The 114,947-nt window shown below is 70.9% G+C and carries 100 protein-coding genes, 1 tRNA gene, 1 other RNA gene, 4 pseudogenes and 1 riboswitch (2 of these 107 only partly in view); of the genes and pseudogenes, 78 read left to right on the top strand and 28 right to left on the bottom strand.

Features of this window, described 5'->3' with window-relative positions; genetic code table 11:
• Both hpf and ACWIHY_RS13350 read left to right on the top strand, forming a co-directional pair.
• On the top strand, positions 1-184 hold the 3' portion of the coding sequence (gene hpf / locus ACWIHY_RS13355) for a ribosome hibernation-promoting factor, HPF/YfiA family (protein ID WP_454375777.1). The gene continues 506 nt to the left of window position 1, outside the view; 184 of the gene's 690 nt are visible here — the last part of the coding sequence; the start codon falls outside the window, past its left edge; its stop codon occupies positions 182-184.
• Positions 185-408: 224 nt separating this feature from the next.
• Entirely contained in the window at positions 409-1,164 is a 756-nt protein-coding gene (locus ACWIHY_RS13350; RefSeq protein WP_454375755.1) for a response regulator, read from the top strand.
• Positions 1,165-1,185: 21 nt separating this feature from the next.
• Here ACWIHY_RS13350 and ACWIHY_RS13345 read toward each other — a convergent pair whose 3' ends face one another.
• Both ACWIHY_RS13345 and ACWIHY_RS13340 read right to left on the bottom strand, forming a co-directional pair.
• The gene (locus tag ACWIHY_RS13345) at positions 1,186-2,358 is read right to left on the bottom strand and encodes a winged helix-turn-helix domain-containing protein (protein WP_454375754.1); all 1,173 of its coding nucleotides are present in this window, start codon (positions 2,356-2,358) and stop codon (positions 1,186-1,188) included.
• Positions 2,359-2,474: 116 nt separating this feature from the next.
• On the bottom strand, positions 2,475-3,047 hold the full coding sequence (locus ACWIHY_RS13340; protein ID WP_454375753.1) for a GNAT family N-acetyltransferase: 573 nt from the start codon (positions 3,045-3,047) through the stop codon (positions 2,475-2,477).
• A 241-nt stretch (positions 3,048-3,288) separates the two neighbouring features.
• Here ACWIHY_RS13340 and secA point away from each other — a divergent pair, with 241 nt between their 5' ends.
• Positions 3,289-6,120: a preprotein translocase subunit SecA gene (gene secA / locus ACWIHY_RS13335; RefSeq protein ID WP_454375752.1), complete on the top strand. Its 2,832-nt coding sequence runs from the start codon at positions 3,289-3,291 to the stop codon at positions 6,118-6,120.
• Positions 6,121-6,285: 165 nt separating this feature from the next.
• Here the strand turns inward: secA and ACWIHY_RS13330 are convergent, their stop codons facing one another.
• Positions 6,286-6,801, bottom strand: a complete 516-nt coding sequence (locus ACWIHY_RS13330) for an Rv3235 family protein (protein ID WP_454375751.1) — start codon at positions 6,799-6,801, stop codon at positions 6,286-6,288.
• A 278-nt stretch (positions 6,802-7,079) separates the two neighbouring features.
• Here ACWIHY_RS13330 and ACWIHY_RS13325 point away from each other — a divergent pair, with 278 nt between their 5' ends.
• Together ACWIHY_RS13325 and ACWIHY_RS13320 are read left to right on the top strand one after the other, a co-directional pair.
• Positions 7,080-7,586 (top strand): DUF6912 family protein, encoded by a 507-nt coding sequence (locus tag ACWIHY_RS13325; protein WP_454375750.1) that lies wholly within the window; start codon positions 7,080-7,082, stop codon positions 7,584-7,586.
• Positions 7,587-7,629: 43 nt separating this feature from the next.
• Entirely contained in the window at positions 7,630-8,295 is a 666-nt protein-coding gene (locus ACWIHY_RS13320) for an HAD family hydrolase (RefSeq protein WP_454375749.1), read from the top strand.
• A 538-nt stretch (positions 8,296-8,833) separates the two neighbouring features.
• Here ACWIHY_RS13320 and ACWIHY_RS13315 read toward each other — a convergent pair.
• Positions 8,834-9,400 (bottom strand): DJ-1/PfpI family protein, encoded by a 567-nt coding sequence (locus ACWIHY_RS13315; protein ID WP_454375748.1) that lies wholly within the window; start codon positions 9,398-9,400, stop codon positions 8,834-8,836.
• 440 nt (positions 9,401-9,840) lie between these two features.
• Between ACWIHY_RS13315 and ACWIHY_RS13310 the strand changes: the two genes are divergently transcribed.
• Positions 9,841-14,796 (top strand): NAD-glutamate dehydrogenase, encoded by a 4,956-nt coding sequence (locus tag ACWIHY_RS13310; protein WP_454375747.1) that lies wholly within the window; start codon positions 9,841-9,843, stop codon positions 14,794-14,796.
• A 54-nt stretch (positions 14,797-14,850) separates the two neighbouring features.
• On the opposite strand, the gene ACWIHY_RS13305 is transcribed toward ACWIHY_RS13310, so the two are convergent.
• Together ACWIHY_RS13305 and ACWIHY_RS13300 are read right to left on the bottom strand one after the other, a co-directional pair.
• Positions 14,851-16,095, bottom strand: coding sequence for a glycosyltransferase 87 family protein (locus ACWIHY_RS13305; protein ID WP_454375746.1), 1,245 nt, complete (start codon positions 16,093-16,095; stop codon positions 14,851-14,853).
• A 26-nt stretch (positions 16,096-16,121) separates the two neighbouring features.
• A pseudogene (locus ACWIHY_RS13300) lies at positions 16,122-16,298 on the bottom strand (ABC transporter ATP-binding protein); the annotation flags it as partial.
• Between ACWIHY_RS13300 and ACWIHY_RS13295 the strand changes: the two are divergent.
• Positions 16,296-16,475, top strand: a pseudogene (locus ACWIHY_RS13295) (TetR-like C-terminal domain-containing protein); the annotation flags it as partial. The pseudogenes ACWIHY_RS13300 and ACWIHY_RS13295 sit on opposite strands and share 3 nt — an antisense overlap.
• A 76-nt stretch (positions 16,476-16,551) precedes the next feature.
• On the opposite strand, the gene ACWIHY_RS13290 reads toward ACWIHY_RS13295, so the two are convergent.
• The 4 genes from ACWIHY_RS13290 to ACWIHY_RS13275 form a co-directional block, all read right to left on the bottom strand.
• Positions 16,552-17,463: a carbohydrate ABC transporter permease gene (locus ACWIHY_RS13290; RefSeq protein ID WP_454375745.1), complete on the bottom strand. Its 912-nt coding sequence runs from the start codon at positions 17,461-17,463 to the stop codon at positions 16,552-16,554.
• On the bottom strand, positions 17,460-18,743 hold the full coding sequence (locus ACWIHY_RS13285) for a carbohydrate ABC transporter permease (RefSeq protein WP_454375776.1): 1,284 nt from the start codon (positions 18,741-18,743) through the stop codon (positions 17,460-17,462). The genes ACWIHY_RS13290 and ACWIHY_RS13285 overlap by 4 nt, the downstream gene beginning before the upstream one ends.
• Positions 18,744-18,827: 84 nt before the next feature.
• Complete coding sequence (locus ACWIHY_RS13280; protein ID WP_454375744.1) at positions 18,828-20,201, bottom strand: ABC transporter substrate-binding protein; 1,374 nt, start codon at positions 20,199-20,201, stop codon at positions 18,828-18,830.
• 169 nt (positions 20,202-20,370) lie between these two features.
• Positions 20,371-23,688: an FtsK/SpoIIIE domain-containing protein gene (locus ACWIHY_RS13275; RefSeq protein ID WP_454375743.1), complete on the bottom strand. Its 3,318-nt coding sequence runs from the start codon at positions 23,686-23,688 to the stop codon at positions 20,371-20,373.
• Positions 23,689-24,084: 396 nt separating this feature from the next.
• On the opposite strand from ACWIHY_RS13275, the gene ACWIHY_RS13270 reads away from it, so the two are divergent.
• From ACWIHY_RS13270 to ACWIHY_RS13255, 4 genes are all read left to right on the top strand, one after another.
• Positions 24,085-25,743, top strand: a complete 1,659-nt coding sequence (locus ACWIHY_RS13270; RefSeq protein WP_454375775.1) for a serine/threonine-protein kinase — start codon at positions 24,085-24,087, stop codon at positions 25,741-25,743.
• Between the two features lie 136 nt (positions 25,744-25,879).
• The gene (locus ACWIHY_RS13265) at positions 25,880-27,133 is read left to right on the top strand and encodes a serine/threonine-protein kinase (protein ID WP_454375742.1); all 1,254 of its coding nucleotides are present in this window, start codon (positions 25,880-25,882) and stop codon (positions 27,131-27,133) included.
• A gap of 70 nt (positions 27,134-27,203) precedes the next feature.
• Positions 27,204-28,310: a peptide chain release factor 2 gene (gene prfB / locus ACWIHY_RS13260; RefSeq protein ID WP_454375741.1), complete on the top strand. Its 1,107-nt coding sequence runs from the start codon at positions 27,204-27,206 to the stop codon at positions 28,308-28,310.
• 264 nt (positions 28,311-28,574) lie between these two features.
• Positions 28,575-29,447 (top strand): hypothetical protein, encoded by an 873-nt coding sequence (locus ACWIHY_RS13255; protein ID WP_454375740.1) that lies wholly within the window; start codon positions 28,575-28,577, stop codon positions 29,445-29,447.
• A 141-nt stretch (positions 29,448-29,588) separates the two neighbouring features.
• Here the strand turns inward: ACWIHY_RS13255 and ACWIHY_RS13250 are convergent, their stop codons facing one another.
• Entirely contained in the window at positions 29,589-29,783 is a 195-nt protein-coding gene (locus ACWIHY_RS13250; RefSeq protein ID WP_454375739.1) for a hypothetical protein, read from the bottom strand.
• A gap of 260 nt (positions 29,784-30,043) precedes the next feature.
• Between ACWIHY_RS13250 and ftsE the strand changes: the two genes are divergently transcribed.
• From ftsE to ssrA, 5 genes are all read left to right on the top strand, one after another.
• A complete protein-coding gene (gene ftsE / locus ACWIHY_RS13245) occupies positions 30,044-30,733 on the top strand; it encodes a cell division ATP-binding protein FtsE (RefSeq protein WP_028815006.1) in 690 nt (229 codons plus the stop codon).
• A 9-nt stretch (positions 30,734-30,742) separates the two neighbouring features.
• Positions 30,743-31,660 carry a permease-like cell division protein FtsX gene (ftsX, locus tag ACWIHY_RS13240; protein WP_454375738.1) on the top strand — a complete coding sequence of 306 codons (918 nt, stop codon included), beginning with the start codon at positions 30,743-30,745 and terminating at the stop codon, positions 31,658-31,660.
• 68 nt (positions 31,661-31,728) lie between these two features.
• A complete protein-coding gene (locus ACWIHY_RS13235; RefSeq protein ID WP_454375737.1) occupies positions 31,729-32,895 on the top strand; it encodes a S41 family peptidase in 1,167 nt (388 codons plus the stop codon).
• A gap of 18 nt (positions 32,896-32,913) precedes the next feature.
• A complete protein-coding gene (gene smpB / locus ACWIHY_RS13230; protein WP_454375736.1) occupies positions 32,914-33,399 on the top strand; it encodes an SsrA-binding protein SmpB in 486 nt (161 codons plus the stop codon).
• A gap of 106 nt (positions 33,400-33,505) precedes the next feature.
• Positions 33,506-33,876: a transfer-messenger RNA gene (ssrA, locus tag ACWIHY_RS13225) on the top strand.
• Between the two features lie 29 nt (positions 33,877-33,905).
• Here the strand turns inward: ssrA and ACWIHY_RS13220 are convergent.
• Positions 33,906-35,237: an MFS transporter gene (locus ACWIHY_RS13220; RefSeq protein WP_454375735.1), complete on the bottom strand. Its 1,332-nt coding sequence runs from the start codon at positions 35,235-35,237 to the stop codon at positions 33,906-33,908.
• Between the two features lie 83 nt (positions 35,238-35,320).
• Between ACWIHY_RS13220 and ACWIHY_RS13215 the strand changes: the two genes are divergently transcribed.
• From ACWIHY_RS13215 to ACWIHY_RS13150, 14 genes and pseudogenes are all read left to right on the top strand, one after another.
• Positions 35,321-36,286: a LysR family transcriptional regulator gene (locus ACWIHY_RS13215; protein WP_454375734.1), complete on the top strand. Its 966-nt coding sequence runs from the start codon at positions 35,321-35,323 to the stop codon at positions 36,284-36,286.
• A 145-nt stretch (positions 36,287-36,431) separates the two neighbouring features.
• Positions 36,432-37,250 carry a hypothetical protein gene (locus tag ACWIHY_RS13210; RefSeq protein ID WP_454375733.1) on the top strand — a complete coding sequence of 273 codons (819 nt, stop codon included), beginning with the start codon at positions 36,432-36,434 and terminating at the stop codon, positions 37,248-37,250.
• A 105-nt stretch (positions 37,251-37,355) separates the two neighbouring features.
• On the top strand, positions 37,356-39,479 hold the full coding sequence (locus ACWIHY_RS13205) for a bifunctional polysaccharide deacetylase/glycosyltransferase family 2 protein (RefSeq protein WP_454375774.1): 2,124 nt from the start codon (positions 37,356-37,358) through the stop codon (positions 39,477-39,479).
• A complete protein-coding gene (locus ACWIHY_RS13200; protein WP_454375732.1) occupies positions 39,476-40,804 on the top strand; it encodes an acyltransferase family protein in 1,329 nt (442 codons plus the stop codon). The genes ACWIHY_RS13205 and ACWIHY_RS13200 overlap by 4 nt, the downstream gene beginning before the upstream one ends.
• A gap of 106 nt (positions 40,805-40,910) precedes the next feature.
• On the top strand, positions 40,911-42,242 hold the full coding sequence (locus tag ACWIHY_RS13195; protein ID WP_454375731.1) for an MFS transporter: 1,332 nt from the start codon (positions 40,911-40,913) through the stop codon (positions 42,240-42,242).
• A 113-nt stretch (positions 42,243-42,355) separates the two neighbouring features.
• Positions 42,356-43,525, top strand: coding sequence for a uroporphyrinogen-III synthase (locus ACWIHY_RS13190; protein ID WP_454375773.1), 1,170 nt, complete (start codon positions 42,356-42,358; stop codon positions 43,523-43,525).
• Between the two features lie 290 nt (positions 43,526-43,815).
• A pseudogene (locus ACWIHY_RS13185) lies at positions 43,816-43,929 on the top strand (GNAT family N-acetyltransferase); the annotation flags it as partial.
• An 80-nt stretch (positions 43,930-44,009) separates the two neighbouring features.
• Positions 44,010-44,633 (top strand): CGNR zinc finger domain-containing protein, encoded by a 624-nt coding sequence (locus ACWIHY_RS13180; RefSeq protein ID WP_454375730.1) that lies wholly within the window; start codon positions 44,010-44,012, stop codon positions 44,631-44,633.
• A gap of 48 nt (positions 44,634-44,681) precedes the next feature.
• Complete coding sequence (locus ACWIHY_RS13175; RefSeq protein WP_214969366.1) at positions 44,682-45,311, top strand: sigma-70 family RNA polymerase sigma factor; 630 nt, start codon at positions 44,682-44,684, stop codon at positions 45,309-45,311.
• A complete protein-coding gene (locus tag ACWIHY_RS13170; RefSeq protein ID WP_454375729.1) occupies positions 45,308-46,066 on the top strand; it encodes an anti-sigma factor family protein in 759 nt (252 codons plus the stop codon). Before ACWIHY_RS13175 ends, ACWIHY_RS13170 begins: the two co-directional genes overlap by 4 nt.
• A gap of 129 nt (positions 46,067-46,195) precedes the next feature.
• A complete protein-coding gene (locus ACWIHY_RS13165; protein ID WP_454375728.1) occupies positions 46,196-48,604 on the top strand; it encodes a HelD family protein in 2,409 nt (802 codons plus the stop codon).
• A 406-nt stretch (positions 48,605-49,010) separates the two neighbouring features.
• Positions 49,011-50,456, top strand: coding sequence for a malic enzyme-like NAD(P)-binding protein (locus ACWIHY_RS13160; protein ID WP_454375727.1), 1,446 nt, complete (start codon positions 49,011-49,013; stop codon positions 50,454-50,456).
• A gap of 327 nt (positions 50,457-50,783) precedes the next feature.
• The gene (locus ACWIHY_RS13155; protein WP_028815325.1) at positions 50,784-51,065 is read left to right on the top strand and encodes an HU family DNA-binding protein; all 282 of its coding nucleotides are present in this window, start codon (positions 50,784-50,786) and stop codon (positions 51,063-51,065) included.
• A 258-nt stretch (positions 51,066-51,323) separates the two neighbouring features.
• Positions 51,324-51,497 (top strand): hypothetical protein, encoded by a 174-nt coding sequence (locus ACWIHY_RS13150; RefSeq protein WP_454375726.1) that lies wholly within the window; start codon positions 51,324-51,326, stop codon positions 51,495-51,497.
• Between the two features lie 93 nt (positions 51,498-51,590).
• On the opposite strand, the gene murA is transcribed toward ACWIHY_RS13150, so the two are convergent.
• Positions 51,591-52,931, bottom strand: coding sequence for a UDP-N-acetylglucosamine 1-carboxyvinyltransferase (murA, locus tag ACWIHY_RS13145; protein ID WP_138895473.1), 1,341 nt, complete (start codon positions 52,929-52,931; stop codon positions 51,591-51,593).
• A 253-nt stretch (positions 52,932-53,184) separates the two neighbouring features.
• Here murA and ACWIHY_RS13140 point away from each other — a divergent pair, with 253 nt between their 5' ends.
• The 9 genes from ACWIHY_RS13140 (at position 53,185) to ACWIHY_RS13100 (ending at position 63,962) form a co-directional block, all read left to right on the top strand.
• Complete coding sequence (locus ACWIHY_RS13140) at positions 53,185-53,745, top strand: YqgE/AlgH family protein (protein WP_454375725.1); 561 nt, start codon at positions 53,185-53,187, stop codon at positions 53,743-53,745.
• A gap of 30 nt (positions 53,746-53,775) precedes the next feature.
• On the top strand, positions 53,776-54,087 hold the full coding sequence (locus ACWIHY_RS13135) for a DUF3039 domain-containing protein (protein ID WP_028815328.1): 312 nt from the start codon (positions 53,776-53,778) through the stop codon (positions 54,085-54,087).
• Positions 54,088-54,303: 216 nt separating this feature from the next.
• Entirely contained in the window at positions 54,304-55,608 is a 1,305-nt protein-coding gene (locus ACWIHY_RS13130) for an extracellular solute-binding protein (RefSeq protein WP_454375724.1), read from the top strand.
• Entirely contained in the window at positions 55,605-56,507 is a 903-nt protein-coding gene (locus ACWIHY_RS13125) for a carbohydrate ABC transporter permease (RefSeq protein ID WP_454375723.1), read from the top strand. The genes ACWIHY_RS13130 and ACWIHY_RS13125 overlap by 4 nt, the downstream gene beginning before the upstream one ends.
• Positions 56,504-57,337: a carbohydrate ABC transporter permease gene (locus ACWIHY_RS13120; RefSeq protein WP_454375722.1), complete on the top strand. Its 834-nt coding sequence runs from the start codon at positions 56,504-56,506 to the stop codon at positions 57,335-57,337. Before ACWIHY_RS13125 ends, ACWIHY_RS13120 begins: the two co-directional genes overlap by 4 nt.
• A 4-nt stretch (positions 57,338-57,341) precedes the next feature.
• Positions 57,342-59,030 (top strand): beta-N-acetylhexosaminidase, encoded by a 1,689-nt coding sequence (locus tag ACWIHY_RS13115; RefSeq protein ID WP_454375721.1) that lies wholly within the window; start codon positions 57,342-57,344, stop codon positions 59,028-59,030.
• A 290-nt stretch (positions 59,031-59,320) separates the two neighbouring features.
• Positions 59,321-60,220 (top strand): FAD binding domain-containing protein, encoded by a 900-nt coding sequence (locus tag ACWIHY_RS13110; RefSeq protein WP_454375720.1) that lies wholly within the window; start codon positions 59,321-59,323, stop codon positions 60,218-60,220.
• A complete protein-coding gene (locus tag ACWIHY_RS13105; protein WP_454375719.1) occupies positions 60,217-61,638 on the top strand; it encodes a 2Fe-2S iron-sulfur cluster-binding protein in 1,422 nt (473 codons plus the stop codon). Before ACWIHY_RS13110 ends, ACWIHY_RS13105 begins: the two co-directional genes overlap by 4 nt.
• Positions 61,635-63,962, top strand: a complete 2,328-nt coding sequence (locus tag ACWIHY_RS13100) for a xanthine dehydrogenase family protein molybdopterin-binding subunit (protein ID WP_454375718.1) — start codon at positions 61,635-61,637, stop codon at positions 63,960-63,962. Before ACWIHY_RS13105 ends, ACWIHY_RS13100 begins: the two co-directional genes overlap by 4 nt.
• Before the next feature lie 51 nt (positions 63,963-64,013).
• Here ACWIHY_RS13100 and ACWIHY_RS13095 read toward each other — a convergent pair whose 3' ends face one another.
• Genes ACWIHY_RS13095 through ACWIHY_RS13085 form a run of 3 tightly spaced genes read right to left on the bottom strand, consistent with a single transcriptional unit; the run spans position 64,014 to position 69,298 of the window.
• Complete coding sequence (locus ACWIHY_RS13095; protein ID WP_454375717.1) at positions 64,014-66,104, bottom strand: protein kinase domain-containing protein; 2,091 nt, start codon at positions 66,102-66,104, stop codon at positions 64,014-64,016.
• A gap of 16 nt (positions 66,105-66,120) precedes the next feature.
• Positions 66,121-68,337 (bottom strand): protein kinase domain-containing protein, encoded by a 2,217-nt coding sequence (locus tag ACWIHY_RS13090; protein WP_454375716.1) that lies wholly within the window; start codon positions 68,335-68,337, stop codon positions 66,121-66,123.
• 7 nt (positions 68,338-68,344) lie between these two features.
• Entirely contained in the window at positions 68,345-69,298 is a 954-nt protein-coding gene (locus ACWIHY_RS13085; RefSeq protein WP_454375715.1) for a serine/threonine protein kinase, read from the bottom strand.
• 244 nt (positions 69,299-69,542) lie between these two features.
• Between ACWIHY_RS13085 and ACWIHY_RS13080 the strand changes: the two genes are divergently transcribed.
• On the top strand, positions 69,543-70,760 hold the full coding sequence (locus ACWIHY_RS13080; RefSeq protein WP_454375772.1) for a lactonase family protein: 1,218 nt from the start codon (positions 69,543-69,545) through the stop codon (positions 70,758-70,760).
• Between the two features lie 297 nt (positions 70,761-71,057).
• On the opposite strand, the gene ACWIHY_RS13075 is transcribed toward ACWIHY_RS13080, so the two are convergent.
• Complete coding sequence (locus tag ACWIHY_RS13075; protein WP_454375714.1) at positions 71,058-71,882, bottom strand: class I SAM-dependent methyltransferase; 825 nt, start codon at positions 71,880-71,882, stop codon at positions 71,058-71,060.
• A 56-nt stretch (positions 71,883-71,938) separates the two neighbouring features.
• Here ACWIHY_RS13075 and ACWIHY_RS13070 point away from each other — a divergent pair, with 56 nt between their 5' ends.
• The 12 genes from ACWIHY_RS13070 to ACWIHY_RS13015 all read left to right on the top strand — a co-directional run bounded on the left by ACWIHY_RS13070 (position 71,939) and on the right by ACWIHY_RS13015 (position 82,094).
• The gene (locus ACWIHY_RS13070; protein WP_454375713.1) at positions 71,939-72,655 is read left to right on the top strand and encodes a GntR family transcriptional regulator; all 717 of its coding nucleotides are present in this window, start codon (positions 71,939-71,941) and stop codon (positions 72,653-72,655) included.
• Between the two features lie 464 nt (positions 72,656-73,119).
• The gene (locus ACWIHY_RS13065; protein ID WP_454375712.1) at positions 73,120-73,383 is read left to right on the top strand and encodes a DUF6284 family protein; all 264 of its coding nucleotides are present in this window, start codon (positions 73,120-73,122) and stop codon (positions 73,381-73,383) included.
• Complete coding sequence (locus tag ACWIHY_RS13060; RefSeq protein ID WP_454375711.1) at positions 73,380-74,270, top strand: DUF2637 domain-containing protein; 891 nt, start codon at positions 73,380-73,382, stop codon at positions 74,268-74,270. Before ACWIHY_RS13065 ends, ACWIHY_RS13060 begins: the two co-directional genes overlap by 4 nt.
• Positions 74,270-74,641: an RRQRL motif-containing zinc-binding protein gene (locus tag ACWIHY_RS13055; RefSeq protein WP_454375710.1), complete on the top strand. Its 372-nt coding sequence runs from the start codon at positions 74,270-74,272 to the stop codon at positions 74,639-74,641. Before ACWIHY_RS13060 ends, ACWIHY_RS13055 begins: the two co-directional genes overlap by 1 nt.
• Positions 74,611-74,976, top strand: coding sequence for a DUF6251 family protein (locus ACWIHY_RS13050; protein ID WP_454375709.1), 366 nt, complete (start codon positions 74,611-74,613; stop codon positions 74,974-74,976). The genes ACWIHY_RS13055 and ACWIHY_RS13050 overlap by 31 nt, the downstream gene beginning before the upstream one ends.
• 262 nt (positions 74,977-75,238) lie before the next feature.
• Positions 75,239-77,023, top strand: a complete 1,785-nt coding sequence (locus tag ACWIHY_RS13045) for a MarR family transcriptional regulator (RefSeq protein ID WP_454375708.1) — start codon at positions 75,239-75,241, stop codon at positions 77,021-77,023.
• Positions 77,024-77,117: 94 nt separating this feature from the next.
• Complete coding sequence (locus tag ACWIHY_RS13040) at positions 77,118-78,050, top strand: bifunctional DNA primase/polymerase (RefSeq protein ID WP_454375707.1); 933 nt, start codon at positions 77,118-77,120, stop codon at positions 78,048-78,050.
• A gap of 83 nt (positions 78,051-78,133) precedes the next feature.
• Positions 78,134-78,448, top strand: coding sequence for a hypothetical protein (locus ACWIHY_RS13035; protein WP_454375706.1), 315 nt, complete (start codon positions 78,134-78,136; stop codon positions 78,446-78,448).
• The gene (locus tag ACWIHY_RS13030; RefSeq protein WP_454375705.1) at positions 78,445-79,578 is read left to right on the top strand and encodes a DUF3631 domain-containing protein; all 1,134 of its coding nucleotides are present in this window, start codon (positions 78,445-78,447) and stop codon (positions 79,576-79,578) included. Before ACWIHY_RS13035 ends, ACWIHY_RS13030 begins: the two co-directional genes overlap by 4 nt.
• 190 nt (positions 79,579-79,768) lie before the next feature.
• Entirely contained in the window at positions 79,769-80,005 is a 237-nt protein-coding gene (locus ACWIHY_RS13025; RefSeq protein WP_454375704.1) for an excisionase family DNA-binding protein, read from the top strand.
• Between the two features lie 81 nt (positions 80,006-80,086).
• On the top strand, positions 80,087-81,364 hold the full coding sequence (locus ACWIHY_RS13020; RefSeq protein WP_454375703.1) for a tyrosine-type recombinase/integrase: 1,278 nt from the start codon (positions 80,087-80,089) through the stop codon (positions 81,362-81,364).
• 544 nt (positions 81,365-81,908) lie between these two features.
• Positions 81,909-82,094 carry a hypothetical protein gene (locus ACWIHY_RS13015; RefSeq protein ID WP_454375702.1) on the top strand — a complete coding sequence of 62 codons (186 nt, stop codon included), beginning with the start codon at positions 81,909-81,911 and terminating at the stop codon, positions 82,092-82,094.
• A gap of 250 nt (positions 82,095-82,344) precedes the next feature.
• Here the strand turns inward: ACWIHY_RS13015 and ACWIHY_RS13010 are convergent.
• Positions 82,345-82,416 (bottom strand) — tRNA-Cys (locus tag ACWIHY_RS13010).
• A gap of 177 nt (positions 82,417-82,593) precedes the next feature.
• On the opposite strand from ACWIHY_RS13010, the gene ACWIHY_RS13005 reads away from it, so the two are divergent.
• From ACWIHY_RS13005 to ACWIHY_RS12990, 4 genes are all read left to right on the top strand, one after another.
• Positions 82,594-84,063, top strand: coding sequence for an MFS transporter (locus tag ACWIHY_RS13005; RefSeq protein WP_454375701.1), 1,470 nt, complete (start codon positions 82,594-82,596; stop codon positions 84,061-84,063).
• Positions 84,064-84,230: 167 nt separating this feature from the next.
• Positions 84,231-86,012 carry a DEAD/DEAH box helicase gene (locus tag ACWIHY_RS13000; RefSeq protein WP_454375700.1) on the top strand — a complete coding sequence of 594 codons (1,782 nt, stop codon included), beginning with the start codon at positions 84,231-84,233 and terminating at the stop codon, positions 86,010-86,012.
• 325 nt (positions 86,013-86,337) lie between these two features.
• Positions 86,338-86,979 (top strand): IclR family transcriptional regulator, encoded by a 642-nt coding sequence (locus ACWIHY_RS12995; RefSeq protein ID WP_214969334.1) that lies wholly within the window; start codon positions 86,338-86,340, stop codon positions 86,977-86,979.
• A gap of 89 nt (positions 86,980-87,068) precedes the next feature.
• Positions 87,069-87,857: a YlbL family protein gene (locus tag ACWIHY_RS12990; protein ID WP_454375699.1), complete on the top strand. Its 789-nt coding sequence runs from the start codon at positions 87,069-87,071 to the stop codon at positions 87,855-87,857.
• On the opposite strand, the gene ACWIHY_RS12985 is transcribed toward ACWIHY_RS12990, so the two are convergent.
• The 4 genes from ACWIHY_RS12985 to ACWIHY_RS12970 form a co-directional block, all read right to left on the bottom strand.
• Positions 87,796-89,094 carry an MFS transporter gene (locus tag ACWIHY_RS12985; RefSeq protein ID WP_454375698.1) on the bottom strand — a complete coding sequence of 433 codons (1,299 nt, stop codon included), beginning with the start codon at positions 89,092-89,094 and terminating at the stop codon, positions 87,796-87,798. The two genes, ACWIHY_RS12990 and ACWIHY_RS12985, sit on opposite strands and share 62 nt — an antisense overlap.
• Positions 89,091-89,288 (bottom strand): hypothetical protein, encoded by a 198-nt coding sequence (locus ACWIHY_RS12980; RefSeq protein WP_454375697.1) that lies wholly within the window; start codon positions 89,286-89,288, stop codon positions 89,091-89,093. Before ACWIHY_RS12980 ends, ACWIHY_RS12985 begins: the two co-directional genes overlap by 4 nt.
• A gap of 80 nt (positions 89,289-89,368) precedes the next feature.
• A complete protein-coding gene (locus ACWIHY_RS12975) occupies positions 89,369-89,971 on the bottom strand; it encodes an ArsR/SmtB family transcription factor (protein ID WP_454375696.1) in 603 nt (200 codons plus the stop codon).
• A gap of 111 nt (positions 89,972-90,082) precedes the next feature.
• A complete protein-coding gene (locus ACWIHY_RS12970) occupies positions 90,083-90,568 on the bottom strand; it encodes an Lrp/AsnC family transcriptional regulator (RefSeq protein WP_454375695.1) in 486 nt (161 codons plus the stop codon).
• A gap of 144 nt (positions 90,569-90,712) precedes the next feature.
• Between ACWIHY_RS12970 and hppD the strand changes: the two genes are divergently transcribed.
• The 5 genes from hppD (at position 90,713) to nthA (ending at position 94,100) form a co-directional block, all read left to right on the top strand.
• Positions 90,713-91,861 (top strand): 4-hydroxyphenylpyruvate dioxygenase, encoded by a 1,149-nt coding sequence (hppD, locus tag ACWIHY_RS12965; protein WP_454375694.1) that lies wholly within the window; start codon positions 90,713-90,715, stop codon positions 91,859-91,861.
• A 141-nt stretch (positions 91,862-92,002) separates the two neighbouring features.
• Entirely contained in the window at positions 92,003-92,935 is a 933-nt protein-coding gene (locus ACWIHY_RS12960; protein WP_454375693.1) for a phage baseplate protein, read from the top strand.
• A gap of 10 nt (positions 92,936-92,945) precedes the next feature.
• Positions 92,946-93,227, top strand: coding sequence for a hypothetical protein (locus tag ACWIHY_RS12955; protein ID WP_454375692.1), 282 nt, complete (start codon positions 92,946-92,948; stop codon positions 93,225-93,227).
• Positions 93,220-93,516, top strand: a complete 297-nt coding sequence (locus ACWIHY_RS12950) for an SH3-like domain-containing protein (RefSeq protein WP_454375691.1) — start codon at positions 93,220-93,222, stop codon at positions 93,514-93,516. Before ACWIHY_RS12955 ends, ACWIHY_RS12950 begins: the two co-directional genes overlap by 8 nt.
• A complete protein-coding gene (gene nthA / locus ACWIHY_RS12945; RefSeq protein WP_454375690.1) occupies positions 93,513-94,100 on the top strand; it encodes a nitrile hydratase subunit alpha in 588 nt (195 codons plus the stop codon). The genes ACWIHY_RS12950 and nthA overlap by 4 nt, the downstream gene beginning before the upstream one ends.
• 49 nt (positions 94,101-94,149) lie before the next feature.
• Here nthA and ACWIHY_RS12940 read toward each other — a convergent pair whose 3' ends face one another.
• Positions 94,150-95,553 carry a tetratricopeptide repeat protein gene (locus tag ACWIHY_RS12940; protein WP_454375689.1) on the bottom strand — a complete coding sequence of 468 codons (1,404 nt, stop codon included), beginning with the start codon at positions 95,551-95,553 and terminating at the stop codon, positions 94,150-94,152.
• Between the two features lie 97 nt (positions 95,554-95,650).
• Between ACWIHY_RS12940 and ACWIHY_RS12935 the strand changes: the two genes are divergently transcribed.
• A complete protein-coding gene (locus tag ACWIHY_RS12935; RefSeq protein ID WP_454375688.1) occupies positions 95,651-97,018 on the top strand; it encodes an FAD-binding oxidoreductase in 1,368 nt (455 codons plus the stop codon).
• A 96-nt stretch (positions 97,019-97,114) separates the two neighbouring features.
• Positions 97,115-97,498 (top strand): VOC family protein, encoded by a 384-nt coding sequence (locus ACWIHY_RS12930; protein WP_454375687.1) that lies wholly within the window; start codon positions 97,115-97,117, stop codon positions 97,496-97,498.
• 6 nt (positions 97,499-97,504) lie between these two features.
• On the opposite strand, the gene ACWIHY_RS12925 is transcribed toward ACWIHY_RS12930, so the two are convergent.
• Complete coding sequence (locus ACWIHY_RS12925) at positions 97,505-97,981, bottom strand: SsgA family sporulation/cell division regulator (RefSeq protein ID WP_454375686.1); 477 nt, start codon at positions 97,979-97,981, stop codon at positions 97,505-97,507.
• 231 nt (positions 97,982-98,212) lie between these two features.
• Here ACWIHY_RS12925 and ACWIHY_RS12920 point away from each other — a divergent pair, with 231 nt between their 5' ends.
• Positions 98,213-100,024 (top strand): RDD family protein, encoded by a 1,812-nt coding sequence (locus tag ACWIHY_RS12920; protein ID WP_454375685.1) that lies wholly within the window; start codon positions 98,213-98,215, stop codon positions 100,022-100,024.
• Positions 100,025-100,094: 70 nt separating this feature from the next.
• Positions 100,095-100,850, top strand: coding sequence for an RDD family protein (locus ACWIHY_RS12915; RefSeq protein ID WP_454375684.1), 756 nt, complete (start codon positions 100,095-100,097; stop codon positions 100,848-100,850).
• On the opposite strand, the gene ACWIHY_RS12910 is transcribed toward ACWIHY_RS12915, so the two are convergent.
• A complete protein-coding gene (locus ACWIHY_RS12910; RefSeq protein WP_454375683.1) occupies positions 100,839-101,216 on the bottom strand; it encodes a hypothetical protein in 378 nt (125 codons plus the stop codon). The genes ACWIHY_RS12915 and ACWIHY_RS12910 overlap by 12 nt on opposite strands.
• A gap of 428 nt (positions 101,217-101,644) precedes the next feature.
• On the opposite strand from ACWIHY_RS12910, the gene ACWIHY_RS12905 reads away from it, so the two are divergent.
• Positions 101,645-104,002 carry an immune inhibitor A domain-containing protein gene (locus ACWIHY_RS12905; protein WP_454375771.1) on the top strand — a complete coding sequence of 786 codons (2,358 nt, stop codon included), beginning with the start codon at positions 101,645-101,647 and terminating at the stop codon, positions 104,000-104,002.
• Between the two features lie 122 nt (positions 104,003-104,124).
• Positions 104,125-104,442: a hypothetical protein gene (locus ACWIHY_RS12900; RefSeq protein WP_454375682.1), complete on the top strand. Its 318-nt coding sequence runs from the start codon at positions 104,125-104,127 to the stop codon at positions 104,440-104,442.
• 28 nt (positions 104,443-104,470) lie between these two features.
• On the opposite strand, the gene ACWIHY_RS12895 is transcribed toward ACWIHY_RS12900, so the two are convergent.
• Positions 104,471-105,055, bottom strand: coding sequence for an isochorismatase family protein (locus tag ACWIHY_RS12895; protein ID WP_454375681.1), 585 nt, complete (start codon positions 105,053-105,055; stop codon positions 104,471-104,473).
• Between the two features lie 174 nt (positions 105,056-105,229).
• Positions 105,230-106,558, bottom strand: coding sequence for a nicotinate phosphoribosyltransferase (locus ACWIHY_RS12890; protein WP_454375680.1), 1,329 nt, complete (start codon positions 106,556-106,558; stop codon positions 105,230-105,232).
• A gap of 81 nt (positions 106,559-106,639) precedes the next feature.
• On the opposite strand from ACWIHY_RS12890, the gene clpS reads away from it, so the two are divergent.
• From clpS to ACWIHY_RS12835, 11 genes and pseudogenes are all read left to right on the top strand, one after another.
• Complete coding sequence (gene clpS / locus ACWIHY_RS12885) at positions 106,640-106,954, top strand: ATP-dependent Clp protease adapter ClpS (RefSeq protein ID WP_454375679.1); 315 nt, start codon at positions 106,640-106,642, stop codon at positions 106,952-106,954.
• The gene (locus tag ACWIHY_RS12880) at positions 106,954-107,556 is read left to right on the top strand and encodes a DUF2017 domain-containing protein (RefSeq protein ID WP_454375678.1); all 603 of its coding nucleotides are present in this window, start codon (positions 106,954-106,956) and stop codon (positions 107,554-107,556) included. Before clpS ends, ACWIHY_RS12880 begins: the two co-directional genes overlap by 1 nt.
• A 347-nt stretch (positions 107,557-107,903) precedes the next feature.
• Positions 107,904-109,358: an amino acid permease gene (locus tag ACWIHY_RS12875; RefSeq protein ID WP_454375677.1), complete on the top strand. Its 1,455-nt coding sequence runs from the start codon at positions 107,904-107,906 to the stop codon at positions 109,356-109,358.
• 88 nt (positions 109,359-109,446) lie between these two features.
• Positions 109,447-109,863: a Mov34/MPN/PAD-1 family protein gene (locus ACWIHY_RS12870; protein WP_454375676.1), complete on the top strand. Its 417-nt coding sequence runs from the start codon at positions 109,447-109,449 to the stop codon at positions 109,861-109,863.
• A gap of 64 nt (positions 109,864-109,927) precedes the next feature.
• A pseudogene (locus tag ACWIHY_RS12865) lies at positions 109,928-110,086 on the top strand (diguanylate cyclase); the annotation flags it as partial.
• 28 nt (positions 110,087-110,114) lie between these two features.
• Positions 110,115-110,242: riboswitch (cobalamin riboswitch) on the top strand.
• Between the two features lie 41 nt (positions 110,243-110,283).
• A complete protein-coding gene (locus ACWIHY_RS12860) occupies positions 110,284-111,282 on the top strand; it encodes an ABC transporter substrate-binding protein (protein ID WP_454375675.1) in 999 nt (332 codons plus the stop codon).
• A 9-nt stretch (positions 111,283-111,291) separates the two neighbouring features.
• Positions 111,292-112,341, top strand: coding sequence for a FecCD family ABC transporter permease (locus ACWIHY_RS12855; protein ID WP_454375674.1), 1,050 nt, complete (start codon positions 111,292-111,294; stop codon positions 112,339-112,341).
• Positions 112,338-113,138, top strand: coding sequence for an ABC transporter ATP-binding protein (locus ACWIHY_RS12850; RefSeq protein ID WP_454375673.1), 801 nt, complete (start codon positions 112,338-112,340; stop codon positions 113,136-113,138). Before ACWIHY_RS12855 ends, ACWIHY_RS12850 begins: the two co-directional genes overlap by 4 nt.
• 56 nt (positions 113,139-113,194) lie before the next feature.
• A complete protein-coding gene (locus ACWIHY_RS12845; RefSeq protein WP_454375672.1) occupies positions 113,195-113,305 on the top strand; it encodes a putative leader peptide in 111 nt (36 codons plus the stop codon).
• Positions 113,306-113,402: 97 nt separating this feature from the next.
• A complete protein-coding gene (locus tag ACWIHY_RS12840) occupies positions 113,403-113,681 on the top strand; it encodes a MoaD/ThiS family protein (protein WP_454375671.1) in 279 nt (92 codons plus the stop codon).
• Positions 113,681-114,631 (top strand): PLP-dependent cysteine synthase family protein, encoded by a 951-nt coding sequence (locus tag ACWIHY_RS12835; RefSeq protein WP_454375670.1) that lies wholly within the window; start codon positions 113,681-113,683, stop codon positions 114,629-114,631. Before ACWIHY_RS12840 ends, ACWIHY_RS12835 begins: the two co-directional genes overlap by 1 nt.
• Positions 114,632-114,852: 221 nt before the next feature.
• Here the strand turns inward: ACWIHY_RS12835 and ACWIHY_RS12830 are convergent, their stop codons facing one another.
• On the bottom strand, positions 114,853-114,947 hold the 3' portion of the coding sequence (locus ACWIHY_RS12830; protein ID WP_454375669.1) for a type II toxin-antitoxin system PemK/MazF family toxin. The gene runs 367 nt beyond the window's last position; 95 of the gene's 462 nt are visible here — the last part of the coding sequence; the start codon falls outside the window, past its right edge; it ends in the stop codon at positions 114,853-114,855.

The raw sequence follows: 114,947 nt of genomic DNA, 5'->3' as shown, positions 1-114,947 counted from the left end.
CGACCAGGCGCTCTACGAGATGGAACTGGTCGGGCACGACTTCTACCTCTTCGTCGACTCCGAGACGAAGGAGCCCAGTGTCGTCTACCGGCGGCACGCCTACGACTACGGTGTCATCCACCTGACGACCGACCCCCTGGCCGAAACCGAGGCGGGCGGCGCCGGCGGTGCACTAGGCGGGTGATTCGCCGGGCACGCTGAACCAATCCGGGCAGCGCGCCGTACCCATCTGTGGTGGTGGCCCCTGGAGCGCCTGTGCGCCCCCCCAGGGGCACCATCGTGCGACCGCAGGATCACCGCTCCGTCGTCCGGGCATGAAATCATGGCGTCGCAAGCCAATCGGTGCTCTGCACACTGTGGTTGGGGCAGCTCATGAATTTCGGGCCACGGCCTTCAGGGGGAGGAACGATGGCGGACAGCTTCGGTCCGGTGCACGACGAGTCCGACAGGGAGGACGCCGACGGCGCCGGCAGTTCCGGCACGGACGGCGGGGGATCACGCAAGGAGCCCATCAGGGTGCTGGTCGTGGACGATCACGCCCTGTTCCGCCGGGGGCTGGAGATCGTCCTCGCGCAGGAGGAGGACATCCAGGTCGTCGGTGAGGCCGCGGACGGGGCGGAGGCCGTGGACAAGGCCGCCGATCTGCTGCCCGACATCGTCCTGATGGACGTACGGATGCCCAAGCGTGGCGGCATCGAGGCGTGCACCTCGATCAAGGAGGTGGCGCCCAGCGCGAAGATCATCATGCTGACGATCAGCGACGAGGAGGCGGACCTCTACGACGCGATCAAGGCGGGTGCGACCGGTTATCTCCTCAAGGAGATCTCCACGGACGAGGTGGCCACAGCGATCCGCGCCGTGGCCGACGGCCAGTCCCAGATCAGCCCGTCGATGGCGTCGAAGCTCCTCACCGAGTTCAAGTCGATGATCCAGCGTACCGACGAGCGCCGGCTCGTCCCGGCGCCGCGGCTCACCGAGCGCGAGCTCGAGGTCCTCAAGCTGGTCGCGACCGGCATGAACAACCGGGACATCGCCAAGGAGTTGTTCATCTCCGAGAACACCGTGAAGAACCACGTCCGCAACATCCTGGAGAAGCTGCAACTGCACTCCAGGATGGAGGCGGTGGTGTACGCGATGCGGGAGAAGATCCTGGAAATCAGGTAGCCGGCGCGTCCGGCCCGGAGATCAGGTGAGGCGGGCCAGTTCGGCGGTCAGCGGCTCGCGCAGCTCCGGTGCGTCCACGCGCTCCAGCCGTACGTCCGTGCAGCCGACCCACTCCGCCGCCTCGACCAGCGCCTCGGCCATCGGCCGCACCGCCTTCCGGCTCTCCAGCGACACCTGCCGGGCCACCAGCGTCTTCCCCTCGCGTGCCGGGTCGACCCGGCCCAGGAGCCGCCCGCCCGCGAGCAGCGGCATAGCGAAGTACCCGTGTATGCGCTTCGGCTTGGGTACGTACGCCTCCAGGCGGTGCGTGAAGCCGAAGACGCGCTCGGTGCGCGGGCGGTCCCAGATGAGGGAGTCGAAGGGCGAAAGCAGCGTCGTGCGGTGGCGGCCGCGCGGGGTGCTCGCCAGTGCCTCGGGGGCCGCCCAGGCGGGCTTGGCCCAGCCCTCCACCTCGACGGGGACCAGCCCGGACTCGGCGATCACGGCGTCGACCTGCTCGCCCTTGAGCCGGTGGTAGTCCGCGATGTCGGCGCGCGTCCCCACGCCGAGCGACTGTCCGGCCAGCCGGACGAGGCGGCGAAGGCACTCGGTGTCATCCAGGTCGTCGTGGTAGACGGCGTCCGGGACGGCGCGCTCGGCCAGGTCGTAGACCCGCTTCCAGCCGCGCCGCTCGGTGCACACCACCTCGCCGTACATCAGCGCCCGCTCGACGGCGACCTTCGACGCGGACCAGTCCCACCACTCGCCGCCGTTTTTCGCGCCGCCCAACTCGGTGGCGGTCAGCGGGCCTTCGGCGTGCAGCTGCTTGATCACCGCTTCGTACGCGCCGTCCGGCAGGTCGTGGTGCCACTGCGGGCGGTCGCGGTAGGCCCGGCGGCGGAAGGCGAAATGTGGCCATTCCTCCATGGGCAGGATGCAGGCGGCGTGTGACCAGTACTCGAAGGCGTGAGCGCCGGTCCAGTACGCGCTGTCGACGGCCGCGCGGCCCACGGCGCCGAGGCGGGCGTACGGGATCAGCTCGTGCGAGCGGGCCAGCACCGAGATGGTGTCGAGCTGCACCGCGCCCAGGTGGCGCAGCACGCCGCGCACCCCGCCCCGCCGGTCCGGCGCGCCCAGGAACCCCAGTGCGCGCAGGGCGATTCTGCGGGCTTCTTCGGCGGAGAGGGAGACGGCGGGCGGCAGCAGAGTGGTCATGGCCGCAGCCTAAGCGCCGCCACTGACAACGGGCCCTGGCCTGCTGGGACTCGGGCCAGGGGGAGTCGGGGCAGAGGTCATGGGCCGGAGCCAGGGCAGGAGGAAGGACCGCGGACTCAGACCTTCGCGGGCAGGTACGGGCTCTCCGAAGGCAGCCCGAGGTCGGACGGGAGCAGCGCGCCGGTCCAGCCGTCGCGGCGTACGCCCTTGTTCGTGATGCCCGAGCGCTGGATGCCCTCGATGACGAAGCCGGCTCTCTCGGCCACCGCTCGCGACGCGTCGTTGCCGACCTCGGCGCGCCACTCCAGGCGTTCCACGCCCGCCCTGGTGAAGGCCCAGTGGGCCACGGCCCGCACCGCTTCCGTGACGTAGCCGCGGCCGCGGTGCGGCTTCGCCCCCCAGTAGCCGATCTCCGCCGCGCCTTCGCCACGCGTGATCGAGGAGACCGCCGCCACCAGCTCCCCGCCGTCCCTGGTGAGCACGGCGAAGGCGTACACGACGTCGAGGCGCCAGCCGTCGGGCACGATCTGGTGGACGAAGCCCTTCGCGTGCTCGCGCTCGTACGGCGAGGGGATCGGCGTCCAGCGCTGGATGTCGGGGTCCTGACACGCCTGGAAGACGGCTTCCGTGTCGGCGGGCTCGAAAGGGCGCAGCAGCAGACGCTCGGTGGTGAGAATGGTGGGCTCCATCGGCTGATTCTCGGTTCGGCGGGCGGGGGCGCGCCAGACCTTTTCGGGATGGCCCGGCACCTTCCGGGCTCCCTGTCCGTTCTCTTTGCGGGTAACAGTGGGCCTTCCTGCGGGCGGACCTCCCGGCGTGGCGGGGTCCTCGCTTACGATGGCCGATGCGGTGGGGACCACCTGCCGTGCCCGCGCCAGAGTCACTACATGACCCAGTGCACAGGCCCGACCGGCAAGGAGACCAGCCTCAGTGTCCGTCTTCAACAAGCTCATGCGTGCAGGCGAAGGCAAGATCCTGCGCAAACTGCACCGCATCGCGGACCAGGTCAACTCCATCGAAGAGGACTTCGTCAACCTCTCCGACGCCGAGTTGCGGGCGCTCACCGATGAGTACAAGCAGCGGTACGCCGACGGCGAGAGCCTGGACGACCTGCTCCCCGAGGCTTTCGCGACCGTCCGCGAGGCAGCCAAGCGTGTTCTCGGTCAGCGCCATTACGACGTCCAGATGATGGGCGGCGCCGCCCTGCATCTCGGATTTGTCGCCGAGATGAAGACCGGTGAGGGCAAGACCCTCGTCGGCACGCTGCCCGCGTATCTGAACGCGCTGTCCGGCAAGGGCGTCCACCTGATCACGGTGAACGACTACCTGGCCGAGCGCGACTCCGAGATGATGGGCCGGGTGCACAAATTCCTCGGCCTGGAGGTCGGCTGCATTCTTGCCAATATGTCGCCGGCGCAGCGCCGTGAAATGTACAACTGCGACATCACGTACGGCACGAACAACGAATTCGGCTTCGACTACCTGCGCGACAACATGGCCTGGTCCCAGGACGAGCTCGTCCAGCGCGGCCACAACTTCGCGATTGTCGACGAGGTCGACTCGATCCTGGTCGACGAGGCCCGTACGCCGCTGATCATCTCGGGCCCGGCCGACCAGGCCACCAAGTGGTACGGCGACTTCGCCAAGCTGGTCGTCCGCCTGAAGAAGGGCGAGCCGGGCAACCCGCTCAAGGGCATCGAGGAGACCGGCGACTACGAGGTCGACGAGAAGAAGCGCACCGTCGCGATCCACGAGCCCGGTGTCGCCAAGGTCGAGGACTGGCTGGGTATCGACAACCTCTACGAGTCGGTCAACACGCCGCTCGTCGGGTACCTGAACAACGCCATCAAGGCCAAGGAACTCTTCAAGAAGGACAAGGACTACGTCGTCATCGACGGCGAAGTCATGATCGTCGACGAGCACACCGGCCGTATCCTCGCCGGCCGCCGCTACAACGAGGGCATGCACCAGGCGATCGAGGCGAAGGAAGGGGTGGACATCAAGGACGAGAACCAGACGCTCGCCACGATCACCCTGCAGAACTTCTTCCGCCTCTACGGCAAGCTCTCCGGCATGACCGGTACGGCCATGACCGAGGCCGCCGAGTTCCACCAGATCTACAAGCTGGGCGTCGTGCCGATCCCGACGAACCGGCCGATGGTCCGCGCCGACCAGTCCGACCTGATCTACCGCACCGAGGTCGCGAAGTTCGCCGCCGTCGTCGACGACATCGCGGAGAAGCACGAGAAGGGCCAGCCGATCCTGGTCGGCACGACGTCCGTGGAGAAGTCGGAGTACCTCTCGCAGCAGCTCTCCAAGCGCGGCGTGCAGCACGAGGTCCTCAACGCCAAGCAGCACGACCGTGAGGCGTCGATCGTCGCCCAGGCAGGCCGCAAGGGCGCCGTCACCGTCGCCACGAACATGGCCGGTCGCGGTACGGACATCAAGCTGGGCGGCAACCCGGACGACCTCGCCGAGGCGGAGCTGCGCCAGCGCGGCCTCGACCCGGAGGAGCACATCGAGGAGTGGGCCGCGGCGCTGCCCGCCGCTCTCGAGAAGGCCGAGCAGGCCGTCAAGGCCGAGTTCGAAGAGGTCAAGGAGCTCGGCGGCCTCTACGTGCTGGGTACGGAGCGGCACGAGTCGCGGCGTATCGACAACCAGCTGCGCGGCCGCTCCGGCCGTCAGGGCGACCCGGGCGAGTCCCGCTTCTACCTGTCGCTGGGCGACGATCTGATGCGCCTGTTCAAGGCCGCGATGGTCGAGCGCGTCATGTCGATGGCCAACGTGCCCGACGACGTACCGATCGAGAACAAGATGGTGACGCGGGCGATCGCGTCCGCCCAGTCGCAGGTCGAGCAGCAGAACTTCGAGACGCGCAAGAACGTCCTGAAGTACGACGAGGTGCTCAACCGGCAGCGCGAGGTCATCTACGGCGAGCGCCGCCGGGTCCTCGAGGGTGAGGACCTGCAGGAGCAGATCCGTCACTTCATGGACGACACCATCGACGCCTACATCCAGGCGGAGACCGTCGAGGGCTTCGCCGAGGAGTGGGACCTCGACCGGCTGTGGGGCGCGTTCAAGCAGCTCTACCCGGTGAAGGTCACCGTGGAAGAGCTGGAGGACGCGGCGGGCGACCGCGCGGGCATCACCGCCGAGTTCATCGGCGAGTCCATCAAGGACGACATCTACGAGCAGTACGCCGAGCGCGAGGCGCAGCTCGGCTCCGACATCATGCGCGAGCTGGAGCGGCGCGTGGTGCTGTCCGTCCTGGACCGCAAGTGGCGTGAGCACCTCTACGAGATGGACTATCTCCAGGAGGGCATCGGCCTGCGTGCGATGGCCCAGAAGGACCCGCTGGTCGAGTACCAGCGCGAGGGCTTCGACATGTTCAACGCCATGATGGACGGCATCAAGGAAGAGTCCGTCGGCTACCTGTTCAACCTGGAGGTCCAGGTCGAGCAGCAGGTCGAGGAGGTTCCGGTGCAGGCCGTTCCGGACCAGGCGGGCGAGCGGCCGTCGCTCCGCAAGGAGGACGCGGTGCCCGCGGGCGCGGGCCGTCCGGAGATCCGGGCCAAGGGGCTCGACGCCCCGCAGCGTCCCGACCGGCTGCACTTCTCCGCTCCCACGGTGGACGGTGAGGGCGGCGTCATCGAGGGCGACTTCGAGAACGGTGACGGGCCCGCACGGTCCGAGTCGGACGGCATGACGCGTGCCGAGCGGCGCAAGGCGCAGAAGGGCGGCAGCCGCCGCCGCAAGAAGTAGCGGTACTCGCCGTAGGACGGCCGGGGCCGGACACCGATGAGGTGTCCGGCCCCGGCGGCGTTCCGGGCGGGTTCTGACCGCCTTCCTGGCGCGCCCCTGGAGTTGCGCTGGCGCGGTTTGTGGGCGCGATCCGGCGGTTCGGGGCCCTGGCCGGTCCGGCCGTGGCTACGCCGGGGCGCAGGCTGCCGCAGCCGGGGTGCCGCCCAGTTCGACGGCGGCGCACCGCCAGCGCAGGTCGCGGCCCTGCTCCAGGCGGAACGCCATCGCCCGTACCTGCTCGCCCGCCGCGATGCTCGCGAAAGCCTCGACCACACCCGGGCGCGGGTGGAAGCCACCGCAAGTGCGTACGACGGGGAGCGTGCCGCGGGTGCGCAGAGGGGTCCTGGGCGCGAGCTGGACGAGCTGCTCGTACGCCTCGCCGATGGTGTGGCCGAGCATCCAGTGCACGGGGCGCCGGCCGCTGAGTACCGCCAGCAGGCGCTCGGCGAACTGTTCGTGCGGGGTGGGTCGGTGATGGTGGCGACGCAGCGGCGTGGTGGCAGTGGTGGTCCTGGTGGTGGTGGCGGTCCGCGTGGCGGTCGTCTGCGTTGCTGTGGGGCTGGTGGCGGCCACCCTGGACGCGGGTGCGCCGGGCCTGCGCGGGTCGCGGCGTCCCTGCGGCCGGGTCCTGTCCTTGTTCATCTGCGTGCCCCCGCTCTGCCGGCCCGGTTGAATTACCGGGCAGTAACTTCTGTTGGTGATCTTCTACGGGGAGTGGGGGGACGGCGGCAAGGTGAGGTGGCCCGGGGTGGAGCCGGTCGAGAGAATCACCTATCCGGGTGACGGGAGCCGGTCCTGGGGCGGTCACCGGCCGACGGGCGGCACGTCGGGTGGACGTCGCGGCCGCCGGGGACCACCGGCCCGAAGGGGGACTCCGTACGTATCCTTGAGGCCGTCCCGACTACGAAAGCGGCCTGCCAATGCGTGTCTACGTCCCCCTGACCCTTTCCGGTCTCGCTGAGGCGCACAAGGCGGGACAGCTGGGGCCCGGCCCGCTGACGGCGTACGCCGTAACCCCCGGCCTGCGCGAGTGGTACGTCTCGGACGACATCGAGGAACTCGAGTACGCCGCGCTCAACCGTGCCGCCGCGGCGTCGCTGCGGCTGCTGGCGGGTGACCCGGCCGCCGTGCGGCGCCGGGTCGTCGTGGCGGTCGACGTACCGGACGGGGACGCGGTCGCCGACCCGGACCGTGGACTGGACGCGGCGGGGATCGGCGAGGTACGGATCGCTGCCGCGGTGCCGCTGAAGAAGGCGGCGGCGGTGCATGTCGACGCGGACGACGCGGAGGCGGACGTGACGGCGGCGGCCGGGGCGCTGGGGGCGGCGGACCACGGGGACGACGACGCGCAGTTCACGGTGGACGGGGCGGAGGATCACGAGCTGCTGTGGTTCGGGGTTCAGGAGATCCCGAATCTGATCGGCTGACCGCTTCGTATGCGTTGTCGTACCCGGTGGGTACCTTCTTGGAATGGGGAAGCACACGACGACGCATCTGGTCTGGGACTGGAACGGCACGCTGCTCGACGACATCAGTGCGGTCATCGGCGCGACGAACGCCGCGTTCGCGGAGATCGGCATCGAGCCGATCACGCTGGCGCGGTACCGGGAGCTGTACTGCGTGCCCATCCCCCGCTTCTACGAGCGGCTGATGGGGCGGCTGCCGACGGACGCGGAGTGGCTGGTCATGGACGAGGCCTTCCACCGGCACTACACCGAGCTGCGGGTGGTGTGCGCGCTGGCCCAGGGCGTCGAGGAGCTGCTCGTGGAGTGGCAGTCCGCGGGGCGCAGTCAGTCGCTGCTGAGCATGTACGGGCACGAGCAGCTGGTGCCGGTGGTGCGGCAGTACGGGATCGAGCGGCACTTCGTACGGGTCGACGGGCGGACCGGGCCTTCCGGGGGCAGCAAGGCCGCGCACATGGCGCGCCATGTCGCGGCGCTCGGCGGCGTCACGCCGGGGCAGGTCGTCGTGATCGGCGACGCGGTCGACGACGCGGTGGCGGCGGCGCATGTGGGGGCGCGGGCGGTGCTCTACACGGGGGGCTCGCACAGTCGGGCCAGCCTGGAGCCGGCGGGTGTGCCGGTGGTGGACACGCTGGCGGAGGCGGTGGAGCTGGCGGAGCGGTGGATGGGGTGACGCGGGCGCTGCCCCGGACCCCGGTCCTCAAGCGCCGGACGGGCTGAAGTGGCCGGGGCGGCACCCGGGACTTCGCCCCCGACCCTGGCCGGGGTCGGCACCCCAGGGCTCCGCCCCGGAACCCGCTCCTCAAACGCCGGAGGGGCTGAAATTGCCCGCTGCTGTGCGCGGAGGGCTGGAGTTGCCCACCGCTGCCTCTGCAGGGCCGGAGTTGCCCGCGGCGCTCCGAACGCAGGGCCGGAGTGCCCCCAGGGGCGCCGCGCGCAGGGGCGGAGTCCCCCGGGAGCTGCGAGCGGAGGGGCCGGGCCGTGCCCTCCGCCGAGGTGGTGATCAGGTGGCGGAGTCGTGCCGGCGGCGGTGAAATGGCGCCGGGAAGCGTCCCGGCGCAGCCCAGCCCCAGCCCTGCCGCAGCCGTAGACCGAATCGCAGCCGCAGCCGCAGCCGCAGCTCCGGCCGCAGCCCAGCCCAGCCCAGCCCAGCCCCAGCCGCCGGGCCGGGTGTCACCGTTGCCGACCCGGCGGACGCACAGCCGGGCCCGCTACGTCGCCGGGCTCTTCGTGCGCAGGATCTTGAGGAACTCGCGCATCCAGGCCGAGTGGTCCGGCCAGGCGCGGGACGAGACCAGGGAGCCGTCCACCACCGCCTCCGCGTCCTGGAACGTCGCTCCAGCTGCCTGCATGTCCAGTTCCAGGGCCGGGTACGCCGTGACCCTGCGGCCGGCCAGGCCGTCCACGGCGGCCGTCAGGAGCGGGCCGTGGCAGATCTGGGCCACCGGCTTGTCCGAGTCGAAGAACGACTTGAGGATCTTGCGCAGCTCCAAATCGTTGCGCAGGTACTCCGGGGCCCGCCCGCCGGGGATCACCAGGGCGGCGTACTGGCTCGGCTCGACTTCGGAGAACGCCAGGTCGGCGGGCCAGGTGTAGCCGGGCTTCTCGGTGTACGTGTCGAAGCCGGGTTCGAAGTCGTGGACCACGAACTGGAGCTTCTTGCGGGCCGGGGCGGCGATATGGACTTCGTACCCCTCCTCCCGCAGGCGTTGGTAGGGGTAGAGGACTTCCAGCGATTCCGCTGCGTCGCCGGTCACGATGAGGATCTTGGGTGCCATGACTGAGTGCTCCCCTCGGGCGGCCTGTGCCGTGCCGTCCGGTTCAACGTGCACCGGTCGGCGGCGTTTGCCAAGGCGCCCCGCCGGATCAGTGGGAGGCCTTCCCGGCTGTCGTCGCTGTCCAGAGTGTCAAACTTCGGGGCTGGTTTTGTACACCGATCGGACATGACGAGCCCCCCGTGCGGGGGGATAGCCTGGTGCCGTGATCAGCGCGATAGCCCTCGGGGGCAGTGAAGCCCCCGGCATGCGCCCGGAGCACCACCGTGCCCGGGCGATCGCTGGTCCCCGAAACCCCGACCGGCCGTCAAAATTGGCCAATAACGTCAGGGGTATCTCTCATCGCGGCATAACGTCGAACCGACCGGATACCCCGCGTCGTGGCGTTGTGTCATCTTTCTTCACCTACGTCACGCAACGGCGCGCGACAGGAGCCAGAGGACATGCAGACCAAGCTGGACGAAGCCAAGGCCGAGCTGCTCGTACGGGCGGCCCGGGTAGCTGAGAACAGCCCGGCCGGGGGACAACCTTCGACTGGGTCCACGAGCGAAGGCACTCCCGACAGGGACACGCTCCTCGCGTACCTCCAGCGCTACTACCTGCACACGGCCCCCGAAGACCTCGCCGACCGCGACCCGGTCGATGTATTCGGCGCGGCGCTCTCGCACTACCGGCTGGCGGAGAACCGCCCGCAGGGCACCGCCAACGTCCGGGTGCACACCCCGACCGTCGAGGAGAACGGCTGGACCTGCAGCCACTCCGTCGTCGAGGTGGTCACCGACGACATGCCGTTCCTGGTCGACTCGGTCACCAATGAGCTGTCCCGGCAGAACCGCGGCATCCACGTCGTGATTCACCCGCAGGTCACTGTCCGCCGCGATGTCACCGGCAAGCTGATCGAGGTCCTCCCCGCCGAGGGCGCGCGCCGGGACGAGAAGCTTCCGCACGACGCCTGCGTCGAATCCTGGATCCACGTCGAGATCGACCGCGAGACCGACCGCTCCGACCTCAAGCAGATCACCGCCGACCTGCTGCGCGTCCTGAACGACGTCCGGGAGGCCGTCGAGGACTGGGAGAAGATGCGCGACTCGGCGCTGCGCATCGCCGAAGAGCTGCCGAGCGAGCCCACCGCCGACGACCTGCGCGACCAGGAGGTCGACGAGGCCCGCGAGCTGCTGCGCTGGCTGGCCGCCGACCACTTCACCTTCCTCGGCTACCGCGAGTACGAGCTGACGCAGGACGACGCGCTGTCCGCCGTCCCCGGCACCGGCCTCGGCATCCTGCGCTCCGACCCGCACCACAGCGGCGACGAGGACCACCCGGTGAGCCCGTCGTTCAGCAGGCTGCCCGCGGACGTCCGGGCCAAGGCCCGTGAGCACAAGCTGCTCGTACTGACGAAGGCCAACAGCCGCTCGACCGTGCACCGGCCCAGCTACCTCGACTACGTCGGCGTGAAGAAGTTCGACGCGGACGGCAACGTCATCGGCGAGCGCCGTTTCCTCGGACTGTTCTCCTCGGCCGCGTACACCGAGTCCGTGCGCCGCGTCCCCGTCGTCCGCCGCAAGGTCGCCGAGGTCCTCGAAACCGCCGGCTTCTCGCCCAACAGCCACGACGGCCGCGACCTGCTCCAGATCCTGGAGACGTACCCGCGCGACGAGCTCTTCCAGACGCCCGTCGACCAGCTGACGTCCATCGTGACGAGCGTGCTCTACCTCCAGGAGCGGCGCCGGCTGCGCCTCTACCTGCGACAGGACGAGTACGGGCGCTACTACTCCGCGCTCATCTACCTGCCCCGCGACCGCTACACCACCAGCGTGCGGCTGCGGCTCATCGACATCCTCAAGGAGGAGCTCGGCGGCACCAGCGTCGACTTCACCGCCTGGAACACCGAGTCGATCCTCTCCCGCCTGCACTTCGTCGTCCGCGTCCCGGCCGGCACCGAGCTGCCGACCCTGACGGACGCCGACACCGAGCGCATCGAGGCCCGGCTCGTCGACGCCGCCCGCTCCTGGGCCGACGGCTTCTCCGACGCGATGAACGCCGAGCTGGGCGAGGAGCGCGCCGCCGAGCTGCTGCGCCGGTACGGTCACGCCTTCCCCGAGGGCTACAAGGCCGACCACTCACCGCGCGCCGCCGTCGCCGACCTCATTCACCTCGAACAGCTGACGCACGGCCGCAACAGCTTCTCGCTGTCGCTGTACGAGCCGGTGGGCGCCGGACCGAACGAGCGCCGCTTCAAGATCTACCGGATCGGCGAGCAGGTCTCCCTGTCCGCGGTCCTGCCCGTGCTCCAGCGGCTCGGCGTCGAGGTCGTCGACGAGCGCCCGTACGAGCTGCGCTGCGCAGACCGTACGCACGCGTGGATCTACGACTTCGGCCTGCGCATGCCCAAGTCGAACGGCAACGACGGCTACCTGGCCGACGACGCGCGGCAGCGTTTCCAGGAAGCGTTCTCCGCCGTGTGGACCGGGCAGGCCGAGAACGACGGCTTCAACGCCCTCGTCCTGAGCGCCGGACTGGACTGGCGCCAGGCGATGGTGCTGCGCGCGTACGCGAAGTACCTGCGTCAGGCCGGTTCGACCTTCAGCCAGGACTACATGGAGGACACCCTCCGCAACAACGTCCACACCACCCGGCTGCTCATCTCGCTCTTCGAGGCGCGGATGTCGCCGGAGCGTCAGATCGCGGGCACCGAGCTGATCGACGGGCTCCTCGAAGAGCTCGACGGCGCGCTCGACCAGGTGGCGTCGCTCGACGAGGACCGCATCCTGCGGTCCTTCCTGACCGTCATCAAGGCGACGCTGCGCACCAGCTTCTTCCAGAAGACCGAGACCGGTGAGCCGCACGGCTACGTCTCGATGAAGTTCGACCCGCAGGCCATCCCGGACCTTCCCGCGCCCCGCCCGGCGTACGAGATCTGGGTGTACTCGCCGCGCGTCGAGGGCGTCCACCTGCGCTTCGGCAAGGTCGCCCGCGGTGGTCTGCGCTGGTCCGACCGGCGTGAGGACTTCCGTACCGAGGTGCTCGGCCTGGTCAAGGCGCAGATGGTGAAGAACACCGTCATCGTGCCGGTCGGTGCCAAGGGCGGCTTCGTCGCGAAGAACCTCCCCGACCCGTCCGTCGACCGTGACGCGTGGATGGCCGAGGGCATCGCCTCGTACAAGACCTTCATCTCGGCGCTGCTCGACATCACGGACAACATGGTGGCGGGCGAGGTCGTGCCGCCGAGGGATGTCGTCCGCCACGACGAGGACGACACGTACCTCGTCGTCGCCGCCGACAAAGGCACCGCGACCTTCTCCGACATCGCCAACGAGATCGCCGTCGCCTACAACTTCTGGCTCGGCGACGCCTTCGCGTCGGGCGGCTCGGTCGGTTACGACCACAAGGGCATGGGCATCACGGCACGCGGCGCCTGGGAGTCCGTCAAGCGGCACTTCCGCGAGCTGGGCCACGACACCCAGAACGAGGACTTCACGGTCGTCGGCGTCGGCGACATGTCCGGCGACGTCTTCGGCAACGGCATGCTGCTCTCCGAGCACATCCGCCTCGTCGCGGCGTTCGACCACCGGCACATCTTCATCGACCCGAACCCGGACGCGGCGACCTCGTACGCCGAGCGCCGCCGTCTCTTCGAGCTGCCGCGCTCCTCGTGGGCCGACTACAACACGGATCTGCTGTCGGCCGGCGGCGGCGTCCACCCGCGCAGCGCCAAGGCGATCCCGATCAACGCGCACATCCGCGAGGCGCTCGGCATCGAGCGGGGCATCACCAAGATGACCCCGGCCGACCTGATGAAGACGATCCTCCAGGCGCCCGTCGACCTGCTGTGGAACGGCGGCATCGGTACCTACGTCAAGTCCTCGGCGGAGTCGAACGCCGACGTCGGCGACAAGGCGAACGACGCGATCCGCGTCAACGGCGAGGACCTGCGGGTCAAGGTCGTCGGCGAGGGCGGCAACCTGGGCGCGACCCAGCTCGGCCGCATCGAGTTCGCCCGCCGCGGCGCCGGCGGCGAGGGCGGCCGGATCAACACCGATGCCATCGACAACAGCGCGGGCGTGGACACCTCCGACCACGAGGTGAACATCAAGATCCTGCTGAACGGTCTCGTCGCGGACGGCGACATGACCGTCAAGCAGCGCAACCAGCTGCTCGCCACGATGACCGACGAGGTCGGCTCGCTCGTCCTGCGCAACAACTACGCGCAGAACACGGCGCTGGCCAACGCCGTCACCCAGGCGCCCTCCCTGCTCCACGCCCACCAGCGCTTCATGCGCCGGCTGGAGCGCGACGGGCACCTGAACCGTCCGCTGGAGTTCCTGCCCACCGACCGGCAGATCCGCGAACTGCTCGGCGCGGGCCGCGGCCTGAGCCAGCCGGAACTCGCCGTCCTCATGGCGTACACCAAGATCACGGTGGCGGACGAGCTGATCCACACCGGCCTGCCGGACGACCCGTACCTGCGGACCCTGCTGCACGCGTACTTCCCGCAGGCGCTGCGGGAGAAGTTCGGCGAGCAGATCGACGCGCACGCCCTGCGTCGCGAGATCATCACGACGGTGCTGGTCAACGACACCGTGAACACCGGCGGCTCGACCTTCCTGCACCGCCTGCGGGAGGAGACCGGGGCGTCGATCGAGGAGGTCGTACGCGCGCAGTTCGCGGCCCGCGCGATCTTCGGGCTCAGCGAGGTGTGGGACGCCGTCGAGGCGCTCGACAACAAGGTCGCGGCCGACGTCCAGGCCCGGATCCGGCTGCACTCGCGCCGCCTCGTCGAGCGCGGTACGCGCTGGCTGCTGGGCAACCGGCCGCAGCCGCTGGAGCTCGCCGAGACGATCGAGTTCTTCAGCGCCGGTGTCGCGCGGGTCTGGGACGAGCTGCCGAAGCTGCTGCGCGGCGCGGACCTGGAGTGGTACCAGGGCATCCTCGACGAGCTGACCGGCGCGGGCGTTCCCCAGGAGCTGGCGCTGCGGGTGGCCGGGTTCTCGTCCGCCTTCCCGACGCTCGACATCGTCGCGATCGCGGAGCGCACCGGCAAGACGCCGCTGCAGGTCGCCGAGGTGTACTACGACCTCGCCGACCGCCTCTCGATCACCCAGCTGATGGACCGGATCATCGAGCTGCCGCGGGCGGACCGCTGGCAGTCCATGGCCCGCGCCTCCATCCGTGAGGACCTGTACGCGGCGCACGCCGGCCTGACGCAGGACGTGCTGTCCGTGGGCAACGGGGCCTCCGCGCCGGAGGAGCGCTTCAAGGCCTGGGAGGAGAAGAACGCGGCGATCCTGACCCGCGCGCGGACGACGCTGGAGGAGATCCAGGGGTCGGACGCCTTCGACCTGGCGAACCTGTCGGTGGCCATGCGCACGATGCGGACCATGCTGCGTACGCGCGTCTGATCTGTACGTGAGGGGCGCCCCGCACCGGAACGACTCGGTGCGGGGCGCCCCTTTTCACGTACTCCTGGAGGAGGTCCACAGCCTGCGGCAGGACACCAGGGCGGCGGCGACGAGCAGGAGGTTGCGCACGACCATGACCGCGCATCCCAGCGGCGTGCCCCAGACCACTTCCTCGTACAGCACCGGATAGGCGAGGGCGCTCACGGCGGCCGCGGGCAGCAGCAGCGCCGCCACCGGGCGCTGGGTGGTGGCGCGCGAGGTGAGGCAGACGGCGGCCAGACCGAGCAGCCACACCAGGTACTGCGGGCTGATCACCCGGCTGGTGACGGTGAACAGGAGCACGGCGGCCAGCGCGGCGTCGAAGGGGGTGGCCGGTGTCCAGCGGCGGGCCCTGATCCGCCACACCAGCAACCAGCAGAAGGCGGCGGCGGTGAGGAGGAGGGAGGCGTGGGCGAGGGCCGGGACGTACGGCCCGGTCAGCTCCATGGCGCCGTACCGGTATTCGACCGTGCCCGGCCAGCCCACGAGCCGCCCCAGGGACAGGGCGGTTCCGGCCATCGACTCGATCTGTACGCCTCTGCCGCCCTGCTGGCGCAGGAAGCCGAGCGTGTGCGTGAAACCGAACGCGAGGACGGCGAGCAGCGCGGCCGTGCCGGCGGCGGCGGACAGCCAGGCGTCCCTGGTGGTACGTCCGCGGGGGGCGCCCAGGAGCGTGAGGACCGGCCAGATCTTCACCATCGCGCCGAGTCCGGCGAGCGCGCCGCCGATGCGCGGGTGGCGGTGGAGCGCGAGCAGGGACAGGGCTGCGAGTGCGGTGACCTGGACGTCGTACCGGACGAGAGGCAGATGCAGGAGCAGCGGCAGCCCGCCCACCCAGATCCACGCACCGGCCGCGCTGCGGCCGGGCCGCCGCCCCGCGCGGGCGAGCGCGCGGGCGACGAGCGCGTCGGCGGCGAGCGTGAGGACGAGGAACGCCTGGAAGTACGTGAGCCAGGGGAGCGCGCCCGGCCCTAGGATCACCAGGGCCGCGCCGGGCGGGTACTGCCACATGGCGTCGTCGAGGGGGAAGTCGCCCCGCGCCAGCTGCTCGTACCAGCCGTAGTAGATGTGGTGGACCTCGCCGCTGATCGTTCCCACGTCGAAGGCGGCGAGAGGCTGGGCGAGCAGGGCGAGCATGACCAGGCGGGTGGTGAGCCAGACGGCGCCGAGTGCGCGGGCGAACCGGCGCGCGACGGCCGCGGACGTGGGGGAGCCGGGGTCGGAGTTCGCGTCGGAGGCCGCGATCTGGTCGGTCGTCATCAAGGCGCACTTTAGCTACCTTTATGCTATTTCTTCGTCTTTGTGCGCGCTTCGTAGGCGTCGACGACCTCCTTCGCGGGCCCGTCCATCCGCAGCGTCCCCGCCTCCAGCCAGATCGCCCGGTCGCATGTCTCGGTGACGGTCCTGTTGTTGTGGCTGACGAGGAAGACGGTGCCCGCCTGCGCGCGGAGTTCGGCGATGCGCGCCTCGTACGGGAAGCGGTCGCGCGCGGCGAGCTGCCCGAGGGGGCGGACGTGGACCGCGCACTGGACCTGATCGTGGGGCCGCTGTACTGGCGGCTGGTGGTCGTGCGTACCGCTCTGCCGGCCGGGTATCTCGACGACCTCGCGGGCTCGGCGGTCGCCGCGCTCACAGCCTGACCGGACGGTCCCGGACGCCGGACGGCGGCCCGGTCGCGGAGACCGGGCCGCCGTCGTGGGCGGTCGCGCCCGCCCGCTACTTCACCGCGCCGGCCATCACGCCGGACACGAACTGCCGCTGGAACGCGAAGAACACGATCAGCGGGATGACCATCGAGATGAAGGCGCCGGGCGCCAGGATGTCGATGTTGTTGCCGAACTGCCGCACCTGGCGCTGGAGCGCCACCGTGATCGGCGGGTTGGCCGAGTCGGCGAAGATCAGCGCGACCAGCATGTCGTTCCAGACCCACAGGAACTGGAAGATGCCCAGCGACGCGATGGCCGGGCCGCCCAGCGGCATCACGACCCGGGTGAACAGCCGGATCTCGCCCGCCCCGTCGAGCCGCGCCGCCTCCAGGAGTTCCTTGGGGATCTCCGCGAAGAAGTTGCGCAGCAGGAAGATGGCGAAGGGCAGGCCGAAGGCGACGTGGAAGAGGACCACGCCCGCCGTGGTCTCGAAGATGCCGATCTTGCCGAAGAGCTCGGACACCGGGACGAGGGCCACCTGCACCGGCACCACCAGCAGGCCGACGACCACCAGGAACCACCAGTCGCGGCCCGGGAAATCCATCCACGCGAAGGCGTACCCGGCCAGCGAGCCGATCACCACGACCAGGACGGTCGACGGGACGGTGATCATGATCGTGCTGAGCAGGGAGTCGACGATGGTGCTGTTGTCGAGGAGGTTGGCGTAGTTGTCGAGGGTCAGCTCGGAGGGGGCGGTGAAGACCTTCCACCAGCCCGTCTCCGCGATGTCGGTGGGGCTGCGCAGCGACGAGAACAGCAGGCCGATCGTCGGCATCAGCCAGAACAGCGCCACCAGGACCAGGAAGACGCTCACCGCGCCGCCGCTCGTACGCGCCGCGATCCGCGCGGGGAGGGACTGCTTGGCGCGGGTGGGTCCCTGGCCGGCGGAGGTGGTCGGGGGCGTGGGAACCGTGGTGGTCATCGGCGGCTCTCCTTTCGCATCCGTCGGATGTTGAAGAGCATCACCGGGACGACCAGCAGCAGGAGCAGTACGGCGATGGCACTGCCGATGCCGGGGTCCGCGTCCGTACCGAACGACGAGCGGTACAGCTGGAGCGCCAGTACGTTCGCGTCGTCCTGGGACGACCCCGGCGCGATGATGAACACCAGGTCGAAGATCTTGAGTACGTTGATCATCAGCGTGACCAGCACCACCGCGAGGACCGGCGCCAGCAGCGGGACCGTGACCCGGCGGAAGACCTGCCACTCGTTGGCGCCGTCGACGCGGGCCGCCTCCAGAAGTTCGCGCGGCAGGCCCGCGAGCCCGGCCGCGATCAGTACCATCGCGAAGCCTGCCCACATCCACACGTAACTGCCGATGATGGCTGGGGTGACCAGGCTCGGGCCGAGCCAGTCGACGCCGTTGTAGGGCTCCCGGAAGTTCGAGGCCGGGAAGCGCAGCTCCGCGCCGTCGGCCTCGGCGGAGAGAGTGAACGTACCGTCGGCGCCGGCCGTGGCCGAGTCCACGACCTTGCCGTCCTTGACCGCCTCGACCTTGATCCCCTTGAGGCCCAGCTCCTTGGGGTCGATCGTGTTCGGTTTGCCGCCGCCGCCCTTCGTGAAGTCCAGCCAGGCGGTGCCGGTGACCTTGTCCGGCGCCGACGTGGCCGGCGCGGCGATCTCGGCGTCGCCCGGCATCTTGGCGGGCGGTACGCCGACGAGGGGGAGCAGGACCTGCTCGCCCGCCCTGACCGGCTGCTCGGTGACGAAGGAGCCGCCGCCGCCCGGCTTCAGCGGATGGACGGGCAGTGGGCGGGCCTTCGGGAAGCCGGCCGATTCGGAGAACATGTCGTGGACGCTCACCGCGACGGCGTTGGCGACCCCGCGCTCCGGATTCTGTTCGTACACCAGGCGGAAAATGATGCCCGCAGCGAGCATCGAGATCGCCATCGGCATGAAGACCAGCAGCTTGAACGCCGTACCCCACCGAATGCGTTCGGTGAGAACGGCGAATATCAGACCCAGCGCGGTCGAGACGGCCGGGGCGACCACCACCCAGATCGCGTTGTTCTTGACGGCGGTCAGGATGGTGTCGTCGGTGAAGACCTCGACGAAGTTGTCGAGCCCGGCGAAGCTGTCGCCGCTCTTGTCGAAGAAGCTCCGGTAGACCGAGTACCCGATCGGGTAGACCACGAGCGCGCCGAGCAGCACCAGGGCGGGCAGCAGGAAGCCGGCCGCCATTAACCTGCGGGTGCCCGTCACGCTCTTGCGTTTGCCGTTGTCGGCGGGGGGCGGCGTGACCTTCGCGGCGCCCCCCGCGGTCGCTGACGTCATCGCGTCAACCCGTCAGCTCTTGTACGCCTTGGCCGCGTCGGACTCCAGTCGCTGCTGGGTCCCCGCGATGTCCTTGGGGTTCTTCAGGAAGTCCTGGAGCGCCTTCCACTCGCCCTTGCCCGGCGTGCCGCCGAACGACTGCGGGGCCTGGTCCGACATGTCGAAGCGGAAGTCGTCGCCCGCCGCGATCAACGCCTTCGCGATGTCGCGCTGCACGTCATTGGGGTACGCCGCCACGTCCAGGGACTTGTTCGGCGATACGAAACCGCCCTCCCCGGCCCAGATCTTCGCGGCGTCGGTCGACGCCAGGAAGGTCAGCAGCGCCTTCGCGCCCTTGGAGTCCTTGAGCGCCACGGCCGCGTCGCCGCCGGTCACGACGGGCGACTCGGCGCCCACCGCCGGGAACGGGAACACCTTGGCGTCGGTGCCGATCTTCGCCTTCGTCTGTGCGATGTTCACCGAGACGAAGTCGCCCTCGAAGACCATCGCGGCCTTCGGGTCCTCGGCGAACGTCTGCGTGACGGACGCCGGGAACTCGGTCTGCAGCGCGCCGTCCTGGCCGCCCGCGATGAGCTCCTTCTTGCCGAACAGTTCCGCGAGGGTCGTCAGCGCGTTCTTGACGGACGGGTCCGTCCACTTGATCTCGTGCTTGGCCAGTTGGTCGTACTTCTCCGGGCCCGCCTGGGAGAGGTAGATGTTCTCGAACCAGTCGGTGAGGGTCCAGCCGTCCGCGCCGCCCACCGAGACCGGTGTGACGCCGGAGGCGGAGATCGTCTCGGCGGTGGTCAGGAAGTCCTTCCAGGTCTTCGGCTCCTCGGCACCGGCGTCCTCGAAGGCCTGGGCGTTGTACCAGACCAGGGACTTGTTGGCGGCCTTGAAGTACACGCCGTACTGCTTGCCGTCGACGGCGCCGATCTCCTTCCAGCCCTGCGAGTAGTTCTTGTCCAGCTGCGCCTGCGTCGCCGCGTCGACCGGCTTCGCCCACTTGCGCTGGACGGCCTGCTGGAGCGCGCCGACCTGCGGCAGCATCGCCACGTCGGGCGGTGAACCGCCCGCGATCTTCGTACCGAGGAAGTTCACGATCGGGTCCTGGGCCGGGACGAAGGTGACCTTCGCGCCCGTGCGCTTCTCGAACTCGTCGAGGACCTTGGTGAAGTTCTCCTGCTCGGGGCCCGTCCAGACCGCGGCGACCTGGACCTCCTCGCCGTTCAGCTTGGGTAGCTCGACGGAGGACGAGGGCTCTGTGGTGGCCCCGCTCCCCTCGTTGCCCTTGTCCTTGTCCTTGTCGCCGCCGCAGGCGGTGAGGGCGAGCGTGCTCGCGGCGATCATCGCCAGCGCAGCCCTTCGAGCCCTGAGACCCCTGTGTGTGCGAGGAGTTGTGCGCATCACTGCCCCGTCTCTCCTGTGCGCGTACGGACCGGCGCAGCGCTCGGAGAACCGCTGGCGCCGATGCCGGTCTAGCTGTCCCGTGGGTCAGGTCTACGCCCGGCGGTCGGCCCGGGCAATAGTGCCTTCCGTGTCAACCAGGTGATCGTGATGGCCTCGTGACGTTGAGTCAGGCATCCCTTGGGATGTCGAGCGGCGGCAGCGGGGTCGCGTTGACCGTGCGGGCGGCGCGGTCCAGGGCGCTGGCCAGCAGCGCCAGGTCCGTGGGGCCGTTGCCCAGTTCGCGCACCGGGCGGCGGGTCGGCGGATCACCCATCCGCTCCCATTCCAGGGGGACGACGGTGGGGCGCAGCGTCGCCGTGCGGGGGATGCGGCCGGTTACGCGGCCGGCCTGGAAGGCAGTCGTGGTGGCTGTGGGGGTGGTTCCGTCTCCGTTGCGCTGGTGCAGCAGCCTGCCGCGTCCCGGTGCGGGCTCGTCCGGGGCGGGTGCGGACGACGGTGGGTCCAGGACCACGCGCAGCCGTGCCCGGCGCGCGAGCTCCGTGTCCGCCGTACGGTCGGGCCTCGCGGACGTCGCCACCAGGTGTACGCCGAGCCGCTCGCCGTCCCTGGCCACGGCTTCCAGCGCCCGTACGACGGAGCCGGCCGCCGGCCTGCCCGTACTGCCCAGGGCCGGGGCGACCAGTGCGTCGAGGTCGTCGACCAGGACGACGAGGCGGGGGAGCGGCGAGGGCGCGGTGTCGGCGCGGGCCTGGCGCTCCCGGGACGTCGTGGTCCGCAGGCGCAGGGTGCCGCTGGGGGGCGGGTCCAGGTCGCCGTTCTGCTCGGCGGCGCTGGGCAGGCGCTGGCCGATCATCCGGCCCGACACTTCGCGGTGCGTGTGCCATTCGGCGAAGCCGAGACTGCCGAGCAGCTCATGACGCCGCTTCAGCTCCGCGCCCAGCGCCTGGGCGAACTCCCGCATCCGGACGGGATCGGAGGCGACCAGGTGGGTGGAGACATGCGGCAGTTCCGTGCAGGCGCGCAGGCCTTCGCCGCGTTCACCGCCCGCGCCGTCGACCAGCACGAGGCCCAGGCGGTCGGGGCGGGCCGCCGCGGCGAGTGAGGCCGCGGCGGAACGCAGCAGTTCGGTGCGGCCGCTGCCTGCCGGGCCCTCGATCAGGAGGTGCGGGCCCTCGGCCGTCAGGTCCACGCAGAGCGGGCCGCGCGGGCCCGCCCCGAGCACCGCCCATGCGCGGGTGGCGCCGGGTGCCTGGCCGTCGTCGGCGGCTGCCGCCCAGCGGGCCATGAGGGAGGCGGGGGTGGCTCTGGCCAGGCCCAGCTCGTCGAGGAGGCGGGAGGAGGCGGGGAGGGCGGCGGCGCGGCCCGCGCGGGAGGCGGTGCGGTCGGCGCCGTCCGTGCGGCCCGTGCGGTCCGCGCCGGCTGGTTGCCCGTCCGTACGCAGGGGGGCCATGGCTCGAGCGAAACGCTCCGCCCAGGCCGCGGACACCGCGTCCACGGCGGCGAGGGTGCCGTGGCCCGCGGGCTTGCCGCCCGCCGTGCGCAGCAGCCGCAGGGCGGTGGCCACATCGCCGCTGAGCAGGCCCGCCGCTCCGCATGCGCGGAACGCCGGCGACGCGGCGCAGGCGGCCTCGTACGTGGCGGCGACCGGGGAGAGCGGCGAGGCGGCGGGCGTCTCGGCGAGGCACAGGAGATGGATGCCGGATGCCGCGCCGGCCGCGGCCAGGCGGGCGGTGGACTCGCGGAGTGCGGCGGAGCCAGGGTCGCCGTCGACGATCAGGACCGTGTACGGGCCGTCCGTCCCGGGAGGTTCCTCCTCTGTCCGGCGCATCAGCTCGGCGATCCGGGCCGTGGCCTGGTCACGGTCGTACGCGAGGAGCAGCCGGCAGTCCTGCCCGTGGGCGGGGCGCAGGTGCGGCAGCCAGCCGAGCCAGGCCCACTCGGCGGTGCGCTCCCGCAGCGGCCGGGCTCGGTCCGTACTGAGCAGGACGATTTCCAGGTCGACCGGGGAGTGCAGTGCGGCGAGCTGCGCGACGGCTGACCGGGCGAGGCCGGCCAGGCGGTCGCGGGGGCCCGCCAGACCCAGCGAGCCGACTTCGCGCAAGCCTACGGTCACGGGCACCGCGGGCAACGGGCGGCCGCCGTCGGGCGCGGGGCGGTCGGCGGTGCCGAGGCGCAGGGCCAGTGCCTCGGGGTGGGCGGGGTCGCGCTCCCACAGGCGGGGGCCGGGGCGGAGTGCGGTGAGCAGGAGGGAGGCGGGGTCGGGCCAGGCGTCGGGCAGGGGGGCGGCGGGGGGCGCGGCGTTCGCGTCGGCCGGAGGCATGCCGAGGCGGGTGGCCTCGGCGGGCGCGTACTCGTCCACGGGGTCGGGGCGGCCGCCGGTGAGCCGGCGGGCCCAGGCTCCTATGCTCCCGCGGCGGCCTGGTGCGGCGGCAGGGGGTGCCGGGGGCGGTGTCGTGGCCGCTTCTGGCTGCGGGGCCTCCGGCGTCGGTGCCGCGTCGGGCCGTCTGCTCGGGTGCCGAAGGCCCGGGTGATCCTGCGGATGCTCCGGCTCGTTGTGTTCGACACGCTGCGAGGAGCGCCCCGGCACGGCCCCTCCCGGCGTAGTGGAGTGCGACGCCAGGACTCCCTCGGGCGGGGGTGGGGTGGTGTGCGCTGCGGCGACAGCCCCGGGCTGCGACGGAGGTGTGTGTGTTCCCCCTTGGTGGGGCGGCAGGGGGTGCGAGCCTCCTGCGGCTGTGGGCGTGCGGCCGGAGACTCTGCGGCCCGCCCGTGGGGCCGCGTACGGCGTGGGTGCGGTGCCCGGGAGGCGCAGGTGGCCCTCGCCGTCCGGGGTGGTCCGCAGCGGAGGGGAGTCGATGCCCGATTTCAGGCGCAGGGCCGACTCGCCCACCCGGAGCAGGGCGCCGGGCGGGAAGGGGACAGGGCGGTCGGTGAGGTCCTCGCCGTCGAGCGACGTGCCGTTCGTGGAGCCGAGGTCCGCCACGGAGACGCGGCCGTCCTGGGTCAGCGTCACCGCGCAGTGCAGCCGTGACACGTCCGGGTCGTTGAGGGGGACGTCCGCCGCTGTCGAGCGGCCGATGCGGATCTGGCCGCCGTGGAGGAGGTGTACTCCGCCCGCGTCCGGTCCCGCCACCACGTGCAGCTGGGCCGGGGCGTCCGGTGTCCCGGCCGGCTCGGGGTCGGGCGCGGGGGCGTGGAGGGACAGCACCGCCCCGTCGACCAGGGGCGGCTCGCCCAGCGCCGTGCGCTGGGCGTCGAGGCGCTCCCTCCCGGCGTAGACCACGACCGCTCCGGTGGTCTCCGGGGCCGAGCCGGGGCCGGAGACCACCGCGGCCAGGCCGGAGGCGACCGCGGCCAGCGCGGTCCCGGCCGGCGCGGTGACGAGCACGTCGCACACGCGCCCGGCGGCCGGTGCACCCTGGGGGCCCTCGGTGTCGCGCGTACTGTGCGCGCGCGGCGCGAGGACGGTCAGCCGGATCTGCATCGCGTCAGCGGTCCCTTCTGCGCGAAGTGCCCGGCAGGGGTGCCGCCCTGTGATTCCCCCCACCCGGCACGGACGCGTCGTCCGGTACAGGTCGGCACGTGGCGCGGGGCTCCCGACCCCACAGTCCGTGCTGCAGGCATCCTCGCACCTGCCACTGACAACACGCCCGGCGCCCACCTCCAAGTGATCTTGAATGGTCGGCTGTGGGCGTAAAAGTGCAGGCTTCGACATATGCGGCACGGCACCTTCGGCAACCATCCGTCCGGGGAGCGCGTCTACCCTCGGTACGCGCCCCGGTCGGAGGCGGGCGGGCGGCACTACAGTGGATCGGAACTACGGGCCGAGCGCCCGGACGACGTAAGACCACGAGGACACGAGCAGCAGGGAGCGCATGACGTGCGGCCGGTCGGCAGTAAATACCTGCTCGAGGAGCCGCTCGGGCGCGGCGCCACGGGCACCGTCTGGCGAGCCCGCCAGCGTGAGACCGCGGGCGCCGAGGCGGCCGTGGCCGGCCAGCCCGGCGAAACGGTCGCGATCAAGGTCCTCAAGGAGGAGCTCGCCAACGACGCCGATGTGGTGATGCGCTTCCTGCGCGAGCGGTCGGTGCTGCTGCGCCTCACGCATCCCAACATCGTGCGGACCCGTGATCTCGTCGTCGAGGGCGACCTGCTCGCTCTGGTGATGGACCTGGTGGACGGGCCCGACCTGCACCGTTACCTGCGGGAGAACGGTCCGTTCTCCCCGGTCGCCGCGTCCCTGCTCACCGCGCAGATCGCCGACGCCCTCGCCGCCAGCCACGCCGACGGCGTCGTGCACCGCGACCTCAAGCCCGCCAACGTGCTGCTCGACGAGCGCGACGGCCAGATGCACCCGATGCTCACCGACTTCGGCATCGCGCGTCTCGCGGACTCCCCGGGCCTCACCAGGACCCACGAGTTCGTCGGTACGCCCGCCTATGTCGCGCCGGAATCGGCCGAGGGGCGTCCGCAGACGTCCGCCGTGGACATCTACGGCGCGGGCATCCTGCTGTACGAGCTGGTCACCGGCCGTCCCCCGTTCGCGGGCGGTACGGCGCTGGAGGTGCTCCACCGGCACCTCGGCGAGGAGCCCCGCCGGCCCACCACCGTTCCCGAGCCGCTGTGGACGGTCATAGAGCGCTGCCTGCGCAAGGAACCGGACGAGCGGCCCAGTGCCGAGAACCTCGCCCGCGCCCTGCGCACCGTCGCGGCCGGCGTCGGCGTGCACTCGTCGTCCGCGCAGGTCGAGGCGGCCATGGGGGTCGGCGCGCTGCTCGCGCCCGACCCGGCGCCCGCGCCCGTCCCGGACGCTCCCGGCGCCGCCGACCCGACGCAGGTCCTGCCGAGCAACGCCGGATCGTACGACCCTTCCGCCGCGACCAGCGTTCTGCCGTCGACCGGCGCGCCCCAGTACGGCGGACAGTACGGCGGCCACGGCGCCGCCGACCCGACAGCCGTCATGCCGCCCGTACCGCCGCGCCCCGACGGCGCGCCCGGCGCTCCGGGGCCCGAGGATCCGCACCCCTGGCAGAACCAGCTCCGGGCCGCCCGTGACCGCAACGAGCAGACGCAGGTCCAGTACCTCGACCCGAGCCAGGACCCGCTGCGCCGCCGCCCGCAGCGTCAGCCGCAGCAACAGCAGCCGCCGCAGCCCCCGCAGCGTCAGCCCCAGCAGCGTCCGCAGCCGCAACAGCAGCGGTACGCCCCGCCGCCGCAGCACCAGCAGCCCCAGGCGCCGCCCCCGCAGCAGCGGTACGCGCCGCCGCAGCAGCCCGCCCCGCCGGCTCCGCGCCCGCCGCGTGAGCCCCGCGAGCCGCGCCGCCGCAGCGCCAATCCGATGCGCATCCCGGGCCTCGGCTGCCTCAAGGGCTGTCTGTTCACGCTCGTCCTGCTGTTCGTGGGGTCCTGGCTGATCTGGGAGTTCTCCGGGCTCCAGGAGTGGATCGGTACGACGAAGGGCTTCTTCGCCCAGATCGGTGACGTGATCGACAGCGTCTCGAAATTCGTCAAGGATCTCGGCGGCTCCACCGGCGCGTAGCGGCTCAGTTCGTTGATTTGTCGACTTCTGGGGGTGGATTTCGCCCCCAGAAGTCGACGTTGACGCCATACCGGGCACCGGACGCCCTGCCACCCGCGTAGCCTCAGGGCGACCGTCAGCCGCTGAGGGAGCAGTCTTGGCACGGAAAATCGGCAGCCGGTACACGGCCCACCAGATCCTTGGACGGGGCAGCGCCGGCACGGTGTGGCTCGGCGACGGGCCCGAGGGGCCTGTCGCCATCAAGCTCCTGCGTGAGGACCTCGCGTCCGACCAGGAACTCGTCGGACGCTTCGTCCAGGAGCGCACCGCGCTGCTCGGACTCGACCACCCCCGGGTCGTCGGCGTCCGTGACCTTGTCGTGGACGGCACCGACCTCGCGCTCGTGATGGATCTCGTCCGGGGTACGGACCTGCGTACGCGCCTCGAGCGCGAACGGCGCATGGCGCCCGAGGCGGCCGTCGCGATCGCCGCCGACGTCGCCGACGGGCTCGCAGCCGCGCACGCGGCCGGCGTCGTCCACCGCGACGTGAAGCCCGAGAACATCCTGCTGGACATGGAGGGCCCGCTCGGGCCCGGCGGCGCGCACCCCGCGCTGCTGACGGACTTCGGCGTCGCCAAGCTCATCGACACCCCCCGGCGCACCCGCGCGACGAAGATCATCGGTACGCCCGACTACCTCGCCCCCGAGATCGTCGAAGGCCTGCCGCCCCGAGCCGCCGTCGACATCTACGCCCTGGCCACGGTGCTGTACGAGCTGCTCGCGGGCTTCACCCCCTTCGGCGGCGGCCACCCCGGCGCCGTACTGCGCCGCCATGTCACCGAAACCGTGGTCCCCCTCCCCGGCATCCCGGAGGAGCTGTGGCAGCTCCTCGTCCAGTGCCTGGCGAAGGCCCCCGCGTCCCGGCTGCGCGCCTCCGAGCTCTCCGCCCGGCTGCGGGACCAGCTCCCGCTCCTGGCCGGGATGCCGCCGCTGGACGTGGACGAGCCCGGCTCCGAGGACGAGGACGCCGAGCATCCGGCCTATCCGGCGTACGACGAGCCGCAGCCCGTCAGGGCCGACGAGCCGCGCCGCCGCGGCGCCGTCCCCCTGGTACCGGGCTCGGCCCCGGACTCCAGTCGCGACACCCACACGAGCATGCGCGTCCCCGCCCCCGACGAACTGGCCGGCGGCGCCCGTGGCACGGCGCGCGCCCCCCGGGCCGCGGGCCAGCGCCGCCCCGGCTCGGCCCGCCACAAGTCGGACACCGTGCGCAGGCGGCGGCTCGTGCTGGGCGGAGCCGCCGTCCTGGTCGCCGCCGTGATAGGCGTGGGCGGCTGGCTGGCGGCGACGGGGGAGGACCCGGGCGCGGCCCCGCAGGACACCGAGCAGTCGTCTCCGTCGCAGCCGTAGCCCGGGGGAGTGACAAGGCGCTCCTCCGGGGGAGGGGAACGTACGGCCGCCCAGCCGTTACGCTGGACCCGTGGCAGTCGTCGATGTATCCGAAGAGCTCAAGTCCCTCTCCTCGACCATGGGGTCGATCGAGGCCGTCCTGGACCTCGACAGGATGAGGGCCGATATCGCCGTGCTCGAGGAGCAGGCCGCGGCGCCGTCCCTGTGGGACGACCCCGAGGCCGCGCAGAAGATCACGAGCAAGCTCTCCCACCTCCAGGCCGAGCTGCGCAAGACCGAGGCGCTCCGGAACCGCATCGACGATCTCTCGGTGCTCTTCGAGCTCGCCGAGATGGAGGACGACGCCGACACCCTCGTGGAGGCGGAGACCGAGCTCGTCTCCGTCCGCAAGGCGCTGGACGAGATGGAGGTACGTACGCTCCTCTCCGGCAAGTACGACGAGCGCGAGGCCCTCGTCAACATCCGCGCCGAGGCCGGAGGCGTCGACGCCTCCGACTTCGCCGAGCGGCTGATGCGTATGTACCTGCGCTGGGCCGAGCGCCACAATTACGCCACGGAGGTCTACGAGACGTCGTACGCGGAAGAGGCCGGCATCAAGTCCGCCACCTTCGTGGTCAAGGCTCCGTACGCCTACGGAACGCTCTCCGTGGAGCAGGGCACGCACCGCCTGGTCCGCATCTCCCCCTTCGACAACCAGGGCCGCCGCCAGACGTCCTTCGCGGGTGTCGAGGTGCTGCCGGTCGTCGAGAAGACCGACCACATCGAGATCGACGAGTCCGAGCTGCGGGTCGATGTCTACCGCGCGTCCGGTCCCGGTGGTCAGGGTGTCAACACCACTGACTCCGCCGTCCGTCTGACGCACATTCCGACCGGCATCGTCGTCTCCTGCCAGAACGAGCGTTCGCAGATCCAGAACAAGGCGAGCGCCATGAACGTCCTCCAGGCGAAGCTCCTCGAGCGCCGCCGCCAGGAGGAGCAGGCGCTGATGGACTCGCTCAAGGGCGACGGCGGCAACTCCTGGGGCAACCAGATGCGTTCGTACGTCCTGCACCCCTACCAGATGGTCAAGGACCTGCGTACGGAGTTCGAGGTCGGCAACCCGCAGGCGGTTCTCGACGGTGAGATCGACGGCTTCCTGGAAGCCGGAATTCGCTGGCGCAAGCAGCAGGAGAAGTAAACTCGCTTTGTCGACACAGTAACTGCCGCCCTTGAGGCGGCAGTTGCCGTTTGTGTCACAGTCGCATTCCCGTACGACGGGCAAGTAGCCGTATATGGGACATCGCGCACGCAACGCGCTTGACGCTCCCTTTAAAAGTGGCAAAGCTGACGCGCGGCATGCGTATCTCTGGGGCGTGTGTGACCGGGGGGATTGAAACCCCCAGTGTCTGTCGCCCCTTGCGCTGCTCCACTGACGAATTCAGCTACTGGGGGTAGCAACCAGATGACCAAGAAGACGCGGATCCGCGTTGCGCGTATAGCAGCCGGTGCGGTGATCGCCGCCGGTGCTTCGCTGACCGCCGCGGGCGCCGCTTCGGCCGTCGGTATCGGCGTCGACGTGGCCGGCCTCAGCGCCGGCGCCAGCGTCGACCAGGAGGGCGTCGACATCTCCCTCGCCGCCGACCCGGCGGACCCGGCGGACCCGGCGGACCCGGCCGATCCTGCGGACCCGGCCGACCCGGCCGACCCGGCCGACCCCGCGGACCCGACCGACCCGCTCGACCCGCTGGACCCGACGGATCCCACGGACCCGACGGACCCGACCGACCCGACGGACCCGACGGACCCGACGGACCCGACGGACCCGACGGATCCCACGGATCCCACGGACCCGACGGATCCCACGGACCCGACGGACCCGACGGACCCGACGGACCCGACGGATCCCACGGACCCGACGGACCCGACGGATCCCACGGACCCGACGGACCCCACTGACCCGACCGACCCCGGCGGCAACGGCGGGAACGGCACCGGCGGCAACGGCGGTAACGGGAACGGCGGCAACGGCAACGGCGGCAACGGCAACGGCGGCAACGGCAACGGCGGCACCGACGGTGGCTCCGCGACCGGTGGCTCCGACGACGGTGACGCCGGTACCTGCACCCTCGACCTCGATGGTGCCGAGTGCGAGGACAACACCGACACCGACAGCGCCGGCTCCAAGCCGGTCGAGCAGGGCAAGGCCAAGGAGGAGCTCGCCGAGACGGGCGCCGCCGAGACCTCGTTCCTGCTGATCGGTGCCGCGACGATGATCGCCGGTGGCATCGGCTTCCGCATGCTGCCGCGTCTGGTCAACGGCCGCACGGTCGCCTGAACCGCTTAGGCGCACAAGAGGGGCCCGGCGCGCGCTGAGCGCTCCGGGCCCCTCTCTGCGGTCTCCGTCGGCCCTCAGAGGGGCCGTGGAAGCGTTACGGGCGGCAATAGCCGGCGTACTGGCCGGTAGGCCAGCGTGGGGCTATGCGGTCTGCTGCACCAGCAGGGCCACCGCCACCACCAGCAGGGCCAGCAGCGCCAGCAGCGCGACGGGGCTCAGGCCGCCCAGCGGGCCGCCCTCCTGCTGCATCCTCGCCCGGTTGGCACGGCACACCGGGCATCGGCCCTGATTCACAGGCGCCGCGCAGTTCGCGCACACCAGTCGGTCATAGGTCATGCGCTTTCCTCCTCCCGCGCGGCGGAGCCGCCTTCACACGCGTACTCCCGCCCAACGCTCAGGGGAACGTGACTGTTCCCCCTACCACTGTGCCAGCTCCCACGGCTTCCGGCGCGCCCCGCCGGGTTACAGCCGTTCTGTTCCGGTCGGAATGCAGCGCCGATCCGTGATAAATCGCCCATCGTGGGACGCGGACTGCGCGGCCCTGCCCGCGTCGCGTATGGTCACGCTCACCTACTCCCGGCGACCGTGGTGCACCCGTGATCCGATTCGACAACGTCTCCAAGACCTACCCGAAGCAGAGCCGCCCCGCCCTCAGGGATGTTTCCCTGGAGGTCGAGAAGGGCGAATTCGTCTTCCTCGTGGGCTCTTCCGGCTCCGGTAAGTCAACCTTCCTGCGGCTGCTGCTGCGTGAGGAGCGCGCCAGCCACGGCATGGTGCACGTCCTGGGCAAGGACCTCGCGCGCCTGTCCAACTGGAAGGTGCCGCAGATGCGGCGCCAGCTCGGCACCGTCTTCCAGGACTTCCGTCTTCTTCCCAACAAGACCGTGGGGGAAAACGTCGCGTTCGCGCAGGAAGTCATCGGCAAGTCGCGCGGAGAGATCCGCAAGTCCGTGCCCCAGGTCCTCGATCTCGTCGGCCTCGGCGGCAAGGAGGACCGGATGCCCGGTGAGCTCTCCGGTGGTGAGCAGCAGCGTGTGGCGATCGCGAGGGCGTTCGTCAACCGCCCGATGCTGCTGATCGCGGACGAACCCACCGGCAACCTCGACCCGCAGACCTCCGTCGGCATCATGAAGCTGCTGGACCGCATCAACCGCACCGGCACCACTGTGGTGATGGCGACCCACGACCAGCAGATCGTCGACCAGATGCGCAAGCGCGTCATCGAACTCGAGGGTGGCCGCCTCGTGCGCGACCAGTCTCGCGGCGTCTACGGCTACCAGCACTGAAAGGACGCCATGCGCGCCCAGTTCGTCCTGTCGGAGATCGGCGTCGGTCTCCGCCGGAACCTCACCATGACCTTCGCGGTGGTCATCTCCGTCGCCCTCTCCCTCGCCCTGTTCGGCGGGGCGCTGCTCATGCGCGAGCAGGTGAGCACGATGAAGGGCTACTGGTACGACAAGGTCAACGTCTCCATCTTCTTCTGCAACAAGAACGACGCGGAGACCATCCCCAAGTGCGCCAAGGGGGCGGTCACCGCCGAGCAGAAGAAGCAGGTCAAGGCCGACCTCGGCAAGATGGACATCGTCAAGACAGTCGAGTACGAGTCGGCCGACCAGGCGTTCAAGCACTACAAGGAGCAGTTCGGGGACTCCTCGATGGCCGACACCATCACCCCGGACCAGATGCAGGAGTCGTACCGGGTCAAGCTCAAGGACCCGGAGAAGTACAAGGTGGTCGCGACCGCGTTCGCCGGCCGGGACGGCGTGCAGTCGGTCCAGGACCAGCGCGGAATCCTCGACAACCTCTTCGAGTTGATGAACGGCATGAATGTGGCCGCGCTCTGCGTGATGGCCCTGATGCTCGTCATCGCCCTGATGCTGATCGTCAACACCGTGCGCGTTTCCGCCTTCAGCCGTCGGCGTGAGACGGGCATCATGCGGCTCGTCGGCGCGTCGAGCTTCTACATCCAGATGCCGTTCATCATGGAGGCCGCGTTCGCGGGCCTGATCGGCGGCGTCGCCGCGTGCGGAATGCTGCTCGTGGGGCGGTACTTCCTGATCGACCACGGCCTGGCGCTGTCCGAGAAGCTGACCCTCGTCAACTTCATCGGCTGGGACGCGGTGCTGGCCAAGCTGCCGCTGGTGCTCGCGATCGGCCTGCTGATGCCCGCCCTCGCGGGCTTCGTGGCACTGCGCAAGTACCTCAAGGTGTGACATGAGCCCTTGGCGCCGTACGGTCAACCGACCGTACGGCGCCCTTCGTTTGTCCTAGACTCGGCGCCATGCCGGGCCCGGAAGTCACCCTTCGCCCCCGCGGTCTCCGCCGCGGGGCGGCCCTGACATTGGTTTTCGCGACCGTACTGGTCACCGCCGCCGCCACCGACTGCTGGAAGCGCGACGACGAGAAGTCCCCTTCGCTCTCCGCGCGTTCCGTCGCTGCCACGGCCGACCGGGAAGCGGTCGCCGCTGCCGCCGCCGAGGCGATGGCCGACGGAAAGTCCGGCAAGGAAGCGGCCGAAGAGGTCGTCAGCCGCAGCGGGGACCGGTGGGGGGCGGTCTACGACCCCTCGGAGTACGAGGAGTTCGAGCAGGCACTGGGCGGCGAGTACACGGGCGTCGGCCTCTGGGCCGAGCGCGCCGCGGACGGCCGCATCGAGGTGTCCAGGGTGCAGCGCGGCGGACCCGCCGAGCGGTCCGGAGTCAGGGCGGGCGACCGGCTCCGTACGATCGACCGGCACCCGGTGGAGAACCGCCCCGTCACCGAGGTCGTCCAGCTCCTGCGCGGCGACGAGGGAGCGAAGGCCGGCAGCTCGGTCGTGCTCGGCCTGGAGCGCGGTACGCACCGGTGGAGCGAGCGGCTGCGGCGTGCGCGGCTGAGCACCGAGGCGGTCACCGTCGAGCGGCTCGCGGACGGCGCCACGCTGATCAAGGTGGTGTCCTTCACCAGGGGCTCGGGCGAGCGGGTGCGCGAAGCGGTCCGCGCCGTACCGGAGGGGCACGGCGTACTCCTCGATCTGCGCGGCAACGGCGGCGGACTCGTCACCGAGGCCGTCACGGCCGCTTCCGCCTTCCTCGACGGCGGCCTCGTGGCGACGTACGACATGCGCGGCGAGCAGCGGGCGCTCTACGCGGAGCCCGGCGGGGACACCGGCAGACCCGTCGTGGCGCTCGTCGACGGCGGCACCATGAGCGCGGCGGAGCTGGTCACGGGGGCGCTCCAGGACCGTGGCCGGGCGGTCACCGTCGGTTCGCGCACCTTCGGGAAGGGCTCCGTGCAGATGCCGAGCCGCCTGCCGGACGGTTCCGTGGCCGAGCTGACGGTCGGGCATTACCGGACCCCGGCGGGTCACAGCGTCGACGGCAGGGGCATCAGCCCGGATCTCGCGGTGAGCGAGCGGGCCGAGGAAAGGGCCCGGACAGTATTGAGTGGCCTCGGGGGAGGGTCGTAGTGCGAAAATGGCCGCACTATGGCTAAGGAAAAAGGGCGCAAGATGATCGCGCAGAACAAGAAGGCGCGACACGACTACCTCATCATCGACACCTACGAGGCCGGCATGGTGCTGACCGGTACCGAGGTGAAGTCGCTGCGCCAGGGGCGCGCCTCGCTGGTGGACGGCTTCGTACAGCTCGACGGGGGCGAGGCCTGGCTGCACAACGTGCACGTACCCGAGTACACGCAGGGCACCTGGACCAACCACTCCGCGCGCCGCAAGCGCAAGCTGCTGCTGAACCGGGCGGAGATCGACAAGCTCGCGAGCAAGTCGCAGGAGACGGGCCACACGATCGTGCCGCTCGCGATGTACTTCAAGGACGGCCGGGCCAAGATCGAGATCGCGCTGGCCAAGGGCAAGAAGGAGTACGACAAGCGGCAGACGCTCCGCGAGAAGCAGGATCTGCGGGAGACGAACCGCGCGATCTCGGCGGTGAAGCGCAAGGAGCGCGGGCGGCTCTGAGGACCCGCCGCCGGCCGGCAGGAATAGGCTGGCACGGTCGTGCGTTGTTCACGTACGATGGCGCTCGTGCCCCTCGGGGTACGGCACCACCTTGATAAAAAAACATGGGGATGATCGGTTTCGACAGCGGATGTCGAGCCAGGGGAAGCGAGTCGAGGAAGCGGCAATGATCTCGTTAACCATATGTCGCAACCAATAATCGCCGATTCCAAGCGCGATTCCTTCGCCCTCGCTGCCTAAGTAGCGACTTAGCGAAGTGTCAGCCCGGGGGTGTTCCCGACCCGGATCCTGGCATCATCAAGGGAACTAAACCACTCGGTCCGGTCACGGGATCGGGTGGGAAATCAAACAGTGACTGAGCCCGTCGGAGACTTGTCCGTGTGATCTCCGGGGCCGAGAAAAACGTAGCGGACTGCACTCGGAGAAGCCCTGGTTCTGCACCGTTGGACGCGGGTTCGATTCCCGCCATCTCCACAATTCCCATGTGAGGCCGAGGCCCCGCTGTCCTAGGACGGCGGGGCCTTCGCCGTGCCCGGCGGGCGCACTGCGCACAGCAGCAGGGCGAGGGCCGCGGCCGTCACCGGGGCCGCGTAGGCCGTGGCCGGGGTCGCGTGTTCCGACAGCCAGCCGCCGGTCGCCGAGCCGGCGGCTATGCCGCCCAGGAGCGCGGTGACGGCCAGCGTCATGCCCTCGTTCAACTGGGCCCGCGGGACCACGCGTTGCACCAAGGTCATGCCGGTGACCATCGTGGGGGCGGTGGCCGCCCCCGCCAGCAGCAGCGCGCCCGCGACCGCCACCAGCGAGCCCGTCGAGGCCGCGAGCAGGGGCAGGGACATCAGCAGTGTCATCGCCGCGACGCAGGCCGGCAGGCGCCGGTCCTGGTTCGTCGCCGGGCGCGCGGAGCCGTAGCGCAGGCCCGCCACGCAGGAGCCCGCTGCCTGGAGGGCGAGGACCGGGCCCGCCGCTGCCCCGTGGCCCAGGCCGTCGGCGAAGGCCAGGGTGACGACCTCCATGGATCCGAAGACCGCGCCGGTGGCGAGGAAGACCGAGAGCAGGCCGGGCATGCCGGGGAGGCGGAACGGCGAGCGTGCGGTCGTCGCGCGGGGGGCGACGGGCGGTTCCGTGGCCCGCTGGGCCGCGAAGATCAGGACGCCGGTCATCATGAGGACCGCTCCGGTCAGGGTGCCGGCCTCGGGGAAGAGCGCCGTGCACAAAAAGGCGGCGGCGACCGGGCCGAGCATGAAGCACAGCTCGTCGGCCGCCTGCTCGAAGGAGTTGGCGCTGTGCTGGGCCGCCGGGTCGTCCCGGTGCAGGTGGGCCCAGCGGGCGCGGGACATGCCGCCCGTGTTGGGCGTGGTGGCGGTGGCGGCGTACGCGGCGAAGAGAGTCCAGTCCGGTGCGCCGTAACGGACGCACAGCAGCAGGGCGAGCGAGCCGAGTACGGCGACGGCGGTGGCGGGCACCGCGACCCGGGCCTGCCCGTGCCGGTCGACGAGCCGGGCCGTCCAGGGCGCCACCAGCGCGGTGGCGGCGAGGCCGGTCGCCGTGACGGCGCCGGCCAGGGCGTACGAGCCGCGCGAACCGGCGATCATCATGACCGCGCTCACGCTGAACATGCCCATCGGGAGGCGGGCGAGGAGATTGCCCGCGGTGAAGGCGCGGGCGCCGGGGGTGGCGAAGAGGCGGCGGTAGGGCGAGAGGCGGCCGGGTCCGCGGCGTCGCGGTGCGCGTCGCGGTGCGCGTCGCGGTGCGTAGGGGGAGAAGCCCGGGCGCTCCGCTGCGATCAGCACGTCGCCGGACACGGCCAGGAGAGGGGAGTGGGGTTCTTGGAGTGGCATGGATCAAGCTTCCGGGCGGGGGCCGACGGCGGTCCAACACCTACTGGGCGCCGATTCACGCACATGCGTTGTAAATTCACGGGGTGCCCCATGACATCGAGCCCCGCCTGCTGCGCGCCTTCGAGGCCGTCGCCGAGGATCTGCACTTCACCCGTGCGGCATCCAGGCTCTACGTGGCCCAGCAGGCGTTGAGCCGGGACGTCCGCCGCCTCGAGCGGGAGTTGGGCTCCGAGCTGTTCGTCCGGTCCACCCGGAGCGTGACGCTCACGGCGGACGGCGAGCGTCTGCTGCCGTACGCGCGGCGCGTGCTGGCGGCGTACGACGAGCTCGGCGCGGCCTGGGCGCTGGACGAGCGGCCGCTGGTCGTCGACGTCAGTGCGTCGGTCGGCACCGCGTACCAGGTCCTCGAGGCGACGCGGGCGGCGGCGCCCGACGTCGAGTTCGTCGCGCGCTTCCACAGCGGGCTCACGGGGGCGGCGGCCGCGATCGTCGCGGGCCGGCTGGACGTGTCCTCGGGGCGGGTCGCCGGGCTCGATCCGGCCCTGCTCGACCAGCTGGAGCACCGCCCGGTGCGCTTCGAGCGGATGGCCGTACTGCTGGCGGAGGGCCATCCGCTGGCCGCGCTGGACGAGGTGCCGCTGGACGCGCTCGCGGGGGAGACCCTCTACGCGGCGGCGGGCAACCCGGCCACCGCCGAGTGGACCGATCTGGCGGTACGGCTCTTCGCGGGGCGGGGCATCGCGGTGGCGGCGCCGTTCCCGGAGATCGAGGGCGTCGAGGAGTTCGTCCGGGTCGTCCGCAAGCGGCGCTGGTCGGTACTGGCGAGTACCGAATTCGTCGCGGTTCCCGGCATGGAGCTGCGGCCGATCGTCGCGCCCGTACCACTGTCGCCCATCTCACTTGTGTGGCGAAAAGGGCTCCGCCATAAGGGACTAGAGGCGCTAAAAGGGACGGTGGACGATCTGGTTCGGCGCCATGCTTGGCTGGAATTGCCCGCAGGCGGCTGGCTTCCCGAAATCGATATGTCACTGATGCTCAACAACACCTGACTCGACAGCCCGACTGTCATCGGCGTGCGCTACATTCATCGCCTGGGTGCGGTGTGATAGGGGGCGCTCGGGGTGGGTGGGGGCCCGTTCCGGCAGCAGTGAATCAGGCAGTCGTGTGCGCACCCCAGTCACTTCAGTGGGGGATGTGCGTACAACCGTGGACAACTGGCGAGACGATACCCGAACCGGGTATCCCCAAGATCCGAATCCGAGCGAGATCACGGTCCAGCTCGGCACCGCGCAGCTCGACGGGCTCGACCGGCAGCTGCCGGCCGGCCCCGAGCCGCAGGACAGCTCCGACGGCCCGGTCTTCGTCGACGAGAGCGGACGCAGGAGCAAGAAGCTGCGCCGGATCGGCTGGGTACTCGCCTTCGCCTGCGCCTGCTACGCCGTCACGCTGATCGTCGCCCTGGCCGGTGGCAACTCCGCGGCCCCCTGGCTCCAGATACCCGGCCTCGCCGACGACAAGAAGAAGCCGGACACGGTCCGCATTTCGCCGGCACCGGACGATTCGCTGTCGCCCGGAGCGACACCCCCGGGGACGCCGGGCGCGACGCCCTCGGTCTCGGCGGGCGCCACCGTGGCGCCGTCGGCCGACGGGACGCCGGGCACCGTGCCGCTCGCGCCCGAGCCGGGCGCGAGCACCTCCGAGAGCACCCGCCCCCCGAAGGAAGACAGCCCGCCCCAGGCCACCGGCGGAAGCGGCGCCGGCACGCAGCCGGACCCCGGCTCCGGCGGCTCCGGTACGGACCCGGCCCCCGGAACGGACGCCGGCGGCACCGACGCCGGCACCGGCACGGAGCCCGACCCTGAGCCGGACCCGGGCACGGACGCCGGTACGGGCACGGACCCCGGCACGGACCCGGACGCCGGAACCGACCCGGGCGGAGAGCCCGCAGATCCGCAGACGGACCCCGCCGCCGGCGGCACCACCAGTCAATTTGCCGCGAAAGGCACGCAGTAGATGGCATCCCACGGCAGGCGCGCCAACCGCGCCAACCGCGCCCAGCGCCCCACCGGGGCCTCGCGCGGGACCCGCGGCCGGCGTACCGCCCGGCGGCGCATCCCCATGCGCTACCTGCTGCCCTCGCTCTTCCTGGTCGCGCTGCTCGCGATGCTGATGCTGCGCGGGTACGTACACAGCGAGATCCTCGCCGATCACCGTGTTCGGCCCCCCGCGCCCGTCGACCGGGTCCCCGAGCGCATCCTCAAGGGCGGCCCGGTTATTGACGCGCGTAGCGCGCAGTCGCCCAAGGCGCTCAGCATCCCGGACCGCAAGCTCGTCCTGACCTTCGACGACGGCCCCGACCCGGAGTGGACGCCGAAGGTCCTCGACAAGCTCAAGCAGTACGACGCACACGGCGTCTTCTTCGTCACCGGCACGATGGCCTCGCGCCACCCCGACCTGGTCGAGCGGATGGTGGAGGAGGGGCACGAGATTGGGCTGCACACCTTCAACCACCCGGACCTCTCCTACCAGTCCACGGACCGCATCGACTGGGAGCTGTCCCAGAACCAGCTCGCGATCGCGGGAGCGGCCGGCATCCGGACCTCGCTCTTCCGGCCGCCGTACTCCTCGTTCTCCGACGCTCTCGACAACAAGTCGTGGCCCGTCACGCAGTACATCGGCAGCCGCGGCTACATCACGGCGTTCAACAACACCGACTCCGAGGACTGGAAGCGCCCCGGCGTCGAAGCGATCATCAAGCGCGCGACCCCCAAGGGCACCGACGGCTCGATCGTGCTGATGCACGACTCCGGCGGCGACCGCTCGCAGACGGTGGCGGCCCTGGACCGCTTCCTGCCGGCGATGCAGGACCGCGGTTACACGTTCACGAACCTCACCGAGGCCCTGGGCGCGCCCACCGCGCACACCCAGGTCACGGGCCCCGAGCTGTGGAAGGGCAAGGCCTGGGTCTACGCCGTGGCCTTCTCCGAGCGCACCACCGCCGTTCTCGTCGGCGGCCTCGCCGTCATCGGCTTCCTGGTGATGCTGCGCTTCGGCCTGATGCTGCTGCTGTCGTTCCTGCACGCGCGCAAGGTCCGCAGGCGGGACTTCAGCTGGGGCCCGGAGTACACGGAGCCCGTCTCGGTACTGGTCCCGGCTTACAACGAGCGCGAGTGCATCGCCAATACGGTCCGCTCGCTGATGTCCAGCGAGCACCCCATCGAGATCATCGTCATCGACGACGGCTCCACGGACGGCACCGCGGACATCGTCGAGGCGATGCGCCTGCCGAACGTGCGCGTCGTACGCCAGCAGAACGCGGGCAAGCCCGCCGCGCTCAACAACGGTCTCGCGCACGCCCGTTTCGACATCGTCGTGATGATGGACGGCGACACGGTCTTCGAGCCCGCCACCGTCCGTGAGCTGGTCCAGCCCTTCGGCGACCCCCGCGTCGGCGCGGTCGCCGGCAACGCCAAGGTCGGCAACCGCGATTCGCTGATCGGCGCGTGGCAGCACATCGAGTACGTGATGGGCTTCAACCTCGACCGGCGCATGTACGACGTGCTGGGCTGCATGCCGACGATCCCCGGCGCGGTCGGCGCCTTCCGCGCGGACGCGCTGCAGCGCTTCGGCGGCATGAGCGAGGACACTCTCGCCGAGGACACCGACGTCACGATGGCGCTGCACCGCGACGGCTGGCGGGTCGTGTACGCGGAGAAGGCCCGCGCCTGGACCGAGGCCCCGGAGAGCGTGCAGCAGCTGTGGTCGCAGCGCTACCGCTGGAGCTACGGCACGATGCAGGCGATCTGGAAGCACCGCCGCGCGGTCATCGAGCGCGGCCCGTCGGGCCGCTTCGGCCGCGTGGGCCTCCCGCTGGTCTCCCTCTTCATGGTGCTGTTCCCGCTGCTCGCACCCCTCATCGACGTATTCCTGCTGTACGGCCTGGTCTTCGGCCCCACGCAGAAGACCGTCGTCGCCTGGCTCGGCGTTCTCGCCATCCAGGCGGTCTGCGCCGCGTACGCCTTCCGGCTCGACCGGGAGAAGATGACCCACCTGATCTCGCTGCCCCTCCAGCAGATCCTCTACCGGCAGCTGATGTACGTCGTGCTGCTCCAGTCCTGGATCACCGCACTGACCGGTGGCCGGCTGCGCTGGCAGAAGCTGCGGCGCACCGGTGCGGTCGAGGCGCCCGGCTCCATTCCGGGCCAGCGCCAGCGGAGCAACGAGAAGAGGCCCGTCGCATGACCTCCGGCACCACCCCCGGCCCCGCCTACGGCACGGAGCCGGCGTACGGCAGCGGGCCCGCGTACGGCACCACGGCCGCCCACGCGAACACCACCACCTACGACGGCGTGTTCGGCGCCGACGCCACGGCGCAGATGCCGCGGGCCAGACACAAGACGGCCGCCGCGCCCGCCGGAGGGCCCGCCCCGGCGGCGGCCCGGCCGGGCCGCGACCGCTACCTCGACGTCCTGCGGACCATCGCGCTCGTCCGTGTCGTCGTCTACCACATCTTCGGCTGGGCCTGGCTGACGGTCCTCTTCCCGTCCATGGGCGTGATGTTCGCGCTGGCCGGATCGCTCATGGCGCGCTCGCTCAAGCGGCCGGCCGCCGGTGTGATCCGGGGCCGCATCCGACGGCTGCTGCCGCCCATGTGGGCGTTCTCGCTCACCGTCGTACCGATCATGTTCTATTTCGGCTGGGAGCCGCTGAAGGAGGAAGGCATCTGGTGGTTCCTCAAGCTGGTCAACTACGTCTTCCCCGTCGGCGCACCGCCGTACCCCTGGCACAGCGGTGACAAGGCCGGCCTCCTGGAGGACACCTGGGCGGTTCAGGCGGCGGGCCCGCTCTGGTACATCCGCGCGTACCTGTGGTTCGTCATCGCGTCTCCCGTGCTCCTGTGGGCGTTCCGCAAGCTGCCGTGGGTGACCCTGCTCGCGCCGCTCGGCGTCACAGCGGTCGTCGGCTCGGGTCTTTTCACGATCCCCGGCGAGTTCGGCAACGCTTTCACCGACTTCGCGGTCTACGGCTCCTGCTGGGTGCTCGGATTCGCCCACAACGACGGTCTGTTCCAGAAGATCCCGCGCTACATCTCGGTGTCCGTGTCCACGCTGATCATGGCGTTCGGTCTGTGGTGGGCCTCCTGGCACCTCACCGCGGACGGCTGGGACCTCAACGACATCCCGCTCGCCCAGGCGGCCTGGTCGTTCGGCTTCTGCGTGATCCTTCTCCAGTACTCCCCGGCCTGGAAGGAACTCCCGCCCAAGCTGAAGGGCTTCGACACGGTCATCACACTCGCGAACAACCGTGCCGTGACGATCTATCTCTGGCACAACCTGCTGATCATGGCGACCATCCCGGTGATCGACCTGCTCTTCGAGATCCCGGGTGTCTGGCCGACGTACTCCGGCTACATCGAGAGCGCGTACACCACACTGATGCTGATCGTCGTCTGGCCGCTGATCGGCCTGATGATCGTGGCGGTCGGCTGGCTGGAAGACGTCGCGGCCCAGCGCAAACCGCGCATGTGGCCCAACGGCGCACCCAAGAAGCGCTCACAGCCGGGGTGACCCCAGGGTGAGAGCAAGGTTGCGCGTCGGTCACCTCACGGCACGGGCCTGAAATCCACTGTCCATAGCGTCGCCTCCACGACCCGAGAACTCGTGGAGGCGCGTCATGGCAGGCCGGTGGATCGAACAGTGGGACCCCGAGGACGAAACCTTCTGGAAAGAAGCAGGGGAGCGGATCGCCCGCCGCAATCTGCTCTTCTCCGTACTTTCCGAGCACATCGGCTTCTCGATCTGGACCCTGTGGTCCGTCATGGTGCTGTTCATGGGCCCGGAGTACGGCATCGACCCGGCGGGCAAGTTCTTCCTGATCGCCACCGCCACGCTCGTCGGCGCGGTCGTCCGGGTCCCGTACACCTTCGCCGTGGCGCGCTTCGGTGGCCGTAACTGGACCATCTTCAGCGCGCTGACGCTGCTCCTGCCGACAGGCGCGGCGTACGCCGTGATGGAGCCCGGCACCTCGTACACCACCTTCATGGTGGTCGCGGCGCTCACCGGCGTCGGTGGCGGAAACTTCGCCTCCTCCATGACGAACATCAACTCCTTCTTCCCGCTGCGCAAGAAGGGCTGGGCGCTGGGTCTGAACGCGGGCGGCGGCAACATCGGCGTACCCGTGGTCCAGCTCGCGGGCCTGCTGGTCATCGCGGTGGCCGGCGCGACACACCCCCGCATCCTGCTGGGCGCGTACATCCCGCTCATCATCATCGCGGCGGTGTGCGCGGCTCTCTGGATGGACAACCTGGCGCCCGTACGCAACGACACGGGGGCGGCGAAGGCGGCCGTGCGCGACCGGCACACCTGGATCATGGCCTTCCTCTACATCGGGACGTTCGGCTCCTTCATCGGATACAGCTTCGCCTTCGGCCTGGTCCTCCAGACCCAGTTCGGCCGTACGCCGCTCCAGGCCGCCTCGCTGACCTTCATCGGCCCGCTCCTCGGCTCGCTGATCCGCCCCCTCGGCGGCTCCCTCGCGGACCGCTTCGGCGGCGCGCGCATCACGCTGTGGAACTTCGCGGCGATGGCGGCGGCGACCTCGGTGGTCGTCTACGCCTCGACCGCCAAGTCCCTCCCGGTCTTCCTGACCGGCTTCACCGCGCTCTTCGTCCTGAGCGGCCTCGGCAACGGTTCGACGTACAAGATGATCCCGGCGATCTTCCAGGCCAAGGCGCTGGCGAAGGGTATGGAGGGCGAGGCGGCGGCGGCGTACGGGCGGCGGCTCTCCGGGGCGTCCATGGGGCTGATCGGTGCGGTCGGCGCGCTGGGCGGTCTCGCGATCAACCTCGCGTTCCGCCAGTCCTTCCAGACGGCGGGAACGGGCACGGCGGCCTTCGCGGCCTTCCTGGCCTTCTACGCCGCGTGCTTCGTCGTCACCTGGGCGGTATACCTTCGGCGTCCGGTGGCCGTACCGGCGAAGCCGCAGCTCACCTATGCAGAGGTGTGAGCGGCTCAGTCCGTAACGGCCGGGAAATACGAAGGAACCGAGCCTGTCACGTGAGGTTGACAAGCTCGGTCCTCCGCATCACCAGCACAGCGGTACTGAGAGCCGGGTACGCGATGTCCGTGAACAACGTCAAGCAGGATCCACAGCCGGAGCCCCGGCACGGGCCCCTCGCGGGCTTCACCGTAGGCGTCACCGCCGCCCGGCGCGCCGACGAGCTGGGCACGCTGCTGACGCGGCGCGGCGCGGCGGTCCTGCACGCGCCCGCGCTGCGGATCGTGCCGCTGGCCGACGACAGTGAGCTCCTGGCCACGACCAAGCAGCTGATCGACGACGCGCCCGACGTCGTGATCGCGACGACGGCGATCGGCTTCCGGGGCTGGGTGGAGGCCGCGGACGGCTGGGGCCTGGGCGATGCGCTGCTGGCCCGGCTCCAGGGCGTGGAACTCCTCGCCCGCGGCCCGAAGGTCAAGGGCGCGATCAGGGCCGCCGGCCTCACCGAGGAGTGGTCACCCGCCTCGGAGTCCATGGCCGAGGTACTGGACCGCCTCCTCGCCGAAGGCGTGGCGGACCGCCGAATCGCGATCCAGCTGCACGGCGAACCGCTGCCCGGCTTCGTCGAGGCGCTGCGGGCGGGCGGCGCGGAAGTCGTCGGGGTGCCGGTGTACCGCTGGATGCCGCCGGAGGACATCGCACCGCTGGACCGCCTCATCGACGTGACCGTGTCCCGGGGCGTGGACGCCCTCGCCTTCACCAGTGCACCGGCCGCGGCGTCACTGTTCTCCCGCGCCGAGGAACGCGGACTTTTGCCGGACCTTCTGGCGGCCCTCGGCCACGACGTACTGGCGGCCTGCGTGGGCCCGGTGACCGCCCTCCCGCTCCAGGCGCACGGCATCGACACGGTCCAGCCCGACCGTTTCCGCCTCGGCCCCCTGGTCCAGCTGATCTGCCGTGAGCTCCCGGGCCGCGCCCGCACCCTGCCGGTCGCCGGCCGCCTCCTGGAGATCCGTGGCCAGGCGGTCGTGGTCGACGGCGAGCTGCGTCCGGTGCCGCCGGCGGGAATGTCCCTGCTGCGGGCCCTGGTACGCCGCCCCGGCTGGGTCGTCTCCCGCGCGGACCTCCTGCGCGCGCTCCCCGGCTCGGGCCGCGACGAACACGCCGTGGAAACGGCGATGGCCCGCCTGCGCACCTCCCTGGGCGCCCCCAACCTGATCCAGACGGTCGTCAAGCGCGGCTACCGCCTGGCCCTGGACCCGTCGGCGGACACGAAGTACGCGGACGCGTAGCCGGGGAGGCGCACGGCCCCGGCGGCGCAGTGGGCAGATCCCGCGCCACGGGGCACCACCTCACCGGCTTCGCATGTCACGGTGCCGGGAGGGTCCGTGTCGAACCGCACCGCAAGGCCCCCGCGCCCGGCGCCCGGAGCGGAAGCCCGCACGACCCCCCAGGGCCCCAGCTCCCGCCACTTACCGTACGAGGGTGATCCCCGCCGAAGGCGACGCCGTGTTTCGGCGGCTTCACCCTCTCCAGCATCGTCCTGGGTCCCTTCCGCAGCGCGAACCTCGACTACTGGATCCAACGCGTCCTGCTCAAGGCCGGCTTCGCGGAGATCGGTATCGCGCCGTACTACCTCCACATCAACGGCGCGTGGCGCGACCACGAGCTCTTCCAGCGCATCCTGCACCGGTAGGAGGGGTTCCGGCGGGCCCGGCCGCCGGGCACTCTGGGTGGGACGACACCCACCGGTAACCCCGAGGCGGTGACAGACGCATGGCAGCCGGCACAGGCTCGTGCGAGTTGCGGTTCGATTCCGGACGGCTCTGCCTGGACCTGGTGGCGACAGGCGCGCACCCCACCGAGCAACTGAGCCACCCCGCGCGCCTCCGGCAGTGGCTGGTGGGGGCGAGGCTCGTTCCCGCCGGGACGAAGCTGGACGCCGTGAACGACGAGTGGGTCCACCGGTTCACCGAAGTGCGGCAGGACATCAACCAGTTGGCCCGCGCCGCACTCGCGGACCGCCCCGCCCCCCGGGCCCTGCGCCGTATCAACGCACTGGCCGCGACCCCGCCCCCCGGCGTCAGAGCCGTACGCACGCCGGACGGATCCTGGGTCAGGACTCTCAGCGAAGCCCCGGCATGCGCACCGCTGCTCGCCGCCGTCGCCCGCGACGCGGTGGACCTGGTGACCGACCCCGCGGCCCGTGCCCTGCTGCGCCAGTGCGAGGGCGACAACTGCCGCCGCCTGTACCTCGACACGTCCAGGGGCCGCCGCAGGCGCTGGTGCTCCAGCGAGGTGTGCGGCAACCGGGAGCGCGTGGCACGGCACCGGCGCCGGGCGACAACCACCGCCGGCACGGCCACAGCTGCGGCCTCAGCCAAAGGCTCAGACGTCTGAAAACTTTTTCGGATTGCGTTGAGTCGATCGCCGAACCCCTGCGTAGTGATGGGAGAGGGAGCCACACAGGGTCTCGACCGGGAGGTTCGGGTGCGCGAGGATGCGGCCGTGGCCGATAGCCGTCAGCACAGGGCTCGACATCGCAGCGAGCGACCGCGCGCCGAAAAACCGACACCGGACGAGGAGTTGATGCGCGCTCTCTACCGAGAACACGCCGGACCACTGCTCGCCTATGTACTCCGCCTCGTCGCCGGCGACCGCCAGCGGGCCGAGGACGTTGTACAGGAGACGCTCATCCGTGCCTGGAAGAACGCCGGTCAGCTCAACCGGGCGACCGGTTCTGTCCGCCCCTGGCTGGTGACGGTCGCTCGACGCATCGTCATCGACAACCATCGCAGCCGGCAGTCCCGGCCGCAGGAGGTCGATCCGTCACCGCTGGAGGTCATGCCCGCGGAGGACGAGATCGACAAGGCGTTGTGGCTGATGACGCTCTCCGACGCGCTCGATGATTTGACTCCCGCTCACCGGGAAGCACTAGTCGAGACGTACTTCAGAGGGCGTACGGTCAATGAGGCGGCCGAAGTGCTGGGCATACCCAGTGGGACCGTCAGGTCCCGGGTCTTCTACGCACTGCGCTCCATGAAGCTCGCGCTGGAGGAACGAGGGGTGACGGCATGACGACGCACGACCGGCACTCCGAGCATGACGCCGTCGGCGCATACGTGCTCGGCATCCTGGACGACGCGGATGCCACCGCCTTCGAAGCCCACCTGGCCTACTGCGAGTACTGCGCCTCCCAGCTCGACGACTTCGCCGGCATGGAACCGATGCTCGCGGCCCTGGCCGAGGCCCCGGGCCCGCCACCGCGCTTGACCGAGCCGAGCCCGCAGCTGCTCACCAGGCTCACCGACGAGGTCGCCGCGGGCCGCGCACAGCGCCGCCGACGCGGTTTCTACCTGGTCGCGGCCGCCGCGGCGCTGGTGATCGGCGGCCCGACGGTCGCGGTCGTCGCGACGTCCGGCGGCAACGACCCGGACCGGCACATCGCGGGAGAGGCCCATCCCACCAGCCCCGCCGAGGACGCCTTCTTCAACCACATGGAGGAGAAGATCGTCGCGACCGACACCTCCACGAAGGTCAGTGCGACGGTAGGGATGGAACGGAAGGCCTGGGGCACCCACACCGTCCTGGAGCTCAAGAACGTCAAGGGCCCGCTGAAGTGCAGCCTGATCGCCGTCTCGAAGGACGGCGACGAGGAGACAGTGACGACGTGGGCCGTCCCCGAGTGGGGATACGGCATTCCGGGCAGCACGCACAAGGTCGCGAAGAACCCGCTGTACGTCCACGGCGGCGCGGCGATGAACCGTAGCGAGATCGACCATTTCGAGGTCCGCACGCTGGACGGAAAGCGCCTGGTCGAGGTCGAAGCCTGACAGAGCCCTGCCAGAACGCCGGCAGAAGCCCGACAGATCAGCACAATCTCCCGCTCCTGACAGGTGCGGTCGCGGCCCCCCGTCGCGTACGGTTGACGGCTGCCCGCAGCACGTCAGAAGGGGGCCTCGGTGGCCGCGCAGGATGCCGCTGTCGATTCCGTGAGTTCCGTTGCCGACTCCTCCTCGCAGGAGTCGGCACGGAGCCGCGAAATCGGTGTGGAACAGGATCATCTGGATCAGGTGTACCGCCGTCTGGAGGAGAAGATCCACGAGGCGGAATTCCTCATGAACGACGCCGCCAAGCGCGGCCAGGTCGGTACGCCCGGCGCGCTCGCCGAGCGGGACGCGCAGGTCTTCCGCGCCGGAATTCACCTCAACCGGCTCAACAACGAGTTCGAGGACTTCCTCTTCGGCCGCATCGACCTGCTCCGGGGCAAGGACGGCGAGAAGGGCCCGGACGGCGCGTTCACCTCGGTGGAGCCGGCCGACGACGCGGTATGCCCCGACCTCGCCGCGGACATCGCCGAGACGCTGCACATCGGGCGTATCGGCGTACTCGACTCCGACTACTCCCCGCTGGTCATCGACTGGCGGGCGCCGGCCGCCGCGCCGTTCTACCGCTCCACGCCCAAGGAGCCGGGCCGCGTCGTACGCCGCAGGGTCATCCGCTCCAAGGGCCGCAAGGTCCTCGGCGTGGAGGACGACCTGATGCGCCCGGAGCTGACGGCCACGCTCGACGGCGCGGCGCTGCCCGTCATCGGTGACGGCGCCCTGATGGCGGCGCTGGGGCAGGCCCGCAGCCACACGATGCGCGACATCGTGTCCTCGATCCAGGCCGAGCAGGACATGGTCATCCGCGCCCCCGCCGCCTCCGTCACGGAGGTCTCCGGCGGGCCGGGAACCGGCAAGACGGCCGTGGCCCTGCACCGCGCCGCGTACCTGCTGTACCAGGACCGGCGGCGGTACGCGGGCGGCATCCTCGTCGTCTCGCCGACGCCGCTGCTCGTCGCGTACACCGAAGGCGTGCTGCCTTCCCTCGGCGAGGAGGGCCAGGTGGCGATCCGCGCGGTGGGCTCGCTGGTCGACGGCGCGGAGGCGTCGACGTACGACGAACCGAACATCGCCCGCATCAAGGGCTCCTCGCGCATGCTCAAGGTGTTGCGCCACGCGGCGCGCGGCGCCCTGGACGCGCCGCCCGCCCCGGATCCGGCGGAGGACGGCCAGCTGACCTTCGGTGACGAGGAAGAGCAGCAGGATCCACCGACCGCCGAGACCCCCACCCGCCTGCGGGTGATCGCCTTCGGCCAGCGGGTGGAGCTGAACGCCGACGATCTGAACCGCATCCGCCACAACGTCCTCAGCGGCACTGCCCCCGTCAACCTGCTGCGCCCGCGCGCCCGCAAGCTGCTCCTGGACGCGCTGTGGTCGAAGTCCAGCGGTCGCGGCCGGTACACGGACCAGGAACTGATCGCCGAACTGCGCTCCGGCTTCGACGAGGACATCGCCACCGAGCAGCACTTCATCGACTTCCTCGACACCTGGTGGCCCGAGCTCACCCCGCGCCGCGTGCTCGCCGCCATGGCCGACGAGAAGCGGCTCGGCCGCTGGGCCCGCCGCATCCTGAACCCGCGCGAGACACGCCAGCTGGCCCGCTCGCTGCGCCGCCTGGACGCGGACGGCAACGGCCCCCTGTCCGTGCACGACGTGGCGCTCCTCGACGAGCTCAGCACGCTGCTCGGCACCCCGGCCCGGCCGAGGAAGAAGCGCGAGTACGACCCGCTCGACCAGCTCAGCGGCCTGGAAGAGCTGATGCCGCAGCGTGAGGAGACGCAGTGGGAGCGGGCCGAGCGGCTCGCGCAGGAACGCACGGAGTACGCGCACGTGATCGTCGACGAGGCACAGGACCTCACGCCCATGCAGTGGCGGATGGTCGGCCGCCGCGGCCGGCACGCCACCTGGACGATCGTCGGCGACGCGGCCCAGTCCTCGTGGACGGACCCGGACGAGGCGGCAGCGGCCCGCGACGAGGCCCTCGGCGCCCGCCCGCGCCGCCGCTTCACGCTGACCGTGAACTACCGCAACCCGGCGGAGATCGCCGCGCTCGCCGCCAAGGTCCTGGAACGCGCCATGCCCGGCATGGAGTCGCCCGCCGCGGTCCGCTCCACGGGCGTGGAGCCGCGCTTCGCCGTCGTACGGGGCAAGGACCTGCCCACCACCGTCCGGGAGGAGGCGCAGCGCCTCCTGGACCGGGTGGACGGCACGGTCGGCGTCGTCGTCGCGATGAACCGGCGCGCGCAGGCCCGCAAGTGGCTCGCGCCGCTCGGTGAGCGGGTCGTGGCGCTGGGCAGCCTGGAGGCGAAGGGCCTGGAGTACGACGCGACCGTCGTCGTGTCACCGGCCGAGATCGCGGAGGAGTCCCCGGCCGGTCTGCGGGTGCTGTACGTGGCGCTGACGCGCGCGACGCAGCAGCTCACGGTCGTGTCGGGGGAGCGCGACAAGCCGGGCCCGGACGGGGTCCCGGCGCTGCTGAAGGACTGATGATGGGCTGATCCGGGGCCGATCCGGGGCTGATCCGGGACAGATCCCGGGTCGACCTGTCATCGGGGAATCGCTTCCCGGGGTGGTTTGTTAGCCTGGGGGTGGCACCGGCTCGATCCAAGCCCCCGGGCCCAACCTTCGTCGCTTCGAGCGACCACTTGCCGCGAGGCGAGCATGGCGGGTCGGTGCCACCTAGTACGTACATACAAAGAGGTCCGTGGAACCCCTGGGTTCCACGGACCTCTTCTGTTTCACCTGCGGTTCTCGTATGGTGGAAAACACTTTCCGAAAACAAAATGAACGCATTACCTGCTACCCGCAGGTAGGTGCGACCATCGGAGGGCGCCGCCGGGCAACAGTCGCGGCGGCGTAGCAATGAAGCTAGGGAAAGCAGAGGAAGTCGGCCATGGCAACGGCGCCCAGCGTCTCGTACTCGATGACGGTCCGGCTGGAGGTCCCCGCGAGCGGGACCGCGGTCAGCCAGCTCACCACGGCCGTGGAGTCCTCCGGCGGGTCGGTGACCGGCCTCGACGTGACCGCCTCAGGCCACGAGAAGCTGCGGATCGACGTCACGATCGCGGCGACCTCGACCGCGCACGCCGACGAGATCGTCGAGGGGCTGCGCGACATCGAGGGCGTGGTCCTGGGCAAGGTCTCCGACCGTACGTTCCTGATGCACCTCGGCGGTAAGATCGAGATGGCGTCCAAGCACCCCATCCGCAACCGTGACGACCTCTCGATGATCTACACCCCGGGCGTCGCCCGCGTGTGCATGGCGATCGCCGAGAACCCCGAGGACGCCCGCCGCCTGACCATCAAGCGCAACTCCGTCGCCGTCGTGACGGACGGCTCCGCGGTGCTCGGCCTGGGCAACATCGGCCCGATGGCCGCGCTGCCCGTCATGGAGGGCAAGGCCGCCCTCTTCAAGCGCTTCGCCGGCATCGACGCGTGGCCGATCTGCCTCGACACGCAGGACTCCGACGAGATCGTCGCGATCGTCAAGGCCATTGCCCCCGGCTTCGCCGGCATCAACCTCGAGGACATCTCGGCGCCCCGCTGCTTCGAGATCGAGGCGCGGCTGCGCGAGGCCCTCGACATCCCCGTCTTCCACGACGACCAGCACGGCACGGCCATCGTGGTCCTCGCCTCGCTGACCAACGCGCTGCGCGTGGTCGGCAAGTCGATCGGTGACGTACGGGTCGTCATGTCCGGCGCCGGCGCGGCCGGTACGGCCATCCTCAAGCTCCTGATCGCGGCCGGCGTCAAGCACGCGGTCGTCGCCGACATCCACGGCGTGGTGCACGCGGCCCGCGAGGACCTCGCCGACGCCGCGACTGCTTCTGCCGGTGGCGGCGCGCTGCGCTGGATCGCCGACAACACCAACCCGGAGGGCGTCACCGGCACCCTCAAGGAGGCCGTCGTCGACGCCGACGTCTTCATCGGCGTCTCGGCCCCCAACGTCCTGAACGGCGACGACGTCGCGGCGATGGCGGACGGCGCGATCGTCTTCGCGCTCGCGAACCCGGACCCCGAGGTCGAGCCCGCAATCGCCCGTCAGACGGCGGCTGTTGTGGCCACGGGCCGCTCGGACTTCCCGAACCAGATCAACAACGTGCTGGTCTTCCCCGGCGTCTTCCGAGGCCTGCTGGACGCCCACTCCCGCACCGTCAACACGGAGATGATGCTGGCCGCCGCGGCGGCCCTCGCGAACGTCGTCACCGAGGACGAGCTGAACGCGAACTACATCATCCCGTCGGTGTTCAACGACAAGGTGGCGGGCGCGGTCGCGGGCGCCGTCCGTACGGCGGCGAAGTCCGTGGGCTCCGCTGTGACGGGTTCCACGTCCGCCTGAGCTTTCCCGGCGGATCACCCGGCGCGTCGCGGGTCGCAGGGCCTCACGGGCCCCTCTAGGGTGGCGGGCAATGAGCCCGCAGGGCCCCTGCAGAGCCCTGCGGTCCGCTTCCGGCAGCGGACGGAGCGTCACCAAGTCGAGCCTGTGGCGCTTTTCGTGTGACTCCGGAGGGTGCCGGATTGGCTTTCCCGCCGCTGGTGGGGGCAGGATGCGTATTTGGGCGCGAGGGTCTGACGACAGACCCGGGTCCGGGGACTGTCCGAGGGCCCTGGCAGCATCGGCTTCGATCTCACGCCTTACAGGCAAGAAGAACACGGGAGTACAAACATGAACCGCAGTGAGCTGGTGGCCGCCCTGGCCGACCGCGCCGACGTGACCCGCAAGGACGCCGACGCCGTGCTGGCCGCTCTCGCCGAGACCGTCGGCGAGATTGTCGCCAAGGGCGACGAGAAGGTCACCATCCCCGGCTTCCTGACCTTCGAGCGCACCCACCGTGCCGCTCGCACCGCTCGTAACCCGCAGACCGGCGACCCGATCCAGATCCCGGCCGGCTACAGCGTGAAGGTCTCCGCGGGCTCCAAGCTCAAGGAAGCCGCCAAGGGCAAGTAACACCCAGGGCACACCCGAAGGGGGCGGTCATCCGGAATACGCCGGGTGGCCGCCCCCTTCGGCGTACCCGCCGCCGGTACGCGCGTGCCCCGCCGGTGGAGGCTCCGCGACGGGCAGGAGCACCCAGGGGGCGGGCCGGGCGCCGTACGCCCGCAGAAGGCCGCTCACGGCCTCCGGAAGACCATGGGAACAAAAGGTTTACGTCTCGGGGAACTGGTAAGGCGCGCTTTCGCCGACTCAGTGACCCAGGAGTAAACCGTGCGCGTATCGAACCAGGCCCGACCGAGCCGCTCCCTCCTCGTGGTGGGCGCCGCACTTCTGACGGCGACGCTCGCCGCCAGCATGGGATCGGCACCGGCTTCGTCCGGGGCCGACGGCCAGGGCCAGGGCCAGGCGTCGAAGAGCGCCCCGGCCTCCACCGAGAGGGACTGAGCGCCGGGAGGGACCGGGCAGGGCTCGGAGCACTGCGAAAGGGGCGGCCACCCGGTGATCCGGACGGCCGCCCCTTCGGCGTAGGTCAGAACGTCACACGAGCGCGCCGCCCGGCAGCTCGACCTTCGCACCGAGCTCCACGAGCTTCTCCATGAAGTTCTCGTAGCCACGGTTGATCAGGTCGATGCCGTGGACCCGGGACGTGCCCTGGGCCGCGAGGGCCGCGATCAGGTACGAGAAGCCGCCGCGCAGGTCGGGGATGACCAGATCCGCGCCCTGGAGCTTCGTCGGGCCGCTGACGACCGCGGAGTGCAGGAAGTTGCGCTGGCCGAAGCGGCAGTCGGAGCCGCCGAGGCACTCACGGTAGAGCTGGATGTGCGCGCCCATCTGGTTCAGCGCGGAGGTGAAGCCCAGGCGCGACTCGTACACCGTCTCGTGGACGATGGACAGGCCGGACGCCTGCGTCAGGGCCACGACCAGCGGCTGCTGCCAGTCGGTCTGGAAGCCGGGGTGTACGTCGGTCTCCAGGGCGATCGCGTTGAGCGGGCCGCCCGGGTGCCAGAAGCGGATGCCCTCGTCGTCGATCTCGAAGGCGCCGCCGACCCGGCGGTACGTGTTCAGGAAGGTCATCATCGAGCGCTGCTGGGCGCCGCGCACGTAGATGTTGCCTTCGGTGGCGAGCGCCGCCGACGCCCAGGAGGCCGCCTCCAGGCGGTCCGGGAGCGCGCGGTGGTTGTAGCCGCCGAGCGAGTCGACACCGGTGATCCGGATGGTCCGGTCGGTGTCCATGGAGATGATCGCGCCCATCTTCTGCAGTACGCAGATGAGGTCCTCGATCTCGGGCTCCACGGCGGCGTTCGACAGCTCGGTGACGCCCTCGGCCAGCACGGCCGTGAGCAGTACCTGCTCCGTCGAACCGACGGACGGGTACGGCAGCCGGATCTTGCAGCCGCGCAGCCGCTGCGGGGCCTCCAGGTACTGGCCGTCCGCCCGCTTCTCGATGGTGGCGCCGAACTGCCGCAGCACCTCGAAGTGGAAGTCGATCGGCCGGCCGCCGATGTCGCAGCCGCCCAGGCCCGGGATGAAGGCGTGGCCGAGCCGGTGCAGCAGCGGGCCGCAGAAGAGGATCGGGATGCGCGAGGAGCCCGCGTGGGCGTCGATGTCGGCGACGTTGGCGGATTCGACGTGGGAGGGGTCGAGGATCAGCTCGCCCGGTTCCTCGCCGGGGCGGACGGTCACGCCGTGCAGCTGGAGCAGTCCGCGGACCACACGCACGTCACGGATGTCGGGCACGTTGCGCAGTCGGCTCGGACCGCTGCCGAGCAACGCGGCGACCATCGCCTTCGGCACCAGGTTCTTCGCGCCGCGGACGCGGATCTCGCCCTCGAGCGGGGTGCCGCCGTGGACAAGCAGTACATCGTCAGTGCCGGTCATGGATCTCGCGTTCCGGAGTTGTCGGACAGGTGGCCAGAGAAAAGAGTAAGGGGCGACTACCCCTGTGCCATAAGGCCAAGCGGGCTTCGCGTATGTCATGAATCAGACACAACACGCTCCGCACAGCGGCCTCTGCGGAGGGTGACGTTCCGGTGGTGCGCGCTCCCGTTGCTGCTGTGCGCCCTGAGCTGCGCAGCCTTGCACACCGCCGTCCGCTCCCCCTGAAGGGCGAATATGCGGGATCATGTCTGCCATGACGGAGGTGTCCTCGCTCACAGGGCGGCTGCTGGTGGCCAGCCCGGCCCTCGCGGACCCGAATTTCGACCGCGCGGTGGTGCTCCTCATCGACCACGACGACGAGGGTTCGCTCGGCGTGGTCCTCAACCGGCCGACGCCGGTGGGGGTCCGGGACATCCTGCTGCCCTGGGCCGGCCTGGCGGGCGATCCGGACGTGGTCTTCCAGGGCGGCCCGGTCTCGCTCGACTCGGCCCTCGGCGTCGCCGTGATCCCCGGCGACGAGGGGCCTCTCGGCTGGCGGCGCGTCCACGGCGCGATCGGCCTGGTCGACCTGGAGGCCCCGCCGGAACTCCTCGCGGCGGCCCTCGGCTCGCTGCGGATCTTCGCCGGGTACTCGGGATGGGGTCCGGGACAGCTGGAGGAAGAACTGAAGAGCGGCGCCTGGTACGTCGTGGAGTCGGAGCCCGGCGATGTGTCGTCGCCGGAGCCGGAGAGCCTCTGGCGGGCCGTGCTGCGCAGGCAGCGCAGCAAACTCGCGATGATCGCGACTTATCCGGACGATCCGAGCCTCAACTGAACGGGTCCGGGGTGGGTACCCTTGGACGCCATGAGCACTCTTGAGCCCGAGCCCGAGCGCGGGGCAGGTACGGGGACCCTCGTCGAGCCGACGCCGCAGACCTCGCGCGGCGACGGAGACCACGAGCGGTACGCCCATTACGTCCAGAAGGACAAGATCATGGCGAGCGCCCTCGACGGTACGCCCGTCGTCGCGCTCTGCGGCAAGGTCTGGGTTCCGGGCCGCGACCCGAAGAAGTATCCGGTCTGTCCGATGTGCAAGGAGATCTTCGAGTCTCTCGGCGCGGGTGGCGACAAGGACAAGGGTGGCAAGGGCGGCAAGGACAGCAGCGGCAAGAAGTAGCAGGAGCAGGACGTACGGGGCCGGCCCCCGCGGTGCGCATCGGCGCGCCGCGGGGGCCGTTCGCGTTGCACGGAGCGCTCCCGCTGGTCACAAGGTGGTGGAGAGGTGGTTCAGACCTCTTGTCGGCTCGTGGCGGCCGATCTAGATTCCTGTCTGTTGTGCAGCGCGAAACCGACGTTGCGTATGGTGCAACGCCGACTCACTCAGGAGTCCCGGATGAAGCTCTCTGCCCGAATCGCCGTGCCCGCGGCCGCCCTTGTACTGGCCGGTCTCACCGCCACCGCCTGCGCCCCGCAGACCTCCGACAACAGCGCGAACAAGGACGAGAAGAGCGGCACGCTGCGCGTCTGGCTCTTCCAGGAAGTCAGCAACGAGCCCAAGCGGAAGGTCGTCGACCGCGCCGTCGACGCCTTCCGCGCGGAGCACAGGGGCGCCGACGTCGAGATCGAGTACATACCCGTCGAGACCCGCGCCCAGAAGATCAAGGCCGCCTTCAACGACCCGAAGAGCGCTCCCGACCTGATCGAGTACGGCAACACCGACACCGCCGGTTACGTCAAGGACGGCGGACTTGCCGACATCACCGAGGAGTTCGGCGCCTGGGCCGACGCCAAGGACACCGACCCGACGGCCGAGCAGTCGGTGACTGTCGAAGGCAAGGTGTACGGCGCCCCGCTCTTCGTCGGCGTCCGAGCGCTGTACTACCGCACCGACGTCTTCGAGGACCTGGGCCTGAAGCCGCCGAAGTCGCAGGCCGAACTCGTCGCCACCGCAAAGAAGATCCGCAAGGCGAAGCCCGAGCTGTACGGACTCGCGGTCGGGGGCGCGTACACGTACGGCGCGATGCCCTTCATCTGGGCCCACGGCGGCGAACTCGCCGAGGAGAGTGGCGGAACGTACACCTCCGCCATCGACAGCCCGGCCGCGCGAAAGGGCATCAAGGCGTACACCTCGCTCTTCGGCGCCGACAACTGCCCGGCCGCCAAGTGCGCCGAGATGGGCGGCAACGACACCGTCACCGCCTTCGCGTCCGGCAAGGCGGGCATGGCGATCGGCGGAGACTTCAGCCACGCCGCCGTCGAGGCGGGCAAGGTGAAGGGCAAGTACGCGGTGGTGCCGTTGCCGGGCGTCAAGGCCGGGGAGATCGCCCCGGCCTTCGCGGGCGGCAACAACATCGGCGTACTGAAGAGCAGTGCGCACCGCACGCTCGCCGTGGACCTGATGAAGCAGCTGGCAGGGAAGAAGACCCAGGGAGAGCTCTTCGACGCGATGGGCTTCCTGCCGACGTACACCGATGTGCGCGGGGCGGCGGCCGAGAAGGAGCCGTTCATCGAGCCGTTCATCAAGACGCTCGCGGCGGGCGCCAAGGCGGCCCCGGCCTCACCGGGCTGGGCGCAGATCGACTCCTCGCTGGTGCTGCCGACGATGTTCCAGGAGGTCGTCAGCGGCCGCAAGGACGTGGCGGCGGCCTCAGGTGACGCGGCGAAGAAGATGAACGACGCGTTCGGCGCGGTGCGTTGAGCGGTGTGAACGCGAGCGTACGGCGCGGCAGCGGCTGGACGCCGTGGCTCTACCTCGCGCCCGCTCTGATCGTCCTGGGCGGCCTGCTCGTCTACCCGATCTACCAGCTCGGCCTGATCTCCTTCCTGGAGTACACCCAGGCGCAGGTCAGCGGCGGTGAGCCGACCACCTTCAAGGGCCTGGGGAACTACGCCACGCTCTTCGGCGACCCGCAGTTCTGGCAGGTGCTCCTCGCGACCGTCGTCTTCGCGGCGGCGTGCGTCCTCGCCACGCTGTCGCTCGGCTGCGCGCTGGCCGTTCTGCTGACGCGCGTACGGGCGGTTCCGAGGCTCGCGCTGATGATGGCCGCGCTCGGCGCGTGGGCCACTCCGGCGATCACCGGTTCCACCGTCTGGGTGTTTCTCTTCGATCCGGACTTCGGGCCCGTCAACAAGGTGCTGGGGCTGGGCGACCACTCGTGGACGTACGGGCGCTACAGCGCCTTCGCGCTCGTACTCCTCGAAGTGGTGTGGTGCTCGTTCCCGTTCGTGATGGTCACCGTGTACGCGGGCATCCGGGCGATCCCGGGCGAGGTGCTGGAGGCGGCGTCCCTCGACGGGGCGTCGCAGTGGCGGATCTGGCGGTCGGTCATGGCGCCGATGCTGCGGCCGATCCTGGTGGTCGTCACCATCCAGTCGGTCATCTGGGACTTCAAGATCTTCACCCAGATCTACGTGATGACCAACGGCGGCGGTATCGCCGGCCAGAACCTCGTCCTCAATGTCTACGCCTACCAGAAGGCATTCGCGTCCTCGCAGTACAGCCTGGGATCGGCGATCGGCGTCGTGATGCTGGTGATTCTGCTCGCTGTCACGCTCGTGTACTTGCGGCTGCTGCGACGTCAGGGAGAAGAACTGTGAGTCTCGTACGCCGTCCCTGGCGCCTCGCCGCCGAAGCGTCCGCCCTGCTGGTCGCCGCGGCCGTCGCCTTCCCGCTGTACTGGATGGTGCTTTCCGCGTTCAAACCGGCGGGCGAGATCCAGTCGACCGAGGCCAGACCATGGACCTTCTCTCCCTCACTCGACTCGTTCCGGCGCGTCTTCGAGCAGCAGGAATTCGGCCGCTATTTCCTCAACAGCCTGCTGGTGGCGACGACCGTGGTCATCGCCTCCGCGCTGATCGCCTTTCTCGCGGCGACAGCGGTCACCCGGTTCCGGTTCACGTTCCGCACCACCCTGCTCATCATGTTCCTGGTGGCGCAGATGGTGCCGATCGAAGCCCTGACGATCCCTCTCTTCTTCCTCATGAGGGACTTCGGACAGCTCAATACGCTCGGCTCGCTGATCCTGCCGCACATCGCCTTCTCGCTGCCCTTCGCGGTATGGATGCTGCGCGGCTTCGTGAAGGCCGTTCCCGAGGCGCTGGAGGAGGCGGCGTACATCGACGGCGCGAGCCGCTCGCGTTTCCTGTGGCAGATCCTTTTCCCGCTGGTCTTCCCGGGACTGGTGGCGACCAGCGTCTTCTCCTTCATCTCCACCTGGAACGACTTCCTCTTCGCCAAGTCCTTCATCATCAGCGACACCTCGCAGTCGACACTCCCCATGGCACTGCTGGTCTTCTTCAAGCCGGAGGAGAACGACTGGGGAGGGATCATGGCAGCCTCGACGGTAATGACCATCCCGGTGCTGGTTTTCTTCGTACTCGTACAGCGACGCCTGGTCTCGGGACTCGGCGGAGCGGTTAAGGACTGACGCCATGCTCGATCTGGTACCGGCTCCCGGAGCCGCGGCCTGGGCGCCCCCCGCCCAGGGTCACTACCCCCTCGGCCACGACACCGCCCTGTTCGCCCGCCCCGGCACCGAGGGCGTCGCCCGCTGGCTGCGCTCCACGGTCGGCGCCGCCACCGGGCTGCCGCTGCCGGACGGCACCGATGGCGACAACGAGCGCGACAGCGGCAGCAACCGCGTCGAGCTGCGCATCGACCCCGAGATCGAGCAGGAACTCGGCCCCGAGGGCTACCGCCTCGTCGTGGACGGCTACCTCGTCCTCATCGAGGGCGGCAGCGCGGCGGGCGTCTTCTGGGGCGCGCAGACGCTGCGTCAGCTGCTCGGCCCGGACGCCTTCCGGCGGGCGCCCCTCGACCCCGCGCGGCAGTGGTCCGTACCGATGGTGGCCATCGAGGACAAGCCGCGCTTCGCCTGGCGCGGTCTGATGCTCGACGTGGCACGCCACTTCATGCCCAAGGACGGTGTGCTGCGCTATCTGGACCTGCTGGCCGCACACAAGCTCAACGTCTTCCACTTCCACCTCACCGACGACCAGGGCTGGCGCATCGAGATCAAGCGCCACCCGAAACTGACGGAGACCGGCGCGTGGCGGGCGCGCACCAAATGGGGCCACCGCGCGTCCGACCTGTGGACCGAGACGCCGCACGGTGGTTACTACACGCAGGACGACATCCGGGAGATCGTCGCGTACGCCGCCGAGCGGCATATCACCGTCGTTCCCGAGATCGATATTCCGGGCCATTCGCAGGCCGCCATCGCCGCGTATCCGGAACTCGGCAATACGGACGTCATCACCACGACGTCACCCGAGGGGGCGAGCCTGTCCGTCTGGGACACCTGGGGCATCAACCCGAACGTACTGGCCCCCTCCGACCGCACCCTGCGTTTCTTCGAGGGCGTCTTCGAGGAAGTCCTCGAACTCTTCCCGTCCCCCTTCGTCCACGTCGGCGGCGACGAGGCACCGAAGGGCCAGTGGAAGCAGTCCCCCGCCGCCCGGGCGCGTATCGCGGAACTGAACCTGGCGGACGAGGAAGAGCTCCAGTCCTGGTTCATCCGGCACTTCGACACCTGGCTGACCGAGCGCGGCCGCCGTCTCATCGGCTGGGACGAAATCCTCGAAGGCGGCCTCGCGCCGGGAGCGGCCGTCTCTTCCTGGCGCGGTTACGCCGGTGGAATCGCCGCCGCCAAGGCCGGTCACGACGTCGTCATGTGTCCCGAGCAGCAGGTGTACTTGGACCACCGCCAGGACGGCGGCCCGGACGAGCCGATGCCCATCGGATACGTACGCACGCTGGAGGACGTCTACCGCTTCGAGCCCGTACCGCCGGAGCTGACGGCCGATGAGGCACGGCGCGTGCTGGGCACCCAGGCCAACGTCTGGACCGAGGTGATGGAGAACCAGAGCCGAGTGGACTACCAGACGTTCCCCCGCCTCGCGGCGTTCGCCGAGGTCGCCTGGGCCGACCTGCCGGCACCCGCCGAACGCGACTTCGCCGGTTTTGAGGCGCGCATGGCCGGGCACTACCGGCGGCTCGACGCGCTGGGTGTCGGCTACCGGCCGCCCGGCGGCCCGCTGCCGTGGCAGAAGCGACCCGCCCCCGACGGCAACCCGGCGACGCTCGGACGCCCGATCGAGGGGTCGCCCCCAAACGTGTGAGCCGCAGGAGAAGGTGCGTGCCGCGCTGTGCCGGGCCTGGGACCGTGGGAACGGCCCGGCTCGGCATAAGTCGTAAGTAACACAAGAGTCGCCGAAGGGTGGCAATTCGCCCTCACCGTCGATGAGGTGTGAAAGCGGACCAATGCCCTGGCCGGGGACGAGGGCCCCCTAGTGGACCCTCGCGTCGGCCGGTTCGCAAGATGTGCCAGAGTTGCCTCGTCCGGACTGTGAGCACGTACCGTACGGCGCAACAGGCGGGACAGCCGGGACACCGGGAAGGGGCAGCTGGGTTGACCACGCACGCACCGCAGGCGGCGCAGTCCGTGACGCTCCCGGCCTCGCTCGACGAGGCCGTGGCGGCACTCACCGCCATGCCTGCCGCCGTGCCCGTCGCGGGCGGCACGGACCTGATGGCATCCGTGAACTCCGGGCAACTGCGGCCCGCCGCCCTGGTCGGGCTCGGCCGGATCAGCGAGATCAGGGGCTGGCAGTACCAGGACGGAAACGCGCTCCTCGGCGCCGGTCTCACGCACGCCCGGATGGGACGGCCCGATTTCGCGGCCCTCATCCCGGCACTCGCGGCGGCCGCGCGCGCCGCCGGCCCGCCCCAGATCCGTAACGCAGGAACACTCGGCGGCAACATCGTCACCGCCGCGCACACCGGCGACACCCTGCCCGTGCTGGCCGCGATGGAAGCGACGCTGGTGATCGCGGGACCGGGCGGCGCACGCCGCGAGATCCCCGTGTCCCACCTCCTCGCGGGCCGCGAGATGCTGGGCGCGGGCGAGCTGATCGGCTTCGTGCGCGTACCGCTGCTGCACGCGCCCCAGGTCTTCTTCAAGGCAACCGGCCGCACCGGCCCCGGCCGTGCCACCGCGTCCGTCGCCCTGGTCCTCGACCCGGCGCGGCGCGAGGTGCGGTGCGCGGTGGGCGCGATCGCACCGATGCCGCTGCGGCCCCTGGAGGCGGAGCGCTGGATCGCCTCGCTGATCGAGTGGGACGCGGACCGCAAGCTGGCGCCCGAGGCGTGCGCGGCGTTCGGCGAGTACGTCGCCGCCGCGTGCGTCCCGGACCCGGCTCCGGCGCCGGACGGGGCGGAGGCCTCCGCGCCCTTGCCGCCCGGCGTACTGCACCTGCGGCGCACGGTCGCCGCGCTGGCCCGACGAGCGCTGGGGAGGGCACTGTCGTGAGCGAGAACGAGAACCCCGGGACGCCGGCACCGCCGAACCCCGGCGGCTGGCAGCCGATCCCCCAGGGCGGTGAGTACGACGCCGAGGCCACGGCGTTCGTGCAGCTGCCCGAGGGCATGACGGACTTCGGCGCCTACGGCGACCCGCTGGCGGCGCCGGGCCACGACTACGTACCGCCGCAGATCAGCTCGCAGATGCCGGCATCGGCCGACCCGGGCGCGACGGGAACCTGGTCCGTGCCGCAGGAGACACCGGGCGAGATGCGCTGGCCGGAGCCGGAGAGCGCGCAGCCGCCCGCCCCGGCGCACGAGGCCGGGGCGACGGGCCAGTGGAGCTTCGAGTCGGCCCCGGAGCCGACGCCGCCGGTGGCCTCGGAGCTCACGGGCCAGTGGACGATCCCGGTTGCCGACGGCGACCTCCCGGACGAATCCGGCGAGTTCACGACCTCGGCCCTGGCGTCCCAGTGGGCCACCACCCATCCCCCGGCGACCCTGCCCGGCGGCGCGCCGTCGCCCTGGGCGAACACGTCGGAAGCAGGCCCGACCCTGCCCGGCGGCGCCCCGGCCCCCTGGGCCGCGCAGCCGCCCCGGACCGCCGACTTCGAGCCGCACCCGACGCAGGACGCACCCGGCCCCGCGGCACGGGGCACCGTGCCGGGAGAGGACGCGCAGCGACGCTCCTCGCAGGGCGTCGAAGGCAACCACCCCGGACCGCACCACGTACCCGAAGGTTCGGCGCCCGAGGAGGCGCCCCGGCACGGCACCGACCCCGACGCCCCCGCCACCCCGGCCGCCGCCACGGCGGGAGACGCCCCCCAGGACGAAGCTCACAGCGAGCACCCCCACGCCTCCTACGTCCTGCGAGTGAACGGCGCCGACCGCCCCGTCACCGACGCGTGGATCGGCGAGTCCCTCCTCTACGTCCTGCGCGAGCGCCTCGGTCTGGCCGGCGCCAAGGACGGCTGCTCCCAGGGCGAGTGCGGCGCCTGCGCCGTCCAGGTCGACGGCCGCCTGGTCGCCTCCTGTCTGGTGCCCGCGGCCACCACCGCCGGCAGCGAGGTCCGTACGGTCGAGGGCCTCGCCACCGACGGCGAACCGTCGGACGTGCAGCGCGCCCTCGCCAACTGCGGCGCGGTCCAGTGCGGCTTCTGCGTACCCGGCATGGCCATGACCGTCCACGACCTGCTCGAAGGCAACCACGCCCCGAGCGACCTGGAGACCCGCCAGGCCCTCTGCGGGAACCTCTGCCGCTGCTCCGGCTACCGGGGCGTACTCGAAGCCGTACGTGAAGTCGTCGCCGAACGCGACGCGACCGCCGCGGCCGAGGAAGCCCGCATCCCGCACCAGGCACCCCCCGGCGCGGGCGGCATCCACCCGTCCCACCCGCACGAGCACCCGCACGACGGAGGCATGGCGTGAGCCACGACGCGGCCACCGCGACCAGCACCACGGCGGTAGACGGCATCCAGCCCGAGCGCCGTACCGAGACGCCCGCCCTCGGCCTCGGCGCGTCCCTGCCGCCGGCCGACGCACGCGCCAAGACCGAGGGCACGTTCCCGTACGCGGCCGACCTCTGGGCCGAGGGCCTGCTCTGGGCCGCCGTTCTGCGCTCGCCGCACGCCCACGCCCGCATCGTCTCGGTCGACACCTCCGCCGCGACCGAGATGCCGGGCGTCCGGGCCGTGATCACCCACCAGGACGTGCCGGGCGACCCCGCGCACGGCCGCAGCGTCGCCGACCGCCCCGTCTTCGCCTCCGACCTGGTCCGCCACCACGGCGAGGCGATCGCCGCCGTGGCCGCCGACCACCCCGACACGGCGCGCCTGGCCGCCGCCGCCATCGCGGTCGAGTACGAGATCCTCGAACCGGTCACCGACCCGGAGCAGGCCTTCGCGGCCGAGCCGCTGCACCCCGACGGCAACCTGATCCGCCACATCCCGCTGAGCTTCGGCGACCCGGAGGCCCTGGGCGAGGTGATCGTCGAGGGCCTGTACCGCATCGGCCGCCAGGACCCGGCGCCCATCGGGGCCGAGGCCGGTCTCGCCGTCCCGCGCCCGGACGGCGGCGTCGAGATCTACACGGCGTCCACCGACCCCCACACCGACCGCGACCGCGCCGCCGCCTGTTTCGGCCTGGAGCAGGAGCGCGTGAAGGTGGTCGTGACGGGAGTCCCCGGTGCGACGGGCGACCGCGAGGACGGCAGCTTCCAGATCCCGCTCGGCCTGCTCGCGCTCAGGACCGGCTGCCCGGTCAAGCTGGCCGCCTCCCGCGAGGAGTCCTTCCTCGGCCACGCCCACCGCCACCCGACCCTGCTGCGCTACCGCCACCACGCGGACGCCGAGGGCCGCCTGGTCAAGGTCGAGGCCCAGATCCTCCTGGACGCGGGCGCGTACGCCGACGCCTCGTCCGAATCGCTCGCGGCGGCAGTGGCTTTCGCCTGCGGGCCCTACGTCGTCCCGCACGCCTTCATCGAGGGCTGGGCGGTCCGTACGAACAACCCCCCCTCGGGTCACGTCCGGGGCGAAGGCGCCCTCCAGGTGTGCGCGGCGTACGAGGGCCAGATGGACAAGCTCGCGGCGAAGCTGGGCCTCGACCCGGCGGAACTGCGGCTGCGCAACGTCCTGGCGACGGGCGACCTGCTCCCCACCGGCCAGACGGTGACCTGCCCCGCCCCCGTGGCCGAACTCCTCAGATCCGTACGCGATTTCCCGCTCCCCACCCTCCCCAAGGACACCCCCCAGGACGACTGGCTGCTGCCGGGCGGCCCGGAGGGCGCGGGTGAGCCGAGCGCCGTGCGCCGCGGCGTCGGTTACGCGGTCGGCATGGTGCACATGCTGGGCGCGGAGGGCGCGGACGAGGTCTCGACGGCCACGGTGAAGGTCCACGACGGCGTGGCGACGGTCATCTGCGCGGCGGTCGAGACAGGCCAGGGCTTCTCCACGCTCGCGCGCCAGATCGTCCAGGAGGTCCTGGGCGTCGAGGAGGTCCACGTGGCCTCCGTGGACACCGACCAGCCCCCGGCGGGCGCCGCGACGCACGGCCGTCACACCTGGGTGTCGGGCGGCGCCGTGGAACGCGCGGCGAAGATGGTCCGCACGCAGCTGCTCCAGCCCCTGGCCCACAAGTTCGGCATGTCGACCGAGCTGCTGCAGATCGCCGACGGCAAGATCACGTCGTACGACGGAGTCCTGTCCACCACGGTGATGGAGGCGATGGCCGGCAAGGAACTCTGGGCCACGGCCCAGTGCCGCCCGCATCCCACCGAGCCCCTCGACGACGCGGGCCAGGGCGACGCGTTCGTGGGCCTGGCCTTCTGCGCGATCCGCGCGATCGTGGACGTGGACATCGAGCTGGGCTCGATCCGCGTGGTGGAGATGGCGGTGGCCCAGGACGTGGGCCGCATCCTGAACCCCGCCCAGCTGGCGACCCGTATCGAGGCGGGTGTGACGCAGGGCGTGGGCGCGGCGCTGACGGAGAACCTCCGTACGCCGCGCGGGCTGATCCGCCACCCGGACCTCACGCACTACGCCCTCCCGACGTCCCTGGACGCGCCGGACATCCGCATCGTGAAGCTGGTGGAGGAGCGCGACGTCGTCGCACCCTTCGGCGCGAAGCCGGTCAGCGCGGTCCCGGTCGTCACGTCCCCGGCGGCGATCGCCTCGGCGGTCCGCGCGGCCACGGGCCGCCCGGTCAACCGCCTGCCGATCCGCCCGCAGGCGGCGGTCGCCGTTCCCTCCGCCTGACGGGCGCGGCTACGACACCAGGCTCCGGAGGGGCGGCGCGGGCTTCGCGGCTCAGCGGCGTACGGGCATGGCGACCACGGAGCCGTCGTGAACGGCGAAGAAGCGGTTGCCGTCGCCCGCTGTCGTGTAGGCCGCCGTCTCGCCGTCGCCGAACACGTACTCCGCGAGCTCGCCGCCCGTGCGCGTGCTGACGGCGGTCAGCCCGTAGCCCTTCTGCTCGGCGACCCACACGGTGCCGCCCTGCACGACGGGCGCCACCCGGGTGCCCTCGTAGCTCCGCAGGAGGCACGACCACTGCTGCTTGCCGTCGCTCGCCCGGTAGCGGTGGAGATCCAGATAGTCGACGGCGTACACCTCGTCCCCCCGGACGGCCGGAGGCCCCCAGCCCCCGGTTTCCTGGTCGACTCTGCTTTCCGCCCGCACGGACCAGAGCTTCTTGCCGTCGTCGAGCGAGTAGGCGGACAGGGACCTGCCGCCGAGGATGACCTGGTCCTTCCGGACAGCCGGTGCGAGGGCCGCGGTGCCCTGGTCGGGTATGTGCCACACCCGGTGGCCGGTGGCCGTGTCCACGACCACCACGTGGCCGTCCGACGGGAAGAGGACCAGACGCCCCTTGCCCGTCGCCGCCGCCGGAGGTTCCACCGACGTCGTCCGTACGGGGGTGGACCGCGACCAGAGCACCTTCCTCGTGGCCGTGCTGACGGCGCGCAGCTGCCGCTCCCGGGTCATCACGTAGACGGCGCCTGCGTCGGCGGCCAGGACCTTCTCCGCGTCGACGTCCGCAGCCGTCCAGGCGTCCCGCCCGGTGGAGGCGACGAACGCCCGCAGGGCGCCTTCCGCGTCCGCGGTCACGACGAGCCGGTCCGCGAGCGACACGAAGCCGGACGACCCGGTCACGTCCGCAGCGTGCCATTCCTGCCGGCCGTCGGTGACGTGGTGCGCCGCCAGCCCACCGTCCGCCGCCTCGAAGATCACGACGTCGCGCACCGGGAGGGGAGCCGGTGTGCGCGGACCGGCCAGGGCCTCGGGACCCCACAGCGGCGCGACCCGCGCGGTGGGCGCCAACAGGGCGGCCGCCGGCGTCCTGGCGGCGGGCGGCACGACCACGGGCTTCGGGTCCGGCTTCGAGCCGGTGCCGCCCTTGAGCCACCAGGCGGTCGTGCCACCGGCGGCGAGGACCGCGCCGCCCGCCGCGAGGGTGGTGAGGAGACGGCGGCGGGAGGGGGCGGTAACGGGCCCGGCGGGCTCTGCCGAGGGCGTCGACGTCAGCCGCCGTGCGGTGGCCTCACGCCGGCCGATGTCGGCGGCCAGCGGGCCCTGCCGCCAGATCTTGCCCGCCCCCCGGGGAGGGGCGAACGCCTGCGCGATCTGCGCAGGCGCCGGGCGCTGCGCCGGGTCCTTGGCGAGGCAGGGGAGGACCAGAGTCCGGACGTGTTCCGGCACGCGGCTCACGTCGGGCTCGCCGTGCACGACCTGGTACTGCACACCGGCCACGTGCGGGCCGTCGTAGGCGCGGCACCCACTGGCGGCGTACGCGAGGACCGCGCCGAGCGAGAAGACGTCGGCGGGCGGGCCGACCCGCTGACCGAGTACCTGCTCGGGGGCGCCGTATCCGGGGGTGACCGGGATCTGGCCGGTCGTGGTCAGCGTCAGTCCGTGCTCGGGCCGGGCGATACCGAAGTCGATGACGCGGGGGCCGCGCGAGGTGAGCACGATGTTGGCGGGCTTGAGGTCGCGGTGGACGAGACCCGCCGCGTGAATGTCCTGGAGGGTGCGGGCGAGGGACGAGGCGAGGGCCCGCAGGGCGGCGTCGTCCAGCGGGCCGTACGACGTGACGGCGTCGTCGAGCGTCGGGCCGGCCAGGAACTCCGCCGCGATCCAGGGCCGTCCGCCCTCGGTCTGCGCGCCGAGTACGCGGGCCACGCCCTCACCGGTGACGGCCTGCGCGGTCTGCGCCTCGCGCACGAACCGCCGGGCCAGATTCTGGTCGTGCGCCAGCTCGGGGCGCAGGACCTTGACCGCCGCCGCGTCGCCCGCGCCGTCCCGGCCGAAGTAGACCTTGCCCATGCCTCCTTCGCCGAGCACACCGAGGAGGCGGTACGGGCCGAGGCGCAGGGGGTCGCCGGTGCTGAGGGGGAGCATGGTGGGAGGCGCTTTCTCACTCGAAGGGCAGGGCGGTCACGGTGGCCGTGTCGGCGGCGATGAGCTGCCCGGCCTCCTCGTGCGCCACGAAGCGGAGGGCGGATGTCGGGAAGGTCCACACGGATCGATGGGTACGGCGGTCGACGGCGCTGATGCCGTTGGTGAGAGGGGCGTAGACGTACTTCTTGCCGACGATCGGGGGAGTGTCGAGACTCGGAGTGTCGTCCTTGGTCAGGTCCTCCTTCTCCTCCCACAGCAGGTCTCCGGTCGCCGCGTCCAGGGCGACGATGCCGCGGCTGCCCTCGGCGGTGTACACCACACCGTCCCGCACGGCCGGAGCGCCGTACGTTCTCCCGTTCTGCTTGACCTCACCCGGATTGCGGTCCTTCCCGAACTCCCAGGCGACCTTGCTGTCGGAGAGCCGCAGGGCCCAGAGGCGCCCGCTGCTGACGTAGACGTGCTTCCGGTCGACGGCCAGCTGGCCCGGGATGAGGAACGAGGCGTCGAGCTTTTCCCTGGGGATGTCAATGCCCCAGAGCCGCTCGCCCGTGCCGATGTCCGTGGCTCCCACGCTGAAGTCCGACGAGCTGATCCCCTGCCCGGCGGCGATCAGGCGCTTGCCGACGGCCTTGGCGCTGATGGCCCTCGCGCCGTTGTTGGGATAGACCACGCTCGTGGCCCGCTGCCAGAGCTTCTTTCCGGTACGGATGTCGACCGCCAGGACGTACCAGTCCTTGGCCTGGGCGGTGAAGTCGGTGGACGACGCGCCCTTCTTCCGGGCGGCCAGGTACAGCACACCACCGGCCGCGGCGATCATTTCCGCGTCGTGCAGGGAACCGCTGAATTCGGCGAGTTGGGCGATGCGGCGCCGCATGGTTCCGTCGGACTGCGAGAAGGCGTGCAGCGACAGGCCCTTGCCCTCGTCGTAGTCGGGGAGGAAGCCGTAGACCGCCTTGCCGTCCGAGGTGATCTGCTGCCCTTCGGTCAGCAGCGGGTACGACCACAGCTCCTTGCCGGTCTTCGCGTCCAGACCCCGCAGCGCGTCGTCCGACAGGGTGGCGACGACCTTGCCCAGGGGCACGGGGAGCTGGCGCTGCCACTTGTCGGCGACGTCGGTGCGCCACAGCGGCTCGGGGCCGTCGTCGGCGGCGGATGCGGGCTTCCTGCCCTTGGCCTCCGCGCCCCCTCGGCCGAACCACGCCCACGCGCCGGTCCCCGCCGCCGCCACGCCCAGCACCGAACCGCCGCCCACCGCGATCAGCTTGCGGCGGGACAACGCACTCGGGGCGGCGGTGTCCGGGGCGGGTGTGGAGGGTTCGTGGGATTCAGGCGGGGCCGGAAGGCGCGGCGGGTGGGGATGCCAGACCTCCGCCGCCCGGCGGGAGATCTCCGCGAGGAGCGGGGGCGGCAGGTGGTCGGCGAATTCGCCGTGGCCGTCGTGGAGTTCCGCGGCGAGCTGCGCCGTCGTGGGGCGCTGCGCCGGGTCCTTGTGCAGGCAGCGGGCGAGGACCGGGGCGAGGGACGCGGGTACGCCCGTCAGGTCCGGGTCGGCGTAACGGACCCGGTAGAGCAGGTCCGCGGGCCGGCCGCTGCCGAACGGGCCGTGGGCCGCCACGGCGAAGACGAGGACGCCGGCCAGCGCGAACACGTCGCCCGCGGGGGTGTGTTCCAGACCGGTGGCCTGCTCGGGGGACATGTAGGCGGGGGTGCCGGCCGCGGTGCCCGTGCGGGTCAGGCGGTCGTCGCCCAGGGCGCGGGCGATGCCGAAGTCGATGACCTTGGGGCCGTACGCCGTGACCATCACGTTGGAGGGCTTGAGGTCGCGGTGCACGACGTCGGAGCGGTGCAGTTGGGACAGGGCGCCGCACAGGGCCGCGCCCAGGGCGCGGACGGACGGCTCGGGGAGGGGGCCGCAGAGCGTCACCGCTTCGTCCAGGGGCGGGCCCAGTACGTACTCGGTGGCCATCCAGGGGGTTTCGGCGAGCGGGTCGGCGTCGAAGACGGCCGCCCCGTGCCGGCCGCCGATGACACGGGCGGCGTCCGTCTCCAGGCGGAAACGGGTGCGGAAGGCGGGGTCGGACGCGATGCGCGCGTGGACCGTCTTGAGTGCGACCGTACGGCCGCCCGGGGTGCGCGCGAGATAGACCGTGCCCATGCCGCCGCTGCCCAGCCGGGAGATGAGGCGGAACCCGCCCAGCTGCTGCGGGTCGTCGTGGGTGAGGGGCGTCGGCATCGCTCAGTCAGTTGTTTCTGTGCGCGGGGGCGGCGGGGGCGTGTGCGGGGACGGGGGCGGGGAGTTCGGCCGCGAGGATCACGGCCGACTGGCGGGCGACGGCCGCCACCACCCGGCCCGGCAGCCAGTCCGGGGGCAGGGAGGGGGTGGCGGTGGGGGAGTGGATCTCCGTCCCCCGGGGGCCGGTGGCGGCTGCACCGGTGCCGGGCGCGAGCTGCTCCAGGAGCTGGACCGCCTGGGGGCGGGCCGCCGGGTCGCGGGACAGGCATGCCGCGATCAACGGGCGCAGGGAGGCGGGCAGTTCGTCCCGGTCGGGGACGGTGTGACCGGTGCTCGCGTACGAGAGCACCGCTCCGAGGGCGTAGATGTCACCCGGAGGGCGCGGGCGTCCGCCGGTGGCCTGTTCGGGTGCCAGGGCGCCGGGGTCGAGGCCGGGAAGGCCGCTTCGGGGCTCGCCGTCCGGGCCCGCGGCGCGTACCGCCCCGAAACAGGAGAGGCGAGGGCCGTCCCCCGCGAGCAGTACGGCCGCCGGGGACACGCCCGCATGCGTCGTGCCCGCCGCGTGGGCGATCGCCAGGGTCTCGGCGAGAGCGGCGCCGAGCGCCCGCACCGTCTGCTCCGGCAACGGCCCGCCGTGCACCGAGAGCGCCGTCGGCAGGGGCAGCGCGGGGAGATACGGGCGGGCGAGCCAGGGGGCGGGCGAGGGGCCGGAGCACTCGGTGACGGGGGCCGCCCAGGGGCCCAGCAGGTAACGGGCCGCCTCCGCCTCCACCACGAAACGCTGCGGGTCCGCACCGTCCAGCGGCGCGCTCACCAGCACTGTGCGCTCGCCGTCCGGACTCCGGGCGATGAAGCGGCGCTCCGGCACGGGCGGCGTACCGGGGCCGCCGGCCGAATCGAGTCGGGTGATCAGGACGTAGGGGCCGATGCGCCGCGGAGTGCCCAGGCGTGGCCGTTCCATCTGAAGCTCCCCCGTGGTGTGACATGAGCGGGACGAGCCTACTCACCTCGTCGCGGAGGGCATCGGTCGGTGCCGGTCGACGGCGGGTACGGCGCCGCCCCTACGCCGGGCGGTGGGAGCGTAGGCGTCCGTACGCGCGGCCCCTTGTCCCGGCGCCGTGGTCCGGGACACCATGCGACCGCGACGACTGCTGCACCGCCGACCACCCGACCAACCGGGAAGCGTGAGGGGCTTGATGAGCGACATGCGTACGGCGAGGACAGCGGCTGCGGCTGCGGCTGTGGACGGGGGCGCGGACGCGGGCGCCGGTGCCCCCGCTGCGCCCGGCCCGAGCCGGCGGCGGTTCGGTGCGCTGGCCGCCGCCGGCGCCGTCGCGCTGGCGGTGCCCGGGAGCGCGCGGGCCACGGAGGCGCTGCGGCGCGCGTACCTCGGTACGTACACCACGCAGCCCGGAGGCGGCACCGGCATAGGGATCGCCGCGTACCGGCCGCGCAGCGGGCAGCTGTCCACCACCGGGGTGCTCGCCGGCGTACCGAATCCCTCCTTCCTCGCGCTCGCGCCCGACCGCCGCACGCTGTACGCCGTCGACGAGCGCGCCGAGGGCGCCGTCACGGCGGTGCGCGTCGGGGCCGGGGCGCCCGAGGTGCTGGGACGCGCCCGCAGTACGGGCGGCGCCGACCCCTGCCACCTGTCCGTTCACCCCGGCGGGCGGTTCCTGCTGACCGCGAACTACACCGGCGGGAGCGTGTCCGTACACCCCATCGGGCGCGGCGGCGTGCTCGGTGAGGCCACCGACGTCGTACGGCACACCGGGTCGGGGCCGGACCCCGAGCGGCAGGAGGGCCCGCACGCGCACATGGTCGTCACGGACCCCGGCGGGCGGTACGTCGTGGCCGTCGACCTGGGTACGGACACCGTCCACACCTACCGGCTCGACCCGCGCACCGGGAAGCTGCGGGAACGCGGACGCGCCGCGATGAAGCCGGGTGCCGGGCCCCGGCACCTCGCCTTCCATCCCACCGGCCGGTACGCGTACGTCGTGAACGAGCTGGACAGCACGCTGGTGGTGTGCGATTACGACGGGCGCAGCGGGGTCCTGACCCCGGGCACTCCCCATCCCACCCTGCCGCCCGGCCCCGGGCTCATCGAGCGCAACTATCCGGCGGGGGTGGTGGTGTCGCCCGACGGGCGGTTCGTGTACGTCTCCAACCGGGGCCACAACAGCATCGCGGTCTTCGCCGCCGAGTGCGGCGGCGCGGCGCTGCGGCTGCTGTCCGCCACGCCGTCCGGGGGTGCGTACCCCCGCCACATCGCGCTCGACCCGTCCGGCGGGCTGCTGTTCGCGGCCAATCAGAAGTCGGGCACGGTCGCGGCGTTCTCGGTGGACCGCGGGACGGGCCGGCTCGCGCCGGCGGGCGCGGTGCTCGCGGCGCCGGTGCCGGTGTGCGTGCTGCCGGTGTAGCGGGGCGGGCCTGAGCGGGCCGACGGTGGAGGCCGTGATCGGAATCGAACCGACGTAACTCGCTTTGCAGGTTTGTCCGGGCTGGCCGGGGCGCGATTCAGGCGCCTCCGTCGAAGTTCAGACCCGTACGGACACGGTGCTCGACGGTGCGGGGTGGACGCCTGCGGACGGCCGTGTACGGGGATGAACGAGACGGAAACTGAGACGGACTGCCAGGCACTGAAAGTCTCGTGACACGAGGTGCAGCCCCTTCGCGCCCCGCCCTCGTGCCACGGTGCGGCACCTAGGGGCGGGGTGTCACGCTGACCCCGGTGGCATCGGAGCCCTGCCTACGGCCAGCAGATGCGAACTGGCAGCAAGCAATTCCGGGTATGGCTCTGCCATGCGCGCCGCTTCCATTGCGGAGGCGATCAGCTCATCCGTGGGCCCCTCGCCCGGCTGCTGCTCGGCCGCCTTCACGAGCGACCATGCGGGCCCCTCGATCCCGAAGACCTGCACGTCCACCAATCCGGAGGCCACCAGTTCCGATACCAGCTCTTCGGCACGGTGGAAGTAGGACAACGTGAACCCTCGTACGCCGTCATAGACAGCCGTCTCAAGGATCTTGGACACGGAGTCACGAATCCGTTCGGTGTGCAGGTGGGCGTACGTAACGTGCTCGAAGAGCGACGCGTAACGGTTGATCGCCGCCGCCGCGACCATTCCACCTGGCCTCACCACGCGGTGGGCTTCCGCCAGGGCCTTACGTCGATCATCGGCATCGGGAAGGTGGTACAGCGGCCCTAGGAGCTGCACGACGTCGAAACTGTCGTCTGGCTCACGCAGATCGCGGGCGTCTCCCACGATCGCCGAGCACACGGCCGCCGCCCTCTCAACATGACGAGGCACGGGGTCCACAAGCGTGACTTCATAGCCGTCCTTCACAAGCCACTCAGCGTGAATCCCGGTCCCTCCTCCCACGTCGAGCACGCGCGCGGGGGCGGGGGGCATGAAGCGTCGGAGAAGCTCTTGAGTCCTGACCAGCTCCATGCGGCCGTCTGCCGAGCTACGCAGGCGGCTGTCCTCGTTCACTGTCTCGCCGTAGAACCGCATCACGGAGGGAGCCAATTCGAGATTCGACATGCTCGCAGTATCGTGTGTACCGGTGGACCAGTCCAGCGCGCGGAGTAGGGGAAACCATGGCCGTTCTGAAGTACGAAGAGATCGCTGAGTCGCTGCGCGCCCGCATCGCCGCTGGTGAGTTCGCTCCGGGTGCCACCATCCCGTCCGGCCGCGACCTGGCCGAGCAGTGGGACGTATCGCGGGCCACCGCCATCAAGGCCGTGGACGTACTGCGCAACGACGGGGTGGTGGTGGCCAAGCAGGGCACTGGTTTCGTCGTCACGGAAACGCCCGTGGCGCGCCCGGCCGGCGCCCGCCGAGCCGGGTCGGCGCGGATCTTGGGTGGGATGCCGTTCCTGCGGATCGGTACGCCCGACTGGGCGGCACCTCCCACCCGCGTCGCCAATGCGCTTGGGATCTCCCCCGGAGTGCTGGCACTCCGACGCATCCGCGTCCTCCAGCTCCCAGACGGGACCCCGAATAGCTGCGTGGAGGCGTGGTTCCCCCCAGAGATCGCGGAGGCGGCACCCCGCCTTGCCGACACTGCTCCCATTGCTGAGGGCACGACGCGCTACGTCCGCCGGCAGACCGGTCGATTCCCGGTCGAGGGAGTGGATGTCACCACCGTGCGACTCGCTACTGACGCGGAGGCTGAACGCTTGCAGGTAGAAGCGGCCACTGCGGTCGCCGTGCTCCTTCACACGGCGTACGACGAGGACGGCCGCCCGCTGGTCTGCGAGGAGGGCGTCACCCCCTCCTCCCTTTTCGAGCAGGTGGACACCTACGCCATGTAGGTAACGCTCCAATCCGAGCTGGACCGGTCCGCCGGTCCAGCTTTTTTGATGAATCGTCATGCGCCGTGACCTGCGCAGATCCTCACTAGGGCAGCCCAACTGCGTTTTCAGTGCTTGACTGGACCGGTCCACCGGTCCAGTCTGTAGATGCAACGCCGCTCCTCCTCTACGCGGAGCGGTTCCGGATCGGGATGGCTCGCCTCAACTAGGAGCCCCGCGCTGGTAGTTGCTTGAGAACTGCATATGTGGGCCCCGCCTCCCCGAGTCGAAAAGGCGGACCTCGCGACCATGTCGCGCGTCGACCTCGCGGCCTTTGGGCTGCGGCCGGTTGCCTCCGCTGCTCGTCTCGTACGAGCAGCGCTGAGGGGAGCCGGATCTGCCGACTTCAACGGCGCGCGGCCCCGGAGGTGCAACTCCGGGGCCGCTGTTCGGGCCGTTGCCACCTGCTAGGGGGAACACGACCCATGAACCACATCGTCACTGTTCAGGAAGCTGTTACCGCGTTCGAGCCATGGATGGAGCCCACGGACGCGGAGCTGGACGCCATCGACGCGGAGATGCCCGTCATCCGCGCGGAGGTGGAGCTGCTGGACGCACAGATCATCAGCATCGACCGCACGCCGTGCGAGCTGGACGAGCGCCGCATCCGCCGGGCCCGCCGGCGCGTGCTCGCCGCGCACCGCGACCAGGTCAACGGCCTGACCGGGCAGACGGGCGGCGTCGCATGAACCTGCACCGAAAGGGCCGCACGGCCCTCGTGCTCGCGCTGGTCGTTGTGGTCGCCATGGCCTTCCGGGTGTCCTGGAACGCGCTTCGCGACATCGCGCACGCCATCGGCGCCGACAGTACGGCCGCGACGCTGTACCCGTTCGTCGTGGACGGCCTCATGGCCCTGGCCCTGATCGCCACGCTCGTGCTCTCCGGGCGGGACCGGACGTTCGCGCTGCGGGTGCTGGCCACCTACACCGTCGCTTCGCTGGTGCTGAACTACGTGCACGGCTTGGTCCCGGAGCTGCACGGCGGCTCGGTCGACTGGGGTCGACTGGCTGACTGGGACCCGGCGAACTGGGTTCTGGTGCTGCTCGCCACCTCGCTGCCGGTCGGGTCGATCTACTTCGGTTCCGACCTCGTGGCGAAGGTGCTGCACCACCGCCCCACCCCGATCACCACCCCAACCGCGAATGCGGATGAATCGACTGAGACCGGGAGGAATCGGTCTAGTTCTGACCTTGCGGTATCGACCCCGGCGGCGATCACGCCGAACGTGAAGCCGCTGCCCCGACCGGTGGCGGTCGGCTTCCTCAAGTCGACCATCCCGGCCAAGCCGGTCCAGGCCATCGAGCAACCGACCGTGACACCGATCGAGCGGCGCGCGGTTGCCGCCGAGTCGCCCGGCCCGCGCCGGGCCACCGGCCGCGTCCCGGAGGTGGCCCGCACCCCTCGCCCGAAACGCACCCGGGACGAGCTGCTCGACGAGGCGCGGAAGGCGACGGCCGGTTGGGCGGACGCGAAGCTGACCGCCGAGGGCATCCGCCGTGAGGTCCGCACCTCACCGGCGAACGCCCGTACCCTGCGCGACACCCTGCGCGCCGAACGCGGCCTTCAGGTCGCCTGATGGGCGCGCTGCCTGTCTACCGGTGGCGGCTCGCCCCGGACGGCTACGCGACCTACCGCCAGCTCCGCGCCCTGGGCTTGCGTCCGGGTGGTCAGGGGGTGGCGGCGCAGGTGGAGCGGCCCCGGCGCCGACGGGGCCCGCTGATCGCCTACCTCTACCGCATCGACCGCGCGAAGCCGGTGCGTGCGATGACCCCGGCCCGGTGGGCGGCCCTGGCCAAGGCCAACGCCGCCCGCCGCACCTGCCCCGAGTGCCGCCGCGACGCCGGATACGTCATCCCGCCGTCGCTCGGCATGTGCTCGACCTGCGCTTTCCCCGACAACGCCCCGGAGGGTGCGTCATGGAACAGCTCCCCGAACACCGCCCGTTGACGGTCGTCCAGCTCCCGGACGGCCGCCACGCATACGCAGACCCCGCCGCTCTTCCCGTACGGCAGCCCGCCGGGCCGCAGGTCGTCCACATCCACCAGGCGCCGCCGGACCGCACGGTGCAGCGCGTCGCGCTCGGCTCCGGTGTCGGGGCCGGTGCGGTCGCGGCCGGCGTCTACTTCGGCCCGCTGCTCGTCGGCGTCCTGACCGCCATCGCCGCGAACCTGGCCTTCCTGGCCTTCATCGCGCTCGTCCTCGGCTGGGCCGTGGTCACCGTGGTCCGCTCGGTCACCACCAGCACCAAGAGCACCGGCAAGCGCACCCGAAAGGGCCGCTGAAACACCGCGAGCCCAGACGGCCCGCAGGGCGCCCGAGGGGCCTTCCGGGTGGGGTTTGACCCCCCGAGGGCCGTTCGGCCGCCACAGGCCCCGTAGCGACGCAGGGTGACGGAAGTTTCCGTCCTCGCGCGCGCACGCGTAGGGCCGCCTCGGAAACCAGGAAACCGGAAACACGCTCACTCCGCGTCACACATGCGTGTGGTGACGGGCCGTCGCATGGCCCGTCACCACCGACCCACTCATCCCAGAGAAGAGGACACCCGTGAGCCACGGACAAGTCTGGCGCACCCACCGCCAGTACGCCGCCACCGCCGCCCGCTGGAGCGCCGAGCGGTGGCGCAAGGAAGCCGACCGCCGCCGCACCGTGCGCGCCGAACGCAAGCCGCTCGTGCGCGATGCCCGCCGCGCGCTCGCCACCGCACGCGCCATCGACCCCGAGGGCGTCACCTCCCTGCGCCACCGCGCGGAGCGGGAGCTGCGCACCGCCAAGCGACGCGTCCCCGACCCCATGTGGCTGTTCGCCACCAAGACGGCTGCCGCGCTCGGTGTCGCCGGATACGTGTGGCTGCCGCACGTCTCGGCCCGCGTGTGGGTGTGGTCGGCCGTCGCCGTCGTCGCCGCCATCACCGCCCTGACCGTGTGGGTGGCCGTGCGCGAGCGCGACACCACCGGCCTCAAGCCCACCGCCGAAGAGACGGCGCTGCTGAAACGGCTCACGCCGCAGCACTGGAAGGACCACGCCGAACAGCGCGGCCTTGCGGGCACGCTGACCGGCCGGCCGAAGCTGACCGAGGCGGGCATCGTGTGCGCCGTCCGCCTCGACGGCACATGGACCGCGACCAAGCTCCGCACCGCCGAAGACCACATCCGCGCCCTGCTCGGAGCCCGCACGAGCCTGCGCATGCAGATCAAGGCAGGCAAGCAAGGCGGCTGGGCCGAACTCACCCTGCGCACCCGCAGCGCGGCCGACGGCGACGACCTCACCTGGACCCCGGAACGACGCTCGCTCGGCATCGACACCGTCACCGGCGAACAGGTCACCGTCCCGCTCGGGGAACGCCTGCTGATCGCCGGACGGTCCGGCGCGGGCAAGTCGGTCGCTTCCCGGCCACTGCTCTACGACGCGTCCGAGGGAGCGACGAACGCGCTCGTCATCATCGACCTCAAACGCGTGGAAGGCCGGTTGTGGGACCACCGGGCCCGCGTCGCCTCCACCCCGCGCGAAGTCATCGACGTGGTCGACGAGGTGGAGACGGAGATGCTGGACCGGCTCAGCATCCTGCCCAAGGGCCAGGACACCTGGACCCCCACGGCCGACCGGCCGCGCATCACGGTCGTCGTCGACGAGGGCGCCGAGGTCATGACGGCCGCCGACAAGGTCCCCTACGAGACCGAGGCCGCAGACGGCAAGACGCGCACCGTCAACCGGTCCGCGCTGCCGGGCCTGGAGTCCCTGGCTCGGATGGGCCGCGCGGCGTGCATCGACCTGTGGTGGATGACCCAGAAGCCCACCATCGGCGACGGCATCCCCAAGCAGATCGCCCCGCAGATCGGCGTCTCCATCTGCCTCGCCGTACGCACACCGGCCGAAGCCCGAGTGGTGCTTGGGGAGGACGCACAGGCCAAGGGATGGAACGCCGACGAACTCCCGGTCCCCGGTGTAGCGCTGATCCGCGACGGCGTGCGCAAGCCCGACCCCGTCAAGGTCCGCTACATGGACAAGGCCGTCGTCATCGCCCTGCCCGACCGTGAGCCCTGGTCCCGCACGGTCGCGCCCACGGTGGAAGCCGCGGGCGCCCCGATGCTCACCCTCGTCAAGGAATCGGCGCCGGATGAGCCCGCCACGGACAGCGCCGTCGCCCGCGTCCTCAAGGCCATCGAGACCGCAGACGAATCGGTCCTCCAGAAGGACCTGGCCACCATCACGGGCCTGTCCAAGGGGGCCGTGTCCAAGGCCGTCAAAGCCCTCACCACCGGCGGCATGGTCGTCCGCACCCTGGACGGCCGACTGACCGCCACGCACGGCGACGACACCGCCGCCGCCTGACCCACCACCAAAGACGGCGGCGGCCCCCTTCCGCCAAGAACCGGGGCCGCCGCCTATCCACCAGCCATCAACAGACCTGTGGAGGTCTCCCAGCATGACCCAACCGACCGACATCCGGCGAGACGGCCACCAGCCGTTACCGCCGGACCTGCTCGCCTCCGCCCTCACGGCAGCCGAACGCGGCTGGCCGGTCATCCCGCTCCACCCCGGCAGCAAGCGCCCGGCAGGACACCCCGAACGCGCCTGCCCCGGCACCGGGCGGTGCGCCGACCGGCACCGCACCCCGGAGGAGCGAGCCACCACCGACACCGACCTGATCCACGCCGCCTGGGCACACCGGCCCTACAACGTCGGCATCGCGACCGGCCCGGCCGGGCTGCTCGTCATCGACCTAGACCCGGTCAAGACAGAAGAGCCAGAAGGAGCGCCTGACGGCGCCGCTTCCTTGCAGGCGCTCTGCGAGCGCGCCGGGCAGGCCGTCCCCGATACCTACCGGGTGCGGACTGCGCGCGGTGAACACCTCTACTTCACCGCGCCCACCGAGGTGCGGCTGAAGTGCAGTGTCGACCGGCTCGGGCCGCACATCGACACCCGTGCCTGGGGCGGGTACGTCGTCGCGCCGGGCAGCACCACCCCGGACGGCATCTACGAGGTGTCTCACGATGCGCCCGTGGCGGAGCTTCCGGGCTGGCTCGCCGCGTTGCTCACTGAGCCGCACAGGCCCGCTCCGGTGCCCGTGCGGGTCCACGATGGCACCCGCGCCGCCAGGACTGCCCTGGAACGCGAGTGCGCGGTCATCGTCTCCGCGACCGAGGGCGGGCCGAACGGCCGCAACAACACCTTGCACAAGAGCGCCTGCAAGGTGGCTCGGTTCGTGGCGTGGGGCGACATCCCCCGGCATGTGGTGGAGCAGGCAATCCAGGGGGCGGGGGAGGCTACCGGCCTGCCGCCGGCCGAGTGCCGCACCACCATCCGCAGCGCACTGGACTGGGTCATCGCCCATGCCACACCACGGGAGGCGGCATGACGGCGCCGACTCCCCCCGCCCTGGATTGCCCCACCACCCCGACCGGCCCGTACGCCGCTCTACGGCTTGTGGACACTGCGGCCGTGGGCGATCCGAAAGGCGCCGCCCGCAAGGGCGTCCGAACAAGCCCTGAGCCGCAGACCGGTGACCCGGCCAACCCCACACCCGAGCGGCCCGGCGTGCGCATCTGCGCCCCGCCGGTCTACCGCCACCACTACGACGGGGCGCGCTGGTCCAAGCGTTACGGCGACACCCCCGCCGCCGCCTACGCCTGCCGCTGCGGCCACACCGGCAGCGCAACCGGTGCTCGCGCCGTAGCCGCGCTGCTCACCAAGTACGACATCCACCGCGACACCTGCCCGCTCCGGAGTCCCGAGGAAGGAAGGGCCGCCGCATGACCGACCCCATCGACGGCGCCGCGTTGCTCGACGAGGTGGAAGCCTTCCACCGCCGCTTCAACGTCTTCCCCACCGAGGCCGCGTACGTCGCGGTCGCGCTGTGGGACGCGCACGCCCACCTGCTCGACTGCTTCGACTCCACGCCCCGCATCGCCTTCCTGTCCCCCGAACCGGGGTCGGGCAAGACCCGGGCACTGGAGATCGTGGAAACCCTCGTGCCGCAGCCCATGACGGCCGTCAACGCCTCTGCCGCCGCTCTGTTCCGGTCCGTCTCGGCGGGCAACGGCAAGCCGACGATCCTGTTCGACGAGATTGACACCGTCTTCGGCCCCAAGGCGGGGGATAACGAGGAACTGCGCGGGTTCCTCAACGCTGGACACCGCCGCACCGGAGTCACCTACCGGTGCACCGGCGACGGCGGACAACAGACCGTGCAAGCCTTCCCCTCGTACTGCGCGGTCGCGGTCGCAGGACTCGGCTCCCTGCCCGACACCATCCTGAGCCGCTCCGTCATCATCCGCATGCGCCGCAGGGCCCGCAACGAACGTGTGGAACCCTTCCGAGCCCGCATCCACGAAGCGGAGGGGCACAACCTCCGGAACCGGCTCGCCACGTGGGCCGAGCAGGCACGAGGGTTCGTCATGGGTGCCTGGCCGGACATGCCGGACGGAGTGAGCGACCGGCCGGCGGATGTATGGGAACCCCTGCTCGCCATCGCCGACGCCGCCGGTGGGGACTGGCCCGAGCGGGCACGGGCAGCGTGCATGACGCTGGTGACCGCGTCCAAGGCCAACGACAAGGGCAGCCTGGGCGTTCGGCTGCTGACCGATCTGCGCGACCACGTCATGGTCGGTATCGACCGTCTGCCCACCGTCGCCATCCTCGACCGGCTCAACGCCATGGACGACGCCCCCTGGGCCGATCTCCACGGCAAGCCGCTCGACAACCGGCGCCTGTCGCGGATGCTCGCGGAGTACATGACGGCCGACAACGAGCCAATCTGCTCCCGCAACATCAAGGCCGCCGGCAGCGTCCTCAAGGGCTATTACGCCGCCGATCTCCGGGACGCCTGGGGCCGCTACTGCCCCCCACCCCCGGAAAGTCCGCTACCTCCGCTACCTGGCACCTAAAACAGTGCCTGACCAGCAAGAACGCGGTAGCGGCAAGGGCCACCGCGAGCCGCTACCTCGCTGCTACCCATCCGCTACCGCTACCCCTTCCCGCTACCTCGAACAGGCCCCTGACCTGCGCGGTAGCGGCGGTAGCGGAAGTAGCGCCCCTCAGAGGGGCCCCCGAAGGACTGCCTTGGAGGAGAACCGTATGAGCATCGCCAGCGTGGATGTCCCCCCACTGGCTGGAGCCGACGACCTGCCCCCCGTTTGCCTGACCGTCGAAGAGGCCGCCCGCTGCCTCCGCATCGGTCGGACCACCTGCTTTGCCCTCATCCGAACCGGGGAGCTGGAGTCCCTGATGATCGGCGGGCTCCGGCGCGTCCCCGCCGACGCTCCGGCCGCCTACCTCGCCCGCCGTCGCGCTGAGCAGCGTCGCGCGGCCTGACTCCCCCGCATCGGAGCGCTGCCCCCACCTTGGGGCAGCGCTCCGATCGTCTTCAACCGCCTCAACCTCAAGGAGTTCGCCGTGGCGGAAGGAATGAAGCGCACCCGGCAGCCGAATGGCCGCAGTTCCATCTACTTGGGCAAGGATGGAAAGTGGCACGGTCGCGTCACTGTCGGCATCCGTGACGACGGCCGTCCCGACCGTCGCCACGTCGAACGCAAGAGCCGCGCCGAAGCGACTGCTGCTGTGCGTGAGTTGGAGAAGCAGCGCGACGCGAAGACGGTACGGAAGCCCGGCAGGGCGTGGACGGTCAAGACGTGGCTGACGCACTGGGTTGAGAACGTCGCGCCCCTCGCGGTCAACGACAACACGATGGTCGGATACCGGGTCGCGGTGCGGAAGCACCTGATCCCCGGCCTGGGGGCGCATCGACTCGACAGGCTCAAGCCCGAGCACATCGAGGCGTTCTACGCGAAGGTTCAGGCTGCTGGCAGCAAGCCGGCCACCGCCCATCAGGTGCACCGAACCTTCCGCACCGCCCTCAACGAAGCCGTACGACGCGGCCACCTCGGCAAGAACCCGGTCCAGTTGGCCAAGGCACCGAAGACGGGGGAGTACGAAGTGGAGCCCTACAGCGTGCACGAGGTACAGCGGCTGTTGAAGGCCGCTGAACAGCACCGCAATTCAGCACGATGGGCCGTCGCCCTCGCACTCGGACTGCGTCAAGGGGAGGTGCTGGCGCTCACGTGGGACGACGTGGACCTCGCAGCTGGGTTCCTCATGGTCCGCCGTAGTCGCCACCGGCCGCAGTACGCCCACGGGTGCGTTGACCCTTGCGGGCGCAAGGCCGCCGGGTACTGCCCGCAGAGGCGACGCACGAACCCAGAGCTGTCCACCACCAAGTCCCGTGCCGGCCGTCGCGCGGTTGGACTCCCCGAACAGCTCGTCGACTTACTCCGTGATCACCGCAAGGCACAGGAAGCGGAGCGGGCGGTGGCCGGCAAGCGCTGGGAAGACAACCGGCTTGTCTTCCCGGACGAACATGGCCGCAGCCCGTCTCACCGCCGGGACTGGTCAGAGTGGAAGCAACTGCTCGCGGAGGCGAAGGTGCGAGACGGGCGGCTGCACGACGCCCGCCATACGGCCGCGACGGTGCTGCTGATTCTCGGGGTTCCCGAGCGCGCTGTCATGGGTCTCATGGGGTGGTCAACGACGGCCATGGCCGCCCGGTACCAGCACATGGTGGATGCCGTGCGGACGGACATCGCGAGGCAGGTTGATGGGCTGCTTTGGAGGCCCACGGTGGCCCGGCAGGACGATGACGACGATGGTGCGGATGCGTTTGCGCTGCCCCGCTGAGCAGGCTGGGGGCAGTCGCCCTGCTGTGTCGTGCTCACCCCGGTGACCTGGCGAGAGCGTGAAGTATGTGATGTGTGTCACGTGGTAGGCGGGCTCCTGGGAAACGGGGATTGGCCAGTCATGGCAACCGGTGGTAGGTGGCCGACATTCCGGTCAATCCACAAAAACAGCGTGATCAGGCGCGTGTTGTGGATGTCCGGAATGGAGGCTATGGGCGCCAATAAGGGGTCGTCGCCCTCGCGGCCTGGAGGTCGGACGCGCCAGTGTGACCGAGCACACGTTCCTTGAAGGTGTCCGGGGACCCCTGATAGCGCTTGTACCAGCGCCCCAATGGGGGTGCTCCCACTGGCCTTTGGTCGCAGCCTGCCTCCCGGCATGACTGCGGCCCCCTGCTACCAACAGGGGGCCGCCGGGTACTTGCAGTCGAGCCCAGAAAGGGTCGATACCCATGTTTCACCGTAGTGCCCGACGGCAGGCGCTCACAGTGATGCCGCTCACGCGGCGTGCTGTATGTCGCCGTAAGCGACCGATCCTGATCGCTTCTGTGGTCACCGGAGCCGGGCTCATGCTCGGCGGTGGTGTCCTCGTCGGTGCCATCGCACCCGATGCGGCGACCGCCGTAGCCGCCATCGGCACCACCACGGGTGGCATCGTTGCCTTCGTCCTGCGCCGTTCTTCGGTGGCGCTGGAAGACAGCGCCATGGAGGCGGACAGCGCCGCCAGCGAGTAGTGACAGCATCACCTCCCTGAAGAAGTAAAGGGAGCGCCGGGGCCCCGGGGCGCTTACGTGTCCTAGGGCCTTCGGCCTCCTCGGCCTTGACCGGGCTGAGGGCCTTGCTTGCAGTCGTGGTGCCCCGGACAGATGGCACAAAGCCTGGGAAGTAGCAACACGGATTGAGACGGGAACTGAGACGGACGCACAAGAGGGCGGCACCCTCGGATGGGTGCCGCCCTCTCGTTATACCTGGTCAGGCCACTTGAGGCCGTGGCGGGAATCGAACCCGCGTAACTCGCTTTGCAGGCGAGCCCCTGAGCCACTCGGGCACACGGCCGTGTGCTGATGTCACGACCGTAGGGCGGCGGCGAACGCGCCTTCAAGGGATCGGCCCGCCCCGCAACGCGACTGCCACACCGCGTTCATGTGAGGCCCCGGTCGTACGACCAAAGGCCGAGCGCCGGCCCACCCAACGACAGGGTCCATTCGCGGCTACGCCCCTTACTCTGGGCGAATGACCGCCCTGGAGCCGCGCGACGCCGAGGTCGCGCCCGAAGCCGACGACATACCCGGCGTACCCGCGGAGCGGAGCGGCGTTCTCGGCAGGACCCACCGCGCGCTGAGCATCGGCATCATCGCCGTCGTCCTGCTGATCGCCTTCGAGGCGACCGCCGTGGGTACGGCCATGCCCGTCGCGGCCCGCGAGCTGAACGGTGTCTCCCTCTACGCCTTCGCCTTCTCCTCCTACTTCACCACCAGCCTCTTCGCGATGGTCCTGTCCGGGCAGTGGGCCGACCGCCGCGGCCCGCTCGCGCCGCTCGCCACCGGCATCAGCGCCTTCGGGGCCGGCCTGCTGCTCTCCGGCACGGCGGAGGCGATGTGGCTGTTCATCCTCGGCCGGGCGGTCCAGGGGCTCGGCGGCGGACTCGTGATCGTCGCGCTGTACGTCGTCGTCAGCCGCGCCTACCCGTCCCGGCTCCAGCCCGCGATCCTGGCCGCCTTCGCCGCGAGCTGGGTGGTCCCGTCGGTCGTCGGCCCACTCGTGTCCGGGACGGTGACCGAGCACCTCGGCTGGCGCTGGGTGTTCGTCGGCATCCCCGTCCTGGTCGTCTTCCCGCTCGCCATCGCCCTGCCCGCGATACGCCGCATGGCGGCCGGGCCCGCCGACGCGGGCGCCCCCGTCCCCGCCTTCGACCGCCGCCGGATCCGGCTCGCGCTGGGCATCTCGCTGGGCGCGGGGCTGCTCCAGTACGCCGGACAGGACCTGCGGTGGCTCTCGCTCCTCCCGGCGGCGGTGGGCGGCGCGCTGCTCGTGCCGGCGGTGCTCGGGCTGCTGCCGCGCGGTACGTACGTGGCGGCGCGCGGGCTGCCCTCGGTGGTGCTGCTGCGGGGAATCGCGGCGGGGTCCTTCATCGCCGCGGAGTCGTTCGTCCCGCTGATGCTGGTCACCCAGCGGGGGCTGTCCCCGACGATGGCAGGGCTCTCGCTGGCGGTCGGCGGTGCGACCTGGGCGTTCGGTTCGTACGTGCAGTCGCGGCCGCGCATGGAGCCGTACCGGGAGCGGATGGTGTCCGGCGGCATGGTGCTGGTCGCCGCGGCCATCGCGACCGCGCCCAGCGTGCTGATCGCAGGCGTCCCGGTGTGGGTGGTCGCGGTCGCCTGGGGCGTCGGCTGCTTCGGCATGGGCACGGTCATCGCCTCGACCAGCGTGCTCCTGCTCAAGCTCTCGGCCCCGAAGGAGGCCGGCGCCAACTCCGCCGCCCTCCAGATCTCCGACGGCCTGTCCAACGTCATGCTCCTGGCCGTCGGCGGCGCGGTCTTCGCGGCCCTGGGCGGCGGCGCGGTCGGCACCGCCCACGTCACCACGGCCGCCGCCACCGCCTCCCACCCGGCGGCCTTCGCGGCGGTGTTCCTGCCGATGGCCGGGGTGGCGCTGGCGGGCGCGTGGGTGGCGACGCGACTGCGGGTGCGGGACTCCGCGTAGCACGGCTCGGCCGGGTGCGTACGGCCGTGTGAGGTGGGTCCCAACGGGGGGCGACCCGGCGGCGTTCATACGTGGGGGCGGGTGGGGCGCCGGTAGGGTGGCCCGGTTGTCGTACGACCCTTCGGCGACCAGCCCGCCACGTACCCGAGCGTTCCGAACCGGAGACCGTGACTACTACCGCCTCCCACCACCTCTCACCCGCCTTCCCCGGCCGTGCCCCCTGGGGCACGGCCAACAAGCTGCGTGCCTGGCAGCAGGGGGCGCTGGAGAAGTACATCCAGGACCAGCCGCGCGACTTCCTCGCCGTCGCGACGCCCGGCGCCGGCAAGACGACCTTCGCGCTGACGCTCGCCTCGTGGCTGCTCCACCACCACGTCGTGCAGCAGATCACGGTCGTCGCGCCCACCGAGCACCTCAAGAAGCAGTGGGCGGAGGCCGCGGCCCGGATAGGCATCAAGCTCGATCCGGACTACAGCGCCGGACCGCTGAGCAAGGAGTACCACGGGGTCGCCGTCACCTATGCCGGTGTCGGCGTGCGCCCGATGCTCCACCGCAACCGGTGCGAGCAGCGCAAGACGCTGGTGATCCTCGACGAGATCCACCACGCCGGTGACTCGAAGTCCTGGGGCGAGGCGTGCCAGGAGGCGTTCGACCCGGCCACCCGGCGCCTCGCGCTGACCGGTACGCCGTTCCGGTCCGACACCAACCCCATTCCCTTCGTCGCGTACGAGGAGGGGAACGACGGAATCCGGCGGTCCTCCGCCGACTACACCTACGGCTACGGGAACGCCCTCGCCGACGGCGTGGTGCGGCCCGTCATATTCCTCTCCTACAGCGGCAACATGCGCTGGCGCACCAAGGCCGGCGACGAGATCGCCGCCCGGCTCGGCGAGCCGATGACCAGGGACGCCATCGGGCAGGCCTGGCGCACCGCGCTCGCGCCCACCGGTGAGTGGATCCCGAACGTCCTCGCGGCGGCCGACACCCGCCTGACCGAGGTACGCAAGGGAATCCCCGACGCCGGCGGGCTCGTCATCGCGTCCGACCAGGACACCGCCCGCGAGTACGCCAAGATCCTCAAGAAGATCACCGGAGACCGGCCGACCGTCGTCCTGTCCGACGAGAAGGCCGCCTCGAAGAAGATCGACCAGTTCGCCGCCGACGAGTCGCGGTGGATGGTCGCGGTCCGGATGGTGTCGGAAGGCGTCGACGTACCGCGCCTCGCCGTGGGCGTGTACGCGACGACGATCTCCACGCCGCTCTTCTTCGCCCAGGCCGTCGGACGCTTCGTACGATCGCGCAGGCGTGGCGAGACCGCGTCCGTGTTCGTTCCCACGATTCCGATGCTTCTCGAGTTCGCCAACGAGATGGAGGTCGAGCGGGACCACGTCCTCGACAAGCCCAAGAAGGGCAGCGACGAGGAGAACCCGTTCGCCGAGGAGGACAAGCTCCTCGCCGACGCCGAGAAGCTGGAGGACGAGGAGACCGAGGAGCAGCTGCCCTTCGAGGCCCTCGAATCCGACGCCGTCTTCGACCGCGTGCTCTACGACGGCGCCGAGTTCGGCATGCAGGCCCATCCGGGGAGCGAGGAGGAGCAGGACTACCTCGGCATCCCCGGACTGCTGGAGCCCGACCAGGTGCAGCTCCTGCTCCAGAAGCGGCAGACCCGGCAGATCGCGCACAGCCGCCAGAAGCCCGCCGCCGAGGCCGATCTGCTGGAGAAGCCGGCCGAGTCGAGGCCCGTCGTCACGCACAAGCAGCTGCTGGAACTCCGCAAGTCCCTCAACACCATGGTCGGCGCGTACGTCCACCAGACCGGCAAGCCGCACGGTGTGATCCACACCGAGCTGCGCCGCGTCTGCGGCGGTCCGCCGAGTGCCGAGGCCACGGCCGGGCAGCTCCAGGAGCGGATCAAGAAGGTCCAGGAGTGGGCCACCCGGATGCGGTGACATCCGGCGGGACGGGGGAGCGGGGCCTGGAGGATCGTCTCCGGGCCCCGCTTCGCGTCGGGGGGCCGGACCTCCAAACGTGGGTCCGCTCGGATTTGGTTCCGTAAGGGGACCAATTCCCCGTCCGCGCCCGGATTCTGGACGAGGTCTTCCGCTGAGCGGAGACGATCGCTACCTTTCCCGCAACGCATACGCCCCGTGGCAGAGCCGCCCCGGAGCGCAGCCGGTGCCATGGCCTGCCGGCGGCCTCTGCGCGCGACGTCCAAGGGACCGGCGGCGCACAGCGTGAGAGAGCCGCCGCACTCACCACAGAGGAGTGGGTGTCGTGACCGCGGAAACCTCCCAGACGCTCGACCGGGGACTTCGTGTTCTCAAACTGCTTTCCGACACCGACCACGGTCTGACCGTCACCGAGCTGTCCAACAAGCTCGGTGTGAACCGCACCGTCGTCTACCGGCTGCTCGCCACCCTGGAGCAGCACGCGCTCGTACGCCGTGACCTGGGCGGACGTGCCCGCGTCGGGCTCGGCGTGCTGCGCCTGGGCCGTCAGGTCCACCCGCTCGTACGGGAGGCCGCGCTGCCCGCGCTGCGTTCGCTCGCCGAGGACATAGGCGCCACGGCGCACCTGACGCTGGTCGACGGCGCGGAGGCGCTCGCGGTCGCGGTCGTCGAGCCGACATGGACCGACTACCACGTGGCGTACCGCACGGGGTTCCGTCACCCCCTCGACCGCGGCGCGGCCGGCAAGGCGATCCTGGCCGCCCGCCAGGGCGCCCTCGCGGTCGACGGCTTCACCCTCACCCACGGCGAACTGGAGGCGGGCGCCAGCGGCGCGGCCGCACCGCTCGTCGGCATAACCGGGCTGGAGGGCAGCGTCGGAGTCGTCATGCTCGCCGACTCCGTACCCGAGCGCGTCGGGCCGCGCGTGGTCGACGCCGCCCGTGAGGTGGCCGACGCGCTGCGGTGAGGCCGGTGGCCCGGGGACGGGCGGGCCCGTCGGGCGGGCCCGGGGTGGGGGCAGGCGGCCCCGGAGCGCGCGCCCACTAGATTGGGGGCGTGCTCACACGTCTCTCCCGCCCCCGTGTCCTCGCCCTGTGCGGGGCTCCCGTGCTCGCGCTCCTCGCCGTGGCCGTCTTCGCGCCGCTGCCGTACGTCCTGGCGCAGCCCGGCAGTACCGCGAACGTCCTGGGTGACGACAAGGGCAAGCCGGTGATCACCGTTACCGGGGCGCCGGTCCGCGAGACCACCGGACAGCTGCGGATGACGACGATCGTGGCGACCGGCCCGTCCGTCGACGTCGACCTGGGGCAGGTCGTCGACTCCTGGTTCAGAACCGACCGGGCCGTTCTGCCCAAGGAGGCCGTCTACCCGACCGGCGGCACCGACGCCGAGATCGAGAAGCACAACGTCGCCGAGATGGAGCAGTCGCAGGAGACCGCCGTCGACGCGGCGCTCGGCTACCTCGGCGAGAGCCCCGACCGGGTGAAGGTCGACCTCAACCTCGCCGACATCGGCGGCCCCAGCGCCGGTCTCCTCTTCTCGCTCGGCATCGTCGACAAACTCGACGGCGACGGCTCGGGCGGCGACCTCACCGGCGGCCGCAACATCGCCGGTACGGGCACGATCACCTCCGACGGCGAAGTGGGCCCCGTCGGCGGCGTACCGCTCAAGACGCAGGCGGCCGGCCGCGACGGGGCGACGGTCTTCCTCGTACCGGAGGACGAGTGCTCACAGGCCCAGGCGGAGAAGCCCGAGGGGCTGCGGCTGGTGCCCGTCACGACGCTCAAGGACGCGGTGCGGGCGCTGGTCGCTCTGGAGCAGGGCGGGAAGGTGCCGAGCTGCTAGCAGGTGTGTTCGCGTCCATCGTCCGCCAGGACGGGAAGACCACCGGGCTCAGCGTCGCCAGGAAGTACGCCCCGCCGACCACCAGCAGTGCCGTCATGAGCCCCGCCTCCTCGACCAACAGCCCCGCCGCGAGGCCGCCCATCGGCATCGTCAGCTCGCAGCCCGCCGTGGACACACCGCCGACGCGGCTGCGCAGCTCCTGCGGGACGCGTTCGTACGTCACCGTCGTCAGGATCGGGTTGAGCATCCCGGCGGCCAGACCGCCCGCCGCCATGGTCACGGCCAGCGCGGCCGTCCCGTCGACCAGTGCGGCGACGACGAAGCGCGGCAGCCCGCAGATCATGAACGCCACGGTGAAGACGACCCGGCGCGGGAAGCGTTCACCGACAGCCCCGTAGAGCAGGGCGCCGAGCAGCGCGCATCCGCCGAAGATCGCGGTGAGCATGCCCAGGTTGGTGGCACCGCCCAGGTTGTCCCTGGTGTGGACGGGCAGGAGGACCGCACTCCAGCCCTGGTCCAGGCCGTTGGTGACCATCACCATCAGGACGACGGCCAGGAGGAGGCGGTGGCGCAGGAGGAAGACGTATCCCTCGCGCAGTTCCGTGCGGTACGTCGTGAACGAGACCGGCGCCGCGCCCTTCTGCGGCTCGGCCGCCCGTATGCCCCGTACCCCTGCCGCGACCAGCAGCGCCGAGGCGGCGAACGTCGCCGCGTCGAGCAGCAGCACCGCCTCCGCGCCGAGCAGGGCGATCAGTACGCCGGCGAGCGCGGCCCCGATCATGCGGGCCCCGCGCGAGACGCCCTCGAAGAGGCTGGCGGCGCGGGCGAGGGTGGTACCGGCGTGGGCGGCGAGGTCGGGGACCAGGACGTAACGGGCGGTCATGCCGGGCGTGTGGGCCAGGCCGCCGACCGCCATCAGGGCGCACAGCATCCAGAACTCCAGCGCGCCGGTGTAGTGCAGCAGCGGGATCGCGCCGACGGCGAGGCCGCACACCAGGTCGGAGGCGACGGAGACCCGGCGGCGGCCGATCCGGTCGATGAGCGGGCCGCCGACGAGCGCGGAGAGGACGACCGGCAGCGTCGCGCAGAAGGCGACGACGCCGGCCCGGCCGGCGCTGCCCGTGGTGTCGAGCACGAACCACGGGACGCCGATCATGGTGAGTGAGGTGCCCGCTGTGGACACGGTGTTGGCGGCCAGTACGGCCGCGAACGGCTTCCGTCCCCCCTTGACGGTCATGCGATACGCGCCGGCCGCGCCGGAGGCTGCTGGGCGAGGCGCAGGCCCAGCTCGACCATGGTCCAGCCGACGCGGGTGCGCAGGGCGTGCGGCGGGCGCGGGGCGGGGCGGGGGAGCCGGGCGTGCCCGGCGGCCTCCCGGTGCAGTTCGGCCGCGCGCAGGCGGTGGAGCCGGAGATGGATGTCGGGGTGCATGGCCGGCGGTTCCTTTCAGTCCGGTGCGTCGGTACGTGTCGTCGGCGCACGTAGTCGGTGCGTGGCGTCAGTGCCCGGCGTCAGTCCGCGGCGCGGCGTGGGAAGGAGTGCGTGTGGACGCGGACCTGGGCGGACCCTTCCTCGGACAGCCCGTAATAGCTCTCGACGAGGGCGTGCATCTTGCTGTTCAGCTCGCGCAGTTGTCCGGGGGTGAGCTGCAGCGTGAAGTCGCTGAGGTCGCCGCAACCGGTCCATTCCTCTGGCCATTCGCGTGAGGTCCCGAGCCAGGTGCTGACCTCCTGGGTGTGGATGTTGGCGACCTCGTGCAGGAAGAGGTCGGCGGCTCCGCGCACGGCCGGATCGGGGCTGCTGTGCAGCTCGGGGCTGAAGGTCGTCCCTTCCTGCGCCGCCCTCCACCACCGCTCGCGGCCCTTGCCGCGCTCGGGGTCGTCCTCGACGAATCCGTGCGCGGCGAGCTGGCGCAGGTGATAGCTGGTGGCGCCGCTGGACTCGCCGAGGCGCTCGGCCAGCTTGGAGGCGGTGGCGGGGCCGTCGTGGCGCAGCGACTTCAACAGCTGGATGCGGAGGGGGTGGGCGAGGCCGCGCAGTGAACGGGCGTCCAGAGTGCGGGAGTCTGGTGTGTGATGTTCCGGCTCGGGCTCGTGCTCGGGCTGCTTGGGCATGGTTTCACCGTAGGCTTGCAAACAAGTCTTTGCAAGCACTTCGTTGCAACCAGTTGTTTGCAGCGTTTTCTTTGCAGGTCGTCGCCGGTGCGGACGCCCCGCCCGGCCCGGTCAGCCCGGCCTGTCCGACGCCGCCTGCTCCACCAGCGGGATGATCCGCAGCGGCACCGGGTTCTCCATGACGATCGCTGTGGAGGCCCGCACAATGCCCTCGAAGCCGACCACCCGGTCGATCACTCGCTGAAGATCGGCGTTCGAGCGGGCGACCAGGCGGCACAGCATGTCCCCGTGCCCGGTGGTGGTGTGCAGCTCCAGCACCTCCGGCACCGTCGCCAGATGGGTCCGTACGTCGGCTCCCTGGCCCTGTTTGATCTCCAGCGTGGCGAACGCCGTCACCGGATAGCCGAGCGCGGCCGGATCGACGTCCGGGCCGAATCCGCGGATGACTCCATTGGACTGAAGCCGGTCCATCCGCGCCTGCACGGTCCCGCGCGCCACACCCAGGCGGCGCGAAGCCTCCAGTACGCCGATGCGCGGCTCGCGCGCCAGCAGCACGATGAGCCGGCCGTCGAGTTCGTCGATACCGTCCGTGGACATGGGCTTCGCCTGCTTCCCGGGACCTCGCGGTGACCCTGGTCATCCTGTACAGATCGCCCGCTCATTCTCGCGAGTCAGTGGGCATATTGCCCAGCCTTTCAGTGAACTATTGCGCAGCTTGCGATACGGAGAGAGTCTGCCGACATGACTGAGACCACGCACCACACCACTCCCAGCACCGCGCGCGAGGCCGATCCCTTCCCGGTCAAGGGAATGGACGCGGTCGTCTTCGCCGTCGGCAACGCCAAGCAGGCCGCGCACTACTACTCGACCGCCTTCGGCATGAAGCTCGTCGCCTACTCCGGGCCGGAGAACGGCAGCCGCGAGACCGCGAGTTACGTCCTGACCAACGGCGCCGCGCGCTTTGTCCTCACCTCCGTCATCAAAGCCTCGACCGACCGCGGCCGGTTCCTCGCCGAGCACGTCGCCGAGCACGGCGACGGCGTCGTCGACCTCGCCATCGAGGTCCCGGACGCCCGCGCCGCGTACGCCTACGCCGTGGAGCACGGTGCGCGCGGCATCGAGGAGCCGCACGAGGTCAAGGACGACCACGGGGTTGTCGTCCTGGCCGCGATCGCGACGTACGGCAAGACCCGGCACACCCTCGTCGAGCGGTCCGGCTACGACGGCCCGTACCTCCCGGGCTTCGTCGCCGTCGACCCGATGGTCGAGCCGCCGGCCAAGCGCACGTTCCAGGCCATCGACCACTGCGTCGGCAACGTCGAGCTCGGCAAGATGAACGAGTGGGTCGCCTTCTACAACAAGGTCATGGGCTTCACCAACATGAAGGAGTTCGTGGGCGACGACATCGCCACCGAGTACTCCGCGCTCATGTCGAAGGTCGTCGCGGACGGCACCCTGAAGGTGAAGTTCCCGATCAACGAGCCCGCGATCGCGAAGAAGAAGTCGCAGATCGACGAGTACCTGGAGTTCTACGGCGGCGCCGGCGTCCAGCACATCGCGCTCGCCACGAACGACATCGTCGCCACCGTGCGCAGCATGCGGGCGAACGGGGTCCAGTTCCTGGACACCCCCGACTCGTACTACGACACGCTCGGTGAGTGGGCCGGCGAGACGCGCGTACCCGTCGAGACGCTGCGCGAGCTGAAGATCCTGGTGGACCGCGACGAGGACGGCTACCTGCTGCAGATCTTCACCAAGCCGGTCCAGGACCGGCCGACGGTCTTCTTCGAGATGATCGAGCGGCACGGCTCGATGGGCTTCGGCAAGGGCAACTTCAAGGCGCTCTTCGAGGCGATCGAGCGCGAGCAGGAGAAGCGCGGCAACCTCTGAGCCGGCGCGCCGCGCGCCGCGGTCCGCGCCTGCGCGGTGTCACGCCGCGCGGTGCGTTCCGCGTGTGCCACGAGTGCTGCGTGCGCGGCCGTGTGCGCCCCTGACCGGGGGTGCGCACGGCCGCTATCGTGAGTCATGGCCATGACCAGTGTCAGTGCGAGCACGAGTGACGAGCGCATCGACTTAGCCGTGCCGTCGAAGCGATGGCACTGGAAGAAGCAGCTCGGACACACCACCGTCCTGCAGTCCTTCGCCTTCGACGACTCCCGGCGGCGGCTGTACGTCGTCCAGGTCATGCAGGGCGGCATAAAGCTTCCGGGCGAGCCCCGGGCGTACACAGGCACCGAGCGGCGGCAACGCGGCGACATGTGCCTGAACCAACTCGACCTGAGCGGCGCCCGGCTGGGGCGCATGTACTTGCTGGGACACGGGCACGGTGTCGGCATGGGCGTCGAGCGGGACGCCGCCGGGAAGACCTGGATCTGGACCGAGTCCGACGGGCGGGTCGCGGACTCCGGGGCGTTCGGGCGCGGGATCACACGGTTCCGGTTCGTGGACCGGCAGGTACGCCGCAGCTCGGCCAAGTCCACCCGCTACCCGGTCCCCGGCTCCACCGCGAACCAGCCGTCCGTCGACATGAGCCGCAGACGCATCGCCGTCCGCCACCGCGTCGGAGGCAAGGTCCGCTACCGCGTCCACTCGCTCCCCCACGCCGTCGCGGGCGACTTCTCGAAGCCCCTGCACGACTTCGCGCAGGCCGCCGCGCACCCCGACCCGGACACCGACTTCCAGGGCTTCGCGCTGTACGGCAACTACCTCTACCAGCTGGCCGGTGAGCCGTACGGGGCCGCCAATCCGCCCTCCGGGCACGGCAACGCGTACGTCTCCTGCATCGACATCCGCACCGGCGGGCTCGTCCAGCGGACCCGCACCGAGGCCGGCTACTCCCTCGATCACCGCGAACCCGAGGGCCTCGCCGTGCAGCGCGTCGGCAAGCCGCGGCTGTGCATGGGCTTCGCCTCGGGGGAGGCGGGCGCGCGCAGGTACTCGATCTACTACAAGCAGCACACATAGGCTGCCCCGCATGGCCAGGATGAACGACGTGGGCGGCATGCAGGGCTTCGGGCCCGTCGACACCACCGACGACACAGAGCCCTTCCACGCCGACTGGGAGGCGAGGGTCTTCGCCCTGAACGGCGCGCTCATCGCCCAGAAGGTCTACAACCTCGACGAGTTCCGCGACGCCGTCGAGACGATGCCGCCCGCGGAGTACCTGGCGGCGTCGTACTACGAGCGGTGGTTCTTCGCGATCCGGACGCTGCTGGAGCGCAAGGGCGTTGTCGCCCCGGGCGAGCTCGATGACTGACGGCTCGACCGCCGGCGACCGCTACGCGCCCGGCTCGCGCGTCCGCACCGTCCACCACGACCCTCCCCACCACACACGGCTGCCCCGGTACGCCCGTGGCAAGCGCGGCACCGTGATCGAGCCCGAGGGTCGTGCGCCGCTCGCCGACGCACGGGCGCAGGGGCGTGCGGACTCGCCGGTGGAGCAGGTGTACGCCGTGCGGTTCGCCGCGCGGGAGCTGTGGGGCGAGGGCGAGCATCACGTGGTTCTGGACCTGTTCGAAAGCTACCTGGAGGATGACAAGCCGTGACCGGTGCCCACTCCGATGCCCTCATCTCCCGCCGGGTACGGCGCCTGGAGACGCTGCTGGAGGACCGTGGCATCGTCACCGGCGCCGCCGTCGACGAAGCCATCGACGCGTTCCTCTCGGGCGCCTCGGCGGCCGGGGGCGCCCGCGTCGTGGCCCGGGCGTGGACCGACCCGGGGTTCCGGGCGCGGCTGCTGGCCGACGCGACCACGGCGATCACCGAGCTGGGGCTGTCGGCCGGGGGAGTGCAGCCGCAGCGGCTGCGGGTCGTCGAGAACACCGCCGACACGCACAACGTCGTGGTCTGCACGCTCTGTTCGTGCTACCCGATCCGGCTGCTGGGGCCGTCGCCCAGCTGGTACAAGAGCGAGGCGTACCGGTCGCGGGTCGTGCGGGAGCCCCGCGCGGTCCTGGCGGAGTTCGGACTGCTGCTGGACGAGGACGTCGCCGTCACCGTGTGGGACTCCACCTCGGAGACGCGCTACATGGTCCTGCCGCGCCGCCCCGCCGGCACGGAGGCGCTGGACGAACCGTCCCTGGCGGCCCTGATCACCCGCAACGCCCTGATCGGCACGGCGGCCCTGTAACGCCGGGGCGCCCTCCCGGCGCCGTGGGGGTCCGCGGCCGGGGGGTCGCTCAGTGGCGGGGCCGGCCGGCCCGGGGCTCTCCCAGGGCGTTCAGGGTCTCCCGTGCCCTGGGGGCCAGGAGGAGCGAGAACGCCGGGTTGATGCGCAACGCCTCTTCCAGGTGACGCCTGGCCGCGCCGTACTTGCGCGAGTCCTTCTCGATCGCCCCCAGGTGGTAGAAGAACAGCGCGCTGCGCAAACCCTGGTCCGTCGCCCGGCGGGCGTACTTGAGGGCCTCGGTACGGTTCCTCGCGTCGCCCGACCGGTGCAGGGCCCAGGCCAGGGCGTCCGCCACGTAAGCGTTCGGATGCCGGCGCCACTCCGCCCGCAGCCGCCGCACCGCCGCGTCCGGGTCTCCGTGGTCCGCGTCGAGCCGGCCGAGGAGGAGCTCGTTTCCGCCGCCGCCGCGCTTTCGACCGGCCGCCACCCCTTCCCGTACGAAGTCGTACTGCTCCTTCGCCTCCGCCTTCCGGCCCAGGGACTCCAACAGCTCGCCGTACTCGAGATCGAGCTCCGGGAGGGGGACGTCCGCCAGGGCCGCGCGGTAGTCGACCTCCGCGTCGGCCGGGCGGCCCAGCGCCGCCATCACACGGGCGCGGCCCGCGCGGGCCCTCCCGTAACCGGGGTCCGTCCGCAGGGCCGCCTCGAAGTGGCTCAGGGCCTCCTCCGGCTCGCCCCGCTCCCACGCCAGCTCACCCATGCGGTGCAGCCCGGTGACCTTCTCGGCGGTGGAGCCCGCGAGGGCCGTCGCGTCGGACAGCGCCGCCGCCGCGTCTTCCCGCCACCCCCGGTCGCGGTACACCTCCGCGGCCAGCCGCCGGGCCGCAGGGCCCGGCCGCAGCGCCTCCAGCTTCTCCGCCGCCCCGGCGGCCGCCTCCTGGTCTCCGAGACCTGTGTACGCGCCGATCAGCACCGGGTACACCGTCCAGCGCTTCGGCGACTTCTTGCGCACCGACTCGCCCCACTTCTTCGCGCCGCGGTGGTCGCCGCGCGCGTGGGCGAGCGCCGCCAGACCGACCAGGGCGTCCGGGTTGCCGCTCGCTTCCGGGCGTACGGAAAGTGAGTGACGCAGCGCCATCTCCGCGCGCGGCAGATCCGCCGGATCGGCCGTCCACCGGCCGCGCTCCAGGTACGCGGAGCCGAGTACCGCCCAGGAGTGCTCGTCCTGCGGATGCGCGCCCAGCCACGACTCGCGCTCGGCGATGAGCGCCGTCACATCCGCGGGGGCGGCGGGCAGGCCGGCGCCCACGGCCTCTACGGCGGCCATCGCCCGTCCGACAGGGCCCGGCGCCGGCGGTGGCCCTTCGTCCAGCCACTGCGACGCGAGGACCCCGGCCCCCGCGATCAGCACCGCCGCGCCCGCGAGCACGACGGCCCCGGGACGCCGCCGCTTCACGTGTTGTTGGGTCTGCATGCCGCTCACTGTGCGCCAGTACTACGAGCACATCCGCAGCCGTGAAGTGGATCTGCGACGGGTTCACACCGATGGCCCCGGGTGACACGCTGGGAGCATGGACGATCTTCTCGAACTGCTGCGCGCGGGCCTCCCGGCCGAGGCACTGATCACCGACCCGGACATCACGGCTTCGTACGCCCACGACATGGCCGGATTCTGCGAGGCCGGAGCCCCGGCCGTCGTCGCCCTGCCGCGCACCGTCGAGCAGGTCCAGCACATCATGCGCACCGCGACCGCGCTGCGCGTCCCCGTCGTGCCGCAGGGCGCGCGGACCGGGCTCTCCGGCGCGGCCAACGCCACTGACGGCTGCATCGTGCTGTCCCTGGTGAGGATGGACCGGATCCTGGAGATCAGCGCCGTCGACCGGACCGCCGTCGTCGAGCCCGGGGTGATCAACGCGGTTCTGTCACGGGCCGTGGGTGAGGTGGGGCTCTATTACCCGCCCGACCCGTCGAGTTGGGAGATGTGCACCATCGGCGGCAACATCGGCACGGCCGCCGGTGGCCTCTGCTGTGTGAAGTACGGCGTGACCGCCGAGTACGTACTGGGCCTGGACGTCGTCCTGGCCGACGGGCGGCTCCTCACCACCGGGCGGCGCACGGCCAAGGGCGTCGCGGGCTACGACCTCACCCGGCTCTTCGTCGGCTCCGAAGGCACGCTCGGCGTCGTGGTCAAGGCGGTGCTCGCCCTCAAGCCCGCCCCGCCGAAGCAGCTCGTCCTGGCCGCCGAGTTCCCCTCCGCGGCCGCCGCCTGCGACGCGGTCTGCGAGATCATGGCGCGCGGCCACGCCCCTTCCCTCCTCGAGCTCATGGACCGTACGACCCTGCGGGCCGTCAACAGGATGGCGAACATGGGCCTCCCCGAGTCCACCGAGGCGCTCCTGCTCGCCGCCTTCGACACCGCTGACCCGGCTGCCGACCTCGCCGCGGTCGGTGAGCTGTGCACGGCGGCCGGCGCCGTCGCGGTCGTTCCCGCCGACGACGCCGCCGAGTCCGAACTGCTCCTGCAGGCGCGGCGGATGTCTCTCACCGCGCTGGAGGCGGTCAAGTCCGCGACGATGATCGACGACGTGTGCGTACCGCGCTCGAAGCTCGGTGCGATGCTGGAGGGCACCGCCCTCATCGCCGAGAAGTACGACCTCGTCATCGGGGTGTGCGCGCACGCCGGTGACGGCAATACGCATCCGGTGGTCTGCTTCGACCATCTGGACGAGGACGAGTCCCGGCGGGCACGCGAATCCTTCGACGAGATCATGGCGCTCGGCCTGGAACTCGGCGGCACGATCACCGGCGAGCACGGTGTCGGTGTGCTGAAGAAGGAGTGGCTGGCACGCGAACTGGGTGAGGTGGGGCTGGAGTTGCAGCGCGGTGTCAAGAAGACCTTCGACCCGCTCGGCCTCCTCAATCCGGGCAAGGTCCTCTGAGACCCGAGGAGTACGGCCAAAGGCCGATGGTCCGGGCGCCGACGCGGGCATAGCGTGAGGGGGCAGGTCCAGCAGCAGCCTCAACGAGGAGGAACCGTGCCCGCGCGCCTCGACCACACCATCGTCCACAGCCGCGACCGCTTCGCCGCCGCCCGTTTCCTGACGGAGCTGACGGGCGCCCCGGAACCGAAGCCCTTCGGCCCGTTCGCGAGCGTGCCGCTGGAGAACGGCGTCACGCTCGACTACCTCGACTCCGCGAGCGCCCGGATCGTCTCCCAGCATCTCGCGTTCCTGGTGCCGGACGGCGAGTTCGACGCGATCCTCGCCCGGGTGCGGGAACGGGAACTCCCGTACTGGGCCGATCCGCACCACGAGCGGTCGCAGCAGATCAACCACGCCCATCAGGGGCGCGGGTTCTACATCGACGACCCGGACGGGCACTCGATCGAGTTCCTCACCCATACGTACGTGACCGGCTGACCCCACTCACGCCTCGCCGTCCTTCGACTCGTCCGACGGCCACGGGTCGCGCAGCCACAGGTCGTCGGCCGGGGTCGGCGTCAGCAGCGCGGCCAGCGCCTCGTCCATGCCGAGCCGCCCGGTCTCCGTCCCCGGCGGGACCGTCAGCAGCGTCCGCTCCAGCCAGGCGGACACCGCCGCGGAAGGTGCCTCCAGGAGCGCGTCCCCGTCGGGCGACGTGAGGGCGACGCAGATCACACTGCGCGAATCGATCTTGGTCGGCCAGATCCGTACGTCGCCGTGACCGCACGGCCGGAACACGCCCTCGACGAGCAGCTCGCGGGCGAAGGTCCAGGCGACCGGGGAGTCGGAGCCGACGTGAAAGGTGATGTGCACGGCGTACGGGTCGTCCGTACGGTAGGCCAGCCGGGCCGGGACAGGGATACTGCGCTCGGGCGACAGCACCAGGTTGATCTCGAGTTCGCGTTCCACCACCGTGTGCATGAAGGTCCATCCTCTCCAGGTACGGGGCCCTCCGAGCGGGTCCTCACCGGGAGAGAGGGGCTTGCCTCCGGTTCATTACGCGACTTTCGCCCCACAACTTCAAAGACTTCGGGGAGGCTCCGGGGATGCCCGGAAAGAAGTGCTTCCCCCGGGACCGGCCCGGCGCGTCGCGGCGGTCTGATAGATGTGGACCTCGATAACGAGGCCATCGACTAGATACGGGACACGGTGATGAGCGCCCCCACCCCGGCCAGCGGCGACAGCAGCCCCACTCCTGGCTACTATCCCGACCCGTCCATCCCCGGCTACGTCCGGTTCTGGAACGGGGCTTCCTGGGTGCCCGGAACCAGTCGCCCCGCCCCGTCGGACGGCGAGGGAATGCCGGCCGCGCCCCCGGGTGCGGCGGCCCCGGCCGCGGCACCCACCCCGTCCGTCGAGGAGACCGGTCCGCTCTTCTTCGACGAGGAACCCGAGGGCGCGCACCTGCACGGCAACACCCCGGAACCGGCGTCCGCCTGGCAGGCGGACACCTCCCGCCAGACCGGCTTCGGCGGCGACCGCGACCGCCGGGTCTCCTGGGGCTCCTCCACCCCGGACCCCGCGCCGGGCACGACTTCTTCCGGTGGTGCGTCCGCTCCTGGCGGCGGGGCCGGAGACCCCCGGCGCGCCCCGGCGACGCCGGGCCGGGCAGCGGGGGACCAGCGCCGTGGGGGCGGCGGGATCGACCTCCGCCGTACGGGCGGCTCCTCGCCCGAAGCCGCCCCGGGCGCGGCGCCCGAAGCCTCCGGCGAGCGCGACCCGCGCGCCACCGGGGCCGACCCCAGCGGGGGCGCGCTTCCCGGCGTCCGTACGCCCGGCCGTACGCTGCCGCCCACCGACGGCACGGTCACCATCCGCGCCCTGGGCCGCGGCGACGCGGAGTCCCCGCGCACGGCGCAGGCCGACGGCACGATGGCCATCAGGACCATGACCCCCGGCGCGAACCGCCCCCAGGCCCCGGGCCGGACCGGCTCCCAGAGCCCTGAGCAGGGACGGACACCCGGTCAGGGACAGGCGTCGGGGCAGGGACAGGTACCCGGCCAGGGACAGGCCCCCGGCCAGGCGCAGGTACCCGGTCAGGCGCAGTCCTCCGGGCGGGCGCAGTCCTCCGGCCAGGGGCAGGCCCCCGGCCGGTTCCAGGCCCCCGGACAGGGGCAAGTGCCCGGTCAGGCGCAGGCTCCGGGGCAGCTCCCCGGGGCCGGGCAAGGGCAGACGCCCGGTCAGGCGGAGGTTCCCGGCCGGGCCCAAGCCACCGCACCGGCCACAGCGCAGGGCGGCGGCCCGGCTCAGAACCCCGGGCAGGGGCAGGTGCCGGGCCATCAGGGCGCCCAGGCCGGTGCCGCCGCGGCAGCGGCCGCCGCTCCCGTTTCCGCCGGCGCCGGAGGCGGCGCCGCCTCCTGGGCTCAGCAGGTGCACCAGCTGGCGCAGCCGGACCAGGAGGAGGCGGGCGCACCGCCCGTCGTGCCGTGGAAGCCGCCGGTCAGCGATCCGTTCCTGCAGGCCGCCCAGGCGCAGGCGGCGGCCAGGCCCGCCGGGCTCGCCAAGCGGCTGGCCGCACGGCTCATCGACACGGTCGTCCTCGGCGCAGCCGTGGGCGCCGTCGCCGTACCGCTCGTGTCCGCCGCGCTCGCGCACATCGACGACAAGATCGAGGCGGCGAAGCTCTCCGGCGAGACCGTGACCGTGTGGCTGCTCGACGGGACCACCGCCGGATACCTGGGCATCGTCCTCGGCGCGTACCTCCTCATCGGAGTCGTGTACGAGGTGCTGCCGACCGCCAAGTGGGGCCGCACGCTCGGCAAGAAGCTGTGCCGGATGCACGTACGGGACATCGAGGCGCACGAGCCCCCGACGTTCGGCGCCGCGCTGCGCCGCTGGCTCGTGTACGGCGTGCTCGGCGTCCTCGCCATTGGCATCGTCAACGCCGCCTGGTGCCTGTTCGACCGCCCGTGGCGCCAGTGCTGGCACGACAAGGCGGCTCGTACGTTCGTGGCGGGGGACTGAGGGGCGGTCGCGTCCCCCGAACGGCACCCGACCGGATGCGGGCGGCGGGCGGGAGCTGTCGACTGCCGTTATGAGCACCGACCAGCCGCCGCCCGGCCAGCCGTCCGACGACGACCCGTTCCGCAAGAAGCCCCCGCCGGAGCAGCCGCCGCCGCCCCCGTCCGGCGGCGGGCCGTACGACACCGGGGGGGCGGGCGACGCAGGCGGCCCCGGTGAGCCGGGCGGCCCCGGTGGACCGGGCGGGCCCGGCGGTCCGACGGGCCCCGGCGGCGGGTCCCCGTACGGCGACTCGCCCTACGACAAGCCCCCTTACGGCACCCCGCCCCCGCCCTACAGCGGCGGCGCCGCCGACCCGCTCGCCGGAATGCCGCCACTCGCCCCTCCCGCCAAGCGCATCGCGGCCCGCATCGTCGACGTACTGATCGTCGGCATCCCGCTGGGGCTCATCGGCTGGCTTCTCGGCATGTTCGACAGCTACAACAGCGACGACTGGGACGAAGTCTCGACCATGTCCGACGGCAAGTCGCTGATCTGGCAGTTCGTCACGATGGTCGTGTACATCGGCTACGACACCTACTTCACGGCCAAGGACGGCCGGACCGTGGGCAAGCGGCTGATGAACCTGCGCGTCGCGATGCTCAACAGCGGCATGGTCCCGCAGACCAACGCGTCGCTGCTGCGCGCCGTGGTCCTGTGGGTGCCGGCTCTGATCTGCTGCTTCTGCCTGTGGTGGCTCATCAACGCGGTGATGATCCTGGTCGACAAGCCCTACAGACAGGGCCTGCACGACAAGGCAGCCAAAACGGTGGTGGTCTCAGCCACCTAGCGAGTGCCCGCCGATCGCCGAGTGGGCCCGTGCGGACGGCGCGGCGGCGGGGCGAGGGCCGGGTACCCGCGCCTCGTAGTCCGCGGCGTCGGAGCCGGGGCCGGTGACAGCGGAGTCGGTGCTCGCGCCGGCGGCCGCCGGGCCGGCCGTCTCGGAGACGGCCGCATCGTTCGTACCCGCAACCGTGCGCGCAGTCTTCGGCATGGGCACCGTCAGCGCCACCAGGAGGCCGAGCGCCAGCGCGGCGAGCGCGATGATCGCGACGCCGATGCCCGACGCCGTTTGCGACAGCAGCAGCATGGCGAGGGTCGAGAAGACGACGGTGGCTGAACCGTATGCGAACTGTGCGGCAGTCGGACGCGGCATGGCGATTTCCGTCCTCGGAGCAGCGATAGGGGGTCTGTCTCAACCGGGTCGCACTGCAAGCGACTCTACGACGGTGAGTGCCCGCACGGAACCGGTAGTAAGCGTGACCTAACCCACGGTGCCGGTGCATCGGGGGCGCACGGAGTCATTCCGTATTCCATCAGGTGAGATTGACGCGCCCTGCGACCGGACCGCGACGATGCGAAAGCGTCCGGTATCCGGAACCGCGCATCTACATAGTGCACTTGAGCTGTCCAAGTCAAGATCTGTCTTTTCTGCGGCAACTCCGGTCGAATGTCGTCACTTGAGACGCGCGCCGCGCCCGGAATACCCCTCACTCTTTCCGTGCTGACGCGGCCCGCGGGGGAGGACATCATCAAGTGACCACCAACAGAGGGCGGATCAGAGCCGCCGCCGTAGTCGTGGCCATGGCCGCGACCGCCGCGACGGGATCCGCATTCGCCACCGCTCAGGCTGACGAGAAGCCGGCGGGCGCGACGGACAAGGCCGGGATCGAGCGCCGCGACCCGGCGCCCGCCAAGGGCCATGTCGAGCACGATCTCGAAGGACCGTTCAGCAAGCAGCAGGAGCTGGAGCGCAAGGCGGCGCTCGAGCAGCTCATGGCAGGGGACGCCACGGTCCAGAAGCGCGGCGCCTCCAAGGTCGTGAAGCTCGACGACAAGAAGTACGTCGAGCTGGGCCGGGAGAAGACCGACAAGATCTTCACGATCCTGGTGGAGTTCGGCGACAAGGTCGACAACACGACCATGTTCGACCCGGACGGCGACGGCCCTCAGCCACCCGTCAAGAAGTACGGCGGCGAAGCCGGCCCCGCGCACAACCGGATAGCCGAGCCGGACCGTTCCGAGGACAACTCGACGGCCTGGCAGAAGGATTACGACCAGAAGCACTTCCAGGAGCTGTACTTCGGCGAGGGCAGGGGCAAGGACTCCCTCAAGACGTACTACGAGAAGACCTCCTCCGGCCGCTATTCGGTCGACGGCGAGGTTTCCGACTGGGTCAAGGTCGACTACAACGAGGCCCGTTACGGCTCCAACTACTGCGGCGACAGCAACTGCGCCAACGTGTGGGACACCGTCCGCGACGGCGTCACCGCCTGGGCCGCCGACCAGAAGGCCAAGGGCAAGACGGACGCCGAGATCAAGGCGCAGCTCGCCGGTTACGACCAGTGGGACCGCTACGACTTCGACTCCGACGGCAACTTCAACGAGCCCGACGGCTACATCGACCACTTCCAGATCGTCCACGCGGGCGAGGACGAGTCGGCGGGCGGCGGCGCCGAGGGCGAGAACGCCCTGTGGGCGCACCGCTGGTACGCGTACGGCACGGACGCCGGCAAGACCGGCCCGGCGGGCAACCCGTCCGGCGGCACCGAGATCGGCAAGACCGGCATCTGGGTCGGCGACTACACGATGCAGCCCGAGAACGGCGGCCTCGGCGTCTTCGCCCACGAGTACGGCCACGACCTGGGCCTGCCCGACCTGTACGACACCTCGGGCAAGGGCGAGAACGGCGTCGGCTTCTGGTCGCTGATGTCGGCCGGCTCCTGGCTCGGCAAGGGCAAGACCGAGATCGGTGACCTGCCCGGCGACATGACCGCCTGGGACAAGTTCCAGCTGGGCTGGCTCGACTACGACGAGGCCAAGGCCGCGACGAAGTCGAAGCACAAGCTGGGCGTCTCGGCGTACAACACCAAGAACCCGCAGGCGCTCGTCGTCGAGCTGCCCAAGAAGGCCGTCACCACGACTGTCGTGAAGCCCGCCGAGGGCTCCAAGCAGTGGTGGAGCGACATGGGTGACGACCTCAAGAACACCCTGACCCGCTCCGTGGACCTGACCGGCAAGGCCAAGGCCGAGCTGTCGCTCCAGGGCTGGTGGGACATCGAGGCGAACTACGACTGGCTGTACGCCGAGGTCTCGACCGATGGCGGCAGTACCTGGAGCGCTCTCGACGGGACCTCTGACGGCAAGGCGCTCCCGCGCGACGCCGCCGACAAGCCGGGTCTGACCGGCGTGGGCGGCGCGTACAAGAAGCTCGCCTTCCCGCTGGACGCGTACGCCGGCAAGAAGGTCGACCTCCGCTTCCGCTACCAGACGGACGGCGGCGCGGGCGGCAAGGGCTTCGCGGCGGACGCGATCACGGTGACCGCCGACGGGCAGCCGGTGTTCACGGACAATGCCGAGGGCGACGACAACGGCTGGACCGCGAAGGGTTTCTCGCGCATCGGTGAGTCCTTCACCAAGGAGTACGAGCAGTACTACCTGGCCGAGAACCGCCAGTACGTGTCGTACGACAAGACCCTCAAGGTCGGCCCGTACAACTTCGGGTTCGCCTCCACCCGGCCGAGCTGGGTCGAGCACTACCCGTACCAGAACGGCCTGATGATCTGGCTGTGGGACACCTCGCAGAAGGACAACAACACCAGCGCCCACCCGGGCAAGGGCCTGATCCTTCCGGTCGACGCGCACGCCAAGCCGCTGAAGTGGGCGGACGGCAAGCTGCTTCGGAACAAGATCCAGAGCTTCGACTCGTCCTTCAGCAAGTACCGCACCGACCGCTTCACGCTGCACAACGCGAACGTGCCGCTGAAGCTGGCGTCGCAGAAGGGCGTCTCGGTCTTCGACGACCGCAAGGGGACGTACTGGTACAAGGAGAACCCGACCGGTGGTGTGGATGTCCCTGACACCAACACCAAGATCTCGATCGTCAGTGAGCCCAAGAGCGGCTCGACGATCACCGTGAAGGTCGGTCCCTCGACCAAGTAATTCGTAACACCGCAGGTCAGAGCATGATCGGCCGTCGCCCTCTAGCGGGCGGCGGCCGATCACGTTTAGATGCCTCTTGACCAGCTCTTGTTGACACGACGTCTTATGGGGGATTGATCGGCATGTCCGGTGGAGGTTTCGTACGGTTGCCCGGCGGCAGCGTGGTCGTCGCTCTCACGCTGCCCAGCCCGTCGGGCGACGGCCACAAGGTCCGCGTCCTGGTCCACTCCGTGAACCGGGCCCGCGCCCTGACGCGGCTGCGCAACCTCGGCCTGCGGGCGGTCTACCTGCGGGGCAACGCCCACCCGCCGACCCCGGACGAGATCACCGCGGTTCTGCACCACCCGGACGGCCTGCTGTGGCGCACCGCGCCGGGGAAGACGGCCGTGGAGCTCTGGCACCCCATACGCGCCCTGCTCAGACCCGTACGCCCGGCGTGAGGGCGCGTGGGGGGCGCCGGGGCCCCGGCTAGACCACCGGCTTCCCCGACAGCTCCACGCCCGCCTCGCGCATCTCCTCCAGCGCCCGCTCAGTCGTCGCCTCGGAGACGCCCGCCGTCAGGTCGAGCAGCACGTGGGTGGTGAAGCCCTCACGGACCGCGTCCAGGGCCGTCGCCCGCACGCAGTGGTCTGTGGCGATGCCGACGACGTCGACCTCGGTGACGCCCCGCGCCCGCAGCCAGTCGGCCAGCCCGACATCGTTCTCGTCGGTGCCCTCGAAGCCGCTGTACGCCGCCGAATGGGCGCCCTTGTCGAACACCGCGGCGATGGCGCCCGAGGCGACGGCCGGGGCGAAGTTCGGATGGAAGCCCACTCCTTCCGTACCGGCGACGCAGTGCACCGGCCAGGAGTGGACGTAGTCCGGGCTGGCGGAGAAGTGGTCGCCCGGGTCGACGTGGTGGTCGCGGGTGGCGACGACGTGGCGGTACCCGGCCGGGGCGTCGCCGATCAGCTCGGTGACGGCTGCGGCGACATCGGCGCCGCCCGCCACCGCGAGGCTGCCGCCCTCGCAGAAGTCGTTCTGAACGTCCACGACGATCAAGGCGCGGTGCATGGCGGGGGCCCTTCGGTGGGGATTCGGCGGCGGCGGTGCGTATGCGGTTGTCCGGGCAATGGTTCGAGAGTAGAGACTCCAACGGCCTTGCGGCAGGGGGCCTTTGGCTGCTAGGGGGCCGACGTCACCCTCGGTGCCCGCCCTCTGGCTTGCCGCTGCCCGCTCACCTTGCGTTCATGCGTACTCGGTGGGGATGACGGGCTCGCCCCGCGACAGCTGCACCGCGGACATCGGCAGGGCCTCGCGCGCCGCCACGTGCCTCTCGCGCACGTCGTCCAGCGGCTCGCGCGCCACGACCTCGCCGCCCTTGACCAGCTCCACCTGAAGCTGCCGGCCGGCCAGCTCGGGCGGTACGGGCCCGGTGCCGACGACCTCGGCCTCCGCCACGCCGTACGCGTCCGCGCGCCGCGCCGCCCACTTGCGGCCGCCGATCGACGTCTTCCCGCCCGTCGACCTCTTTGCCACCGACAGGAGCGGCGCCGCCGGGTCCGCCGATTCGGCCCTGGCGACCAGCTTGTAGACCATGGAGCAGGTGGGGTGCCCGCTCCCGGTGACCAGCTGTGTGCCCACGCCGTACGCGTCCACCGGAGCCGCCGCCAGCGAGGCGATGGCGTACTCGTCGAGATCGCTGGTCACCACGATCCTCGTACGGGTGGCCCCCAGCTCGTCCAGCTGCTGGCGCACCCGGTGCGCTACCAGCAGCAGGTCGCCCGAGTCGATGCGGACCGCGCCCAGGTCCGTCCCGGCCACGTCGACGGCGGTACGGACGGCCTCGGCGACGTCGTAGGTGTCGACCAGGAGCGTCGTACCGCTCCCCAGCGAGGCGACCTGCGCCTGAAAGGCGTCGCGCTCGTTGTCGTGCAGCAGGGTGAAGGCGTGCGCGCTGGTGCCGACGGTGGGGATGCCGTAGCGGAAGCCGGCCGCGAGGTCCGAGGTGGAGGTGAAGCCGCCGACGTACGCGGCGCGGGACGAGGCGACGGCGGACAGTTCGTGCGTACGCCGGGCGCCCATCTCGATCAGCGGCCGGCCGCCCGCGGCGGCGGCCATCCGGGAGGCGGCGGCCGCGATGGCCGAGTCGTGGTTGAGGATCGACAGGATCACGGTCTCCAGCAGCACGCACTCGGCGAAGCTGCCCTCGACGCGCAGGATGGGCGAGCCCGGGAAGTAGACCTCGCCCTCGGGGTAGCCCCAGATGTCGCCCGTGAAGCGGTACGAGGCGAGCCACTCCAGCGTCGGTTCGTCGACGATCGCGTGCTCCCGCAGGAAGCCCAGTACTCCCGAGTCGAACCGGAAGTTCTCCACGGCGTCCAGGACCCGCCCGGTACCCGCCACGACGCCGTACCGGCGCCCCTCGGGCAGCCTGCGGGTGAAGACCTCGAAGACGGAGCGCCGGTCGGCGGTGCCGGCCCTGAGGGCGGCCTGCAGCATCGTGAACTCGTACTGGTCGGTGAAGAGCGCTGTCGACGGCACATCCACCGGCAGCCCAAGGTCCGCAGTGTTCATGGCAAGGATGCTACCCCCAATCTCGTCAGAGTGACGATTTCTACGTGGCCGTTTGTGCGACGGCGCGTCACCGGTGGCACCATGGGACAAGTGAGTACGGCTCCCGCAGAGATCGAACGCCCGGAATTGGCCGAGGAAACCTCCGCCGTCCCCGAACCCGACGTCCCCTGGGTGACGCTGGTCCACAACGACCCCGTCAATCTCATGAGTTATGTCGCGTATGTCTTCCAGGCGTACTTCGGCTACTCCAAGGACAAGGCGCACAAGCTGATGATGGACGTCCACCACAAGGGCCGCGCGGTCGTCTCCAGCGGCAGCCGCGAGGAGATGGAGCGTGACGTGCAGGCGATGCACGGCTACGGACTCTGGGCGACGCTCACGCAGGACCGCGGCTGATGGCCGGGCTCTTCGAGGGAATCCCCGGCGGCGGCGCGGCCGTCGCGCTCGACGAGGTCGAGATCTCGATCCTGCGCAGCCTGGCCGTACAGCTGCTCGAACTGTTCGGACCCGGTGAGCAGCAGGCGGCGGGCGAGGACCCGCTGGCAGCGCTGTTCGCGCAGGGCCCCAGCGAGGCGCCGTCCGACCCCGCGCTCGCCCGGCTCTTCCCCGACGCGTACGGCGATCCGCAGGCCGACCCCGAGGACGCGCACGAGCGGGAGGTGCGCGCCAACTCGGCCGAGTTCCGGCGCTTCACCGAGAACGACCTGCGCGAGCGCAAGCGCGAGGACGCGCTCGCCGTCGTGCGCAGCCTCGACGTGCTGGCCACCGCCGGTGAGGGTGGCGCCGTACTCAAGCTCGCGGACGGTGAGTGCAAGCGCTGGCTCGGCACGCTCAACGATCTGCGGCTGACCATCGGCACGCGTCTCGAGGTCACGGACGAGGACGAGAACGGGGAGCTCTACCGGCTGCCGGACTCCGACCCGCGCAAGCCGATGGTGATGGCGTACCTGTGGCTCGGCGCGCTCCAGGAGAGCCTCGTCGAAACGCTTATGCCCTGACTATGCCCTGACCTGTCCGGACATATCGATCACGCTGTTCGCTCAACGGACACTCAAATCCGGATAACGATCGCATTAACGCCCGGGGCCCCTTTGCCGCCCCGGGCGTTGTTTGTCCCATTTTTCCAGTGGTGTGCGCCACATTGGGCGCAGTGGATCACTGTTGCGAGCGTGATAAATCTTCACGACCGCCCTGGGACGCCACCCCTGTCCCCGGGGGCGCTGACGCCGGCTGACCCCGGCACGCAACTCCATTCCACATCCGGGGGCCGAGCCCCTCAAAGGATCGTCACAGTCGATCCGAGCCGTTCAAGGCCGGATCGGCATGGAGAAAGGCGCGACACACCATGACCTCAGTGCAGGTCGACAAGCAGCACGACGGCAGTGAGGCCGAAGGCACGACATCCGGCGAGGGTTACCAGCGCGGACTCGGGGCCCGTCAGATCCAGATGATCGCGATCGGCGGCGCCATCGGCACCGGCCTCTTCCTCGGCGCGGGCAAGGGCATCTCCATCGCCGGCCCCAGCCTGATCCTGGCCTACGCCATGGCCGGCCTCGTCATCTTCTTCATCATGCGGGCGCTCGGCGAGCTCCTCATGTACCGCCCGGTCTCCGGCTCCTTCTCGGAGTACGCCCGCGAGTTCGTCGGCCCCTTCGCGGGCTTCGTGACCGGCTGGACGTACTGGCTCTTCTGGGTCGTCACCGGCATCACCGAGGTCACCGCGGCCTCGGAGTACATGCAGTACTGGACCAAGGGCACGGACGGCTGGACCGATCAGCCGCAGTGGGTCTTCGCCCTGATCTTCACGGTCCTCCTCTTCTGCGTGAACCTGATCTCCGTGAAGCTCTTCGGCGAGCTGGAGTTCTGGTTCTCGATGATCAAGGTGACCGCGATCGTCGGCATGATCCTGATCTGCGCCGGCATCCTCACCCTCGGCTTCTCCGACGCCGGCGACACCGCGTCGGTGACCATGCTCTGGGACCAGGGCGGCTTCTTCCCCAACGGCATCGGCCAGACCCTCATGACCCTCCAGCTGGTCATGTTCGCCTTCCTCGCCGTCGAGCTGGTCGGCGTCACCGCGGGCGAGGCCAAGGACCCGAAGACGGTCCTGCCCAAGGCCATCAACACCGTCCCGTGGCGCATCGCCGTCTTCTACGTCGGCGCGCTGATCATGATCCTTTCGGTCGTCCCGTGGACCCACTTCCAGCCGGGCGTCTCGCCGTTCGTTGCGGCGTTCGAGAAGATGGGCCTCGGCGTCGGCGCGGCCATCGTCAACTTCGTGGTCCTCACCGCCGCCCTGTCCTCCTGCAACTCGGGCATGTACTCCACCGGCCGCATGCTGCGCGACCTCGCGCTCAACGGCCAGGGCCCGAAGTTCTTCACCAAGCTGACCAAGAACGGCCTGCCCCTCGTGGGCACGTCCTTCTCCGCCGGCCTGATGCTGGTCGGCGTGTGGATCAACTACCAGTGGCCGGGCGAGGCGTTCAACTACGTCGTCTCCTTCGCGACCATCTCCGGCATGTGGGCCTGGATCATGATCCTGGTCAGCCAGATCCGCTACCGCGCCAAGGCCGACCGCGGCGAGCTGCCGCAGTCCGCCTTCCGGGCGCCGGGAGCGCCGTACACGAGCTGGTTCGCACTGCTCTTCATCGGCATGGTCATCGTGATGATGGGCATCGACAAGGACGCGCGGATCTCGCTGTACTGCGCGCCGCTGTGGGCGCTGCTGCTCGGCGTGTCGTGGCTGGTGCTGAAGAAGCGGACGCCGTCGGCATCGCAGAGCGTCCCGCCGAAGGCCTGATCCACTCCGGGCTCGTCCGAGTCCAGCATGTGGTCCCGCCCGTACCATCCACCGGTACGGGCGGGGCCCTTTGCTTATCCTGGGGCCCATGCTGACCCTTTCCCAGGCCCTCTACGACCAGATCGTCGCGCACGCACGCGCCGACCACCCCGACGAGGCCTGCGGCGTGGTCGCCGGCCCGGCCGGGTCCGGGCGCCCCGAGCGCTTCGTCCCGATGCTGAACGCCGCCCGCTCGCCCACGTTCTACGAGTTCGACTCCTCGGACCTGCTCAAGCTCTACCGCGACATGGACGACCGCGACGAAGAGCCCGTGATCATCTACCACTCGCACACGGCGACCGAGGCCTACCCGTCCCGCACGGACATCAGTTACGCGAACGAACCCGGCGCGCACTACGTCCTGGTCTCCACCGCCGACACGGACGACGCGGGCCCCTTCCAGTTCCGCTCGTTCCGCATCGTGGACGGAGTGATCACCGAGGAAGAGGTCAAGGTCGAGGCGTAACCGCCGTCGGCCGCAGCCGTACTGCGAAAGCGCGCGCGGCGTACGCCGAAGGGGTCACCCCGAAAGCAAGAAGCGCATCCTCGTCGCCTTCACCGAAGGCATCGCCCCCGAGCCGGACACCACCTTCGGCAACGTGAAGGCCGGCGTACTGGAGCACTTCGTGCCCGGGTACGAACGCGGCGACTTCGTCGAGACCATCCAGAACGCCGCCCGGCCTGAATGATCACGACGCGGGACACAGTGACAGAATGTGCGCGACCCGGGCGGCAGGACCCAGGAAGCCGGTGCGAATCCGGCACGGTCCCGCCACTGTGACCAGGCCGACGACGCTGTCGCCAACGCCTGGAAGCCAGGAACTGACCTGCCGCCCTCCGTACCACCGACCAGGGGACGAGGAAATCCCCCGGAGGAGGCACCACTGTGTCCTGCCGTACTCGCCCCACGCGCCGCGCGCTCATAGCCACAGCCGCCGCCCTGCTCCCCCTCACCGCCTGCACCGCGACCGGAGACAAGCCCGGCGCCGCCGCAGCGAAGACAGCGGCCCCCGGCTTCCCGTACACCGTCACCAACTGCGGTGTGAAGACGACCTACAAGGCCCCACCCACCCGCGTCGTCACCATGAACCAGCACGTCACCGAGGTGATGCTGGAGCTCGGCCTCGCCAAGTCCCTCGTCGGGACCGCCTACCTCGACGACAAGGTGCTCCCCGAGTACGAGAAGCAGTACAAGGCCACCCCCGTGCTGGCCAAGGAGTACCCCTCGTACGAGAAGCTGCTCGCCGCCAACCCCGACTTCGTGTACGGCGGTTACGCCTCCGCCTTCTCCGCCGGCGACGGCCGCAGCCGCGAGACGCTGAAGAAGTCCGGCATCAACTCCCGCCTGAACACCGAGTACTGCGCCGACGGCAAGACGTCGATGGGCGCCCTCTACCAGGAGATCCGCGAGATCGGCCGCACGTTCGGCGTCGCCGGCCGCGCCGAGCGCTGGATCGACTCCGCCAAGGCCGGAAACACCGCCACCGAGAAGAAGCTGGCGGACGTCGACCCCGTCTCCGTCTTCGTCTACGACGGCGGTGACAAGACCGCCTCCACCATCGGCGGCGCGGGCATCGGCCACGAGATGGTCAAGCGCGCGGGCGGCAGGAACGTCTTCGCCGACCTCCCCAAGCCCTTCGCCGACGCCTCGTGGGAAACCGTCGTCGACCGCAGGCCCGAGGCCATCGTCATCCTCGACTACGGCGCCACCACCGTCGCCCAGAAGAAGCGGCGCCTCCTCGAAGACCCGGCCCTCGCCGACGTCCCCGCCGTCAAGAACAAGCGCTTCGCCGTCCTGCCCCTGTCCGACATGGTCCTCGGCGTCCGCGCACCTGCCGCCGTCGACACCCTCGCGCGCCAACTCCACCCCGAGCTCGAGAAGTAGCGGGCGGCCGTGAGCTGCGAGACCCCCGCCGCCCGCGGGCGGCTGCGCTACACCCTGCTCGTCGCCGTGCTCACCGCCCTGCTCGCAGCGGCGGCGGTCGCGGGGCTCGCCCTCGGTTCCGTACGCATCCCCGCCCCCCAGGTGCTGGAGATCGTCACCGGCGCCGCCGACGCGGGCCCGTACCGCACGATCGTCCTCGACGTACGCCTGCCCCGCGTCCTGCTCGGCGCCGTCGTCGGCGCCGGGCTCGCCGTCATCGGCACCGTCCTCCAGGCCCTCGTACGCAACCAGCTCGCCGACCCCTTCCTCCTCGGCGTCTCCTCCGGCGCGTCGGTCGGCGCGGTCGGCGTCATCGTCCTCGGCCTCGGGGCCGGCCTGGCCACCACCGTCACCGTCCCGCTCGCCGCCTTCGCGGGCGCGCTCGGCTCGCTCGTCCTCGTGTACGGGCTCGCGCGCGGCGGCGGCGCCATGACCACCGGACGCCTCGTCCTCGCCGGAGTGGCCGTTTCGTACATCCTGTCCGCCCTGACCAGCCTGCTGATGGTCACCTCGGCCCGCGCCGACCACCTCAAGGAAATCCTCTACTGGACCCTCGGCGGACTCGGCAGCGCCCGCTGGGACATGCTCGCGCTCCCCGCGACCGTCCTGGCAGCCGGAACCGCCCTGCTCATCACCCTCGCCCGGCCGCTCGACCTCCTCCTGGTGGGGGAGGAGGGCGCCACCGTCCTCGGCCTCGACACCGGCCGCTTCCGCGCCGCCGTCTTCGTCGTCGCCTCGCTGCTCACCGGCGTACTCGTCGCCTTCAGCGGCGCGATCGGCTTCGTCGGCCTGATGGTCCCGCACGCCGCCCGCATGGCCGTCGGCGCCGGACACCGCAGGCTGCTCCCCGTCGCCGCGCTCGGCGGCGCGGTCTTCCTGGTCCTGGCCGACCTGGCCGCCCGTACGGTCGCCGCACCCCAGGACATCCCCGTCGGCGTACTCACCGCCCTCACCGGCGGCCCGTTCTTCCTGTGGATGCTGCGCCGCCGCGGCGGAGCGACCGAAGGAGCCCCCGCATGACCACCCTGACCGTGGAAGGCCTCTCGTACGGCGCCGGAGGCCGCCACCTCGTCGACGACGTCACCCTGATGGCCGCCGACGGCGAGACCGTCGGCCTGATCGGCCCCAACGGCAGCGGCAAGACGACCCTCCTGCGCTGCGTGTACGGAACCCTGCGCCCCACCCACGGCCGCGTTCTCCTCGACGGCGACGACCTGCACGCCATGAGCCCCAGGACCCGCGCCCGGCGCATCGCGACCGTGCCGCAGGACAGCGGCGCGGCGGGCTTCGAACTGACCGTCCGCGAGGTCGTCGCCATGGGCCGCTCCCCGCACAAGCGCTTCTGGGAACAGGACACGGCCGCCGACGACTCTCTCGTACGGGAGGCCCTTGCCCGCGTCGGCATCGCGGACCTCGCGGCGCGCGGCTTCCCGTCCCTGTCGGGCGGCGAACGACAGCGGGCCCTGATGGCCCGCGCCCTCGTCCAGCAGCCGTCCCTCGTCGTACTCGACGAGCCGACCAACCACCTGGACATCCGATACCAGCTGGAGATCCTCGGTCTGGTGCGCGACCTGGGCACAACCAACCTGCTCGCCCTGCACGACCTCAACCTCGCGGCGTACTACTGCGACCGCGTCCACGTCCTGGACGGCGGCCGCGTCGTCGCATCCGGCACCCCGAAGGAAGTCCTGACGGCCGACCTCCTGCACACCGTGTACGGGGTGTCCGCCGAGGTCAGCGTTCATCCGACGACCGGCGCGCCGACCGTCGTCTACCTCCCCGGGCCAGCACTCTGTCCACGGAACGAACGTTTTTAGACCACGATGTGAGATCACATACCGGCATGTGGCCCGGGAATCTATACGATGACCGCATGGTTCCCCACGACGTGAGTGAGACGACGCCGAGCACTGTGCTGCTCGTGGCGCGCCTGCACGTCGACCTGTGCCGGCTCGCCAGCGCAATCTGTACGGCTACGGCCTGAGCCGCGGGTCATCCAGCACACGCACACGCTTACCCCTGCGCGGGGGACGAACTGCCGCGCGCCTTTCACGCCACCCTCCTGACAGGAGTCGAAAGCCATGGCCATCGAGGTCCGCATCCCGACCATCCTCCGCACCTACACGGACGGCGCCAAGGCCGTCCAGGGCAACGGCGACACCCTCGCCGACCTCTTCACGGACCTGGAATCCCGCCACGCCGGCATCCAGGAGCGCATTGTCGACGGCGGCCAGCTGCGCCGCTTCGTGAACGTCTACCTCAACGACGAGGACGTCCGCTTCCTCGACGGCATCTCCACCAAGCTCGCCGACGGCGACAGCGTCACCATCCTCCCGGCCGTCGCCGGCGGCATGGTCTGATGCGGTACGACTCCCCGCTGGCGGCGGTCGGCAACACGCCGCTCGTCCGCCTCCCGAGGCTGTCCCCTTCGGACGACGTCCGCATCTGGGCCAAGCTGGAGGACCGCAACCCCACCGGCTCGATCAAGGACCGCCCCGCGCTCCACATGGTCGAACAGGCGGAGAAGGACGGCCGGTTGACGCCGGGCTGCACCATCCTGGAGCCCACCAGCGGCAACACCGGTATCTCGCTCGCCATGGCAGCCCGCCTCAAGGGCTACGACATCGTGTGCGTCATGCCGGAGAACACCTCCCAGGAGCGGCGCGACCTGCTCGCCATGTGGGGCGCGAAGATCATCTCGTCCCCGGCGGCGGGCGGCTCCAACACGGCCGTACGGGTCGCCAAGGAACTCTCCGCGGAGAACCCCTCCTGGGTGATGCTCTACCAGTACGGCAACCCCGACAACGCGGGCGCGCACTACGCCACCACGGGCCCGGAGATCCTCACCGACCTCCCGACCATCACGCACTTCGTGGCCGGCCTGGGCACCACGGGCACCCTCATGGGCGTGGGCCGCTACCTGCGCGAGAACCTCCCCGACATCAAGATCGTCGCGGCCGAGCCGCGCTACGACGACCTGGTCTACGGCCTGCGCAACCTCGACGAGGGTTTCGTCCCCGAGCTGTACGACGCGTCCGTCCTGACCACGCGCTTCTCGGTCGGCTCGGCGGACGCGGTGACGCGGACACGGGAACTCCTCCAGCAGGAAGGAATCTTCGCGGGCGTCTCGACCGGGGCGGCGCTGCACGCGGCGATCGGGGTGGGAAAGAAGGCGGTCAAGGCGGGCGAGCGGGCGGACATCGTCTTCGTCGTCGCGGACGGCGGCTGGAAGTACCTTTCGACGGGCGTCTACACGGCCAAGACCACCGAGGCGGCCATCGAAACACTGCAGGGCCAGCTCTGGGCGTAGGGCACGAGCGGGCTGGAGTTTTGCCGCTGCAGCGGGACGCCTTCCCGCTCAGCGGCAGCTTTCAGCCCCTCCGGCGTTTGAGGAGCTGGGCCCGGGGCGGAGCCCCGGTTCAGGAAGGGGTGGGCCGGGGAAAGCCCCGCGTAGCGGTACACCGCACGCACCCCGCTCCGCTCGCACCCCACCGCCGGAACCCCCGCACCCGCACCCCCGCCCCCACCCGATCAGCGGGCCAGATGCCGGACCCGGTCCCACACCGCCGGCTCCGCCACCCCGACCCGCCGCCGGAACCCCCGCACCCCCACATCCCGCAGCTCAT

The sequence above is a fragment of the Streptomyces sp. NPDC055287 genome (assembly GCF_053646035.1).
The sequence above is the reverse complement of the archived record's forward strand: the minus strand, read 5'-3'. Positions and strand labels throughout refer to the sequence as shown.

Coding starts and splice junctions, on each gene's coding strand:
- ACWIHY_RS13350 (WP_454375755.1), top strand. CDS start 409: ATGGCGGACAGCTTCGGTCCGGTGCACGACGAGTCCGACAGGGAGGAC.
- ACWIHY_RS13345 (WP_454375754.1), bottom strand. CDS start 2,358: ATGACCACTCTGCTGCCGCCCGCCGTCTCCCTCTCCGCCGAAGAAGCC.
- ACWIHY_RS13340 (WP_454375753.1), bottom strand. CDS start 3,047: ATGGAGCCCACCATTCTCACCACCGAGCGTCTGCTGCTGCGCCCTTTC.
- ACWIHY_RS13330 (WP_454375751.1), bottom strand. CDS start 6,801: ATGAACAAGGACAGGACCCGGCCGCAGGGACGCCGCGACCCGCGCAGG.
- ACWIHY_RS13325 (WP_454375750.1), top strand. CDS start 7,080: ATGCGTGTCTACGTCCCCCTGACCCTTTCCGGTCTCGCTGAGGCGCAC.
- ACWIHY_RS13320 (WP_454375749.1), top strand. CDS start 7,630: ATGGGGAAGCACACGACGACGCATCTGGTCTGGGACTGGAACGGCACG.
- ACWIHY_RS13315 (WP_454375748.1), bottom strand. CDS start 9,400: ATGGCACCCAAGATCCTCATCGTGACCGGCGACGCAGCGGAATCGCTG.
- ACWIHY_RS13310 (WP_454375747.1), top strand. CDS start 9,841: ATGCAGACCAAGCTGGACGAAGCCAAGGCCGAGCTGCTCGTACGGGCG.
- ACWIHY_RS13305 (WP_454375746.1), bottom strand. CDS start 16,095: ATGACGACCGACCAGATCGCGGCCTCCGACGCGAACTCCGACCCCGGC.
- ACWIHY_RS13290 (WP_454375745.1), bottom strand. CDS start 17,463: ATGACCACCACGGTTCCCACGCCCCCGACCACCTCCGCCGGCCAGGGA.
- ACWIHY_RS13280 (WP_454375744.1), bottom strand. CDS start 20,201: ATGCGCACAACTCCTCGCACACACAGGGGTCTCAGGGCTCGAAGGGCT.
- ACWIHY_RS13275 (WP_454375743.1), bottom strand. CDS start 23,688: ATGCAGATCCGGCTGACCGTCCTCGCGCCGCGCGCGCACAGTACGCGC.
- ACWIHY_RS13255 (WP_454375740.1), top strand. CDS start 28,575: ATGACCAAGAAGACGCGGATCCGCGTTGCGCGTATAGCAGCCGGTGCG.
- ACWIHY_RS13250 (WP_454375739.1), bottom strand. CDS start 29,783: ATGACCTATGACCGACTGGTGTGCGCGAACTGCGCGGCGCCTGTGAAT.
- ftsX (WP_454375738.1), top strand. CDS start 30,743: ATGCGCGCCCAGTTCGTCCTGTCGGAGATCGGCGTCGGTCTCCGCCGG.
- ACWIHY_RS13235 (WP_454375737.1), top strand. CDS start 31,729: ATGCCGGGCCCGGAAGTCACCCTTCGCCCCCGCGGTCTCCGCCGCGGG.
- smpB (WP_454375736.1), top strand. CDS start 32,914: ATGGCTAAGGAAAAAGGGCGCAAGATGATCGCGCAGAACAAGAAGGCG.
- ACWIHY_RS13220 (WP_454375735.1), bottom strand. CDS start 35,237: ATGCCACTCCAAGAACCCCACTCCCCTCTCCTGGCCGTGTCCGGCGAC.
- ACWIHY_RS13205 (WP_454375774.1), top strand. CDS start 37,356: ATGCGCTACCTGCTGCCCTCGCTCTTCCTGGTCGCGCTGCTCGCGATG.
- ACWIHY_RS13200 (WP_454375732.1), top strand. CDS start 39,476: ATGACCTCCGGCACCACCCCCGGCCCCGCCTACGGCACGGAGCCGGCG.
- ACWIHY_RS13195 (WP_454375731.1), top strand. CDS start 40,911: ATGGCAGGCCGGTGGATCGAACAGTGGGACCCCGAGGACGAAACCTTC.
- ACWIHY_RS13190 (WP_454375773.1), top strand. CDS start 42,356: ATGTCCGTGAACAACGTCAAGCAGGATCCACAGCCGGAGCCCCGGCAC.
- ACWIHY_RS13180 (WP_454375730.1), top strand. CDS start 44,010: ATGGCAGCCGGCACAGGCTCGTGCGAGTTGCGGTTCGATTCCGGACGG.
- ACWIHY_RS13175 (WP_214969366.1), top strand. CDS start 44,682: ATGGGAGAGGGAGCCACACAGGGTCTCGACCGGGAGGTTCGGGTGCGC.
- ACWIHY_RS13170 (WP_454375729.1), top strand. CDS start 45,308: ATGACGACGCACGACCGGCACTCCGAGCATGACGCCGTCGGCGCATAC.
- ACWIHY_RS13160 (WP_454375727.1), top strand. CDS start 49,011: ATGGCAACGGCGCCCAGCGTCTCGTACTCGATGACGGTCCGGCTGGAG.
- ACWIHY_RS13155 (WP_028815325.1), top strand. CDS start 50,784: ATGAACCGCAGTGAGCTGGTGGCCGCCCTGGCCGACCGCGCCGACGTG.
- murA (WP_138895473.1), bottom strand. CDS start 52,931: ATGACCGGCACTGACGATGTACTGCTTGTCCACGGCGGCACCCCGCTC.
- ACWIHY_RS13140 (WP_454375725.1), top strand. CDS start 53,185: ATGACGGAGGTGTCCTCGCTCACAGGGCGGCTGCTGGTGGCCAGCCCG.
- ACWIHY_RS13135 (WP_028815328.1), top strand. CDS start 53,776: ATGAGCACTCTTGAGCCCGAGCCCGAGCGCGGGGCAGGTACGGGGACC.
- ACWIHY_RS13130 (WP_454375724.1), top strand. CDS start 54,304: ATGAAGCTCTCTGCCCGAATCGCCGTGCCCGCGGCCGCCCTTGTACTG.
- ACWIHY_RS13115 (WP_454375721.1), top strand. CDS start 57,342: ATGCTCGATCTGGTACCGGCTCCCGGAGCCGCGGCCTGGGCGCCCCCC.
- ACWIHY_RS13095 (WP_454375717.1), bottom strand. CDS start 66,104: ATGCTCCCCCTCAGCACCGGCGACCCCCTGCGCCTCGGCCCGTACCGC.
- ACWIHY_RS13090 (WP_454375716.1), bottom strand. CDS start 68,337: ATGCCGACGCCCCTCACCCACGACGACCCGCAGCAGCTGGGCGGGTTC.
- ACWIHY_RS13085 (WP_454375715.1), bottom strand. CDS start 69,298: ATGGAACGGCCACGCCTGGGCACTCCGCGGCGCATCGGCCCCTACGTC.
- ACWIHY_RS13080 (WP_454375772.1), top strand. CDS start 69,543: ATGCGTACGGCGAGGACAGCGGCTGCGGCTGCGGCTGTGGACGGGGGC.
- ACWIHY_RS13075 (WP_454375714.1), bottom strand. CDS start 71,882: ATGTCGAATCTCGAATTGGCTCCCTCCGTGATGCGGTTCTACGGCGAG.
- ACWIHY_RS13070 (WP_454375713.1), top strand. CDS start 71,939: ATGGCCGTTCTGAAGTACGAAGAGATCGCTGAGTCGCTGCGCGCCCGC.
- ACWIHY_RS13065 (WP_454375712.1), top strand. CDS start 73,120: ATGAACCACATCGTCACTGTTCAGGAAGCTGTTACCGCGTTCGAGCCA.
- ACWIHY_RS13060 (WP_454375711.1), top strand. CDS start 73,380: ATGAACCTGCACCGAAAGGGCCGCACGGCCCTCGTGCTCGCGCTGGTC.
- ACWIHY_RS13055 (WP_454375710.1), top strand. CDS start 74,270: ATGGGCGCGCTGCCTGTCTACCGGTGGCGGCTCGCCCCGGACGGCTAC.
- ACWIHY_RS13050 (WP_454375709.1), top strand. CDS start 74,611: ATGGAACAGCTCCCCGAACACCGCCCGTTGACGGTCGTCCAGCTCCCG.
- ACWIHY_RS13040 (WP_454375707.1), top strand. CDS start 77,118: ATGACCCAACCGACCGACATCCGGCGAGACGGCCACCAGCCGTTACCG.
- ACWIHY_RS13030 (WP_454375705.1), top strand. CDS start 78,445: ATGACCGACCCCATCGACGGCGCCGCGTTGCTCGACGAGGTGGAAGCC.
- ACWIHY_RS13025 (WP_454375704.1), top strand. CDS start 79,769: ATGAGCATCGCCAGCGTGGATGTCCCCCCACTGGCTGGAGCCGACGAC.
- ACWIHY_RS13005 (WP_454375701.1), top strand. CDS start 82,594: ATGACCGCCCTGGAGCCGCGCGACGCCGAGGTCGCGCCCGAAGCCGAC.
- ACWIHY_RS12985 (WP_454375698.1), bottom strand. CDS start 89,094: ATGACCGTCAAGGGGGGACGGAAGCCGTTCGCGGCCGTACTGGCCGCC.
- ACWIHY_RS12980 (WP_454375697.1), bottom strand. CDS start 89,288: ATGCACCCCGACATCCATCTCCGGCTCCACCGCCTGCGCGCGGCCGAA.
- ACWIHY_RS12975 (WP_454375696.1), bottom strand. CDS start 89,971: ATGCCCAAGCAGCCCGAGCACGAGCCCGAGCCGGAACATCACACACCA.
- ACWIHY_RS12970 (WP_454375695.1), bottom strand. CDS start 90,568: ATGTCCACGGACGGTATCGACGAACTCGACGGCCGGCTCATCGTGCTG.
- hppD (WP_454375694.1), top strand. CDS start 90,713: ATGACTGAGACCACGCACCACACCACTCCCAGCACCGCGCGCGAGGCC.
- ACWIHY_RS12960 (WP_454375693.1), top strand. CDS start 92,003: ATGACCAGTGTCAGTGCGAGCACGAGTGACGAGCGCATCGACTTAGCC.
- ACWIHY_RS12955 (WP_454375692.1), top strand. CDS start 92,946: ATGGCCAGGATGAACGACGTGGGCGGCATGCAGGGCTTCGGGCCCGTC.
- ACWIHY_RS12950 (WP_454375691.1), top strand. CDS start 93,220: ATGACTGACGGCTCGACCGCCGGCGACCGCTACGCGCCCGGCTCGCGC.
- ACWIHY_RS12940 (WP_454375689.1), bottom strand. CDS start 95,553: ATGCAGACCCAACAACACGTGAAGCGGCGGCGTCCCGGGGCCGTCGTG.
- ACWIHY_RS12935 (WP_454375688.1), top strand. CDS start 95,651: ATGGACGATCTTCTCGAACTGCTGCGCGCGGGCCTCCCGGCCGAGGCA.
- ACWIHY_RS12925 (WP_454375686.1), bottom strand. CDS start 97,981: ATGCACACGGTGGTGGAACGCGAACTCGAGATCAACCTGGTGCTGTCG.
- ACWIHY_RS12920 (WP_454375685.1), top strand. CDS start 98,213: ATGAGCGCCCCCACCCCGGCCAGCGGCGACAGCAGCCCCACTCCTGGC.
- ACWIHY_RS12915 (WP_454375684.1), top strand. CDS start 100,095: ATGAGCACCGACCAGCCGCCGCCCGGCCAGCCGTCCGACGACGACCCG.
- ACWIHY_RS12910 (WP_454375683.1), bottom strand. CDS start 101,216: ATGCCGCGTCCGACTGCCGCACAGTTCGCATACGGTTCAGCCACCGTC.
- ACWIHY_RS12905 (WP_454375771.1), top strand. CDS start 101,645: ATGGCCGCGACCGCCGCGACGGGATCCGCATTCGCCACCGCTCAGGCT.
- ACWIHY_RS12900 (WP_454375682.1), top strand. CDS start 104,125: ATGTCCGGTGGAGGTTTCGTACGGTTGCCCGGCGGCAGCGTGGTCGTC.
- ACWIHY_RS12895 (WP_454375681.1), bottom strand. CDS start 105,055: ATGCACCGCGCCTTGATCGTCGTGGACGTTCAGAACGACTTCTGCGAG.
- ACWIHY_RS12890 (WP_454375680.1), bottom strand. CDS start 106,558: ATGAACACTGCGGACCTTGGGCTGCCGGTGGATGTGCCGTCGACAGCG.
- clpS (WP_454375679.1), top strand. CDS start 106,640: ATGGGACAAGTGAGTACGGCTCCCGCAGAGATCGAACGCCCGGAATTG.
- ACWIHY_RS12880 (WP_454375678.1), top strand. CDS start 106,954: ATGGCCGGGCTCTTCGAGGGAATCCCCGGCGGCGGCGCGGCCGTCGCG.
- ACWIHY_RS12875 (WP_454375677.1), top strand. CDS start 107,904: ATGACCTCAGTGCAGGTCGACAAGCAGCACGACGGCAGTGAGGCCGAA.
- ACWIHY_RS12870 (WP_454375676.1), top strand. CDS start 109,447: ATGCTGACCCTTTCCCAGGCCCTCTACGACCAGATCGTCGCGCACGCA.
- ACWIHY_RS12850 (WP_454375673.1), top strand. CDS start 112,338: ATGACCACCCTGACCGTGGAAGGCCTCTCGTACGGCGCCGGAGGCCGC.
- ACWIHY_RS12845 (WP_454375672.1), top strand. CDS start 113,195: ATGGTTCCCCACGACGTGAGTGAGACGACGCCGAGCACTGTGCTGCTC.
- ACWIHY_RS12840 (WP_454375671.1), top strand. CDS start 113,403: ATGGCCATCGAGGTCCGCATCCCGACCATCCTCCGCACCTACACGGAC.
- ACWIHY_RS12835 (WP_454375670.1), top strand. CDS start 113,681: ATGCGGTACGACTCCCCGCTGGCGGCGGTCGGCAACACGCCGCTCGTC.